The sequence below is a fragment of the Pseudomonas sp. MC6 genome, from assembly GCF_054790575.1.
In genome coordinates this window covers 114,363-229,705 of the sequence record NZ_CP186504.1, presented here as the reverse complement: position 1 = coordinate 229,705, position 115,343 = coordinate 114,363, and the positions used below count along the sequence as shown (strand labels likewise).

At 58.2% G+C, this 115,343-nt stretch carries 99 protein-coding genes, 7 tRNA genes, 3 rRNA genes, 2 pseudogenes and 1 riboswitch (2 of these 112 cut by a window edge); of the genes and pseudogenes, 44 read left to right on the top strand and 67 right to left on the bottom strand.

All coding sequences use genetic code 11. The features are described from left to right. From cysM to ACOYXE_RS01095, 3 genes are all read right to left on the bottom strand, one after another. Positions 1–36, bottom strand: partial view of a cysteine synthase CysM gene (cysM, locus tag ACOYXE_RS01105; RefSeq protein WP_026000780.1) — the 5' end (the start) only. It extends 867 nt beyond the left edge of the window; only the first 36 of its 903 coding nucleotides appear in the window; the start codon lies at positions 34–36; its stop codon lies beyond the left edge, outside the window. Positions 37–288: 252 nt separating this feature from the next. Next, positions 289–1,713: a histidine kinase sensor domain-containing protein gene (locus ACOYXE_RS01100; protein WP_460927386.1), complete on the bottom strand. Its 1,425-nt coding sequence runs from the start codon at positions 1,711–1,713 to the stop codon at positions 289–291. Further along, on the bottom strand, positions 1,700–2,419 hold the full coding sequence (locus tag ACOYXE_RS01095) for a response regulator transcription factor (protein ID WP_405123070.1): 720 nt from the start codon (positions 2,417–2,419) through the stop codon (positions 1,700–1,702). Before ACOYXE_RS01095 ends, ACOYXE_RS01100 begins: the two co-directional genes overlap by 14 nt. Before the next feature lie 220 nt (positions 2,420–2,639). Here ACOYXE_RS01095 and ACOYXE_RS01090 point away from each other — a divergent pair, with 220 nt between their 5' ends. Together ACOYXE_RS01090 and ACOYXE_RS01085 are read left to right on the top strand one after the other, a co-directional pair. Next, the gene (locus ACOYXE_RS01090; RefSeq protein WP_160060126.1) at positions 2,640–5,393 is read left to right on the top strand and encodes a response regulator; all 2,754 of its coding nucleotides are present in this window, start codon (positions 2,640–2,642) and stop codon (positions 5,391–5,393) included. Positions 5,394–5,475: 82 nt separating this feature from the next. After that, positions 5,476–6,465 (top strand): 2-hydroxyacid dehydrogenase, encoded by a 990-nt coding sequence (locus ACOYXE_RS01085; protein WP_460927384.1) that lies wholly within the window; start codon positions 5,476–5,478, stop codon positions 6,463–6,465. 12 nt (positions 6,466–6,477) lie between these two features. On the opposite strand, the gene ACOYXE_RS01080 is transcribed toward ACOYXE_RS01085, so the two are convergent. Next, entirely contained in the window at positions 6,478–6,930 is a 453-nt protein-coding gene (locus ACOYXE_RS01080) for a hypothetical protein (protein WP_160059059.1), read from the bottom strand. A gap of 133 nt (positions 6,931–7,063) precedes the next feature. On the opposite strand from ACOYXE_RS01080, the gene ACOYXE_RS01075 reads away from it, so the two are divergent. Together ACOYXE_RS01075 and ACOYXE_RS01070 are read left to right on the top strand one after the other, a co-directional pair. Further along, positions 7,064–7,498, top strand: coding sequence for a hypothetical protein (locus tag ACOYXE_RS01075; protein ID WP_093442198.1), 435 nt, complete (start codon positions 7,064–7,066; stop codon positions 7,496–7,498). Continuing rightward, positions 7,498–7,902, top strand: coding sequence for an META domain-containing protein (locus ACOYXE_RS01070; protein ID WP_123453349.1), 405 nt, complete (start codon positions 7,498–7,500; stop codon positions 7,900–7,902). The genes ACOYXE_RS01075 and ACOYXE_RS01070 overlap by 1 nt, the downstream gene beginning before the upstream one ends. Before the next feature lie 235 nt (positions 7,903–8,137). Here ACOYXE_RS01070 and ACOYXE_RS01065 read toward each other — a convergent pair whose 3' ends face one another. Next, positions 8,138–8,605: a TlpA disulfide reductase family protein gene (locus ACOYXE_RS01065; protein WP_160059061.1), complete on the bottom strand. Its 468-nt coding sequence runs from the start codon at positions 8,603–8,605 to the stop codon at positions 8,138–8,140. Positions 8,606–8,718: 113 nt separating this feature from the next. Between ACOYXE_RS01065 and arsC the strand changes: the two genes are divergently transcribed. From arsC to ACOYXE_RS01050, 3 genes are read left to right on the top strand one after another with little or no spacing between them, the layout of a single operon-like run. Continuing rightward, positions 8,719–9,072, top strand: coding sequence for an arsenate reductase (glutaredoxin) (gene arsC, locus ACOYXE_RS01060; protein ID WP_160059062.1), 354 nt, complete (start codon positions 8,719–8,721; stop codon positions 9,070–9,072). Next, the gene (wrbA, locus tag ACOYXE_RS01055) at positions 9,069–9,665 is read left to right on the top strand and encodes an NAD(P)H:quinone oxidoreductase (protein ID WP_405123067.1); all 597 of its coding nucleotides are present in this window, start codon (positions 9,069–9,071) and stop codon (positions 9,663–9,665) included. Before arsC ends, wrbA begins: the two co-directional genes overlap by 4 nt. A 2-nt stretch (positions 9,666–9,667) precedes the next feature. Then, positions 9,668–10,093 carry a DUF2069 domain-containing protein gene (locus tag ACOYXE_RS01050; RefSeq protein ID WP_405123066.1) on the top strand — a complete coding sequence of 142 codons (426 nt, stop codon included), beginning with the start codon at positions 9,668–9,670 and terminating at the stop codon, positions 10,091–10,093. 86 nt (positions 10,094–10,179) lie between these two features. Here ACOYXE_RS01050 and ACOYXE_RS01045 read toward each other — a convergent pair whose 3' ends face one another. Then, positions 10,180–10,854 (bottom strand): DNA-3-methyladenine glycosylase I, encoded by a 675-nt coding sequence (locus ACOYXE_RS01045; protein WP_160059065.1) that lies wholly within the window; start codon positions 10,852–10,854, stop codon positions 10,180–10,182. 134 nt (positions 10,855–10,988) lie between these two features. Further along, the gene (gene ttcA, locus ACOYXE_RS01040) at positions 10,989–11,813 is read right to left on the bottom strand and encodes a tRNA 2-thiocytidine(32) synthetase TtcA (RefSeq protein ID WP_460927379.1); all 825 of its coding nucleotides are present in this window, start codon (positions 11,811–11,813) and stop codon (positions 10,989–10,991) included. A 289-nt stretch (positions 11,814–12,102) separates the two neighbouring features. Between ttcA and ACOYXE_RS01035 the strand changes: the two genes are divergently transcribed. Both ACOYXE_RS01035 and ACOYXE_RS01030 read left to right on the top strand, forming a co-directional pair. Then, on the top strand, positions 12,103–12,705 hold the full coding sequence (locus ACOYXE_RS01035; protein ID WP_102901694.1) for a Yip1 family protein: 603 nt from the start codon (positions 12,103–12,105) through the stop codon (positions 12,703–12,705). A gap of 127 nt (positions 12,706–12,832) precedes the next feature. After that, on the top strand, positions 12,833–13,327 hold the full coding sequence (locus tag ACOYXE_RS01030; RefSeq protein ID WP_064391623.1) for a SprT family zinc-dependent metalloprotease: 495 nt from the start codon (positions 12,833–12,835) through the stop codon (positions 13,325–13,327). A gap of 109 nt (positions 13,328–13,436) precedes the next feature. Here ACOYXE_RS01030 and ACOYXE_RS01025 read toward each other — a convergent pair whose 3' ends face one another. Then, complete coding sequence (locus ACOYXE_RS01025) at positions 13,437–14,618, bottom strand: CaiB/BaiF CoA transferase family protein (RefSeq protein ID WP_460927376.1); 1,182 nt, start codon at positions 14,616–14,618, stop codon at positions 13,437–13,439. 145 nt (positions 14,619–14,763) lie between these two features. After that, complete coding sequence (locus tag ACOYXE_RS01020; protein ID WP_007917521.1) at positions 14,764–16,098, bottom strand: dicarboxylate/amino acid:cation symporter; 1,335 nt, start codon at positions 16,096–16,098, stop codon at positions 14,764–14,766. A 350-nt stretch (positions 16,099–16,448) separates the two neighbouring features. Between ACOYXE_RS01020 and ACOYXE_RS01015 the strand changes: the two genes are divergently transcribed. Then, positions 16,449–17,447, top strand: coding sequence for an AraC family transcriptional regulator (locus tag ACOYXE_RS01015; protein WP_460927374.1), 999 nt, complete (start codon positions 16,449–16,451; stop codon positions 17,445–17,447). A gap of 315 nt (positions 17,448–17,762) precedes the next feature. On the opposite strand, the gene ACOYXE_RS01010 is transcribed toward ACOYXE_RS01015, so the two are convergent. From ACOYXE_RS01010 to ACOYXE_RS01000, 3 genes are all read right to left on the bottom strand, one after another. Next, entirely contained in the window at positions 17,763–19,109 is a 1,347-nt protein-coding gene (locus ACOYXE_RS01010) for an ATP-binding protein (protein WP_016987433.1), read from the bottom strand. Continuing rightward, positions 19,106–19,783, bottom strand: a complete 678-nt coding sequence (locus tag ACOYXE_RS01005; RefSeq protein ID WP_016987432.1) for a response regulator transcription factor — start codon at positions 19,781–19,783, stop codon at positions 19,106–19,108. The genes ACOYXE_RS01010 and ACOYXE_RS01005 overlap by 4 nt, the downstream gene beginning before the upstream one ends. A gap of 151 nt (positions 19,784–19,934) precedes the next feature. Next, complete coding sequence (locus ACOYXE_RS01000; RefSeq protein ID WP_160059070.1) at positions 19,935–20,540, bottom strand: hypothetical protein; 606 nt, start codon at positions 20,538–20,540, stop codon at positions 19,935–19,937. A gap of 144 nt (positions 20,541–20,684) precedes the next feature. Between ACOYXE_RS01000 and ACOYXE_RS00995 the strand changes: the two genes are divergently transcribed. Both ACOYXE_RS00995 and ACOYXE_RS00990 read left to right on the top strand, forming a co-directional pair. Then, positions 20,685–21,476: a dienelactone hydrolase family protein gene (locus ACOYXE_RS00995; RefSeq protein WP_160059071.1), complete on the top strand. Its 792-nt coding sequence runs from the start codon at positions 20,685–20,687 to the stop codon at positions 21,474–21,476. Between the two features lie 150 nt (positions 21,477–21,626). Next, on the top strand, positions 21,627–22,352 hold the full coding sequence (locus ACOYXE_RS00990; RefSeq protein ID WP_160059072.1) for a 4'-phosphopantetheinyl transferase family protein: 726 nt from the start codon (positions 21,627–21,629) through the stop codon (positions 22,350–22,352). Positions 22,353–22,469: 117 nt separating this feature from the next. Here ACOYXE_RS00990 and ACOYXE_RS00985 read toward each other — a convergent pair whose 3' ends face one another. Further along, positions 22,470–24,080: an ATP-binding protein gene (locus ACOYXE_RS00985; RefSeq protein WP_460927370.1), complete on the bottom strand. Its 1,611-nt coding sequence runs from the start codon at positions 24,078–24,080 to the stop codon at positions 22,470–22,472. Further along, the gene (locus tag ACOYXE_RS00980) at positions 24,077–24,799 is read right to left on the bottom strand and encodes a response regulator (protein ID WP_160059074.1); all 723 of its coding nucleotides are present in this window, start codon (positions 24,797–24,799) and stop codon (positions 24,077–24,079) included. The genes ACOYXE_RS00985 and ACOYXE_RS00980 overlap by 4 nt, the downstream gene beginning before the upstream one ends. An 874-nt stretch (positions 24,800–25,673) precedes the next feature. Between ACOYXE_RS00980 and ACOYXE_RS00975 the strand changes: the two genes are divergently transcribed. Continuing rightward, positions 25,674–28,568, top strand: coding sequence for a ribonucleoside-diphosphate reductase subunit alpha (locus ACOYXE_RS00975; protein ID WP_405123062.1), 2,895 nt, complete (start codon positions 25,674–25,676; stop codon positions 28,566–28,568). Positions 28,569–28,980: 412 nt separating this feature from the next. Here the strand turns inward: ACOYXE_RS00975 and flgE are convergent, their stop codons facing one another. The 6 genes from flgE to ACOYXE_RS00945 form a co-directional block, all read right to left on the bottom strand. Further along, positions 28,981–30,324: a flagellar hook protein FlgE gene (gene flgE, locus ACOYXE_RS00970; protein WP_460927367.1), complete on the bottom strand. Its 1,344-nt coding sequence runs from the start codon at positions 30,322–30,324 to the stop codon at positions 28,981–28,983. A gap of 30 nt (positions 30,325–30,354) precedes the next feature. Next, positions 30,355–31,080, bottom strand: a complete 726-nt coding sequence (gene flgD / locus ACOYXE_RS00965; RefSeq protein ID WP_405123061.1) for a flagellar hook assembly protein FlgD — start codon at positions 31,078–31,080, stop codon at positions 30,355–30,357. Between the two features lie 15 nt (positions 31,081–31,095). Further along, on the bottom strand, positions 31,096–31,539 hold the full coding sequence (gene flgC / locus ACOYXE_RS00960; protein ID WP_003227217.1) for a flagellar basal body rod protein FlgC: 444 nt from the start codon (positions 31,537–31,539) through the stop codon (positions 31,096–31,098). A 3-nt stretch (positions 31,540–31,542) separates the two neighbouring features. Then, positions 31,543–31,950, bottom strand: a complete 408-nt coding sequence (gene flgB, locus ACOYXE_RS00955; protein ID WP_007917581.1) for a flagellar basal body rod protein FlgB — start codon at positions 31,948–31,950, stop codon at positions 31,543–31,545. A 371-nt stretch (positions 31,951–32,321) separates the two neighbouring features. Further along, positions 32,322–33,149 carry a protein-glutamate O-methyltransferase CheR gene (gene cheR, locus ACOYXE_RS00950; RefSeq protein WP_160059078.1) on the bottom strand — a complete coding sequence of 276 codons (828 nt, stop codon included), beginning with the start codon at positions 33,147–33,149 and terminating at the stop codon, positions 32,322–32,324. Positions 33,150–33,195: 46 nt separating this feature from the next. Beyond that, positions 33,196–34,128: a chemotaxis protein CheV gene (locus ACOYXE_RS00945; RefSeq protein WP_007917585.1), complete on the bottom strand. Its 933-nt coding sequence runs from the start codon at positions 34,126–34,128 to the stop codon at positions 33,196–33,198. Between the two features lie 82 nt (positions 34,129–34,210). On the opposite strand from ACOYXE_RS00945, the gene flgA reads away from it, so the two are divergent. The 4 genes from flgA (at position 34,211) to ACOYXE_RS00925 (ending at position 36,798) form a co-directional block, all read left to right on the top strand. Beyond that, complete coding sequence (gene flgA, locus ACOYXE_RS00940; RefSeq protein ID WP_026000512.1) at positions 34,211–34,972, top strand: flagellar basal body P-ring formation chaperone FlgA; 762 nt, start codon at positions 34,211–34,213, stop codon at positions 34,970–34,972. A 148-nt stretch (positions 34,973–35,120) separates the two neighbouring features. Then, positions 35,121–35,447: a flagellar biosynthesis anti-sigma factor FlgM gene (gene flgM, locus ACOYXE_RS00935; protein ID WP_077574151.1), complete on the top strand. Its 327-nt coding sequence runs from the start codon at positions 35,121–35,123 to the stop codon at positions 35,445–35,447. Positions 35,448–35,495: 48 nt separating this feature from the next. Then, positions 35,496–35,963 carry a flagella synthesis protein FlgN gene (locus tag ACOYXE_RS00930; protein ID WP_160059079.1) on the top strand — a complete coding sequence of 156 codons (468 nt, stop codon included), beginning with the start codon at positions 35,496–35,498 and terminating at the stop codon, positions 35,961–35,963. 88 nt (positions 35,964–36,051) lie between these two features. Then, positions 36,052–36,798: a flagellar brake protein gene (locus tag ACOYXE_RS00925; protein ID WP_405123060.1), complete on the top strand. Its 747-nt coding sequence runs from the start codon at positions 36,052–36,054 to the stop codon at positions 36,796–36,798. Between the two features lie 72 nt (positions 36,799–36,870). On the opposite strand, the gene ACOYXE_RS00920 is transcribed toward ACOYXE_RS00925, so the two are convergent. The 4 genes from ACOYXE_RS00920 to ACOYXE_RS00905 all read right to left on the bottom strand — a co-directional run bounded on the left by ACOYXE_RS00920 (position 36,871) and on the right by ACOYXE_RS00905 (position 42,083). Then, positions 36,871–38,262 carry an MFS transporter gene (locus tag ACOYXE_RS00920; RefSeq protein ID WP_405123059.1) on the bottom strand — a complete coding sequence of 464 codons (1,392 nt, stop codon included), beginning with the start codon at positions 38,260–38,262 and terminating at the stop codon, positions 36,871–36,873. 69 nt (positions 38,263–38,331) lie between these two features. Next, positions 38,332–39,573: a glutamine synthetase family protein gene (locus ACOYXE_RS00915; RefSeq protein ID WP_460929759.1), complete on the bottom strand. Its 1,242-nt coding sequence runs from the start codon at positions 39,571–39,573 to the stop codon at positions 38,332–38,334. Between the two features lie 216 nt (positions 39,574–39,789). Next, positions 39,790–40,482, bottom strand: a complete 693-nt coding sequence (locus ACOYXE_RS00910; RefSeq protein WP_460927361.1) for a sensor histidine kinase — start codon at positions 40,480–40,482, stop codon at positions 39,790–39,792. Further along, positions 40,479–42,083: a tetratricopeptide repeat-containing response regulator gene (locus ACOYXE_RS00905; RefSeq protein WP_077574157.1), complete on the bottom strand. Its 1,605-nt coding sequence runs from the start codon at positions 42,081–42,083 to the stop codon at positions 40,479–40,481. Before ACOYXE_RS00905 ends, ACOYXE_RS00910 begins: the two co-directional genes overlap by 4 nt. A gap of 210 nt (positions 42,084–42,293) precedes the next feature. On the opposite strand from ACOYXE_RS00905, the gene ACOYXE_RS00900 reads away from it, so the two are divergent. After that, complete coding sequence (locus ACOYXE_RS00900; RefSeq protein ID WP_460927359.1) at positions 42,294–43,649, top strand: lysozyme inhibitor LprI family protein; 1,356 nt, start codon at positions 42,294–42,296, stop codon at positions 43,647–43,649. A gap of 139 nt (positions 43,650–43,788) precedes the next feature. Here ACOYXE_RS00900 and rrf read toward each other — a convergent pair. From rrf to ACOYXE_RS00870, 6 genes are all read right to left on the bottom strand, one after another. Next, positions 43,789–43,904, bottom strand: a 5S ribosomal RNA gene (gene rrf, locus ACOYXE_RS00895). A 156-nt stretch (positions 43,905–44,060) separates the two neighbouring features. Beyond that, positions 44,061–46,954, bottom strand: a 23S ribosomal RNA gene (locus ACOYXE_RS00890). A 234-nt stretch (positions 46,955–47,188) separates the two neighbouring features. Next, positions 47,189–47,264: transfer RNA gene (locus ACOYXE_RS00885), tRNA-Ala, on the bottom strand. A gap of 10 nt (positions 47,265–47,274) precedes the next feature. Next, positions 47,275–47,351: transfer RNA gene (locus tag ACOYXE_RS00880), tRNA-Ile, on the bottom strand. Between the two features lie 123 nt (positions 47,352–47,474). After that, positions 47,475–49,011: ribosomal RNA gene (locus tag ACOYXE_RS00875) — 16S ribosomal RNA — on the bottom strand. Together the 16S, 23S and 5S rRNA genes with 2 tRNA genes alongside form the textbook arrangement of a ribosomal RNA operon. A gap of 701 nt (positions 49,012–49,712) precedes the next feature. Continuing rightward, positions 49,713–49,789, bottom strand: a tRNA-Arg gene (locus ACOYXE_RS00870). Positions 49,790–50,085: 296 nt separating this feature from the next. Here ACOYXE_RS00870 and ACOYXE_RS00865 point away from each other — a divergent pair. Together ACOYXE_RS00865 and ACOYXE_RS00860 are read left to right on the top strand one after the other, a co-directional pair. Then, on the top strand, positions 50,086–50,322 hold the full coding sequence (locus ACOYXE_RS00865; protein ID WP_160059084.1) for a hypothetical protein: 237 nt from the start codon (positions 50,086–50,088) through the stop codon (positions 50,320–50,322). 20 nt (positions 50,323–50,342) lie between these two features. Beyond that, positions 50,343–50,522: a PA3371 family protein gene (locus ACOYXE_RS00860; protein WP_160059085.1), complete on the top strand. Its 180-nt coding sequence runs from the start codon at positions 50,343–50,345 to the stop codon at positions 50,520–50,522. Here ACOYXE_RS00860 and phnN read toward each other — a convergent pair. Further along, the gene (gene phnN, locus ACOYXE_RS00855; RefSeq protein WP_160059086.1) at positions 50,497–51,066 is read right to left on the bottom strand and encodes a phosphonate metabolism protein/1,5-bisphosphokinase (PRPP-forming) PhnN; all 570 of its coding nucleotides are present in this window, start codon (positions 51,064–51,066) and stop codon (positions 50,497–50,499) included. The genes ACOYXE_RS00860 and phnN overlap by 26 nt on opposite strands. A gap of 390 nt (positions 51,067–51,456) precedes the next feature. Between phnN and ACOYXE_RS00850 the strand changes: the two genes are divergently transcribed. Then, positions 51,457–51,783 (top strand): Arc family DNA-binding protein, encoded by a 327-nt coding sequence (locus ACOYXE_RS00850; RefSeq protein WP_003178899.1) that lies wholly within the window; start codon positions 51,457–51,459, stop codon positions 51,781–51,783. Positions 51,784–51,897: 114 nt separating this feature from the next. Here ACOYXE_RS00850 and mgtE read toward each other — a convergent pair whose 3' ends face one another. Continuing rightward, positions 51,898–53,340 (bottom strand): magnesium transporter, encoded by a 1,443-nt coding sequence (gene mgtE / locus ACOYXE_RS00845; RefSeq protein ID WP_160059087.1) that lies wholly within the window; start codon positions 53,338–53,340, stop codon positions 51,898–51,900. Positions 53,341–53,661: 321 nt separating this feature from the next. On the opposite strand from mgtE, the gene ACOYXE_RS00840 reads away from it, so the two are divergent. Next, positions 53,662–54,180 (top strand): cell envelope protein SmpA, encoded by a 519-nt coding sequence (locus ACOYXE_RS00840; protein ID WP_160059088.1) that lies wholly within the window; start codon positions 53,662–53,664, stop codon positions 54,178–54,180. A 19-nt stretch (positions 54,181–54,199) separates the two neighbouring features. Here ACOYXE_RS00840 and ACOYXE_RS00835 read toward each other — a convergent pair. The 8 genes from ACOYXE_RS00835 to ltaE form a co-directional block, all read right to left on the bottom strand. Continuing rightward, positions 54,200–54,276: transfer RNA gene (locus tag ACOYXE_RS00835), tRNA-Arg, on the bottom strand. Between the two features lie 72 nt (positions 54,277–54,348). Next, positions 54,349–54,425, bottom strand: a tRNA-Arg gene (locus ACOYXE_RS00830). Between the two features lie 71 nt (positions 54,426–54,496). Continuing rightward, positions 54,497–54,573 (bottom strand) — tRNA-Arg (locus ACOYXE_RS00825). A 107-nt stretch (positions 54,574–54,680) separates the two neighbouring features. Further along, positions 54,681–54,771, bottom strand: a tRNA-Ser gene (locus ACOYXE_RS00820). Positions 54,772–54,833: 62 nt separating this feature from the next. Continuing rightward, positions 54,834–55,022, bottom strand: a complete 189-nt coding sequence (csrA, locus tag ACOYXE_RS00815) for a carbon storage regulator CsrA (RefSeq protein WP_002554426.1) — start codon at positions 55,020–55,022, stop codon at positions 54,834–54,836. Positions 55,023–55,209: 187 nt separating this feature from the next. Then, positions 55,210–56,451: an aspartate kinase gene (locus ACOYXE_RS00810; RefSeq protein WP_007919332.1), complete on the bottom strand. Its 1,242-nt coding sequence runs from the start codon at positions 56,449–56,451 to the stop codon at positions 55,210–55,212. A 90-nt stretch (positions 56,452–56,541) separates the two neighbouring features. After that, entirely contained in the window at positions 56,542–59,160 is a 2,619-nt protein-coding gene (alaS, locus tag ACOYXE_RS00805) for an alanine--tRNA ligase (protein ID WP_160059089.1), read from the bottom strand. Between the two features lie 146 nt (positions 59,161–59,306). After that, positions 59,307–60,311: a low-specificity L-threonine aldolase gene (gene ltaE / locus ACOYXE_RS00800; RefSeq protein ID WP_160059090.1), complete on the bottom strand. Its 1,005-nt coding sequence runs from the start codon at positions 60,309–60,311 to the stop codon at positions 59,307–59,309. Positions 60,312–60,586: 275 nt separating this feature from the next. Further along, positions 60,587–60,758: riboswitch (FMN riboswitch) on the top strand. Positions 60,759–60,859: 101 nt separating this feature from the next. Between ltaE and ACOYXE_RS00795 the strand changes: the two genes are divergently transcribed. Then, positions 60,860–61,369, top strand: coding sequence for a 6,7-dimethyl-8-ribityllumazine synthase (locus tag ACOYXE_RS00795; RefSeq protein WP_405123054.1), 510 nt, complete (start codon positions 60,860–60,862; stop codon positions 61,367–61,369). A 156-nt stretch (positions 61,370–61,525) separates the two neighbouring features. Here the strand turns inward: ACOYXE_RS00795 and astE are convergent. The 7 genes and pseudogenes from astE to ACOYXE_RS00760 form a co-directional block, all read right to left on the bottom strand. Continuing rightward, positions 61,526–62,537 (bottom strand): annotated as a pseudogene (astE, locus tag ACOYXE_RS00790) (succinylglutamate desuccinylase). Between the two features lie 12 nt (positions 62,538–62,549). Beyond that, positions 62,550–62,840 carry a topoisomerase II gene (locus ACOYXE_RS00785; RefSeq protein WP_160059092.1) on the bottom strand — a complete coding sequence of 97 codons (291 nt, stop codon included), beginning with the start codon at positions 62,838–62,840 and terminating at the stop codon, positions 62,550–62,552. 57 nt (positions 62,841–62,897) lie between these two features. After that, positions 62,898–64,244, bottom strand: coding sequence for an N-succinylarginine dihydrolase (astB, locus tag ACOYXE_RS00780; RefSeq protein ID WP_460927352.1), 1,347 nt, complete (start codon positions 64,242–64,244; stop codon positions 62,898–62,900). Between the two features lie 138 nt (positions 64,245–64,382). Beyond that, positions 64,383–65,852 (bottom strand): succinylglutamate-semialdehyde dehydrogenase, encoded by a 1,470-nt coding sequence (astD, locus tag ACOYXE_RS00775; protein WP_460929911.1) that lies wholly within the window; start codon positions 65,850–65,852, stop codon positions 64,383–64,385. After that, positions 65,849–66,874, bottom strand: a complete 1,026-nt coding sequence (gene astA / locus ACOYXE_RS00770; protein WP_008077921.1) for an arginine N-succinyltransferase — start codon at positions 66,872–66,874, stop codon at positions 65,849–65,851. The genes astD and astA overlap by 4 nt, the downstream gene beginning before the upstream one ends. Before the next feature lie 51 nt (positions 66,875–66,925). Further along, positions 66,926–67,945: an arginine/ornithine succinyltransferase subunit alpha gene (gene aruF / locus ACOYXE_RS00765; RefSeq protein ID WP_007919353.1), complete on the bottom strand. Its 1,020-nt coding sequence runs from the start codon at positions 67,943–67,945 to the stop codon at positions 66,926–66,928. 214 nt (positions 67,946–68,159) lie between these two features. Then, positions 68,160–69,380, bottom strand: coding sequence for an aspartate aminotransferase family protein (locus ACOYXE_RS00760; protein ID WP_160059095.1), 1,221 nt, complete (start codon positions 69,378–69,380; stop codon positions 68,160–68,162). Between the two features lie 304 nt (positions 69,381–69,684). Here ACOYXE_RS00760 and ACOYXE_RS00755 point away from each other — a divergent pair, with 304 nt between their 5' ends. Beyond that, positions 69,685–77,490, top strand: a complete 7,806-nt coding sequence (locus tag ACOYXE_RS00755; protein WP_460927349.1) for a dermonecrotic toxin domain-containing protein — start codon at positions 69,685–69,687, stop codon at positions 77,488–77,490. 19 nt (positions 77,491–77,509) lie between these two features. On the opposite strand, the gene argR is transcribed toward ACOYXE_RS00755, so the two are convergent. The 7 genes from argR to acs form a co-directional block, all read right to left on the bottom strand. After that, complete coding sequence (gene argR / locus ACOYXE_RS00750; RefSeq protein ID WP_174244476.1) at positions 77,510–78,502, bottom strand: transcriptional regulator ArgR; 993 nt, start codon at positions 78,500–78,502, stop codon at positions 77,510–77,512. A 244-nt stretch (positions 78,503–78,746) separates the two neighbouring features. Beyond that, positions 78,747–79,511, bottom strand: coding sequence for an ABC transporter ATP-binding protein (locus ACOYXE_RS00745; RefSeq protein WP_003227281.1), 765 nt, complete (start codon positions 79,509–79,511; stop codon positions 78,747–78,749). 27 nt (positions 79,512–79,538) lie between these two features. Then, positions 79,539–80,651 carry a M14 family metallopeptidase gene (locus ACOYXE_RS00740; RefSeq protein ID WP_460927346.1) on the bottom strand — a complete coding sequence of 371 codons (1,113 nt, stop codon included), beginning with the start codon at positions 80,649–80,651 and terminating at the stop codon, positions 79,539–79,541. Between the two features lies 1 nt (position 80,652). Beyond that, positions 80,653–81,351: an ABC transporter permease gene (locus ACOYXE_RS00735; protein ID WP_007912703.1), complete on the bottom strand. Its 699-nt coding sequence runs from the start codon at positions 81,349–81,351 to the stop codon at positions 80,653–80,655. Continuing rightward, positions 81,348–82,037, bottom strand: coding sequence for an ABC transporter permease (locus ACOYXE_RS00730; protein ID WP_007912702.1), 690 nt, complete (start codon positions 82,035–82,037; stop codon positions 81,348–81,350). The genes ACOYXE_RS00735 and ACOYXE_RS00730 overlap by 4 nt, the downstream gene beginning before the upstream one ends. A gap of 91 nt (positions 82,038–82,128) precedes the next feature. After that, the gene (locus tag ACOYXE_RS00725) at positions 82,129–82,902 is read right to left on the bottom strand and encodes an ABC transporter substrate-binding protein (protein WP_460927344.1); all 774 of its coding nucleotides are present in this window, start codon (positions 82,900–82,902) and stop codon (positions 82,129–82,131) included. Between the two features lie 719 nt (positions 82,903–83,621). After that, on the bottom strand, positions 83,622–85,577 hold the full coding sequence (gene acs, locus ACOYXE_RS00720; RefSeq protein WP_007912698.1) for an acetate--CoA ligase: 1,956 nt from the start codon (positions 85,575–85,577) through the stop codon (positions 83,622–83,624). Between the two features lie 475 nt (positions 85,578–86,052). Here acs and ACOYXE_RS00715 point away from each other — a divergent pair, with 475 nt between their 5' ends. From ACOYXE_RS00715 to ACOYXE_RS00705, 3 genes are all read left to right on the top strand, one after another. Beyond that, entirely contained in the window at positions 86,053–86,313 is a 261-nt protein-coding gene (locus ACOYXE_RS00715; RefSeq protein ID WP_027612631.1) for a DUF2790 domain-containing protein, read from the top strand. Positions 86,314–86,875: 562 nt separating this feature from the next. Then, entirely contained in the window at positions 86,876–88,126 is a 1,251-nt protein-coding gene (locus ACOYXE_RS00710; protein ID WP_008084848.1) for a ribonucleotide-diphosphate reductase subunit beta, read from the top strand. Between the two features lie 347 nt (positions 88,127–88,473). Continuing rightward, the gene (locus tag ACOYXE_RS00705; protein ID WP_460927341.1) at positions 88,474–89,034 is read left to right on the top strand and encodes a BRO-N domain-containing protein; all 561 of its coding nucleotides are present in this window, start codon (positions 88,474–88,476) and stop codon (positions 89,032–89,034) included. Here ACOYXE_RS00705 and ACOYXE_RS00700 read toward each other — a convergent pair. Next, positions 89,000–89,812 (bottom strand): HNH endonuclease, encoded by an 813-nt coding sequence (locus ACOYXE_RS00700; RefSeq protein ID WP_123594085.1) that lies wholly within the window; start codon positions 89,810–89,812, stop codon positions 89,000–89,002. The two genes, ACOYXE_RS00705 and ACOYXE_RS00700, sit on opposite strands and share 35 nt — an antisense overlap. 261 nt (positions 89,813–90,073) lie before the next feature. Between ACOYXE_RS00700 and ACOYXE_RS00695 the strand changes: the two genes are divergently transcribed. Continuing rightward, the gene (locus ACOYXE_RS00695) at positions 90,074–91,060 is read left to right on the top strand and encodes a hypothetical protein (RefSeq protein ID WP_123594086.1); all 987 of its coding nucleotides are present in this window, start codon (positions 90,074–90,076) and stop codon (positions 91,058–91,060) included. 3 nt (positions 91,061–91,063) lie between these two features. On the opposite strand, the gene ACOYXE_RS00690 is transcribed toward ACOYXE_RS00695, so the two are convergent. From ACOYXE_RS00690 to ACOYXE_RS00680, 3 genes are all read right to left on the bottom strand, one after another. Next, positions 91,064–92,260 carry a hypothetical protein gene (locus tag ACOYXE_RS00690; protein WP_123594087.1) on the bottom strand — a complete coding sequence of 399 codons (1,197 nt, stop codon included), beginning with the start codon at positions 92,258–92,260 and terminating at the stop codon, positions 91,064–91,066. A 125-nt stretch (positions 92,261–92,385) separates the two neighbouring features. After that, positions 92,386–93,534 (bottom strand): hypothetical protein, encoded by a 1,149-nt coding sequence (locus ACOYXE_RS00685; protein ID WP_460927338.1) that lies wholly within the window; start codon positions 93,532–93,534, stop codon positions 92,386–92,388. 90 nt (positions 93,535–93,624) lie between these two features. Continuing rightward, positions 93,625–94,440, bottom strand: coding sequence for a sulfite exporter TauE/SafE family protein (locus ACOYXE_RS00680; RefSeq protein WP_460927336.1), 816 nt, complete (start codon positions 94,438–94,440; stop codon positions 93,625–93,627). Between the two features lie 112 nt (positions 94,441–94,552). Between ACOYXE_RS00680 and ACOYXE_RS00675 the strand changes: the two genes are divergently transcribed. From ACOYXE_RS00675 to ACOYXE_RS00665, 3 genes are all read left to right on the top strand, one after another. Beyond that, the gene (locus tag ACOYXE_RS00675; protein ID WP_460927334.1) at positions 94,553–95,320 is read left to right on the top strand and encodes an AraC family transcriptional regulator; all 768 of its coding nucleotides are present in this window, start codon (positions 94,553–94,555) and stop codon (positions 95,318–95,320) included. Positions 95,321–95,413: 93 nt separating this feature from the next. After that, complete coding sequence (locus tag ACOYXE_RS00670) at positions 95,414–95,731, top strand: helix-turn-helix domain-containing protein (RefSeq protein WP_460927332.1); 318 nt, start codon at positions 95,414–95,416, stop codon at positions 95,729–95,731. Between the two features lie 10 nt (positions 95,732–95,741). Then, positions 95,742–96,023, top strand: coding sequence for a helix-turn-helix domain-containing protein (locus ACOYXE_RS00665; RefSeq protein WP_460927330.1), 282 nt, complete (start codon positions 95,742–95,744; stop codon positions 96,021–96,023). Positions 96,024–96,044: 21 nt separating this feature from the next. Here ACOYXE_RS00665 and ACOYXE_RS00660 read toward each other — a convergent pair whose 3' ends face one another. Then, positions 96,045–97,082, bottom strand: coding sequence for an MBL fold metallo-hydrolase (locus tag ACOYXE_RS00660; protein ID WP_460929909.1), 1,038 nt, complete (start codon positions 97,080–97,082; stop codon positions 96,045–96,047). A gap of 236 nt (positions 97,083–97,318) precedes the next feature. On the opposite strand from ACOYXE_RS00660, the gene ACOYXE_RS00655 reads away from it, so the two are divergent. The 4 genes and pseudogenes from ACOYXE_RS00655 (at position 97,319) to ACOYXE_RS00640 (ending at position 99,720) form a co-directional block, all read left to right on the top strand. Continuing rightward, entirely contained in the window at positions 97,319–97,927 is a 609-nt protein-coding gene (locus ACOYXE_RS00655; protein ID WP_405123041.1) for a TetR/AcrR family transcriptional regulator, read from the top strand. A 120-nt stretch (positions 97,928–98,047) separates the two neighbouring features. After that, a complete protein-coding gene (locus ACOYXE_RS00650; RefSeq protein WP_460929907.1) occupies positions 98,048–98,209 on the top strand; it encodes a diguanylate cyclase domain-containing protein in 162 nt (53 codons plus the stop codon). Between the two features lie 191 nt (positions 98,210–98,400). Further along, positions 98,401–99,126 (top strand): annotated as a pseudogene (locus ACOYXE_RS00645) (PAS domain-containing protein); the annotation flags it as partial. 15 nt (positions 99,127–99,141) lie between these two features. Further along, the gene (locus ACOYXE_RS00640; RefSeq protein WP_460929905.1) at positions 99,142–99,720 is read left to right on the top strand and encodes a methyl-accepting chemotaxis protein; all 579 of its coding nucleotides are present in this window, start codon (positions 99,142–99,144) and stop codon (positions 99,718–99,720) included. A 105-nt stretch (positions 99,721–99,825) separates the two neighbouring features. Here the strand turns inward: ACOYXE_RS00640 and ACOYXE_RS00635 are convergent, their stop codons facing one another. Beyond that, the gene (locus ACOYXE_RS00635) at positions 99,826–100,767 is read right to left on the bottom strand and encodes an IS110 family transposase (protein ID WP_405124250.1); all 942 of its coding nucleotides are present in this window, start codon (positions 100,765–100,767) and stop codon (positions 99,826–99,828) included. 289 nt (positions 100,768–101,056) lie between these two features. Here ACOYXE_RS00635 and ACOYXE_RS00630 point away from each other — a divergent pair, with 289 nt between their 5' ends. After that, positions 101,057–101,587, top strand: a complete 531-nt coding sequence (locus ACOYXE_RS00630; RefSeq protein ID WP_460927327.1) for a DUF1003 domain-containing protein — start codon at positions 101,057–101,059, stop codon at positions 101,585–101,587. Here ACOYXE_RS00630 and ACOYXE_RS00625 read toward each other — a convergent pair whose 3' ends face one another. Next, a complete protein-coding gene (locus ACOYXE_RS00625) occupies positions 101,588–102,529 on the bottom strand; it encodes a LysR family transcriptional regulator (RefSeq protein WP_460927325.1) in 942 nt (313 codons plus the stop codon). A 15-nt stretch (positions 102,530–102,544) separates the two neighbouring features. Between ACOYXE_RS00625 and ACOYXE_RS00620 the strand changes: the two genes are divergently transcribed. Together ACOYXE_RS00620 and ACOYXE_RS00615 are read left to right on the top strand one after the other, a co-directional pair. After that, positions 102,545–103,249, top strand: a complete 705-nt coding sequence (locus ACOYXE_RS00620) for a CTP synthase C-terminal region-related (seleno)protein (protein ID WP_160059114.1) — start codon at positions 102,545–102,547, stop codon at positions 103,247–103,249. Continuing rightward, positions 103,249–103,554: an antibiotic biosynthesis monooxygenase family protein gene (locus ACOYXE_RS00615; RefSeq protein ID WP_460927323.1), complete on the top strand. Its 306-nt coding sequence runs from the start codon at positions 103,249–103,251 to the stop codon at positions 103,552–103,554. Before ACOYXE_RS00620 ends, ACOYXE_RS00615 begins: the two co-directional genes overlap by 1 nt. A gap of 124 nt (positions 103,555–103,678) precedes the next feature. Here ACOYXE_RS00615 and ACOYXE_RS00610 read toward each other — a convergent pair whose 3' ends face one another. Further along, positions 103,679–104,005 carry a DUF2025 family protein gene (locus ACOYXE_RS00610; RefSeq protein WP_460927321.1) on the bottom strand — a complete coding sequence of 109 codons (327 nt, stop codon included), beginning with the start codon at positions 104,003–104,005 and terminating at the stop codon, positions 103,679–103,681. Positions 104,006–104,226: 221 nt separating this feature from the next. Here ACOYXE_RS00610 and ACOYXE_RS00605 point away from each other — a divergent pair, with 221 nt between their 5' ends. After that, positions 104,227–105,354, top strand: a complete 1,128-nt coding sequence (locus ACOYXE_RS00605; protein ID WP_460927319.1) for a glycerophosphodiester phosphodiesterase — start codon at positions 104,227–104,229, stop codon at positions 105,352–105,354. A gap of 162 nt (positions 105,355–105,516) precedes the next feature. After that, a complete protein-coding gene (locus ACOYXE_RS00600) occupies positions 105,517–105,822 on the top strand; it encodes a PepSY domain-containing protein (protein ID WP_007917758.1) in 306 nt (101 codons plus the stop codon). Between the two features lie 305 nt (positions 105,823–106,127). Here the strand turns inward: ACOYXE_RS00600 and ACOYXE_RS00595 are convergent, their stop codons facing one another. Both ACOYXE_RS00595 and ACOYXE_RS00590 read right to left on the bottom strand, forming a co-directional pair. Then, on the bottom strand, positions 106,128–106,574 hold the full coding sequence (locus ACOYXE_RS00595; protein WP_460927317.1) for a hypothetical protein: 447 nt from the start codon (positions 106,572–106,574) through the stop codon (positions 106,128–106,130). 110 nt (positions 106,575–106,684) lie between these two features. Continuing rightward, positions 106,685–108,307: a methyl-accepting chemotaxis protein gene (locus ACOYXE_RS00590; RefSeq protein ID WP_460927315.1), complete on the bottom strand. Its 1,623-nt coding sequence runs from the start codon at positions 108,305–108,307 to the stop codon at positions 106,685–106,687. A 277-nt stretch (positions 108,308–108,584) separates the two neighbouring features. Here ACOYXE_RS00590 and ACOYXE_RS00585 point away from each other — a divergent pair, with 277 nt between their 5' ends. Both ACOYXE_RS00585 and ACOYXE_RS00580 read left to right on the top strand, forming a co-directional pair. Beyond that, positions 108,585–109,607, top strand: a complete 1,023-nt coding sequence (locus tag ACOYXE_RS00585; protein WP_102900881.1) for a transporter — start codon at positions 108,585–108,587, stop codon at positions 109,605–109,607. 150 nt (positions 109,608–109,757) lie between these two features. After that, a complete protein-coding gene (locus ACOYXE_RS00580) occupies positions 109,758–111,371 on the top strand; it encodes an inorganic phosphate transporter (protein WP_077574219.1) in 1,614 nt (537 codons plus the stop codon). A gap of 124 nt (positions 111,372–111,495) precedes the next feature. On the opposite strand, the gene ACOYXE_RS00575 is transcribed toward ACOYXE_RS00580, so the two are convergent. Beyond that, entirely contained in the window at positions 111,496–112,392 is an 897-nt protein-coding gene (locus ACOYXE_RS00575; RefSeq protein ID WP_273917172.1) for a LysR family transcriptional regulator, read from the bottom strand. Positions 112,393–112,512: 120 nt separating this feature from the next. Between ACOYXE_RS00575 and ACOYXE_RS00570 the strand changes: the two genes are divergently transcribed. Further along, on the top strand, positions 112,513–113,271 hold the full coding sequence (locus tag ACOYXE_RS00570; RefSeq protein WP_405123033.1) for an SDR family NAD(P)-dependent oxidoreductase: 759 nt from the start codon (positions 112,513–112,515) through the stop codon (positions 113,269–113,271). A 119-nt stretch (positions 113,272–113,390) separates the two neighbouring features. On the opposite strand, the gene ACOYXE_RS00565 is transcribed toward ACOYXE_RS00570, so the two are convergent. Beyond that, entirely contained in the window at positions 113,391–113,828 is a 438-nt protein-coding gene (locus ACOYXE_RS00565) for a multidrug/biocide efflux PACE transporter (RefSeq protein WP_405123032.1), read from the bottom strand. Positions 113,829–113,917: 89 nt separating this feature from the next. On the opposite strand from ACOYXE_RS00565, the gene ACOYXE_RS00560 reads away from it, so the two are divergent. Continuing rightward, positions 113,918–114,772: a LysR family transcriptional regulator gene (locus ACOYXE_RS00560; RefSeq protein ID WP_460927312.1), complete on the top strand. Its 855-nt coding sequence runs from the start codon at positions 113,918–113,920 to the stop codon at positions 114,770–114,772. A 234-nt stretch (positions 114,773–115,006) separates the two neighbouring features. On the opposite strand, the gene ACOYXE_RS00555 is transcribed toward ACOYXE_RS00560, so the two are convergent. Then, on the bottom strand, positions 115,007–115,343 hold the final stretch of the coding sequence (locus tag ACOYXE_RS00555; protein WP_405123030.1) for an RNA polymerase sigma factor. 905 nt of this gene lie beyond the right edge of the window; only the last 337 of its 1,242 coding nucleotides appear in the window; the start codon falls outside the window, past its right edge — the gene reads right to left on this strand; its stop codon occupies positions 115,007–115,009.

The window sequence follows — 115,343 nt, the reverse complement described above, 5'->3', positions numbered from 1 at the left end:
GACGCAATCGGCGATGGTTGGGTACTGCAGGGTCATGGCGTATTCGCAATCCAGACGTGCGGGGGCGCCTATCATACCGGCAAACCCGCGCAGGCCATATCACGCAAAGTGCGGTGCTTATGGTTTATGGGAATAAGGAACAATAGTCTCACCACTGGTGAGACTATTGTGTTGAGCCATTTTCATTGGTGGTGATGCGCAGAGACTCTTCGCGAGCAGGCTCGCTCCCACAGGGAGTAGTGTCATTCGCAGAATAGTGTCAGCAGTGATGACACTATTAACTGTTGATCACACAATCTGCGGCGAACCGAGTTCCAATGTGGGAGCGAGCCTGCTCGCGAAAGCGTCAGACGGCGCAACACAATCATCCGCCAGCAACCGTAAATTCAGCCGCAATCCCGCCCCGCCATTCTCCGCCCAAATACTTCCGCCCTGACGCTGCACGGCATTGCGCGCAATGCTCAGCCCCAAACCAAAACCACCGTCCCCGGGCCGCGAGCCATCCAGCCGGGTGAACGGCGAGAAGATCCGTTCCAGATCAGCTTCCGCTACGCCGCCACCCTGATCTTCCAGCCACAGGTGCCAGAAATCGCCATCGCGCCGTCCGTCAAGACGCACAATCCCACCCGCAGGCGAATGCCGAATGGCGTTGCGCAAAATGTTCTCCAGCGCCTGCGCCAGCGTATTCAGGTTGCCACGCACCCAACACGACGCCTCGACCGAACACTGCAATTGCAGACTCGGCCAGCCGCTTTCATAACAGGCGTTATCCGTGAGCATTTCCCACAGGGCCTGAATCTGGATCGCTTCCTCGGGCAGCGGCGTGCGGTCGGTATCGAGCCAGGCCAGTTGCAAGGTGTCTCCGACCAGTCTTTGCATACCGTCAACTTCACGACCGATGCGCTCGCGCAGTTGCACCAGACTCTGTTCGCTTTCACTGGCGACACGCAAGCGGCTCAGCGGCGTGCGCAATTCGTGGGACAGATCACGCAGCAGTTGCTGTTGCAGAGCCACGGTCGATTGCAGGCGCTCGGACATCGAGTCGAACGCTCGCGCCAGCTCTCCAAGTTCATCCGGACGCTGGGTGATGCCGCTCGACAACCGCACATTCAACTGGTCGGCGCGCCAGGCGTTGGCCTGTTCGCGCAAGTTGTTCAGCGGCACTACCAGAAGACGATAGAGACCGACGCACAGCAGCAAAGTAAACAACCCCGGGATCACGCCGTTGGTGATGACGCGCCAGAACAACCGATATTTACCCGGCAGAAATCGCTCGGGCAATTCGATCACCAGGCTGCCGGCGGACGGCTCTTTAGGGAAAGGTATGCGCAGCCACGGCCGGTTCTTTTTGTGAATCGGCCAGTCGAGGCCGCGCAAGAACGTCAGGTGCTGGATTTCCTGCTCATTCAGCGGATCACTGCTCAGCGACTGCAAATTGCCACCGATGACGCCGACCCAACTGGCTTCGCGCAACTCCATGCTCTGCAACCAGTCATCGACACCGCTGCGTCCGCCGTGCTGCCACGCCTGTTCCGCTTGCGCGGCATAACGGCTGAGGGTGCCGCGCGCTTCGTCGGAGAGGAACTGGTTGCGCTCCTCCATATAACGGCCCCACGACCAGCTCAGCCAGATCATCAACAAACAGAAAGCCACCAGCAAAAACGCCAGTTTCCAGAACAGCGAATGCCGCCCCGGCAGTTCAGACCGCTTCATCAGCAGCGCTCAAGACGTAACCCTTGCCCCACACGGTGCGCACTTCACGTTCGGTGTAACCGATGGCTTTCAGTTTGCGGCGGATCTGGCTGATGTGCATGTCGAGACTGCGGTCGTGGGCCGCGTAGCCGCGCTGCAGAACGTGCTGATAAAGGAAGGCTTTGCTCAGCACTTCCTCATCATTGCGGTTGAGGGTTTCCAGCAAGCGGAATTCGCTGCGGGTCAGCCCGGCGGGTTGCTCGCGGAAAAACACATCGCACTGTTCGTCATCGAACCTCAGCGTACCGGCGGCTACGGGCATCGCAGGCTCGGCCGGGCGCCGATCCAGCGCAACCCGACGCAGGATCGCTTCGATGCGCACATGCAACTCGGCCATGCTGAAGGGTTTGGGCAAATAGTCATCGGCGCCCAGACGGAAACCGCTGATGCGATCCGCCTCGGCACCGAGGGCCGACATCAACAGCACTGGCGTCGAATGACTCTGGCGCAACTGCGTCAGCACATTCAAACCATCCATGCCCGGCAACAGAATATCCATCAGCACCACGTCGAACGGCTGGCGTTTGGCGATGCTCAGGCCTTCCTGGCCGTTCTGGCACCAGGTCACCTGAAAGCCGCTGCGGCCCAGATGTTCGTGAACATAGGCGCCGAGCACCGGATCGTCTTCGATGGAAAGAATGCGTGGCTGGCCGGAAACAGGAGTCATGAGTATCTGCAAGTAATTCTCAGTTGAGAGTGATTATTCAAGATTGCCGGGGATCGGGCAACTCAAGGTTGGCCCAGCCGACAAACGAACAGCGGCGGCCCTGCCCCGACGCGAGCGCATTTTTCCGAAGATTGCCCGCGAGCAAATCGCTACACTGCGCCCATGTCGCGTGCCGGATGCACGCATGAGTCAACAGATCAGCGGGATGCAGGAGATAGGCGTGCTCAAGAAACTGGGAATCAAAGGTCGCGTGTTGTTGCTGACCTTGTTGCCGACCAGCCTGATGGCGCTGGTGCTGGGTGGTTATTTCACCTGGACGCAGCAGTCCGACTTGCAGAGCCAATTGATGCAGCGCGGCGAGATGATCGCCGAGCAACTGGCGCCGCTGGTGGCCCCCGCCATGGGTCACGGCAACAGCGATCTGCTGGAGCGCATTGCCACGCAGTCCCTTGAACAACCGGACGTGCGCGCGGTGACCTTCCTCGCCCCGGATCGCTCGCCACTGGCTCACGCCGGGCCAACCATGCTCAATCAGGCGCCCAGCGGCGACAGCGCGCATTTGCAACGGCGCAGCGGCAATGACGCGACGCGTTACCTGATGCCGGTATTCGGCAAGCATCGCAATCTCGCTGGCGAATTGATCCCGCAAGAGTCTGACCGCTTGCTCGGCTGGGTCGAGCTGGAGCTATCGCACAACGGCATGCTGCTGCGCGGTTATCGCAGCCTGTTTGCCAGCCTGCTGCTGATTGCCGCCGGTCTGGCCGGCGCGGCACTGCTGGCGTTGCGCATGGGCCGCACCATCAATCGCCCGCTGAGCCAGATCAAACAAGCCGTCGCGCAACTCAAAGACGGCCATCTGGAAACACGTTTGCCGCCGCTCGGCAGTCAGGAGCTGGATGAGCTGGCCTCGGGCATCAATCGCATGGCCGGCACCCTGCAAAACGCCCGCGAAGAACTGCAACACAGTGTCGATCAGGCCACCGAGGACGTCCGGCAGAATCTGGAAACCATCGAAATCCAGAACATCGAACTGGATCTGGCGCGCAAAGAGGCGCTGGAAGCCAGCCGGATCAAATCCGAATTCCTCGCCAACATGAGTCACGAGATCCGCACGCCACTCAACGGCATTCTCGGTTTCACCCATCTGTTGCAGAAAAGCGAACTGACCCCGCGCCAGCTCGATTATCTGGGCACCATCGAAAAATCCGCCGACAGCTTGCTGGGGATCATCAACGAAATCCTCGATTTCTCGAAAATCGAAGCCGGCAAGCTGGTGCTCGACCATATTCCGTTCAATCTGCGCGACCTGCTGCAGGACACCCTGACCATCCTCGCCCCGGCCGCGCACGCCAAGCAGTTGGAGCTGGTCAGTCTGGTCTATCGCGACACGCCGCTGTCGCTGGTCGGTGACCCGCTGCGTCTGAAGCAGATCCTCACCAACCTGGTGAGCAACGCGATCAAGTTCACCCGCGAAGGCACTATCGTCGCCAGAGCGATGCTGGAAGAAGAACACGAAGACAGTGTGCAGTTGCGAATCAGTATTCAGGACACTGGCATTGGCTTGTCCACTCAGGACGTGCGTGCACTGTTCCAGGCATTCAGTCAGGCGGACAACTCGCTGTCGCGGCAACCAGGGGGCACCGGTCTGGGGCTGGTGATTTCCAAACGCCTGATCGAACAGATGGGCGGTGAAATCGGCGTCGACAGCACGCCGGGCGAAGGCTCGGAGTTCTGGATCAGTCTGAGCCTGCCCAAGACCCGTGATGATGCCGAAGACTTGCCCTCGGCGCCGCTGCTCGGGCGCCGTGTGGCGGTACTGGAGAATCACGAACTGGCGCGCCAGGCCTTGCAGCATCAACTGGAGGACTGTGGCCTCGATGTCACGCCATTCAACACCCTCGAAACCTTGACCAACGGCGTCACCGGCGCGCACCAGACCGATCAGGCGATTGATCTGGCGGTCATCGGCATCACCAGCAACGACATGCTGCCCGAGCGTTTGAACCAGCACATCTGGGACCTCGAACACCTAGGCTGCAAAGTACTGGTGCTGTGCCCGACCACCGAACAGACACTGTTTCATCTATCGGTGCCGAACCCGCACAGCCAACTGCAAGCGAAACCGGCCTGCACGCGCAAATTGCGTCGCGCGCTGGCCGATCTGGTCAACCCGCGTCAGCCGCGCAATGAGCCGGGCGAACCGCTGTCGAGCCGTGCGCCGAAAGTGCTTTGTGTCGACGACAACCCGGCCAACCTGCTGCTGGTGCAGACCCTGCTCGAAGATATGGGCGCCAAGGTGCTCGCCGTGGAAAGCGGCTACGCGGCGGTCAAAGCGGTGCAAAGCGAATCCTTCGATCTGGTGCTGATGGACGTGCAGATGCCGGGCATGGACGGCCGCCAAAGCACCGAAACCATTCGCCAATGGGAAAGCGAACGGCATTGCACGCCGCTGCCGATCGTCGCCCTCACCGCCCACGCCATGGCCAACGAAAAACGCGCGCTGCTGCAAAGCGGTATGGACGACTACCTGACCAAACCGATCAGCGAGCGGCAACTGGCCCAGGTGGTACTGAAATGGACCGGGCTGGCATTGCGCAATCAAGCGCCGGAGCGGATCAGCGACAGTGCGGCGGGCAATAATGAACTACCGGTGCTTGATCATGAGGAAGGCTTGCGCCTGGCCGCCGGCAAGGCTGACTTGGCGGCGGACATGCTGGCCATGTTGCTCGCCTCGCTTGAAGCCGACCGCGAAGCCATTCGCACGGCTTGCGAAAACCGCGACCAGAATGCCTTGATCGAACGCGTCCATCGTCTGCACGGTGCCACCCGTTATTGCGGCGTACCGCAATTGCGCGCGGCCTGTCAGCGCAGCGAAACCCTGCTCAAGCAGGACGACCCGAAAGCCGTGGCAGCGCTGGAAGAACTGGAGCTCGCGATCAACCGCCTCGCGGCGCAAGCGAAGATCAGCGCCTGATCCACGGCAATGCTGGCCAACACCGGCAGCGCTAAAGTGAGTTCGGGTGATTCAATCCGTGTCGATGCTCCAGGAGGATTTCATGCGCACGCTCGTTTTCAGTAGCCAGACCTACGACCGCGACAGCTTCCTCGCCGCCGATTGCCCGGCGGGTGTCGAACTGCACTTTCAACCGACCCGACTCAGCCTCGATACGGCGGCGCTGGCCGACGCACATGAAGTGGTCTGCGCCTTCATCAATGACGACCTCAGCGCTCCAGTGCTCGAGCGTCTGGCCGCTGGCGGCACACGCCTGATCGCCCTGCGCTCGGCGGGTTACAACCATGTCGATCTGCCCGCCGCGAAACGCCTGGGAATGGCCGTGGTGCGCGTACCTGCCTACTCGCCGCACGCGGTGGCCGAACACGCGGTGGCGCTGATCCTCGCCCTCAACCGCCGTCTGCACCGGGCCTATAACCGCACCCGTGAGGGCGATTTCAGCCTGCATGGCCTGACCGGTTTCGACCTGGTCGGTAAAACCGTGGGGATCGTCGGCACCGGTCAGATCGGCGCGACCTTCGCGAAAATCATGCACGGTTTCGGCTGTGAACTGCTGGCCTACGATCCCTTTCCGAACCCGGATGTTCTGGCGTTGGGTGCACGCTATCTGAGCCTGCCGGAACTGCTCGCGCAGTCGCGGATCATCAGCCTGCACTGCCCGCTCAACGAGCAGAGCAAACACTTGATCAACCGCAATTCACTGGCGCACATGCAAACCGGCGCCATGCTGATCAATACCGGTCGCGGTGGTCTGATCGACACCCCGGCCCTGATTGACGCATTGAAGGACGGCCAACTCGGTTATCTGGGTCTGGATGTCTATGAAGAAGAGGCGCAACTGTTTTTCGAGGATCGTTCCGACCTGCCCTTGCAGGACGATGTGCTGGCGCGATTGCTGACCTTTCCCAACGTGATCATTACAGCGCATCAAGCCTTTCTGACGCATGAAGCGCTGGGTGCGATTGCCGCAACCACCTTGCACAACATCGCGACCTGGGCGGCGGGAACGCCACAGAACCAGGTCGTAGGCTGAGCGCTTTTCAGCTTATTTCGGGGAAAGCGAGGACGCCAGAATCAGCAATGCCAGCCAGCCGAAGCCAAAAAAGCGCTGTTTCATCGAGTGGCCGTAGCGCAGCAGGAACCAGACGAAAAACATCGGCAGCAGGAAGATCATGATCTTCAGCCAGCCTTCCACCGGACGACTGCCGTCGGCATTGGCCTGCTCAGTGGCCGGTTGCTCGGTGGGCTGCTGGCGCCGACGCCGCGCGGCGGCGGGCATGACTTTCGGCAAAGGTTGCGGCTCAGGCGCTGGAGCACTGACTTCGGGCACAGCCTTGTTACGCGGCAGACTGCCGAACGAGATTGTCGCAGCCTGAACAGGCGCGACTACGGTCTGCGCGTGTACTGCTTGCTCCGCCATTGGAGCCCCACAATGAATGCACGCATCGGCTTCGGAGCTGATGCTCTTTTTGCATTCATAACATTCGATCAGCGCCATGTTCCGTTCCTTCAGATTCGAGGCCGGCAGTTTGCCATGAGTGTCGCGGCATTTGAACCGGATCGAAGGTCGCACGCGCGCATCATTCTGCAATCAAGCCCGTGCTAGCATGTCGCGCATATTTGGAGGACCCATGGTCGAACACGATTTCCGCTACACCCTGATGAACCCGCAACACACCCTCACCGAATGCCGCGCCCTCGTTCCGGGCCGCTATCAGGTCACCGGCAATGGTGGCTCGATTCGTATCGGTGACGCGCTGTTGGTCACCCTCAAAGGCAGCAAGGACTTGTCCATGCGCCTGACCGTTGAAACCGTCCGCCACCTGATCAATCCGCCGGGCCAATGGACCGCGATGACTACGGGCCCGGTGTTCGGTGAACTGGCAATCCACACCTGGCAGGTCAACTGCGACAGCTGCGCCAAAGAGCTGAGCTTCGAATTCGCGGTGGACGCCAAACTCGGCAAAGCCGCCGAGAAACCGGCCGCCACCGCACGCATCGCCGAGCTGGGCTGGAAAGCCGTTGGCGACAAGCACCTGTGCCCGAAATGCCAGGAGCCTGCGTGATGAAACGCTTTGCCCTGACCGCTATGGTCGGTGTGGGTCTGGTGGGGTGCGCTGCGGAGCCAGTGCAACTGCAGCAAAACCGCAGCTACATTCTGGAATGGATCGGTGAGCGGCCATTGATGGATTACAGCCATCTGACCGTGACCCTGGGTGATGATGGCCGCGCCTACGGCAACGGTGGCTGCAACCATTGGTTCGCGCCGTATACGCTGGACGGTGACAAGCTGACCTTCGGCAAGATCGGCAAGACCCGCAAGCTCTGTGCACCGGCACTGATGGAGCAGGAGCAACGCTTCCTGCAGGCGCTGGAGCATGTCGAGCGCTGGGACATCTCGCCGATCGAGCAGATGCGTTTCTGGCCGGCTGAAGGCAAGCCTCTGCGTTGGTGGCTGGAAGAGGGTTAAGCCTCAGGCCGCCAAAGCCCTCACCCTAGCCCTCTCCCAGAGGGAGAGGGGACTGATTGGGGGATATTGGAGAGCTACGCCGACCTGAACGGCCTATGCCGAATCCATAATCGACCGAGTTCCGCTGTGGCGAATTCATAATCGACTGGATTTTTCAGGTCGATGGAGGATGCCAGACACCTCGGTCAGCCCCCTCTCCCCCCCGGGAGAGGGCTGGGGTGAGGGGCTTTTGACGTTACTTGGTCGCCTGCAACGCCTCCAGCTTGGCCATCACCCCCGCCGCCGTCTGCTCGCCCATCAACTGCTCACGCACCTTGCCCTTGTTGTCGATGATGTACGTCACCGGCAATGCCTCACTGCGCGGCAACTCGAACAGTTCCGCCGGATCCTGCGCCAGCACGGTGAACTTGATGCCCAGCTTTTCGCTGGCATCTTTCAGCTCCACACCCTGCACATTGTCGAAGTTGACCCCGAACACGCCGACGTTCTTGCTCTTCAGCTCATCAGCCAAATGGTTGAGCTCCGGGATCTCGGTCCGGCACGGGCCGCACCATTCGGCCCAGTAGTTCAGCACCACCCATTGTTTGTCCAGACGCTCCGACGCGACCTTCTGACCGTTCTGGTCAATGCCGTAGTCGTTGCCGCAGCCCCCCAGCATCAACGCCCCGATTACCGTCAATGCCGCTGCCAATCGCCGTGTCATGTCGTGTTCCTTGTGAAAATTTGAAGGCGCCTGCGACCCATTGCCTCCGAAGGTTCTGGATTGCGCGCTGCACAGTTAGAATAGCCACCACTTTACGCCAGAAGCGACCCGCCATGACCGATCTGACGCTTTATCACAATCCGCGCTGCTCGAAATCCCGCGGCGCGCTGGAACTTCTTGAAGCCCGCGGCCTGACCCCGAACGTCGTGCGTTACCTCGAAACCCCGCTGAATGCGGCGCAAATCAAGGCCCTGCTCGGCAAGCTCGGGATCAGCGCCCGTCAGTTGCTGCGCACCGGGGAAGATGAATACAAAATGCTTCAACTGGCTGACGAAAGCCTCAGCGAAGCGCAATTGATCGACGCCATCGCCCAGCATCCAAAACTGATGGAGCGACCGATTCTCGAAGTCGGCAACAAAGCCGTCATCGGTCGTCCGCCGGAAAATATCCTGGAGTTGTTGCCGTGAGCGCGCCGTACATTCTGGTGCTGTATTACAGCCGCAACGGCTCGACCAACGAGATGGCCCGGCAGATTGCGCGCGGTGTCGAACAGGCCGGCCTTGAAGCCCGTTTGCGTACGGTGCCTGCGATTTCCACCGAATGTGAAGCCGTGGCTTCGGATATCCCGGACGAAGGCGCGCTGTACGCGAGCCTGGATGATCTGAAGAACTGCGCCGGGCTGGCCCTCGGCAGCCCGACGCGTTTCGGCAACATGGCCGCGCCGCTGAAGTACTTTCTCGATGGCACCAGCAATCTGTGGCTGACCGGCGCCCTCGTCGGTAAACCGGCCGGTGTGTTCACGTCTACCGCCAGTCTGCACGGAGGTCAGGAAACCACCTTGCTGTCGATGATGTTGCCGCTGTTGCACCACGGCATGCTGATCACCGGTCTGCCGTACAGCGAGTCGGCGCTTCTGGAAACTCAGGGTGGCGGTACGCCTTACGGTGCCAGTCATCACGCTGGGGCTGACGGCAAAAAAGGCCTCGATCAGCATGAAGTGGCGCTGTGCCGTGCGCTGGGTCTGCGCTTGGCCAGGACTGCGCAGAAACTGGAGGGCTGACAGTGGCGAAGAAGCCGAAAGTCCTGCCCTCGGTCGAATGGCTTGAGCCGCGAGTGAAGGCGATGCGGGCGCTCAGCCTGCTGAGCTTTTTTGCCCTCGCCGGTCTGCTCGCGGCCTACTACCTGCTGTTCGCCGACCTGCACGGCGCGCGACCGTGGGTGATTCTACTGGTCGAACTGATCCCGTGGGTCGTCCTTGCCCCGGCGATGATCATGGGCAGCGCCCGCGGGCATTCGTGGATGTGTTTTGTGGTGAATCTGTATTTCATCAAGGGCGCACTGGCGGCGTATGACCCGAGCCGCCAGTGGTTTGGTGTGCTGGAGATGATCGCGAGCCTGGCGGTGTTCTGCTCGGCGCTGTTGTATGTGCGGTGGCGGTATCAGTTGAATCGTAAATTGGCTGGCGAAGGCGAAATCTCCGTCGCCTGATTGAAAAGATCGCAGCCTTCGGCAGCTCCTACATTTGAAATGCGTTTCCCTGTAGGAGCTGCCGACGGCTGCGATCTTTTAGCTATTCAATGATTGACGGTGTAAGCCAGCATCATCGAAATCTGACTCATCGGCCGCCCGCCGCTCTGCTCATGCCACTGATTGAACACATCCTGCACAATGGCCAGATCGCGCAAACTGGTCGGCGCCTTGTCGACGATCTTCTGTGCATTCAGCGCCGCGACCACGTCGTAGCTCGGCACGAAGGTGTCCTTGCCGACCATGCGCAAAAAGCGTGGCGCTGATAGTCCCCCCAATTGATGACCGTGCTTTTTCAGATAGGTCCACAGGCCGACGATATCGGTCACCGGCCAGTCGGCAATCAGCGCACCGAAACTGCCCTTCTCCTTCTCCACATCGAGAATGAACTGGGCATTGCGCGGCACGCTTTTCAGTTTGCCCAAATGGCGAATGATCCGCGCGTCCTGCATCAGACGCTCGAGATGCTCGGCGCTCATCAACACGACTTTTTCCGGGTCGAACTTGAAGAACACTTCTTCGAAGGCCGGCCACTTGGCGTCGACCAGACTGTGCTTGAGGCCGGCACGGAACACGCGCAGGGCCATGGTTGAAAGGTAGCGGTCGTCGCTGATCTTGCGCAGTTGCGCCGGGGTTTTGGGAACGGGCAGATGGGCTTCCAGTTCAGCCGCCGAACCGAAGCGGTTCAGACAGTATTCGTGCAGCCACTTGTAATCGCGCATGCCCTCTCCTATTGAATGAAGCGAAGAAACCAATGTGGGAGCGAGCCTGCTCGCGAAGTGGGAGTCTCAGTCAACAAATCAGTTGAATGAAACACCGCTTTCGCGAGCAGGCTCGCTCCCACATTTGAAGGTGTTTACAAATTGACGACGTTAACGAAGCGCGAAGCCGCGGTCTCGTCGATTTTCAGGCTGGTGAAGTCGAACAGGTTGCGGTCGGCCAGTTGCGACGGGATCACGTTCTGCAGACTGCGGAAGATGCTTTCGGTTCGGCCTGGGGTCTTGCGCTCCCAGTCCAGCAGCATTTCCTTGACCACCTGACGCTGCAGGTTTTCCTGCGAACCGCAGAGGTTGCACGGGATGATCGGGAAATCCTTGAAGTCCGAGTAAGCCTGAATGTCTTTCTCGTTGCAGTACGCCAGCGGACGGATTACCACGTTGCGACCATCGTCGGCGCGCAGCTTTGGCGGCATTGCCTTGAGCGAGCCGTTGAAAAACATGTTGAGGAAGAACGTCTCGACGATGTCGTCACGGTGGTGACCGAGGGCCATTTTGGTCGCGCCGATTTCGTCGGCGAAGGTGTACAGCGTGCCGCGACGCAGGCGCGAGCACAGCGAGCAAGTGGTCTTGCCTTCCGGGATCAGTTCTTTGACCACCGAATAGGTGTCTTTCTCGACGATGTGGTACTCGACGCCCAGCTCTTTCAAATAAGCCGGTAGCACGTGCTCGGGGAAACCCGGCTGCTTCTGGTCCATGTTCACCGCGACGATCTCGAACTTGATCGGGGCAACCTTCTGCAGGTGCAGCAGCACGTCGAGCATGGTGTAGCTGTCCTTGCCGCCGGACAGGCAGACCATGACCTTGTCGCCGTCTTCAATCATGTTGAAATCGGCGACAGCCTCGCCGGCCAGGCGGCGCAGGCGCTTTTGCAGTTTGTTCTGGTTGACCGTAAGAGTGCCCATGACGCGAAATCCGTGAGGTGTGACGAAAGGCCGGCATTTTACGCAAAAACCCCGGCGTTGTGGGCACAGGTTGTCGAGGCCCAAGTTTGCATTCTTTACAGACCCCAAGGCGATTAAGCCCTGTGTTTACAGCGCAATTTGCTCTAAGCCCCTAATACCTGTACGGGTAAGACCTTTCTATACTGCGACATAAGGTCGCACACAATCTGAAGACCTGTATTTGCTCGGCCACCTTGGCCCGTAGGCGCTCCGTTGGGGGGCGATGGCAATAACAAGAGGAGTGACTGGCATGATCCATCACGTAGTGGGACTTTTTACCCACCCCGATCAGGAATGGAAGGAGATCCGTGGCGACCAAGAGGAAAGCATCAGCCACATGTACCTCACCCACACGCTGATCCTGGCGGCCATCCCCGCCATCTCGGCGTTTATCGGCACCACTCAGGTTGGCTGGGTGATCGGCAACCGCGCACCGGTGATGCTGACCTTTGAAAGCGCACTGTGGATGACGATCATGTCGTACCTGGCCATGCTCGGCGGGGTCGCGGTCATGGGTGCCTTCGTGCACTGGATGGCGCGTACCTATGACGCCAACCCGAGTCTGGCCCGTTGTGTCGCATTTGCCACTTATACTGCGACACCGCTGTTCGTCGGCGGTCTAGCGGCGCTGTATCCGCATATGTGGCTGGGGATGATCGTCGGTACGGCGGCCATCTGCTACACGGTTTATCTGTTGTATGTGGGGCTGCCGACATTCATGAATATTCCGTCGGACGAAGGTTTTCTATTCTCAAGCTCGGTGCTGGCGGTGGGTCTGGTAGTGCTGGTCGCCATCATGGCATTCACCGTGATTGTCTGGGGGCTGGGCGTCGGGCCTGTGTATACAAACTGACTCGACAGGCTGATCACAGGCCGCCGCAAGGCGGCCTTGTCGTTTCAAGGATGACCATTCGGCAGCTCGGCGATTCGCAAGTCCACAGGGTTGCGGCATACTCGACGCCTCTGGAGATCCATCAAGCATGCCCGAGCAACTCAATACCCGCGTCGAAGACTGTTACCAACTCGCTGAATCCTTTTTCAAACGTTCTTTCCCGCGCCCTGTCGTCAGCCTCAAGCTGCGCGGGCAAAAAGCCGGTGTCGCGCATCTGCACGAGAACCTGCTGCGCTTCAATCCGCAGTTGTACCGGGAAAACGCTGAACACTTCCTCAAGCAGACCGTGGCCCACGAAGTCGCGCACCTGATCGCCCATCAGTTGTTTGGCGACCGTATCCAGCCGCATGGCGAGGAATGGCAATTGATCATGCGCGGGGTTTACGAACTGCCGCCGGATCGCTGCCACACCTATGCAATCAAACGCCGCAGCGTGACCCGCTATATCTACAAATGCCCGTGCGCCGACAGCGATTTTCCGTTTTCGGCGCAGCGCCATAGTCTGGTGCGGCAGGGGCGGCGGTATTTGTGTCGCCGCTGCCGGAGTACCTTGGTGTTCAGTGGTGAGATGCGGGTGGAATAGTCAGTGTTGTGTTGCCCTGACTGGCGCCATCGCGAGCAGGCTCACTCCTACATTTGGAATGCGTTCCCCTGTAGGAGTGAGCCTGCTCGCGATGGGGCCTGTACAAGCACTAGAGAATTACCTTGGCCCGCCGCAATTCAGCAATCCGCTCAGCACTAATCCCCAACTCGGCCAACACCTGATCCGTATGCTGCCCCAACACCGCGCCAACATGCCGCGGTGCCGGCAACGCTTCGGAAAACTTCAACGGACACGCCATCTGCGTCTGCGTCGTGCCATCCCCACGCGGCACCTGCGTCACCAGTTCCCGAGCCTGCAATTGCGGATGACGCACCGCCTCCCCCAGACTCAATACCGGTTCGACACACGCATCGATCCCGGCAAACATCTCACACAGTTCGGCAAAGTCATGCTTTTCGAACTCGACCGTCAGCGCGTATTTCAACGCCCGCTGCTGCTCAGGCTTTGAGGACAAGCCCTGCGCCGCCAACTCCGGCCGCCCCAAAGCCGTACACAGCTGCTGCATAAAGCCCGGTTCCAGACTGCCCACCGACATCCAGCGGCCATCGCGAGAGCGGTAATAATCGTAGAAGCTGCCGCCGTTGAGCATCTGATCTTCCCATTCAGGCTCTTCACCGCACGCCAGATACCCGGCCCCGGCCATGGCATTCAGGCTGAACGCGCAATCGGTCATGCTGACATCCAGATGCGTGCCCTGCCCGGTTTGCTGACGGGCAATCACCGCCGCGAGCAAACCGATCACCCCGTGCAGCGAACCACCGGCGACATCCGCCACTTGCATGCCCAGCGGCAACGGCCCGCTGTCGGCGCGGCCGGTGTAACTGGAAAGCCCAGCCAGCGCCAGATAGTTGATGTCATGCCCGGCGCGATCCTTGTACGGCCCGGTCTGGCCGTAACCGGTGATCGACACGTAGATCAGCTTCGGGTTGATCGCCTTCAGCGCTTCATAGCCCAGGCCCAGACGTTCCATCACTCCAGGGCGAAACTGCTCGAGGAGAATGTCGTGATCGACCAGCAGTTGCTTGACCACTTCAAGCGCTGCGGGCTGTTTCAGGTCCAGCGCCAGGCTGCGCTTGTTGCGATTGAGGTAGGCGTGGCTGGCCGATACTCCGCCATCATGCGGCGGCAATACCCGTAGTAGATCCATGCGTGTCGGCGACTCGATGCGCAACACTTCGGCGCCCATGTCCGCCAGCAACAGCGAGGCGAACGGCCCCGGCAGCAAGGTCGAGAAATCGAGGATTTTCAGTGAGGCCAGCGGTGCAGACATGGGCGAACTCCTTAAGCGATGCACTCAGCCTAGGCAGCGATGCCACGTACAGCAATCACCGGAAATGTCAGCAGGTGTGACCGTTACGCTCAAATCGCAGGCAAGAAAAAACCCGCCGAAGCGGGTTTTTCCAGGCCAGCAGTGCTTACTTCACATTGCTTGGGGTTGGGCCTTCAGCCACACCCAGGTCATCTTCTTCACGCTCGTCGGAGATACCGCGACCGCCCGAGGCCAGCTCGGTTTGCAGCTGATCGGTATCCAGCTCCTTGACCCACTTGGCAACCACGATGGTGGCTACTGCGTTACCGACCAGGTTGGTCAGTGCGCGGGCTTCGGACATGAAGCGGTCGATACCGAGGATCAGCGCCAGACCGGCCACCGGCAGGTGACCGACCGCCGACAGGGTCGCGGCCAGCACGATGAAGCCCGAACCGGTCACACCGGCGGCGCCTTTGGAGGACAGCAGCAATACCAGCAGCAGGGTGATCTGGTGGGTGATGTCCATGTGGGTGTCAGTCGCTTGAGCGATGAACACGGCCGCCATGGTCAGGTAGATCGAAGTACCGTCGAGGTTGAACGAGTAACCGGTCGGGATCACCAGACCCACCACGGATTTCTTCGCGCCCAGACGCTCCATCTTGATCAGCATGCGTGGCAGTGCCGATTCCGACGAGGACGTGCCCAGTACGATCAACAACTCTTCACGGATGTAACGCACCAGTTTAAACACGCTGAAACCATGAGCACGGCAGATCGCACCCAGCACCACCACCACGAACAGGATGCAGGTGATGTAGAAGCAGATCATCAACTGGCCCAGTTGCACCAGCGAGCCGACGCCGTAAGCACCGATGGTGAAGGCCATCGCGCCGAAAGCACCCAGCGGCGCCAGTTTCATGATCATGTTGATGATGTTGAACATTACGTGGGCGAAGCGATCGATCATGTCCAGCAGCGGACGACCGTACGAACCCAGGCGATGCAGGGCGTAGCCGAAGATCACCGAGAACATCAGCACTTGCAGGATGTCACCGGTGGCGAACGCGCCGACGATGGTATTCGGGATTACATTGAGGAGGAAACCGACAATGCTCTGGTCTTTACTGGCCGTCACATAAGTGGCGATTTTCGAGGCGTCCAGGGTGGTGACGTCGATGTGCATGCCGGCGCCCGGTTGCACAACGTTGACCACGATCAGACCGATCAGCAGGGCAATGGTGGAAACGATTTCGAAGTACAGCAGCGCGTAGCCGCCGGTCTTGCCCACGGATTTCATGTTCTGCATGCCGGCGATGCCGCTGACAACGGTACAGAAGATGATCGGGGCGATGACCATTTTGATCAGTTTGATGAACCCGTCACCCAGCGGCTTGAGGGCTACACCGGTCTGAGGGTAGAAGTGACCAAGCAGGATGCCGATGGCGATGGCAACGATCACCTGGAAATACAGGGATTTGTACAGTGGCTGACGAGTCGTCATTGCAGATTTCCTCAAGAGCCTCGCGTGGCAACATCCATCTGTTGACCGCGAAACCTGAATTGCGAACCCTCCTGCACTGGAGGGATTTGTTGTTGGAGCAGCGTTTTCCATGAGGAGCAACGCACGCTTCTGTGGCTTGTATCGCAAACCTCGTGCCACTTTGGTGCGATTAGCTGCAAGCCTTTTGATATCAGGGTTAACAGGTCCGCGGATGTCACCATCCGGTGACTCAAGTGTGGCGGATTTCCGCCAACTCGCCGCTTCTCGTCCTACAATTTGGCGGAAATCCGCCTTGCCGATGCGTCCAGCCCGCCGCTACCATCCGGCGCCTGAGGAAGGATCTGCCGCTTATGCGCGAACGCACCATCGCCAGTCATTTCGCCCGTGCCGCCCTCGGAGGCGCACGCCGCGTGGGTTTCGATTACTCGGGCCTGCTGCTGCAACTGGGCATCAGCCCGGAATTGCTCGATGAGCCCCGTGCACGTATTGCTCCTGAGCAGTTCACTCAACTGATTCAGAGTCTGTGGCTGGCGCTGGACGACGAATACCTGGGTTTCGGCAACGCACCGAGCAAACCCGGCAGTTTCGCCATGATGTGCCATGCCTCGATTCACTGCCGCAATCTGGAAAAAGCGCTGCAGCGCGGCTTATTGTTTTATAGCCTATTCCCCGGAGCCCCGCGCCTGAGCCTCAGTCGCGAAGACGAATGGGTGCGTTTGAGCCTCGATGATTCGCAGATGCGGGACCCGGATCACTTTCTCACCGAGAGCCTGCTGGTGATCTGGCATCGCCTCGGCAGTTGGCTGATTGGCCAGCGAATTCGCCTCGAACAGGCAACCTTCAGCTATCCGCGTCCCGATCACGGCGCCGAATACGACCTGCTGTTCCCCTGCCCGCTGACCTTCGGCACCGATCAAAGCAGCCTGTTGTTCCACAGCAGATATCTACACATGCCGCTGTTGCAGGACGAACGCACCCTCAAACATTTCCTCGAACGCTCCCCCGCCGACCTGCTCTCTCGCCCGGACGACGGCGACAGCCTGAGCAGCCGCCTGCGCCGTTTGCTCAGCCGCGACACGGCGCGCTGGCCGGATCTGGAAGCGGTCGCGGCGCATCTGCACATCAGCCCGCAGACCCTGCGTCGGCATTTGCGTGAGGAAGGCACCAGTTTTCAGGAGTTGAAGGATCAGTTGCGGCGGGATATCGCCATTTATCATTTGGGCCGGGCGGATCTGTCGCTGCAGCAGATTGCCGAGCAGTTGGGGTTTTCCGAACCGTCGGCGTTTCATCGGGCGTTCAAGAAGTGGACGGGGCTGACGCCGGGGGCTTATCGGGCGCAGGAGCAATGAGGCTATAAATCAAAAGCCCCTCACCCTGACCCTCTCCCGGAGGGAGAGGGGACTGATTGGGGGATGCTCAAGATGTACGCCGACCTGAACGTTCTCTACTGAATCCAAAATCGACTGGCTATTTCAGGTCGATGTAAAACGCCAGACACCCTCAGGGAGAGGGGGCTAATTGAGGGATGCTCAAGAAGTACGCCGACCTGAAACTTCGCGATTGAATCCATAATCGATTGGCTATTTCAGGTCGATGTATAGCGCCAGACACCTCGGTCGGCCCCCTCTCCTTCTGGGAGAGGGCTGGGGTGAGGGCACTCGCAATCACACCGCCGGAAAATGAATCCTGAACGCCGCCCCGCCCATCGGCGAATCGCCCAGTGCGAGTTTGGCGTTGTAGCTTTCAATAATGTCCTTGACCACCGCCAACCCGATCCCCTGCCCCGGATGCTGAGCATCCAGTCGTTCACCACGCTCCAGAATCCGCGCACGCTGATCCGGCGGCACGCCCGGGCCGTCATCTTCGACGCACAGTTCGATTCCGGCGAGGGTCTCGCGCACGCTGATGCGCACTTCGCCCAGACACAGTCGATAGGCGTTCTCCAGCAAGTTGCCCATCATTTCCAGCAGCGCGCCCTGCTCGATCGGCACATAACAATGCTCGGGCAAATCAAATGCCACGCGCACATGCTTGTCGCGATACACCTTGTCCAGCGTGTCGCAAAGGCTTTTGAGCACCGGTTGCAAGCGCACCTGATGTCGCACCAGTCCGCTTTTGCGCAAACTGGCCCGTTGCAGTTGATAGCTGATCTGCTGGCTCATGCGTTCGATCTGGCTTTGCAGCACCCACGCCTGATCGCGTTCTTCCGGACGCTGGGCCATGTCTTCACTGACGCCCTGCAACACTGCCAATGGCGTTTTCAGGCTGTGCGCCAAATCATCGAGGGAATCGCGATAACGACTACGTTGCTGCCGTTCGCTGTGCAGCAAGCGGTTGAGCGAGCCGGTCAGGCGCAGCAACTCGCGCGGATGCTGCTCGGTGAGGCTTTCACGGGTGCCGCCTTCGATTTCGTCGAGTTCCTGACTGAGCCGACGCAGCGCTTTGAGGCCCCAGGTCAGGCCGATCCACAACAGCGCCAACAGCACGAGCAACGCAGCACCGAAGCCCAGATAGAGATTTTCACGCAGGCCTTCGAGGGTGGTTTCATATTCGCGCACCGGTTGCAGGGCAACGATGCTGAATGCCGCGCTTTTACCGCCGAGCAGTTTGACTTCGACGTCGTAGACGAAGAATTCCTGACCATTGGTTTCACGAATCCGCGCGAACTCGTTACCGAGCCCGTCGTAGCGCGGCTTGTAGTTGATCTGCTCTTCCTGGGTGGCTTTCGAGCGCCAGACCAGATGCCCTTCGCGGTCGTAGATGTAGCCGAGCAAACGGAAGTCGGTGAGGTTGAAGCGCTCGTCCGGCAACTGATTGGGCATCACCAGCCGCCCGTTTTCGATGCGCGCGGCAGAGATCAGCGTGGTGACATCGGAGGCCAGGCGCTGCTCGATCGAGTCCTGCAACGCGAGGCTGAACGCGCCTTGCATGGCCGGGAGCAAGGCGAGCATGAACAACACCGCCAACGTGGTGGCGGCGAGCATCAAGCGAACGCGAAGGGAACGAATCAAGTGCAGCGCTCATTGAACAAGTAACCGAGGCCACGCACGGTGTCGATCGGCTTGAACCCGGCCGGGCCTTCGAGTTTGCGGCGCAGACGGCCGACCAGCACTTCGATGACATTCGGATCGCGCTCGTCGTCATCCGGGTAGAGCTGCTCCATCAAGCGATCCTTGGGCACTACTTGTTGATGGTGGCGCATGAGGTATTCGAGGATGCGGTACTCGTAGGCGGTCAGCGCCAGCGGTTGCTCGTCGAGGGTCGCCTGTTTGCGATTGAGGTCGAGCAGCAGCGGCCCGGCGACGATGGTCGACTGAGTGAAACCGCTGGAGCGGCGCAGCAAGGCATTCAGACGCGCGTCGAGTTCTTCGAACTGGAACGGCTTGACCACGTAATCGTCGGCGCCGGCGGCGAGACCTTCGACCTTGTCCTGCCAGTTGCCGCGCGCGGTGAGGATCAGGATCGGGAAGGTTTTGCCGCCCGCGCGCAACTGCCGAATCAGGTCGAGACCGCCCATGCCCGGCAGGCCGAGATCGATCACCGCCAGGTCAAAGTTGAACTGTCCGGTCTGGTACAAAGCCTCTTCGGCATTGGCCACGGATTCGACCACGTGACCACTTTCCGTCAGGCGGGTTTGCAGGTGATGGCGCAACAGCGCTTCATCTTCGACGACCAACAGTTTCATAACGCTCTCCCGGGTAAATCCAGAATCTCCAAAAACACACCTGTGGGAGCGAGCCTGCTCGCGAAGGCTGTGTGTCAGTCGATAAATTGATCGACTGATTCACCGCTTTCGCGAGCAGGCTCGCTCCCACATTGAACCTGCTGGCAACTCCTTAGAAATTGTAGTTAGCCGACAGGTAAGTCTGCGCGCTGCTGTTCAAATCCAGCGAACCTTGCTTGCTGCCACCGCTCTCTTTCATCTCGGTGCTGGCGTTGCTCATCAGGTAACGGTAACCGAGTTCGACCGAGGTGTTTTGCGAGACTTGCTGCAACACACCGAACTGGCCGCCGACGGCGTAACCGATGTCACTGTCGCGGCTGTAGCCTGGCGAATCCTGAGTCAGCTTGGTCAAACCAGCCGTGGCACCGCCAAACAGCTTGGTGCTGCCGCCCACCGGATAGAACAGATCGTAGCTGCCCAGCAGATTTTCCTGACGCAGTTTAATGCCATTGTGCGAGCCCGACACGTTGTCGTAGGTGGCGTAGTAGCGACCCTGGCTGTTTTGCTGACCGAGGCGAACGCCGTAGGTGTTGTTGCCGTCGATCGCGCCGGTGGCGTTCGGGTGGTCGAGGTTGTTGTTCAGTGCGTGGGACTTGTCGATCTTGTTGCTGGTCTGACCGAACGTCAGGCCGGCAAAGTTGCTGGTGTCGTCGGCCTGGGCCGCGATGCTGGAGCCTAACAGGGTAAATGCCAGCAGCAGTTTGTTAAAACGAGTCATGGGTATTTCCTCTTTCACAGTTGCTGTTTGGGTATGGCGCAAGGTTACTGACCTCCCCCTGTACCGCCCCTGAACCGTCTCTGAACCTGACCTGAACCAAATGAACTAGGCTGTTTTGACCTTTTACTGTCAGGAGACCCGACCATGCGCCTGTTCCTCGCCCTTACCTTGCTGGCTGTCAGCAGCCTTGCTCAGGCTGCGATCAAGACTGAAGAAATCCCCTATCAGAGCGCCGACGGCACGAAACTGATCGGCTACTACGCCTACGACGACGCCATCAAAGGCAAGCGTCCGGGCGTCGTCGTTGTGCACGAATGGTGGGGGCTGAACGATTACGCCAAGCGCCGCGCGCGCGATCTCGCCGGGCTCGGCTACAGCGCCCTGGCCATTGATATGTACGGCGAAGGCAAGAACACCGAGCACCCGAAAGATGCGATGGCGTTCATGCAGGCGGCGACCCAGGATGCGGCGGCTTCCAGCAAGCGCTTCGAGGCCGGGCTGAACTTGCTGAAGAAACAGCCGCAGACCGACGCCAACAAAATCGCCGCCATCGGTTACTGCTTCGGCGGTGGCGTGGTGCTCAACGCCGCGCGGCAAGGTGAGCCATTGGCGGGCGTGGTGAGTTTCCACGGTGCGCTGGCGACCAAGACCCCGGCAACGCTTGGCAGTGTGAAAGCGAAGATTCTGGTCGAGCACGGCGCGCTGGACAGCATGGTTACGGCGGATAACGTCACGGCGTTCAAGGCAGAAATGGACAAGGCCGGGGCTGACTATAAATTTGTCAGTCTGGATGGCGCCAAGCATGGCTTCACCAATCCGGATGCCGATCGCCTGAGCCATGGCGAGCACGGTGGCCCGGACATCGGGTACAACAAGGCCGCGGATGAAAAATCCTGGGCGGACATGAAAGCGTTCTTGCAGAAAATCTTTAGCTGATCAGCGACACCGCGGCGCGGCCTTCGCGAGCAGGCTCGCTCCCACACTGGATCTATGCCGCCCAGTAGATCCCCTGTGGGAGCGAGCCTGCTCGCGAAAGCTTCACCGCCGATCTCGACCTTGTCTCGACTAACCGGCAAAATGCCCGCCATGAATCTCCCCCCTACCCTTCCCGCCTGCTGCACCGCGCTCGACAGCCATTGGCCGTTGCCGACGGTATTGGCCGACACCGTGCTGCTTAGCACCCATTTCGACCCGGCCCGACTGCTTGGCGATGACTTTCAACGCAGTGCCGTCGTCGCGCCGCCGAGCATTCAACGTTCGGTAGCCAAGCGTCAGGCTGAGTTTCTAGCCGGGCGAATTTGCGCCCGGGCGGCGTTGGAGCAACTGGAAGGCAGCAGTGTTGTGCCAGCGATTGGTGAAGACCGCGCGCCGATATGGCCCGCGCATATCTGCGGCTCGATCACCCACAGCACCGGTCGTGCGGCAGCGATTGTCGCCAACAAAAGGCATTGGCGCGGTTTGGGCATGGATCTGGAAAACCTGCTCAACACCGAACGTGCCGAGCGCCTGGCCGGGGAGATTCTGACGCCACCTGAAATGCAACGCATGACGTCCGCCTCGCGCGATCAGTTGGCCTTGTGGGTGACGCTGACCTTTTCGGTGAAAGAGAGTTTGTTCAAGGCGCTGTACCCGATTGTGCAGCAGCGCTTTTATTTCGAGCACGCTGAAGTGCTGGAGTGGACTGAAGCCGGTGAAGTCCGGTTGCGCTTGTTGACGGACTTGTCCGCTGAATGGCGCAACGGTACTGAACTGGAGGCGCAGTTCGGGGTGCGGGATGGGCAGTTGTTGAGTCTGGTCAGCATTCAGGCCTGAAATCTTTCAGCGCCTGTTCAGGCCTCTTCGCGAGCAGGCTCGCTCCCACATTTTGAAATGCATTCCCCTGTGGGAGCGAGCTTGCTCGCGAAGGCGGCATCGCGGCCACCACAAGAATTACCGGCGTTCCTGATTCCTCGGCCAACTCAGGCTAAAACAAGCCCCGCCCAGACTCTTGCTCTTGCCAATGATCGCCCGGCCGTCATGCCAGTGAATGATCCGCCGCACAATCGACAGCCCCAAACCATGCCCGCCCGACGCCCGCGTACGGCTGTCATCGAGGCGTAGAAACGGCGTGAAAATCCGCTCCCACGCGACCTCCGGTACACCCGGGCCGTCATCCTCGACGTCGACGCGACAGCGCAATTGCCCGACCTGATAACTCACCGTCACGTTCGAACGTGCATGGCGCATCGCGTTGCTTACCAGATTCTGCAGCGCTCGATGCAGATAACGTGGCTCAGCTTCCACCCAGGCATCATCGTTATCAGCAGCAGACAGGCACAATCCCCGCTGCACGGTGACCTCGGCGCGTAACGGCGCCAGCTCTTCAATCACCTGATTGACCAGCGCATCCAGATCGATGCGCTGAAACGTCAGCGCCGGCGAGCCCTGCTCCAGCCGAGCATAGGTGAGCATCTCATCGACCAGCTTATCGAGGTCTTCGATGTCGTGATCCATGCCTTCGCGGTACTTCTCCAGTGCTTGCGGCGTGGTCGCCGAGCCGATCATTTCCAGACCGAAACGCAGGCGCGCCACCGGCGTGCGCAATTCATGGGACACCGCGCGCACCAGTTCGCGCTGAATCGCCAGCAACTGTTGCAAGTGCTCGGCCATGCCGTTGAACGCCGACGCCAGACGCCCCACCGAGTCGGCACCGCGCGCCGGCACACGGGTTTCCAGGCTGCCCTTGGCAATCCGCGTGGCCGCCGCTTCAAGGCCGCGCAAACGGCGTTCGAGCTGACGCACCAACAGATAAACGATGAGACCGATCAGGCTCAGACCAAGTGCCGCAATCAGCACCAGCCATTCCGGCGGGTACGGGTTCATCTGATACAGCGGGCCGATCTCCAGCACCCACGGCGTGCCGACCATGCCGGCAAACACGCGAATCGAATCGCCGCCCTTGCCCAGCGCCATTACCGTATCGCCTTCGGCCACGCGGCGGCTCTGGTCTTCGTCCATGTCGGCCTCGTTCACCGTGACCAGGCGCAGATCGAAACCGAAACCCTTCTCTTCCTTTATCTGCGCGAGACGTTTGGGCTGCTCGCCAACCGGCACGCGCACCAGTTCATCGGCGAGCAGGTAAATGGTCGCGCGGGCCAGTTGCTCGCTGATTTGCTGCACTTCCCCCACCAGCACCAGCTGCTCTTTGTCGCTGACCATTCGATAGACCTTCGCCGCGTGCGGTCCGGTCTGCTCGACCAACGCCTGACCACGCTGCACGCGGGTGCGCTGGGTCAGATCAAGGTCGGTTTCGGCAAATTTCTTCAGCGCCAGCGGAATCCCCAGTAAACGCTCCCACACCAGCAGCGCACGATGGCGCTCGGTTTCGTTCATCGGCTGCAGGTTGCCGGCCATCAGCGAGAACGTGCCGTGGGCCAGACGTTCGCGGTACTGCTCGCTGCGCACCTGGTTGAGCAGGTTCAGCGCCAGCACGCCGAGCACCGCCACCAGAATGATCGCTGCGCACATGCCGCCGTAGATGCGCAGGAAGATCGAGTTCACAGCGGCAGATCTACGCAGGCTTCAGGGACGAACAGGTAGCCTTTGCTACGAATGGTCTTGATCAGGCGTGGATGGTCGGGGTCATCACCGATTTTCGGGCGAATGCGCGAAATGCGCACATCAATCGAGCGGTCCTGACCGTCGTAGCCGATGCCGCGCAGGGCGGTGAAGATTTCTTCGCGGGACAGAATGCGCCCGGCGTTTGACACCAGTAGCCATAACAGATCGAACTCGGCGCTGGTCAGTTCGATGCCATTGTCACTCAGCCACGCCTCGCGCAAGGCGTCGTCGACCACCAACGGACCAAATTGCAGACGACGGGATTTTTCGGCGACAGGTTCAGGTGTGTCGCTACGTCGCAGCAACGCTTGAATGCGCGCCAGCAACAGACGCGGGCGCACCGGTTTGCACACGTAATCGTCGGCACCGAGGTCGAGCCCCTGGATCTGATCGGCATCGTCGGTGCGCGCGGTGAGCATCAGAATCGGCCCATCGAAATGATTGCGCACCTTACGGCAAATGCTCAGGCCATCTTCGCCGGGCAGCATCAGGTCAAGGATCACCAGATCCGGCTGCTCCTTGATGATCCGTGCCGCCGCCAGCGCACCGTTGCCTTCGATGTCCACGCGCAGTCCATTGGCTTGCAGGTAATCGCGCGTCAGTTCGGCCAGTCGCTGGTCATCCTCGACGATCAATACCTGCCAGGCTTGTTGCTCCACCGGTGACCTCTGCTTTCTATTGTTATTGATAAAAGGAAGGCGATTGCCCAGACACACAATCCCCTGTAGGAGCTGTCGAGTGAAACGAGGCTGCGATCTTTTGATCTTGCTTTTCAAGATCAGGATCAAAAGATCGCAGCCTTCGGCAGCTCCTACAGGGGTACGCGATATTTAGCGTGATTCTCCCGTCCTTTTGTCATGTTTCAGGAGGATAAGAATGTCTGTGCATGGGCCGATTGTATAAACGGCGTACAGCCAGAACACAAGTCGGTAAATGCGTTCGGAGACGGCAGTTTTTTGTGATAGGGTTCGCGCCCTTAAAAATCCGCTGAAGCGTTTTTCCCGAGGATAAAACGGTGACAAACGGTCTAGCTCAGCAGGTCCGCGGCCTACACGGGAATTCCTTGTTTCTTACACAATTTACGCACAGGTTTATCCACAGGTAGTACGTTGCAACACCCCTCAAAACGCATTATCTTGTAGCACGGCGCGGAGAGAGACCCTACATATGGGGTTTTCCGCTCAAACGCCCAACCACATTTAGGGCCTGAAACTCAAGTGCTTTATTGCCAGTTTCCGGTTGAACCAAGCAAGTTTTTCAAAGCCCAAACCGCACTTGCGGATGGCACCGTTTTTTAGGTCCGAAATGACCGGAACGGTACGGGTGTTGCAGTCATTACTGTCACCCTGGAAGGTGTTTGGCTCGAGCCTTGGCTCGGCGCCGAAAACTTCGGCAAGGATGCGGCGCTACAAGCCTTTTTCCTACTGTCCCGAAGTTGTTACGCCGACGCTTGTCGGTTGCAGTGCTTCGGTACAGAACGGTGAGCACCATGACGGTGCCAAACAAACATAGAGAATGTGGAGACCACCCCCCATGCAAACCGACACAACTCGCGAGAACCCGCAGGGCACCTTGCCGCAGGCCGCTGATTCGAATTCGGATCTGGCAGCCACCGCGCCTGGTCAACTGCGCGTGATCAAGCGCAATGGCACTGTCGTTCCTTACACCGATGACAAGATCACCGTCGCTATCACCAAAGCGTTCCTCGCAGTTGAAGGCGGCACCGCTGCCGCTTCGTCGCGAATCCACGACACTGTTGCGCGCCTGACCGAACAGGTCACCGCGACCTTCAAGCGTCGCATGCCGTCGGGTGGCACCATCCACATCGAAGAAATCCAGGACCAGGTCGAACTGGCCCTGATGCGTGCCGGTGAGCAGAAAGTCGCGCGCGACTACGTGATCTACCGTGACGGTCGTTCGAAAGAACGCGCTGCCCACGCGCCGGCGGAAGAAGCGGTCAACGCTCACCCGTCGATCCGTATCACCCGTGCTGACGGCAGCCTGGCGCCGCTGGACATGGGTCGCCTGAACACCATCGTCACCGAAGCCTGCGAAGGCCTGGAAGAAGTCGACGGCGACCTGATCCAGCGCGAAACCCTGAAAAACCTCTACGACGGCGTGGCCCTGACCGACGTCAACACTGCCCTGGTGATGACCGCTCGTACGCTGGTTGAGCGTGAGCCGAACTACTCGTTCGTGACCGCCCGCCTGCTGATGGACACCCTGCGTGCCGAAGGCCTGGGTTTCCTCGGTGTGGCCGAAAGCGCTACTCACCACGAAATGGTCGACCTGTACGCCAAGGCATTGCCGGCCTACATCGCCAAAGGTATCGAGTTCGAACTGCTGAACCCTGTGCTGGCCACCTTCGACCTGGAAAAACTGGGCAAGGCGATCAACCACGAGCGCGATCAGCAATTCACCTACCTGGGCCTGCAAACCCTGTACGACCGTTACTTCATCCACAAGGATGGTATTCGTTTCGAACTGCCGCAGATCTTCTTCATGCGCGTGGCCATGGGCCTGGCGATCGAAGAGAAGCAGAAAGAAGACCGTGCGATCGAGTTCTACAACCTGCTGTCGTCCTTCGACTACATGTCGTCGACCCCGACCCTGTTCAACGCCGGTACCCTGCGTCCACAGCTGTCGAGCTGCTACCTGACCACCGTGCCGGATGACCTGTCGGGCATCTACCACGCGATCCACGACAACGCCATGTTGTCGAAATTCGCTGGCGGTCTGGGCAACGACTGGACGCCGGTGCGTGCACTGGGTTCGTACATCAAAGGCACCAACGGCAAGTCGCAAGGCGTGGTTCCGTTCCTCAAAGTGGTGAACGACACCGCGGTAGCCGTTAACCAGGGTGGCAAGCGCAAAGGCGCTGTCTGTGCCTACCTGGAAACCTGGCACATGGACATCGAAGAGTTCATCGAACTGCGCAAGAACACCGGTGATGATCGTCGTCGTACCCACGACATGAACACAGCCAACTGGATCCCTGACCTGTTCATGAAGCGTGTCTTCGACGACGGCAAGTGGACCCTGTTCTCGCCATCCGAAGTGCCGGACCTGCACGACCTGACCGGTAAAGCCTTCGAAGAGCGCTACGAGTACTACGAAGCCCTGACCGAATACCCAGGCAAGGTCAAACTGTTCAAGACCATCCAGGCCAAAGACCTGTGGCGCAAAATGCTCTCCATGCTGTTTGAAACCGGCCACCCTTGGCTGACCTTCAAAGACCCGTGCAACCTGCGCAGCCCGCAGCAGCACGTCGGCGTGGTTCACAGCTCGAACCTGTGCACCGAGATCACCTTGAACACCAACAAGGACGAGATCGCCGTTTGCAACCTGGGCTCGATCAACCTGCCGAACCACATCGTCAACGGCAAGCTGGACACCGCCAAGCTGGAACGCACCGTGAACACCGCCGTTCGCATGCTCGATAACGTTATCGACATCAACTACTACTCGGTGCCACAAGCGAAGAACTCCAACTTCAAGCACCGTCCGGTCGGTCTGGGCATCATGGGCTTCCAGGACGCTTTGTACCTGCAGCACATTCCTTACGGTTCCGACGCTGCCGTCGAGTTCGCCGACAAGTCGATGGAAGCCGTCAGCTACTACGCGATCCAGGCGTCCTGCGACCTGGCTGACGAGCGCGGCGCGTACGAGACGTTCCAGGGTTCGCTGTGGTCCAAAGGCATCCTGCCGCTGGATTCGCAACAGATCCTGATCGAGCAACGTGGCCAGAAGTACATCGATGTCGACCTGAACGAAACCCTGGACTGGGCACCGGTTCGCGCCCGTGTTCAGAAAGGTATTCGTAACTCGAACATCATGGCCATCGCACCGACCGCGACCATCGCCAACATCACCGGCGTATCGCAGTCGATCGAACCGACCTACCAGAACCTGTATGTGAAATCGAACCTGTCGGGCGAATTCACCGTGATCAACCCGTACCTGGTTCGCGACCTCAAGGCTCGCGGTCTGTGGGACTCGGTCATGATCAACGACCTGAAGTACTACGACGGTTCGGTTCAGCAGATTGAGCGCATCCCGCAAGAACTCAAAGAGCTCTACGCGACCGCGTTCGAAGTGGACACCAAGTGGATCGTTGACGCCGCCAGCCGTCGTCAGAAGTGGATCGACCAGGCCCAGTCGCTGAACCTGTACATCGCCGGCGCATCGGGCAAGAAGCTCGACGTGACCTACCGCATGGCCTGGTACCGTGGTCTGAAAACCACTTACTACCTCCGTGCCCTGGCCGCGACCAGCACCGAGAAGTCGACCATCAACACCGGCAAGCTGAACGCTGTTTCCAGCGGTGGCAACCACGGCGACGATTCGGTGCTGGCTGCTCCTGCCGGTCCTGCTCCAGTGCCAAAGGCTTGCGCCATCGACGAGCCGGATTGCGAAGCTTGCCAATAAGCTGAGCTGAGTCAGGCGTTGCGAGACACCTGATACTCTCCTGGCAAAAGAACCCCCCGACAGACTTCTGGTTTGTCGGGGGTTTTCTTTTGGGGCAACATCAAAAGCCCCTCACCCTGGCCCTCTCCCGGAGGGAGAGGGAACTGACTGCGTGGATGTGAGAGATACGGCGACGCTGAATACCGAGTCGTATGCGATTTCAAAGCCAACACAAATCGGCCCCCTCTCCCTCGGGAGAGGGCTGGGCGGGCGGCGTTCCGATGAGGGGTAGCTACACCACAAATCCCAAGGTGCAGCGAAGCAAACCGTAGACGCTGCGCCCGGATCAGTCCCGGAGCGAACCCACAGGCCGCCAAGGCCAAAAAAAAAGCCCCTCAAAACGAGGGGCCCAAAAAACTACCACAAACCGCAATCAGGTCATCTGAATAATGGTCTGCATAATCGTGCTCTGAGTGGAGATGGTCTTGGCGTTCGCCTGATAGTTGCTCTGGCCCTTGATCAGGTCTACCAGTTCGTTAGTCAGGTTAACGTTGGACTCTTCCAGAGAGTTCGAAGCGATCGAACCCAAGGTACCGGTTTCCGGTGCATCGTAGCCCGGGATACCCGAAGCAAACGTCTCTTTCCAGCTGGTGCCACCGATAGCCTGCAGGCCTTGTTCGTTGGTGAAGCTGGCCAGCGCAACCTGGCCAATGGCCTTGCTCTGGTTGTTGCTGAAGTTGGCGAACAGCGTACCGGTGCCGTCGATGGTCAGGTTGGTGATCTGGCCAGTGGCGTAACCGTCCTGAGTCGGAATCGAACGCGCGGTGTCAGCGTTGTACTGAGTGGTCTTGGCCATCGAAATGGTAATACCGGCCGGGTTGGCAGCCGCACCGTTAGGCGTAAAGGTACCGTTGGTCACAGTGCCCGGCTTCCAGGTCGTCAGCTTCAAGTCGCTGCTGATGATCGGGTTCGGCGCCGGAGCTGGTAATGTGCTAGGCGTGCTGACCTGCAACAGGTTGCCAGAACTGTCGAAGGTGAGTGTCGAAGCAACCGGAGGCGTAAGCGGATCGTTTGGATTGCTACCGGTCGCATCCGGGTTTCGGCCATCAACCAGAGTGTAGACCTTCCAGGTGTTTTCGCCGGTCTTCACCATATACTGATCCATGACGTGAGAGTTGCCCTGCGTGTCATAGATCGGCGTGCTGAACGACTTGGTGTACGTCTCAAGCTTGCTCGGATCAAACTTGCCGGCCGCCACTGTGTCGTTGATCACCGGCGCAGTCGAGTTCAAGTTGATGCTCGAAGTCACCAACGAAGTCGATTTCGGCGCCAGGTTCGAGGTATCGATCTTCAGGTCGGTCAATACACCGTTGATGATCTTGCCGTTGGCGTCCACACCGTAACCCTGCAGGCGCGAGGTGTAGTCGGTGTTGGTGATGTAACCGGCGTTGTCGACCTTGAACGTACCGGCACGGGTGTAGGACACCGAGCCATTGTTGCTCATGGTGAAGAAGCCCGAACCGTTGATGCCCATGTCCAGCACGTTACCGGTGTTGTTGATGTCACCCTGGGTGAACTGCTGGGAAACGTTGGCCAGGCGCACGCCGTTGCCGATCACTTTGCTGCCGCTACCCAGGCGAGTGGCCGAGTAGACGTCTTCGAATTCTGCACGGGACGATTTGAAACCGGCGGTCGCGACGTTGGCGATGTTGTTGCCGGTCACGTCCAGTTGTTTGTTGGCTGCATAGAGACCGCTAAGGCCGATATTGAAAGACATATTCCACTCCTTTGTGCCGGTTAGTCGGCTCTATATACCAATGGTTTGTACTTTGGACAGGGCAACGGTGCCCTTGCCGGACAGGTTGAGCATCAGCTCACCGCCGGTCTGGCTGATCGTCACGCTGGTGACGGTGGCCGGCAGGTAGGTCGCCATATCGGTCGAGGTGCCATTGATCGATGCGTTGGCCTTAACGGTATAGGTGCCAGTAGCCACCAGATTGCCGTCCTTGTCCTTGCCGTCCCAAGTAAAGCTTGCGTTGCCTGCAGCGCGGCTGCCCAGATCGATGGTGCGAACCACCGCGCCGCTGCTGTCGGTGATGCTCACGGTGCCGCCGGCAATCGACGACGGAACGGTGACCGAACCGGTCATGCCTTTGCTTGGATCGTCGAGCTGAACCGAGTTGGTCTGCACGATCACATTGCGGCCCACCAGCGACGACGCCTGCAAGGCTTGCGAGGAGTTGTAGTTGCCGGCCAGCGAACTGACTGTGCTGTTCAGCGTGGTGATGCCTTCCAGGCTACTGAACTGTGCCAACTGGGCAACGAATGCGCTGTTGTCCTGCGGATCGAGCGGGTTCTGGTTTTTCAGCTGGGTGACCAGCAATTGCAGGAACGCGTCCTTGCCCAGGGCCTGGCCGCCGGTGGCGCTGTTAGTGGCCGAAGCAATGCCACCGGCGGTCGAACTGGTCTTTTTCGACGAGTTCGACAGGATGTCATTCATGCTCAAGCTGCTGGTGGTATCGGAAACACTCATGGCAGTCGCCCCTTATTACTGACCGAGGGTCAGTACCTTCTGCATCATGGTTTTGGCGGTGTTCATCATTTCGGCGTTGGTCTGGAAGGACCGGCTCGCGGAAATCATGTCAGCCATTTCTTCCACCACGTTGACGTTCGGGTAGTAGACGTAGCCTTTGGCATCGGCCGCCGGATGGTTCGGCTCGTAGCGCGCTTCGAGGTTGCTCTGGTCTTCGACCACGCCGAGCACCTGCACGCCTTGACCGGCGGCGTCCTGGCTCTGGAACAGCGAATTGCTGCCGCTGTTCTGGCCGCCCTGGAACATGGTGGCGAATACCGGGTGACGGGCGCGATAGGTCTGGTCGATGCTCGAGGAGACGGTTTCGGCGTTGGCGATGTTCGACGCCACGGTGTTCAGACGCGTGGTCTGTGCGCTCATGCCGCTGCCGGCAATGTTGAAAACGCTGGACAGGGACATGAATTACTCTCCGCGCAGGGCTGACACCAGCCCTTTGAATTTGCTGTTGAGCAGGGTGAAGCTGGCCTGGAAGCCGACGGCGTTTTCCGCGTAGTTCGACTGTTCCAGTTGGGCGTCCACGGTGTTCTGGTCGATCGAAGGTTGCATCGGCGTGCGATACATCAGCGATTCGTCGCCGTTGCCCAGACCTTCAGCTTCGATGTGACGGCTGTTGGTCATGTTCAGGGCGATGGTGCCGTTCGCGTTTTTCTGGGTCTGTGCTTCAAGCACTTTGGAGAAATCCAGATCCCGAGCCTTGTAGTTCGGGGTATCGGCGTTGGCGATGTTGTTGGCCAGCACTTCGGCACGCTGGGCGCGGAAGCCCAATGCCTTTTCGTGAATGCCGAGCGCTTTATCGAAGCTGATGCTCATGTCGGGAACCTTCAGGTGACCGGTTTTTCGTAACTGAGCTTTAGCAAGCGCCGTGCCAAACTATAAAACCCCCATAAACCGCGGCTTTGCGGGGAGTCGGCAACGCGGCAATGCCAGAAAAGCGGCAACCGGTTTCCGCCGGATGCCGCTTTTCTGCCGCTTGCCGTCCATCTCATACGCACCACGGCCCCCTGTAGGAGTGAGCCTGCTCGCGATAGCGGTGTGTCACGCACCGATGATGTTGAATGGGCTACCGCTATCGCGAGCAGGCTCACTCCTACAGGGGTTTTGTGGTGTCAGGGAGAAATTCCGCAGGCACAAAAAAACGGCAGGCCTTTGCGGTCCTGCCGTTTTTTGTGTTGCCGATGTAATCATTTCGCCTGGTAAATGATCCCCGGGCTGCACTGCACCATCTGGTAATGGTCCGGCAAACCGTTCAGCGCTTCGGAAGCGCCAAGGAACAGATAACCGCCCGGCTTCAACGTGCTGTGAATGCGCAACAGGATGTCCTTCTTCACTTCGGCAGAGAAGTAGATCAACACGTTGCGGCAGAACACGATGTCGAACTTGCCCAGCGCGGCGTAGCTGTCGAGCAGGTTGAACGAGCGAAACTCCACGCGGTTCTTGATCGGCGCCTTGATCACCCAGCGCCCCGGCCCTTTCGGGTCGAAGTAACGCTGCAGACGCTCCGGCGACAAACCGCGACCGATCGCCAGGCTGTCGTATTCGCCCGTCTTGCAATTGTTCAGCATAAGGCCGGAAAGATCAGTGGCAACGATCTGCACACCCATCTTCAACTGGCCCAGGTTGCTGCGCTCGAACTCGTCGATCGACATCGACAGCGAGTACGGCTCCTGGCCCGACGAGCAGGCGGCCGACCAGATCCGTAGACGCTGGTTGGGGCTGGCCTTGATCGCTTCAGGCAGCACCTTGTTCTTCAAGACTTCAAACGGATAGGTGTCACGAAACCACAGGGTTTCGTTGGTCGTCATGGCATCGACCACCTGCTCGCGCAAACCGCTGCGCGGCTGGGTCTGGATGCGCTGAACCAGCTCACCCAGGGACTTGATGCCTTGCTGCTCCATCAGTTTGTTGAGACGGCTCGAGACCAGGTACTGCTTGTTTTCACCGAGCAAAATGCCACAGGCTTTTTCCAGGAAGACCCGGAACTGTTCGAAATCCAAATTACCCGTAGACAATGATGCCGCCTCTTAAATCGTGTTGACCGCCAGGAGCAAAGCGCTCCTAGCTGATATCTGCTGCTTTGATCCGGTCGACTACCCGGGATGCCAGGTCATCAGGACGGAATTTGGCCAGGAAGTCATCAGCACCGACTTTCTTGACCATCGCCTGATTGAATACCCCCGACAACGAAGTATGCAGGATGATATGAAGCTTTTGCATGCGTGCGTCGCCGCGGATTTCCGCCGTCAGGGTGTACCCGTCCATCTCCGGCATCTCGATGTCGGAAATCATCATCAGGAACTCTTCTTCCGGCTTCTTGCCCTCATCGACCAGCTTGCGCAGGTAATCCAGTGCTTGCTTGCCGTCGTTCAGCGCCACCACTTCGACACCGATCGTTTGCAGACAACGCGTGACCTGCTTGCGCGCCACCGATGAGTCATCGACCGTCAAGACACGCAACGACAGTGCCTTGGTCTGGGTCTCGACATCGACCACGCCCACCGAAATCGCTTCCGGTGTCGGCGCAACTTCCGCCAGCACTTTCTCGACGTCGATGATTTCGACTAACTGATTGTCCACCCGAGTCACAGCGGTCAGGTAATGATCGCGGCCCGTGCCCTTGGGTGGTGGATGAATCTCTTCCCAGTTCATGTTGACGATGCGCTCCACCGAGCGGACCAGGAAACCCTGGGTCTTGGTGTTGTACTCCGTGATGATCACGAACGGGTTGTTCTTGTCTTTCAACGCTCCGGAACCGGTGGCCATTGCCAGATCAAGGATCGGAATGGTCGCCCCCCGGATATTTGCCACCCCGCACACGACAGGACTGGACTTGGGCATCAACGTCAGCGACGGGCACTGCAACACTTCCCGCACCTTGAACACGTTGATTCCATAAAGCTGCTGACCGTCAAGACGGAACAACAACAGCTCCAGGCGATTCTGCCCTACCAGTTGCGTGCGCTGGTTCACCGAATCCATTACACCAGCCATGCCCAGACTCCTACACCAACGCCAAGTGTTGTTGCGACGCACATTCATTGCTAAACGGCACGGCGCTTGCTTTTTAACTCGTATGAACGCTCAAACGACATTTTTCCGACACCTGACCTCCCGCGCTCGCAAAAGCCTTTGCGCGATGTCAGCCGTCTGCTGCTTTTTCGCTGGCAGCCCTGCCATTGCTGATGCGGTTACCTTGCCTGACATGCTTATCGGCGTCACTCAGGGCTTTCTTGAGTTCACCGTAGAAGACTATCTGGCTACCAGTCAAACGGAAGGCCGCTACGAAATCGAAGTTAACCAGCTCGACCCCCGTATGCGCATGCCTATGTGCGACAAGGAATTGACAGCGACTTTGGAGAGCCCGGCACGTCCGTTGGGCCGGGTTACCGTGAAGGTGCGCTGTGAAGGCGCCTCGCCCTGGACCGTGTTCGTGCCCGCTCAAGTCCGCCTGTTTCGCGAGATTGTGACCACCACCCGACCGCTGAAACGTGCAGGGATTATCGAACCGCAGGACGTGACCCTGCGTGAGCGCGACGTGAGTACGATCAACCAAGGCTTTCTGACCTCGGTAGACGAAGCGATCGGGCAGAAATTAACCCGACCAACGGTAGCCGATCAGGTCATTACCCTGGTTCATCTGGAACAGGCCGAAGTCATTCGCAAGGGCGATCAAGTGGTCATCACTGCGCGCAGCGGCACGCTCGCCGTGCGCATGCCAGGTGAAGCGCTGGCCAATGGCGGTTTGAAAGAACAGATACGCGTGAAAAACCTCAACTCGCAACGGGTCATCAAGGCGCAAGTCACCGCGCCCGGCCAAGTGGAAGTCGCGATGTAGAAAACTGGCGCTGCCCCCGGCTGTTCCCTAAACTGTGCCGCAGCAGGACACGCGCCGGCGCATGCAAGGCTCATTGTAAATGTGCCTAAAGTTTTCCAGGGGATGGCCGAAAACATGGCAAGCGTCCAAATTCCCAGAGGTTTTTATCATGGTCATCGATTTCAGCCGTTTGAACAGCTCCTCGTCACTTACGGGCAGTACACGTACCAGCAACGCCAAGGAAACCGCCGAAACCGGCACCTCCGCGCCGCTGAATACCCAGGCCGAACCGGCCAGTACCGCAAAAAGCGGGGAATCGGTACACCTCAGCAATGAGGCTCAACAGTTGCAGAAGGTCACTGACAAGCTGCGCGATCAGCCTGCTGTCGACAAAGCCCGTGTGGCCGAGTTGAAAGCCGCGATTGCCGATGGCAGCTATAAAGTCGACAGCAACCGTGTAGCCAGCAAACTGCTCAACTTCGAAGCCCAGCGCTAGGCCTTTGCCGGCGCGAGGCTTTTGGACGCTTAACACCCAAGGCCAGCCATGCACGACACTAATTTATTGCAACTGATCAACGACGACTTTGCTCCAGCTCAACAATTGCTGGAGTTGCTGCAAACCGAATCTCTCGCGTTGCACGGTCGCGACATGCCCCTGCTGGAAGAAATTCTGGCGCATAAACAGGCATTGATCATTTTGCTTGAACAGCATGGCCGCAAACGCAGCGAAATCCTCGCCAGCCTCAACTTGTCGACAGACCGCAGCGGTCTGGAGCAGCTGGCTGGCAAGTCGAGCATTGGCGACCAGTTGTTGACGCAAGGCGATGCATTGACCGATCTGATCGCTCAATGCCAGGCCGCCAACGTCAAGAACGGCCAGTCGATCCAGATCCAGCAGGCCGCCACGGCCAATCAACTGAAGATCCTTACCGGTGGTGAAGCGCCAGCGCTTTATAACGCCAGCGGTACATTTGCCAAACCCGCCGTACCGCGTCCGCTCAGCCAGGCATGAGCCGTTGATGCGCCAGCTCTATCAACCCGCGGAACATGCTGGCAAAATGCTGGCTAGTCGTCATATTTTGTCTGGAGATTGATAAACCGTGTCCAACGCCCTCAGCGCGGATGATGCTCCGCAGCCCCCTAAGGTGCTCACCACGCCACTGGAAATCTCCAGCAACCTGCGCCAGCTGCAAGAAAGCCACGATCCGCTGATCATCACTTTTCACGAGCGCAGCCAGCGCTTCCAGAGCTACCTGATCAAAGTCGACCGCGACAGCGCCTCGATCGCGCTGGATGAGATGATCCCGCGTGATGGCGAACGCTTCCTGCTGGCCGGCGAGCCGTTCAAGGTCGAAGGTTTTCATGACGGTGTGCGCATTGCCTGGGAATGCACCGGCACACTGAACATCGAAGAGTCCGAAGGTGATCGTTTCTACACCGGCGAACTGCCGACCGAAGTGGTTTACCACCAGCGCCGCAATGCTTTCCGCGCCGCGCTGAAGCTGACTGATCTGGTCAGCGTTGAACTGGGCGGCGAAAAGCTCAAGGCGCCGATCAACGGCAAACTGCTGGATATTTCCGCGACCGGCTGCAAGCTGCGCTTCGAAGGCGATATCACTGATCGCCTGCAACTGGGTCAGGTCTATGACCGCTTGATCGCCCCGCCGCTGTTCGGCAACCAGCCGATCTCCGTCGAACTGCGCTATCTGCACTTCGAAGAAAAACTCAACATCACCTTCGCCGGCCTGCGCTTCCACAACATCAGTGGTCAGGCAGCGCGCAACGTTGAGCGCTTCGTGTATCAGTTGCAGCGTGAAGCACGCCGTTTCGATAAAGACGATATGTGATTCGTCCGGCTAATAAAAAGGGCAGTCCTTGAGGGGACTGCCCTTTTTTATGCGCGGTGGTTTTTGTTCAGTTCAGGGTCTGCCGCCACTGAGATCGGGCGCGGGCTTGTCGGTGTCGGTGTCGGTATCCGGTTCGACCGCTGCCGCAGGCGCTGGCTGACTATCAGGTTCAGGCTCGGGATTTGCCGGGGCCTGCCCAGGATCCTGGACCATCTGCTCCTGCACCACCTGCTCGTCTACACGAGGGTCAAGCGCTGCCACCAGTGGCGAACTGGACATGCTGTCCGGCATGGCCACGTGATGCAGCGGCGCATCGTCGACCTGATGTAGATTGGTCACGGCTTTCGGCCGGATCCGCCACACCAGCACCAGCGCGAAGAAGCTGAAGAACGCATACAGACTCTGACTGCCAAACAGCTTCATCAGCACACCCGCGAGCAGCGGCCCAATGCTCGCGCCGACCCCGTAAGTCACCAACAGCATGGCGGTCAGCGACACACGGCGATCACCTTCCACATGGTCATTGGAGAATGCCACCGCCAGCGGGTACAGACAGAACTGCACCAGTGAACACAGGAAACCAACCCCGAACAACACTTCCAGCGGAACCTGCGGCAGCACCGCCAATGGTAACGCCGCCACCGCCAGGAACCCGGCAAAACAGCGAATCAGCAGCGCCCGGTCGTAACGATCGGACAACCAGCCCAGCGGCCACTGCACCAGCAAACCGGCGAAGATGCAGCTCCCCATGAACAGACCGACCTGCTCGGTCGACAGCCCTTGTTGCGAGGCATACAACGGCGCCAGACCATAGAACGAACCGATGATCAGACCGGCACCGAGCACCGTACTCAGCGACTGCGGCACCCGTTTGATGAAGAAGCGCGGCTCCATCGGCGCCGGATGCAGTGGCGCCGGGTGAATGCGCCGGGTCAACGTCACGGGCACCAGGCACAGGGCAAAACACAGGGCAACCAGCATCAGCAGTTCCAGACCCAGCCCGGGGTGCATGACCAGAATCAATTGACCCAGCACCAGGCCAAGGTATGACGCGATCATGTAACCGCTGAATACCAGACCTCGCTGATTGGCGTCCGCCTGTTCGTTGAGCCAGCTCTCGATCACCATGTATTGGCACATCATGCCCAGACCGACGATGGTCCGCAGCACCAGCCATGCCGGCAGCCAATCGACCAGACCATGGCCAAGCACTGCCGCCCCGACAATCCCGGCACAGGCAGAATAAGCACGAATATGCCCGACCCGGGCAATCAGTCGGTGACCGATCTTGCCGCCCAACACCAAGCCGAAATAGTTGGCGGCCATCAGCGCACCGACCCAGAGGCCGTCGACGTTGTCAGCGGCCAGACGCAAGGCCAGATAAGTGGATAGAAGGCCCGAGCCGATCAACATCATCAGCGAGGCGAAATACAGCGCTCGAAAGGATTTCCAGATTTGGCGCATCGGCGTTCCGAGCGGCTCCTTGCAGTAAATATCGGGCTACCAAAACGATAGCCCGGTGGCGACAGTTCGTCAGGCCTGGGCTGCTAGAACACGCCGTTCCCAGGGAGTGATTTCATCAAAGAAGCTGGTCAACTCCATGGTCTTCGAAGCGATGTAGCCTTCGATGAACTCCTGCCCGAACAGTTCCCTCGCCAACTGGCTACGCTTCAGACGTTCGAGCGCGGCGTGCAAGGTACACGGCAGCGAGAGGTTGTCCGGCACCTCGAACTCGCCCTGAATCGCCTCGCTCGGCTCCAGCTCATGCTCGATACCATGCAAACCGGCAGCCAGACTGGCAGCGATCGCCAGATACGGATTGGCATCGGCGCCCGGCAAACGATTTTCCACCCGACGAGCCACCGGCGAACTGGCCGGAATTCGCAGCCCGGCGGCACGGTTGTCGTGGGACCAGCACGCATTGTTCGGCGATGCATAGGGATGGCACAGGCGCTGATAGGAATTCACATTGGGTGCAAACAGTGCGGTGAAATCAGCCATGCCCGCCTGCTGACCACCGATGAAATGGCGGAACATCGCCGTCGGCTGACCGCTTTCGTCGCTGAAGACATTCTTGCCACTGCCGATGTCGACGATGCTCTGGTGAATGTGCATCGAACTGCCCGGCGTGTGTGCCAGCGGTTTAGCCATGCACACCACGGTCAGGCCATGCTTGAGCGCGACTTCCTTGAGCAGGTGTTTGAACAGGAACGTCTGGTCGGCGAGCAACAGCGGATCGCCGTGCAGCAGATTGATCTCGAACTGGCTGACACCCATCTCGTGCATGAAGGTATCGCGCGGCAAACCGAGGGCCGCCATGCATTTATAGACTTCGTTGAAGAAAGGTCGCAGACCGTTATTGGAGCTGATGCTGAACGCCGACTGGCCATCTTCGCGACGACCGTCGAGACCGACGGGAGGCCGGAACGGTTGGGTCGGATCGGTGTTCGGCGCGAAGACAAAGAATTCCAGTTCGGTCGCCACCACCGGCGCCAAGCCGCGCGCGGCATAACGGGCAATGACTTTTTTCAACTGGCCACGGGTCGACAGATTGGAGCTTTCGCCGGTCAGTTCATCGGCGTCGCAAATGGCCAGGGCACGCGAGTCGTTGCTCCACGGCAGGCGATGGATCTGGGTCGGTTCGGCGACCAGCGCCAGGTCTCCGTCATCGCTGCCATAAAACCGCGCGGCCGGGTAACCGCCCATGATGCATTGCAGCAGCACACCCCGCGCCAACTGCAAACGCCGTCCTTCGAGGAAACCCTCGGAGGTCATCACTTTGCCCCGCGGTACGCCGTTCAAATCCGGCGTGACACATTCAATCTCATCAATGCCCGTCAATCGCTGCGCGAGTGAACGCTGGCCATCGGTTGTCATGACGCAATCCTTGTTATTGTGCGAGCCGCGAACGGCGACCCGTACAAAATAGGCTTCGGCTGTTCGGAATATCAAGCAGCGTCAAACAAAAAACCAGACAACGGGGATGTGCGTTCAGGGTAGGTAGAGGTTGAAGACGCCGCCGCCCAATGGCCCGCCATTGCGGATTTCGGTGCGACCTTCAACACCGTTACGCTGATGCAGCGCCGCGATGCGATTGGCGAAATACAAACCGAGCCCGGTGCTGCCACTGCTGTGGTTGATGCCCTGCACGTAATCGGCCTGGCGCTCGAGCATCTCGGCCGGGTAACCGTCGCCGTCGTCGTTGATGCTCAGCACCAATTGCCCGGCTTCGTCACTGACGGTGATCAGCAACGATTCGCGGGCATAACGAATCGCATTGTTGATGCAGTTACCGAGCACTGAGGCAATCAATTCACGGTCGAAGAAACCCAACGGACTCAGCGGATCGACCTCGTAGGTGGCGATGATCCCGCGACTGGCAAACACCTCTTGATGCGCCGCCAGTTGCGCCTCGATAAAGTCATCAAGTTCGTGATACGCCGGTTGCAGCGGCATCTGGTTGACGCCGAGCTTGTACAGCCCGAGCAACTGCACCAGCATGCCATTGAGGTGGGCGAACTCGAAGTCGATGACGCCCTGCTCCGAACCTTCGCGCTGCGCTTGCGGCAAGCGTGCGAGCCATTGGCTATGGGCCTGCATGAGCATGGCCAGCGAGTTCTTCATGTCGTGGACGGTGGAGGCGATCACCGTAGAAAAATCCAGCGCCTGCTTGTCGTTGCTCATTCGCCAAACGCCTTGCTTTTCAGCTTCTGATAACGCGCATGACGCGCGTCGGTGTCGGGCATCAGGCCAACCATTTTCAGGCAGGCCCGACATTCTTCCAGCTCCGCCGACGGCACACTGGTGTCGGTGCCGTGGAGCAGCGACTGGGCCATGTTCAGCGCGATACTGATGTTCTTCGGTTGCATCTTCAGCGCCTTGCGGAAGACCTCGCGGGCCTCCACCAGGTTGCCGGTCTTGTACACGCGCACGCCCTGACGGTTGAGATCGGCAGCGGCGTTGCTGGAGCTGAGGATAGTCGGGTCGTCGGTGAGCTTGGCGATGTCTTTCATCACCGCCGGATCATCACCGTAGATTTCCGCGCAGCTCTTGAGCATCGAGGTGCCCGCCTCGGCCTGCCCGAGCATCTGCAACTGCTTGGCGACCAACAGCGCCGCTTCCGGACTCATGAACTGTTCCATGCCGTCGAGGCGCATCAGCGCTTGTTCGGTGAGCTTGTCGGCAGTTTCGGCATCATTGAGCAGAAGACTGGTGGCTTTCATCAGACGTGCACGAATCTGCAGGCCGGGGTCGGTCGGGTTTTCTTTGGCCACCGCGCTGAGGGTGGTGTTGATCTCCAGCCGCGTGCGCGTGTCGAGACCGCGTTCGCTGCCCTTGCTGATCAGCGCGTGGGCCAGCCCGAGGTTGCTTTCCGGGTCCTTGAAGCGCGACTGTGCACCTTGCGACACCGCTTGGCGGTAAGCACGCGAGGCGGTGTCGAAATCTTCGTTGGCCATCGCCAGTTTGCCAAGCAAGGCCTGTCGGCGCACCGCCAGCGGCGAAAGACGAATGGCCTCTTCGAGCACCTGTTGCGCGCCTTTGGTATCGCCCTCCGATACCAGCACATCGGCCATACCGTCGTACAGCGACGGCATCATCGGGAACACCTTGAGCGCTTTCTCATAGACGCCTTTGGCCTGTGCAACCTGACCACGCTTGAAGAGCAACTTGCCCAATCCGGCAAATGCCCATGGCAACGGCCGGTCGGCAATGATGCTGTCGTAGAGGCGTTCCAGCGCTTCGTTCTGATTCATGTCGCGCAGCGCATCAGCGCGGTAGCGCAGGCACAGCGGCGAATAGCGAATGTCCTGCTTGCACAGGGCGATGCAAGCGTTGAGCACCTCGACCGGTTTGCCACGGTCGAGGGCCTGCAGAATCGGTTTGAGCAACGTCTTGCGCTGCTCCAGACGTTCCAGGCGCTGGGCCAGACCGGAACGGTTGAACGGCTTGGTCAGGTACGCATCCGGCTCATGCTCTAGGGCACTGAGCACCATCGCCTGACTGGTCTCGGCGGTGACCATGACAAACACTGCTTCATGGCTGATGAGCTTTTCCAGCATCAGGTCTTCGAGAACCTGCTGGCCGTTCTTCTTGCCGTCACCGAGGTGAAAATCCTGCAGGATGAAATCGTAGGACTTCTGTGCGCACATCTTCAGCGCCTGCTCACCGGTGTCGGCCGTATCGACATCCTTGACCCCAAGCTCACGCAGCATCGAACGCACGGAACTGCGGAAATCCGAGAAATCATCGACGATCAGAAAACTCTTTTGGTGATACGACAGCATCGAAGACTTCCAGGCAATTGAAGTGAGGGCAATTTCAGGCGCGCAAATGATAGCTGGCGGCCAAATGCCATCAAGCGATTTCGCGCGACTTTTAAGTCACCGAATGGGTTATCGGCCAGAAGTGCTGTTCCCTGAAGCCGGCGCTTCAAGATTCCTTGCCTAGCGATTACCCTGCGCGCCGGCATAACTTCCCACTACAAGGTTTACATCGTGCACATCAAAGGACGCTGCATCACGTCTGTCTGCGCGTTGCTGTTTATACAGCAGGCAATGGCGGCTGGAATGGATTGTACAAAAGCGGCGAATGCCGTCGAAAACACTGTTTGCGCGGGCAAAGGACTTTATGAACAAGATGTACAGATGGGCTCTGTTTATCGAGCGTTGATAAAGGCGTCCGCCCAGGTACAACCGGAACTGAAACGTACTCAACGACTGTGGTTAAAGGCTCGCAATGAATGCGCCGACGATGTCTCGTGCCTGAATCAGCGTTATGACGAGCGCCTGAAAGTCCTTCAGGCACTGTTGACGGAGGCGCTTGCCTACCCACCGGATGACCTCGATACGCAAGTGATGCATGAACTGAGCAACAGCATTCAAGCAGCGAGCAAGGACAATCCGGAGTTTGCCCTGGAGCGTACGCTTGAAGCCTTTGGCATCCGCGCGGGCAAGACCTCGTTCTCTGGAGACGTCGACAAGGATGATCCAAGCGACACGCACTTTCCGACATCGAAGCCCGCCGGTCTCACGCCAGACGAGTGGCAGGCGCTGAGGACGTCGGACATTTCCGGCGCTGCCGATTTCGGTCACTCCACGTACACCCTGCTGGACATGGACGACGATGGTCAGCGCGATCTTATCGTCGATACCTACACCGGCGGCACAGGTCTGTTTACCTACACGGAGACCTGGCGGCGAACCGGCGAGCGTTTCATCAAGAGAAGCCCCGCCGCTGAAAGCTCGCTGTTTCACACCAATGATCGCGGCGCCAACCAGTCAGCGAATTGGATAAACATCCGTGGAAAAGTGTATGCGGCGTATCGCAGCGGTGCCTACGGAGTTGATCAGCTTTACTTGCTAAACCCGCTCAGAATCAACAATCGGGTACCGACGATAGCGGTTCATTACCGTTACGACCTGAAGGTGCCCACCCTTCAACATAAGGAAGACGGCACCACCACTTACGAGTTGGAGCCCGCTCTGCAACAGACACTTGACCGGGCGATAAGCAAAGCGACGCAGGCTGGAGCAGTCAGTTCAGCGAACACGCCGCTCTGCCCTGTCCCGGCCAGTGGCGCAGGAGAAAACGACTATTACAGCTATGGCATGGCGCCCTACACCCTCGAAGTTGTCACGAATCTTGGGGTTGTCATTGGCAATGATTGTTATATCGGCGCGTTGATCAACTGGTTCGGCAGCTACTACGAAAAGGAAGGATTGTCGGCACAACTGGTATTGCGCAAACCGGATGCCGAAGCCACTGGGCGTAGTTATGACGTGAATGGCAAACGCCATGTCAGCGCCGTGAGCGCAGCACTAGGTAAAGTTGAAACGGACGACGGCGCGTAGCATGACTTCTCGCGCTCAAGGTTAGCGACGGTTGGGGCAGGTAATACGTTGGTGAACGTATTACCTGTCGCGAGCCAAAACTTTTCTGCAGGCAAAACAAAACCCCAACTGCTTTCGCAATTGGGGTTTTGGAATTTAATCTTGACGATGACCTACTCTCACATGGGGAAACCCCACACTACCATCGGCGATGCATCGTTTCACTGCTGAGTTCGGGATGGGATCAGGTGGTTCCAACGCTCTATGGTCGTCAAGAAATTCGGGTACTGAATCGTGGCCTTGTGGCCTCGCTTCAGCAAATTGGGTATGTGACAGCTTTCGGTGTTTTGTGAACATCGAACTTTCGGTTCGTTTCGTCTTCACACACCGCAATCTGGTCTCTCTCGAGTTCGCAAATTGCTTGGGTGTTATATGGTCAAGCCTCACGGGCAATTAGTATTGGTTAGCTCAACGCCTCACAGCGCTTACACACCCAACCTATCAACGTCGTAGTCTTCGACGGCCCTTCAGGGAACTCAAGGTTCCAGTGAGATCTCATCTTGAGGCAAGTTTCCCGCTTAGATGCTTTCAGCGGTTATCTTTCCCGAACATAGCTACCCGGCAATGCCACTGGCGTGACAACCGGAACACCAGAGGTTCGTCCACTCCGGTCCTCTCGTACTAGGAGCAGCCCCTCTCAAATCTCAAACGTCCACGGCAGATAGGGACCGAACTGTCTCACGACGTTCTAAACCCAGCTCGCGTACCACTTTAAATGGCGAACAGCCATACCCTTGGGACCGGCTTCAGCCCCAGGATGTGATGAGCCGACATCGAGGTGCCAAACACCGCCGTCGATATGAACTCTTGGGCGGTATCAGCCTGTTATCCCCGGAGTACCTTTTATCCGTTGAGCGATGGCCCTTCCATACAGAACCACCGGATCACTAAGACCTACTTTCGTACCTGCTCGACGTGTCTGTCTCGCAGTCAAGCGCGCTTTTGCCTTTATACTCTACGACCGATTTCCGACCGGTCTGAGCGCACCTTCGTACTCCTCCGTTACTCTTTAGGAGGAGACCGCCCCAGTCAAACTACCCACCATACACTGTCCTCGATCCGGATAACGGACCTGAGTTAGAACCTCAAAGTTGCCAGGGTGGTATTTCAAGGATGGCTCCACGCGAACTGGCGTCCACGCTTCAAAGCCTCCCACCTATCCTACACAAGCAAATTCAAAGTCCAGTGCAAAGCTATAGTAAAGGTTCACGGGGTCTTTCCGTCTAGCCGCGGATACACTGCATCTTCACAGCGATTTCAATTTCACTGAGTCTCGGGTGGAGACAGCGCCGCCATCGTTACGCCATTCGTGCAGGTCGGAACTTACCCGACAAGGAATTTCGCTACCTTAGGACCGTTATAGTTACGGCCGCCGTTTACCGGGGCTTCGATCAAGAGCTTCGCGTTAGCTAACCCCATCAATTAACCTTCCGGCACCGGGCAGGCGTCACACCCTATACGTCCACTTTCGTGTTTGCAGAGTGCTGTGTTTTTAATAAACAGTCGCAGCGGCCTGGTATCTTCGACCGGCATGAGCTTACGGAGCAAGTCCTTCACCCTCACCGGCGCACCTTCTCCCGAAGTTACGGTGCCATTTTGCCTAGTTCCTTCACCCGAGTTCTCTCAAGCGCCTTGGTATTCTCTACCCAACCACCTGTGTCGGTTTGGGGTACGGTTCCTGGTTACCTGAAGCTTAGAAGCTTTTCTTGGAAGCATGGCATCAACCACTTCGTGTTCTAAAAGAACACTCGTCATCAGCTCTCGGCCTTAAGATCCCGGATTTACCTAAGATCTCAGCCTACCACCTTAAACTTGGACAACCAACGCCAAGCTGGCCTAGCCTTCTCCGTCCCTCCATCGCAATAACCAGAAGTACAGGAATATTAACCTGTTTTCCATCGACTACGCTTTTCAGCCTCGCCTTAGGGACCGACTAACCCTGCGTCGATTAACGTTGCGCAGGAAACCTTGGTCTTTCGGCGTGGGTGTTTTTCACACCCATTGTCGTTACTCATGTCAGCATTCGCACTTCTGATACCTCCAGCAAGCTTCTCAACTCACCTTCACAGGCTTACAGAACGCTCCTCTACCGCATCATCCGAAGATGATACCCGTAGCTTCGGTGTATGGTTTGAGCCCCGTTACATCTTCCGCGCAGGCCGACTCGACTAGTGAGCTATTACGCTTTCTTTAAAGGGTGGCTGCTTCTAAGCCAACCTCCTAGCTGTCTAAGCCTTCCCACATCGTTTCCCACTTAACCATAACTTTGGGACCTTAGCTGACGGTCTGGGTTGTTTCCCTTTTCACGACGGACGTTAGCACCCGCCGTGTGTCTCCCATGCTCGGCACTTGTAGGTATTCGGAGTTTGCATCGGTTTGGTAAGTCGGGATGACCCCCTAGCCGAAACAGTGCTCTACCCCCTACAGTGATACATGAGGCGCTACCTAAATAGCTTTCGAGGAGAACCAGCTATCTCCGAGCTTGATTAGCCTTTCACTCCGATCCACAGGTCATCCGCTAACTTTTCAACGGTAGTCGGTTCGGTCCTCCAGTTAGTGTTACCCAACCTTCAACCTGCCCATGGATAGATCGCCCGGTTTCGGGTCTATTCCCAGCGACTAGACGCCCTATTAAGACTCGCTTTCGCTACGCCTCCCCTATTCGGTTAAGCTCGCCACTGAAAATAAGTCGCTGACCCATTATACAAAAGGTACGCAGTCACCCAACAAAGTGGGCTCCCACTGCTTGTACGCATACGGTTTCAGGATCTATTTCACTCCCCTCTCCGGGGTTCTTTTCGCCTTTCCCTCACGGTACTAGTTCACTATCGGTCAGTCAGTAGTATTTAGCCTTGGAGGATGGTCCCCCCATATTCAGACAAAGTTTCTCGTGCTCCGTCCTACTCGATTTCATGACTAAGAGATTTTCGCGTACAGGGCTATCACCCACTATGGCCGCACTTTCCAGAGCGTTCCGCTAATCTCAAAGCCACTTAAGGGCTAGTCCCCGTTCGCTCGCCACTACTAAGGGAATCTCGGTTGATTTCTTTTCCTCAGGGTACTTAGATGTTTCAGTTCCCCTGGTTCGCCTCTTGCACCTATGTATTCAGTACAAGATAACCATCTTATGATGGCTGGGTTCCCCCATTCAGACATCTCCGGATCAAAGTCTGTTTGCCGACTCCCCGAAGCTTTTCGCAGGCTACCACGTCTTTCATCGCCTCTGACTGCCAAGGCATCCACCGTATGCGCTTCTTCACTTGACCATATAACCCCAAGCAATCTGGTTATACTGTGAAGACGACATTCGCCGAAAATTCGAATTTCTCAACTAAGAGAACTCACAAATTTTACCTTAGCCTGATCCGTTACCAGTGAAAGTAACGTTCAGTCTATCTTTCTATCACATACCCAAATTTTTAAAGAACGATCTAATCAAAAGACTAGAAATCAATATTCTCAATGGAATACTCATTTCTAAGCTTTCAGAAGCAGTTATATGGTGGAGCCAAGCGGGATCGAACCGCTGACCTCCTGCGTGCAAGGCAGGCGCTCTCCCAGCTGAGCTATGGCCCCATAACAAAATTGGTGGGTCTGGGCAGATTCGAACTGCCGACCTCACCCTTATCAGGGGTGCGCTCTAACCAACTGAGCTACAGACCCAATTTCGAGCGCGTAACTGTTAGCTTGGAGCTATCAGCTTGGAGCTTAAAGCTGCTTCTATCGTCTTCTTCAATGAATCAAGCAATTCGTGTGGGAACTTATGGAGCAGCTGATGTCGTCGATTAAGGAGGTGATCCAGCCGCAGGTTCCCCTACGGCTACCTTGTTACGACTTCACCCCAGTCATGAATCACACCGTGGTAACCGTCCTCCCGAAGGTTAGACTAGCTACTTCTGGTGCAACCCACTCCCATGGTGTGACGGGCGGTGTGTACAAGGCCCGGGAACGTATTCACCGTGACATTCTGATTCACGATTACTAGCGATTCCGACTTCACGCAGTCGAGTTGCAGACTGCGATCCGGACTACGATCGGTTTTATGGGATTAGCTCCACCTCGCGGCTTGGCAACCCTTTGTACCGACCATTGTAGCACGTGTGTAGCCCAGGCCGTAAGGGCCATGATGACTTGACGTCATCCCCACCTTCCTCCGGTTTGTCACCGGCAGTCTCCTTAGAGTGCCCACCATAACGTGCTGGTAACTAAGGACAAGGGTTGCGCTCGTTACGGGACTTAACCCAACATCTCACGACACGAGCTGACGACAGCCATGCAGCACCTGTCTCAATGTTCCCGAAGGCACCAATCCATCTCTGGAAAGTTCATTGGATGTCAAGGCCTGGTAAGGTTCTTCGCGTTGCTTCGAATTAAACCACATGCTCCACCGCTTGTGCGGGCCCCCGTCAATTCATTTGAGTTTTAACCTTGCGGCCGTACTCCCCAGGCGGTCAACTTAATGCGTTAGCTGCGCCACTAAGAGCTCAAGGCTCCCAACGGCTAGTTGACATCGTTTACGGCGTGGACTACCAGGGTATCTAATCCTGTTTGCTCCCCACGCTTTCGCACCTCAGTGTCAGTATCAGTCCAGGTGGTCGCCTTCGCCACTGGTGTTCCTTCCTATATCTACGCATTTCACCGCTACACAGGAAATTCCACCACCCTCTACCATACTCTAGCTCGACAGTTTTGAATGCAGTTCCCAGGTTGAGCCCGGGGATTTCACATCCAACTTAACGAACCACCTACGCGCGCTTTACGCCCAGTAATTCCGATTAACGCTTGCACCCTCTGTATTACCGCGGCTGCTGGCACAGAGTTAGCCGGTGCTTATTCTGTCGGTAACGTCAAAATTGCAGAGTATTAATCTACAACCCTTCCTCCCAACTTAAAGTGCTTTACAATCCGAAGACCTTCTTCACACACGCGGCATGGCTGGATCAGGCTTTCGCCCATTGTCCAATATTCCCCACTGCTGCCTCCCGTAGGAGTCTGGACCGTGTCTCAGTTCCAGTGTGACTGATCATCCTCTCAGACCAGTTACGGATCGTCGCCTTGGTGAGCCATTACCTCACCAACTAGCTAATCCGACCTAGGCTCATCTGATAGCGCAAGGCCCGAAGGTCCCCTGCTTTCTCCCGTAGGACGTATGCGGTATTAGCGTTCCTTTCGAAACGTTGTCCCCCACTACCAGGCAGATTCCTAGGCATTACTCACCCGTCCGCCGCTGAATCCAGGAGCAAGCTCCTCTCATCCGCTCGACTTGCATGTGTTAGGCCTGCCGCCAGCGTTCAATCTGAGCCATGATCAAACTCTTCAGTTCAAACATCTTTGGGTTTTTAAGAAACCCTAAACTTGGCTCAGCAATCGTTGGTTACATCTTTGATTTCTCGCGGAGTAACTTGTGATGCTGATAATCTTGTTGACTATCAGTCTGACTCCACAAGCACCCACACGAATTGCTTGATTCAGTTGTTAAAGAGCGGTTGGTTAAGATCTTTCGTCTCAACCGAGGCGCGCATTCTACAGCAGCCTCATTTGCTGTCAAGTGATTATTTTCAGAAGTTTTCGAAGATTTCTTCAACAACTTCAACCACTTGCGCTTCCGATCTCTCGTCAGCGGGAGGCGAATTCTACAGCGTTACACGCTGCTGTCAACACCTCTTTTTCAACTTCCTTTTGACTTCGATGAACTGAAGCAACCTGCCGCCGAAACCTACATAACTCATTGAATCTCAAGGAGTTTTCCGTTTCGACTGCGCCGGAAGTGGGGCGAATTATAGACATCTGAAATCTGCCGTCAACTGTTAATTGTGCTTTTCTATCGATCAGTTGAAAAAGCCTTCTATATAGAGGCGCTTACGCATGCCTGATTCAAAATCAAGGAGACAGCCCCTCTACCAGCAAGCGTAGGCAAGGCCCGTTGGCGCATAACAAAGCCAGGGCATTGGGCATTGGGCATTGGGCATTGGGCATTGGGCATTGGATTAGCGAACAGCAAGGGAGAGGAGGTTCAACAATAGATGGTGTCCCAGGGCAGGTTCGAACTGCCAACCTTCCCCTTAGGAGGGGGATGCTCTATCCAATTGAGCTACTGAGACACACGTTTTGTCGCAGCAGACGCTGCATGACGGACGGCGTGCATGTTAACCACCGAACCTCGATTTGTCATGTCGTCCGTAGGGCTTTTTAAGTGTAGGCAGGCGACCTGCAATGTTGCGGGAAAAATTACCGTGCATTTTGCACGCCGCCTAAAAAGCCATCAGTGCAGATTGCAACCTGCACAATTCGAAAAAACCGCTCAAATGATTGTTTTTAAAGGACTTAACAGAGGTTAGACTGTTGGCACGACGTCTGCTTTGTCTGTTCTTATAGAAGAACATTCGGAGCTACGCCCATGAACAGCACTCTTTTGCTTGCAAACGCAATTGCTCTGGCAGTCTTGGCGAGCTTCCACTTTATACCCGCAAGCGAGTCGCCGGAGCCATTAGCCCAGCGCATGCCGCATTACTTGCAGGTACAAAGAGCACCACAACTGGCGGTACTGAGCGATCAGGGCACCTCCACCCCTCAGGCCGTCAGTATCTCTGAGCAGGTGCGACCAGCACTGAGCTCCGAACATCTGGTTTTTTGAAATATCTTCAGGAGTACAACATGTCCAAGTCAGCTGCGGGGTTTCTGATCCTCGCCCTTTTGAGTGGCGCTGTGCATTTATCGCTGTTCGAGGGCGCTGAAATCACCCTGCCCCTGATTGGCTGCGCCGTTTTTGCCGTGCTATTTGTGCTGGCACTGGCAGCAGGACGAAAGATCAAATTTGATCCGGTTTTACGTTGAGCTTGATCAGACGCAAGAGATCATTGACAGCGTCCGCCAACTCCCCGGAATTGTCGATAAGATGTACAGGCCCATCACTTGACCTCCTATCCTTGAACAACGCATTGCGAGCCAGTCTTGCGTCAATTTGCTCAAGCATTTCCCTACCACGCTTGAGCAGACGCTCTCGCAGCACTTCATCCCTGACCGTCAGCAACACCGGTAACAGCGCTGGATAGCATTCCATTGCTTGACGCAGATTGGCCCGAGAGCCATTGACCAGCACATGCTGTCCAGCACTGAGCCGTTGATCCATTTCGACTGGAATCCCGTAGGCAAGGCCATTGGCACGCCAAGCCAACGAGAAGTCACCAGCGCGCTCGCGTCGCTCGAACTCCTCCGGTGTCACTCCAATGGCGTCCTCCCCTACCGATTCAGCGGATCGCGTTATCACCCGGCGCATCACCTCGCAGTTCAACGCACGTAATGGCACCCGCGCAGCCTCAATCAAACTGTCCTTTCCCGAACCGGACGGCCCCATCAAATAAATTAGCTTGCCACCCATCCTGAAAACGTCCTCCGGCAGGTGTCTGCCACTAGTAAATCGGCAATTTGCCACTATCCTGTACAGGTAAGGAACCAGGATTTAGAACCCGCATAGGATGCACGTTCTGATGGCTTCGGACATCAATAGATGTGTATCAGGAGGCGGACCAGGTTGCGGACAGAGGCGAAGATTTCAAACCAGTCCGCATTTCTGATAATTGGTGCTGGCATTACGCCTTTACCCAGCTCAATATTTGTCACAGAATTGACGCCAATGATCTGGCAATTTTGAGGCATGATGCGGGCCTCTTAACAATTCAGGTTGAACCATTTGGCGCGGATGCTTGTCCTACCACACATCCTGCGGCCAATCCCGAGAACCGCTCCCCTGAACTAACCGGTTAAATATATGCGCCCATTGAAACAGGCAATTTATTCCAGCCGTACGGCTGACAAGTTCGTCGTACGTCTGCCAGACGGAATGCGGGAACGCATTGCCGAGGTGGCTCGCAATCATCATCGCAGCATGAACTCCGAAATCATTGCGCGCCTTGAGCAGAGTCTTATTCAGGAAGGTGCGCTGGGCGAAGAGCTGAGCATGCGCCTGGATAGCCCGGAGCTGTCGTTGCATGAGCGTGAGCTGTTGCAGCGTTTCCGCCAGCTGTCTCACCGTCAGCAGAATGCCTTGGTGTCCTTGATTGCCCACGACGCAGAAATGGCAGCAGACGCGTCCTGAGCCATACCGAACATCTCAAGCCAGCTTAATTGCTGGCTTTTTTTTGCGCGAAATTTGAGTTTTTGCAGACACAAAAAAGCCCGCCAATTTGGCGGGCTGTTTCGAAGCAGCAATTTAGAGCAGGAAGATTGTCGCCAACCCCAGGAAAATGAAGAAGCCACCGCTGTCGGTCATCGCGGTAATCATCACACTCGCGCCCATCGCCGGGTCGCGCCCCATTTTCGCCAGGGTCATCGGGATCAATACCCCCATCAGGGCGGCCAGCAGCAGGTTGAGCGTCATTGCCGCGGTCATTACCACGCCCAACGACCAACTGCCATAGAGCAGGTAGGCAACCACTCCGATCACACCACCCCAAACCAAACCATTGATCAAGCCTACCGCCAGCTCCTTGCGCATCAGTCGCGAAGTGTTGCCGGTGCTCACCTGGTCCAGCGCCATCGCGCGAACGATCATGGTGATCGTCTGATTGCCGGAGTTACCCCCAATACCCGCCACAATCGGCATCAGCGCCGCGAGCGCTACCAGCTTCTCGATCGAACCTTCGAACAAGCCGATCACACGGGATGCGATGAACGCGGTAATCAGGTTGATCGCCAGCCAGGCCCAACGGTTGCGCAGTGACTTCCAGACGGAAGCAAAAATGTCTTCCTCTTCACGCAGACCGGCCATGTTGAGAACTTCGCTTTCGCTCTCCTCACGAATCAGGTCGACCATTTCGTCAATGGTCAGACGGCCGATCAGCTTGCCGTTCTTGTCGACCACCGGGGCCGAGATCAAGTCATAACGCTCGAACGCCTGCGCGGCGTCGTAAGCGTCTTCGTCCGGGTGAAAACTCACCGGATCGCTGGCCATTACTTCGGCAACCTGCTTGTCCGGGTCATTGACCAGCAGACGCTTGATCGGCAGCACACCCTTGAGCACACCATCGTAATCAACCACAAACAGTTTGTCGGTGTGACCAGGAAGCTCTTTGAGACGACGCAAATAGCGCAGAACCACTTCGAGACTGACATCCTCGCGGATAGTCACCATCTCGAAGTCCATCAGCGCACCAACCTGCTCCTCGTCGTATGACAGGGCCGAACGCACACGCTCGCGCTGTTGGTTATCCAGACTCTCCATCAGCTCATGGACGACGTCTCGCGGCAGCTCGGAAGCCAGGTCAGCAAGTTCGTCGGCGTCCATGTCCTTGGCCGCAGCCAGGAGCTCGTGATCGTCCATGTCGGCGATCAGCGTTTCACGAACGGAGTCGGATACTTCGAGAAGAATGTCGCCGTCGCGATCGGCCTTCACCAATTGCCAGAGCGTCAGACGATCGTCCAGCGGCAAGGCTTCAAGGATGTAGGCGACGTCGGCAGAGTGCAGATCATCGAGCTTGCGTTGCAGTTCGACGAGATTTTGTCGATGAACCAGGTTTTCGACGCGATCGTGATGCGCGCCTTCCTGGCGATGAGTCAGGTCTTCGATGACGCGCTGACGCTGCAGCAACTCGACAACCTGAGCCAGGCGATCCTGCAGGCTTTCTTGTGTTTTCTTTACTTCGATTTCAGACATAGGCGAACTCCACTCCCAGCAGCGGGGCACGCCGGAAGGATCAATCAGTCAATTCATGATTGGTAAAGCGGTTTACTGAGTAACTACTGGGTAAGTCCATGGAGGTTTTCCATAAGCCCCGGCGGGGCTGACGGGCGCAATGATACACCGCCTGACGGTTTTAAACGTTAAAAAATCACGGTCGAAACAAGCGCTTGCGAAACAAACCTGAGCACTGTCCTGATCCCTGCACATGCGACGACTTATCCTGAAAAGAAAACACACCAGCGCTGAAAAATGTAGCGACTACCCTTTAGCGTAGATCGTCATGGAGGACGTCGAATGCCACTGAAAACATCTCACCTTGTACTTGCCAGCCTACTCTGCCTGCCACCCAACGGGGCTGCCCTCACCCTCCATCGCTGCGAAGCCGCTGACGGCAGCATCACGTTCACCTCGATGAGCTGTGCGCAAGGTGAACGGCGCTTCGCACAGGAAGTCCACCCCTACTCGCCCGGATCTGTTGTGGCCGTAATGCCAGAGCACAAACATGAAGAAACATCTGGCATGACAACGCGAAATAGAGAACCAGGCATTGTTGGCCACATTGAAGACCGATGCGGAAACCTGATCGACGCGAGACAACGTCGCGCAGCGATCATCAATCGACGCGTGATTGCGGGCATGAGCCAGCAAGACGTCGAAAGCGCACTAGGCAAACCGGACAAGGTGAATATTCGAACATCGACGACGAGCTATCGATACGACCTCAAGCGAGGCCGTAGTGCTCACATAGATTTTGACGAGAGGGGATGCGTGAAGGCAAAAGCCAAATCCCGGACAGCAAAAAGCCCGCGATAAACGCGGGCTTTTCGGTATATGGTGCACTCGACAGGATTCGAACCTGTGACCGCTCGGTTCGTAGCCGAGTACTCTATCCAGCTGAGCTACGAGTGCAATTTGTGTTTTTAGTCCAGACCACAACTGGATGAAGCCAAGTTATCTGCATTGCTGCAACTAACTCTTAAATGGTGCACTCGACAGGATTCGAACCTGTGACCGCTCGGTTCGTAGCCGAGTACTCTATCCAGCTGAGCTACGAGTGCATTTGTGTTTTTAGACCAGATCACATCTGGTTGAAGCCGAGCTATTTACATTGCTGTAACTAACTCTTAAATGGTGCACTCGACAGGATTCGAACCTGTGACCGCTCGGTTCGTAGCCGAGTACTCTATCCAGCTGAGCTACGAGTGCATTTGTTGCGCCGCATTATAGCCCGTCTAATCTCTATTCCAACCACTTTTTCTATTAATTTCAACAACTTACAGAAAAAGCCAGATTACGACGTACTAAGCAAATAATGGCGGAGAACGGGGGATTCGAACCCCCGACACCCTTTTGAGGTGTACTCCCTTAGCAGGGGAGCGCCTTCGGCCACTCGGCCAGCTCTCCGCAACACGGGGCGTATCTTAACCAACCTTTTCCCCGTTTGCAAACATAAAAATCGATAAAAATTAATGGCTTGGTTCTTCGTCCTTCTCTTTCTTTATACGCAGGTAAATTTCCTCACGGTGCACAGCAACCTCTTTCGGGGCGTTGACGCCGATACGCACTTGATTTCCTTTAACGCCGAGCACGGTCACGGTGATTTCGCCATCACCGATAATCAGGCTTTCTGCGCACCGACGAGTCAGAATCAGCATACCTTTCTCCTTACGCAATTCAGTTCAGGGACAACAGTCAGCAAAAAAAAGGCACCCGACCTACAACCGGAGCGATCGTAGCCCTACATGCCTGAGTATTGACCAGCGCGGGCAAAAGAACAGTTCAGGGCCCGCGCCATTCAAAAAATAAAGGGCGCGGTCAGACCGCGCCCTTCAAGAAACGGAATTACTCGCCTTGACGGGCCGGCGCATCCAGTTCGAAAGCCGTGTGCAGGGCGCGCACGGCGAGTTCCAGGTACTTCTCTTCAATCACTACGGAAACCTTGATTTCCGAAGTAGAGATCATCTGGATGTTGATGCTTTCTTTTGCCAGCGATTCGAACATGCGGCTGGCCACACCGGCGTGGGAACGCATGCCGACGCCAACGATCGAGACCTTGGCAATCTTGGTATCGCCAACCACTTCACGGGCACCGATCTCACGAGCGGTGTTTTCCAGCACGGTCTGTGCGGCCTGGTAGTCGTTGCGGTGAACGGTGAAGGTGAAGTCGGTGGTGTTATCGTGCGCAACGTTCTGCACGATCATGTCGACTTCGATGTTCGCGGCACTGATCGGGCCGAGAATCTTGAACGCCACGCCCGGGGTGTCTGGCACGCCACGGATGGTCAGCTTGGCTTCATCGCGGTTGAAAGCGATGCCGGAAATGATCGGCTGTTCCATGGTTTCCTCTTCATCAATAGTAATGAGGGTGCCCGGACCCTCCTTGAAGCTGTGCAGTACGCGCAGCGGAACGTTGTACTTGCCGGCGAATTCCACCGCACGGATCTGCAACACCTTGGAACCGAGGCTGGCCATTTCCAGCATCTCTTCAAAGGTAATCTTGTCCAGGCGCTGAGCGACCGGCACCACACGCGGATCGGTGGTGTAGACACCATCGACGTCGGTGTAGATCTGGCACTCGTCAGCCTTCAACGCAGCAGCCAGTGCCACACCGGTAGTGTCGGAACCGCCACGACCGAGGGTGGTGATATTGCCGTGCTCGTCGACGCCCTGGAAACCGGCGACAACCACCACGCGCCCCGCTTTCAGATCACCACGAATCTTCTGGTCATCAATCTGCAAGATACGCGCTTTATTGTGCGCACTGTCGGTCAGGATCCGCACCTGATTACCGGTGTACGACACCGCCGGCACACCGCGCTTGATCAGCGCCATGGCCAACAGGGCGATCGTCACCTGCTCACCGGTGGAAACGATCACGTCCAGTTCACGCGGAACCGGTTGAGTGTCGCCACTGATTTGCTTGGCCAGATCGATCAGACGGTTGGTTTCGCCGCTCATTGCAGACAGCACAACCACCAGGTCATCGCCGGCATCGCGGAATTTCTTAACCTTGTCGGCGACCTGCTCGATTCTCTCGACAGTACCGACCGAGGTGCCTCCAAATTTCTGTACGATCAAAGCCATTTCAAAGCCGCCTCTGCCCATGAAGGGCGCCCAATAATTACTCGAACAGCCGCGCGGCCCGCCACTAGACTGCGGGCCGCACGGACTGTCTTATAAACCCTGCTCGACGAATGGAACGGTCAGCGCCAATGCGCCATCCAGTGCGCCGGCGTCAATACCGCCGCCCTGCGCCATGTCCGGACGACCACCGCCCTTCCCGCCCACTGCCGCAGCAGCCTGCTTCATCAAATCACCGGCTTTGAGTTGGCCAGTCAGGTCCTTGGTTACGCCTGCAACCAGTACGACCTTTTCCTCATGGACACTGCCGAGCAGGATCACTGCGCGGCCGAGTTTGTTTTTCAGTTGATCAACCAGCGCCAGCAGCGCCTTGGCGTCCTGACCATCCAGACGTGCGGCCAAGACCTTCACGCCTTTGACGTCCAGCGCAGAGGACGACAGATCGTCACCCGCAGCACTGGCAGCCTTGGCTTGCAACTGCTCGAGTTGCTTCTCCAGTTGGCGGTTGCGCTCCAGCACAGCCGACAGCTTGTCGATCAGGTTGTCGCGGCTGCCCTTGACCAGGCTGGCCGCTTCCTTGAGTTGTTCTTCTGCCGCGTTCAAGTAGGCCAGTGCCGCAGCACCAGTGACTGCCTCGATACGACGCACGCCCGAAGCCACACCGCCTTCACTGATGATTTTCAGCAGGCCGATGTCGCCGGTACGGTTGGCGTGGATACCGCCGCACAGCTCGACGGAGAAATCACCACCCATGCTCAGCACGCGCACATTGTCGCCGTACTTCTCGCCGAACAGCGCCATCGCGCCTTTGTTCTTCGCGGTTTCGATGTCGGTTTCTTCGGTTTCAACCGCGGAGTTCTTGCGAATCTCAGCGTTGACGATGTCTTCCAGCGCCTTGATCTGCTCAGGCTTGATCGCTTCAAAGTGGCTGAAGTCGAAGCGCAGACGCTGGCTATCCACCAACGAACCTTTCTGCTGAACGTGCTCACCCAGTACCTGGCGCAGTGCCGCGTGCAGCAAGTGCGTGGCCGAGTGGTTCAGCGAAGTCGCGTGACGCACCTCGGCATCGACGTGGGTTTCCACTGGCGCGCCGATGGTCAGGCTGCCCGAATCCAGCACACCGTGATGCAGGAAGGCGCCGCCGGTTTTGGTGGTATCGCGCACGTCGAAACGGCTGCTGCCGGCCTGCAGATAACCGCAGTCGCCGATCTGGCCGCCGGATTCAGCGTAGAACGGCGTCTGGTTCAGAACGATCACCGCCTCTTCGCCTTCATTCAAGACGTCGACCGACTGGCCATCTTTATAGATAGCGACGATTTTTGCCGAACCGCTGGTGTCTTTGTAGCCGGTGAATTCGGTGGCCACATCAACCTTGACCAAGGTGTTGTAGTCCAGACCGAAGGAGCTGGCCGAACGTGCACGAACACGTTGGGCTTCCATCTCACGCTCGAAACCGGCTTCGTCGACCGTCAGGCTGCGCTCGCGGGCGATATCGGCGGTCAGGTCCATCGGGAAACCGTAGGTGTCGTAGAGTTTGAACACCACGTCGCCCGGCACCACGGTGCCTTTGAGTTCCAGCAGGTCCTGCTCGAGGATTTTCAGGCCGTGCTCCAGAGTCTTGGAGAATTGCTCTTCTTCAGCCTTGAGCACGCGTTCGATGTTGCTCTGCTGCTTCTTCAGTTCCGGGAAGGCTTCGCCCATCTCGGCAACCAGTGCAGCAACGATCTTGTAGAAGAAGCTGCCGGTAGCGCCCAGCTTGTTACCGTGACGGCAGGCGCGACGGATGATCCGGCGCAGCACATAGCCGCGACCCTCGTTGGACGGCAGCACGCCGTCGGCGATCAGGAAACCGCACGAACGGATGTGGTCAGACACGACTTTCAGCGAAGACTGGTCGCCGTTTTCGCAACCGATGGCTTCAGCCGAGGCTTTCAGCAGGTTCTTGAACAGGTCGATGTCGTAGTTGGAATTGACGTGCTGCATCACCGCGCTGATCCGCTCCAGGCCCATGCCGGTGTCGACCGACGGCGCTGGCAACGGATGCAACACGCCATCGGCGGTGCGGTTGAACTGCATGAACACGTTGTTCCATATCTCGATGTAACGGTCGCCATCTTCTTCCGGCGAGCCCGGTGGGCCGCCCCAGATGTGGTCGCCGTGATCGTAGAAAATCTCGGTGCAAGGACCGCACGGGCCGGTATCGCCCATGGTCCAGAAGTTGTCGGAGGCGTATGGCGCACCTTTGTTGTCGCCGATGCGGATCATGCGCTCGACCGGTACACCGATTTCTTTGGTCCAGATGTCATACGCTTCGTCATCCGAGGCGTAGACGGTGACCCAGAGTTTTTCCTTCGGCAGTTGCAGAACGCCGGTCAGGAAGGTCCACGCATAAGTAATCGCGTCCTTCTTGAAATAGTCACCGAAGCTGAAGTTACCGAGCATTTCGAAGAACGTGTGGTGACGAGCGGTATAACCGACGTTTTCCAGGTCGCTGTTCTTGCCACCGGCACGCACGCATTTCTGGCTGCTGGTTGCACGGGTGTACGCACGTTTTTCCTGGCCCAGGAAGCAGTCCTTGAACTGGTTCATCCCCGCGTTAGTGAACAGCAGGGTTGGGTCGTTGCCCGGAATCAAAGAGCTGGAGGCTACACGGGTGTGGCCTTGCTCTTCGAAGAAGCGAAGGAAGGCTTCACGGATTTCTGCGCTTTTCATTAGGTTCTTCCACGGAGGCTGCGGCCAAAGGCCTGTTCGAAACGTCAACAGACGAAGCGACGGCAAAGGGCCGCATTATATCGGCCCTGCGCGCGGGGTACAGCGTGTTTATACGATAGAAACGGTCAATTGGACGGCTAACGCTGTCACTTGCGCGAAAACTCGACGAATGTCGCGATCACTTGCTCGATTTGCGAGCGATTGACGTTCATGTGCGTGACCATGCGCAGACGCGCGGCGGCGCTCAATTTGATCCCGCGTTCGGCGGCAAACGCCTTGATCGCTTCGGCTTTGTCGCCCATTTGCACATAAACCATGTTGGTTTGCACGGGTTCGACGATGAAACCTGCTTCACGCAGACCTTCGGCGAGCAATAGCGCATTGGCGTGATCGTCTGCCAGACGCTCAACGTTGTGATCCAGCGCATAAAGCCCCGCCGCCGCCAACAGCCCGGCCTGACGCATGCCACCACCGACCATTTTGCGCAGACGGCGAGCCTTGCCGATCAGTTGCTCAGAACCACACAACACCGAGCCAACCGGCGCGCCAAGACCTTTGGACAGGCACACCGATACCGAATCAAAGTACTGAGTGATTTCCCGCGCATCGACACCCAACTTGACCGCCGCGTTGTACAGGCGCGCGCCGTCGAGGTGCAGTTGCAAGCCATTGTCTTGAGTGAAGCGGCGCGCCCGGGCCAGATATTCCAGCGGCAGGACTTTGCCCTGCATGGTGTTTTCCAGCGCCAGCAGACGGGTTCGGGCGAAGTGAAAGTCATCAGGCTTGATCGCTGCGGCGACCTGATCCAGATCCAGCGAGCCGTCAGCCTGAACTTCCAGCGGCTGCGGCTGGATCGAACCGAGCACTGCCGCGCCACCGCCCTCGTACTTGTAGGTATGCGCCTGCTGACCCACGACGTATTCGTCGCCGCGCTCGCAGTGCGCCATCAACCCCAGCAGGTTGCTCATGGTGCCGGTCGGCACGAACAGCGCGGTGGCAAAGCCCAGACGTTTGGCCAGTTCGGCTTCCAGACGATTGACCGTCGGATCTTCGCCGTACACATCGTCACCGGTGTCCGCAGCGGTCATCGCGTCGAGCATGGCGGGAGTCGGTTGGGTGACGGTGTCGCTGCGAAGATCGATAACGCTCATGAACCTGGCCTCTAATCAGCAGGGGAAATCCCTTTACGAAGTGGAATTACTGCGGGCATCGCGTGGATTAATCAACCCTTGAGCGCGAAAAGGTCAGGTTACTTCTTGAGAACACACCATCCATGTGGGAGCGAGCCTGCTCGCGAAAGCAGTCTGTCAGTGACACATCTGCTGACTGACACACTGCTTTCGCGAGCAGGCTCGCTCCCACAGGTTCTGTGCAGGGCCGGAAAATATGTGTTAAAAACGCTGCGCCGCCCGAGAAAGGGCGGCAAAAACGTTCTCAGGGCGGGGTGCAATTCCCCACCGGCGGTAATTGCGTGCAACGCGCATAGCCCGCGAGCGCTTGGCGACGAACCCGACTTCGGTTGAGATCGGCGGCAAGGTCAGCAGACCCGGTGTGATTCCGGGGCCGACGGTCATAGTCCGGATGAAGAGAGAACGGGATTAACGCCAAAGGGCCGTCCGCGCGATGTTGTGCGTGTGCGCACCCTTGAATCCCTTTCGATTCATAACGCCCTGTTTTTCACACAAACAGGAGTCAGAACATGCAACCCACCGCTATCGACAGCAAAAGCAAACACCCTCACGGCGAGCGCGTCGCGTTCATCCAGGCCTGCTGGCACAAGGAAATCGTCGACCAGAGCCGTAAAGGCTTCGTCGCCGAAATGATTGCCCTGGGTTATCAGGAATCGGACATCGATATCTTCGAAGTCGGCGGCGCCTTTGAAATGCCCCTGCACGCCAAGTTGCTGGCCAAGACCGGTCGTTACGCCGGCATCGTCGCCGCAGCCCTGGTCGTGGACGGCGGCATCTACCGTCACGAGTTCGTCGCTCAGTCGGTGGTCAGCGGCCTGATGCAGGTCCAACTGGAAACCGAAGTGCCGGTGTTCTCGGTATCCCTGACGCCGCATCACTTCCATGCTGGCGACGAGCATCAGAAGTTCTTCTTTGAGCACTTTGTGCACAAGGGTCAGGAAGCGGCGCGGACTTGCGCGGATACGCTGCAGAAAGTTCGGACGTTGCGTCGTACAGAGCCGCGTGCTGTAGCGGTCTGATAGCCCATGGGTGAGGCCTTGGGCCTCACTCTTTCCACTGTGGGAGCGAGCTTGCTCGCGAAAGCGGACTGACAGCCAACTCAAATGTTGAATGTCAGATTGCATTCGCGAGCAAGCTCGCTCCCGCAGGGTTATATGTCGAAACCGAAACTGGGGTCAGGCGAGATTTTCGTCGGTGGTCGGGACGATCAGGATGCCCGCGCGCAGGCCGTTCTTGACCTTCGGATTGGGGAAAATGATCCTCGCGCCCTCTTCCTCGATGATCCACCGGGTATTGGCCAGATCCTCGGACCAGCACGTAACCCACCTCCAACTCTGAAAAGTTTTCGATGTCCTGCGGCAGGTTCAGGCGGAACGCATCACTGTGCTTGATGATTTCCCGGGCGACGCTGAACAGTTGCAAACCATCCAGTTGCGCTTCAGCCATCTCTGGCTCAGTACCTTCGATGATCTGCTTCAGACGGGTTTCCAGCAGCGAAACGTTAACCCCGTCGTTCTGCCCGAATGGCCGCGCCTTGCCCAGTTCCAGCGTGAAAGCCTCGGCACCGAGCTTGTCGTAGGTGTACGAGCTGAACACGATCGACGGTTTGTTCTGCAACAGCACCGCTTCCATGCCGGCAGCGCGCAGACGTGCCAGTTCAAGACGCGAATGCTGGCGACCCTCCTTCCACGGATACAGCGCGAACTGCTCGATCTTCGAGCCGCGAATCGCCGTGTGCAGGTCGTAGTGCAGACGCTGGCGATCCGGCAGGCTGAAGAAGCTCGCCGCCAAACGTTCCAGCTCACAGGCACGCAGCGCTTCTGAGCCACTGCTTTGTTCATGACGGCCGTTGAACAGCCGATTGACGTCCTGCTCGACGAAACGCTCGCCTTTGCGAATCGCTTCCGGGTTGCCGAACAAGAACAGAATACGTGCGCGCGGTTTCAAATCGCCGCGAGCGATGTCGTGGAGCAACCGATCGAGCAACTCGATTGGCGCTGTTTCGTTGCCGTGGATGCCTGCCGACAGCAGCAGGTCCAGGCCATTGTCGCGCGCTTCCGGTGGCCGGACTTCCAGCGCACCTTCGCTCAACCAGCGCATGCGCACGCCTTCGACAGTCAGTTGAGTCTTCTCCGCCGGTTCGCGGCCGGCGAGGGTCAGTTCAAGCAGTTTGCCGAGGGCGAGCATAGAGCGGTTTCCTTAGTGATCGTGATTGCAATCCGGGCCGTGCACGTGGTCTTCGTCGTCGCCGATGTCAGCCGGTTCCATTTCCAGTTGCAGACTTACCAGATTAGTCGCCAATGGGCGCAGCAGCAGGTTGGCGTACTCGGCATCACCTTCTTCAACGTCCACGCCGATCAGCAGTTGGCCGCGGCCGTCCTGCTGGATCCACAGCTCTTTGCCTTGCCACATGACCGCGACGCGGGTGCAGGAAGTCTCCAGTTGCGTGCCGTCGGTGTCTTCAAGGATCAGCTGCAGGGAATCGCTCATGTTTTTACTCTCTTGGGGAGACAAGCCGCGCGCCGCGTTCAAGCAACACGCCGGCCATCAATTGATCTGGAATGGATAAACCGCGCCCAGTTTAAGGATTTGCGTCAGTTCATCCAGTGCCGTCCGGCATTCAAGCAGCAATTGCGGATCCGCCAGATCGGTTTCGCTCAAGCGGTCGCGGTAGTGCTTTTCAACCCATGCGGTCAACGAACCGTACAACGGTGGCGTCATGATAACCCCTGGGTTGACGGCTGCCAGTTCAGTTTCGTTAAGCGCGACGCGCAGTCGCAGGCACGCCGGGCCGCCGCCGTTCTGCATGCTTTGCTTGAGATCGAAAACTTTCACTTCGCGGATCAGGCCGCCCGAGCTGGTCAGGCTTTGCAGGTAAGCCCAAACGCGTTCGTTGGCCTGACACTCTTGCGGCACGATCAGCAACATCGAGCCATCAGGACGCGACAGCAACTGGCTGTTGAACAGGTAGGAACGTACCGCGTCATCCACGGTGACTGCCGAACGCGGCACACACACGGACTGGAAGTTGCCGCCGACTTTGACCAGCTTGCTTTGCAACTCGGCCAGCATCTGATCGGTCTCGAGGAAGGCGTCCTCGTGATAGAACAAGACCTCGCCATTGCCCACGGCGATTACGTCGTTGTGGAACACGCCCTGATCGATCACGTTCGGGTTTTGCTGGGCGTAAACCACGCCCTCCTCACGCAAACCGTGCAGACGCACTACCGCTTGCGACGCTTCGAGGGTCTGGCGCGCCGGGTACTTTTGCGGCGCAGGGAAACGGTTGTCGAAGGCACTGCGACCGAACACGAAGAACTCGACGCCCGCCTCGCCATATTCACGGCAGAAACGTGTGTGGTTGGCCGCGCCTTCGTCACCGAATTGCGCTACCGCTGGCAATGCCGCGTGATGGGCGAAGTGCTGCTGATTGGCGAACATCGCGCCGAGCACACGGCTGGTGGTCGGGTGCTCGATGCTGCGGTGGTATTTGCAGTTGAGGTTGGCGGCGGTGAAATGCACGCGGCCATCAGCGGTATCGGCACTCGGGCTGACCGTGGCGGCGTTGGCCACCCACATGCTCGATGCCGAGCAACTGGCGACCAGCAGCGGCATGGCTTCTTTGGCGGCGCGCTCGATCACTTGCGCATCGGTACCGCTGAAACCCAGACGGCGCAGAGCGGCCACGTCCGGACGTTCCTGCGGTGCCAGCACACCTTGCTGAAAGCCCATTTCCATCAGCGCTTTCATTTTCGCCAGGCCTTGCAGCGCCGCTTCCTTCGGATTCGAAGACTGCTGGCTGTTGCTCTGGGAGGCAACGTTGCCGTAGGACAGACCACCGTAGTTATGGGTCGGCCCCACTAGACCGTCAAAATTGACTTCATAGGATTTCATCAGCGAGGCTCCACGAGAATCTGTTGTTATAGGCTTCAGTAACTATTCTTTTAGACCGAGGCGCGGCCTTCGCGAGCAAGCTCGCTCCCACAGGGAAATGCAGTCCAATGTGGGAGCGAGCCTGCTCGCGAATGGCCGTTACGCCATTTTCACGCCAGGCGTAAGGGCTGCAGGCAAAGTCAGGCTCGGTGTTTCCAGCGACGCCACCGGATACGCGCAGTAATCCGCTGCGTAATAGGCGCTGGCGCGATGGTTGCCCGATGCACCGACACCACCGAATGGCGCGCTGCTCGCAGCACCGGTCAGTTGCTTGTTCCAGTTGACGATGCCGGCACGGCTTTGCAGCCAGAACTGCTGATAACGCGCTTCGGAATCCGACAACAAACCAGCGGCCAAGCCATAAGCCGTGTTGTTCGCCTCAGTGATCGCCGCTTCAAAATCAACATAGCGGATCACCTGCAGCAACGGGCCGAACAGCTCTTCGTCCGGACGCTCGGCAACCGCCGTCACATCAACGATGCCCGGCGTCAGCAACGCGGCTTGTGCTTGCGGCTGAGTCATTTCCAGCAGCGAAACCGCGCCGTTGGCCAGCAGATGTTCTTGAGCGTCCATCAGCGCTTTCGCTGCGCCAAGGGAAATCACCGAGCCCATGAACGGCGCCGGTTGCTGATCGAATGCGCCGACCTCAATAGTCGCGCTGACTTCCACCAGACGCTTGAGCAGGCTGTCGCCCCACGCGCCTTGCGGCACCAGCAGACGCCGAGCACAGGTGCAACGCTGACCGGCAGAGATGAAGGCTGACTGAATGATCGTGTAAACCGCCGCATCCAGATCCGCGACCTGATCAACCACCAGCGGGTTGTTGCCGCCCATTTCCAGCGCCAGAATCTTGTCCGGACGACCGGCAAATTGCTGATGAAGGTGATTGCCGGTGCGGCTCGAACCGGTGAAGAACAGACCGTCGATGCCAGGGTTAGCCGCCAGCGCGATGCCGGTTTCGCGAGCACCTTGCAGCAGGTTCAAAACACCCGCTGGCAGACCGGCTTCGATCCAGCACTTGACCGTCAGCTCGGCGACTTTCGGGGTCAGTTCGCTCGGCTTGAACAGCACGCTGTTACCCGCCAGCAGCGCCGGCACGATGTGACCGTTCGGCAAGTGGCCAGGGAAATTGTAAGGGCCGAACACCGCAACCACACCGTGTGGCTTGTGGCGCAGCACGGCGGTAGCGTCGCCCAACGGGCCGCTCTTCTCGCCGGTACGCTCGCGATAGCTCTGCACCGAGATCGCGATCTTGTTGACCATGCTGGTGACTTCAGTCGCGGATTCCCACAGCGGCTTGCCGGTCTCTTCACCAATGGTGCGGGCCAGTTCGTCAGCGTGGTTTTTCAGCGCGGCGGCGAACGCTTCCAGAACCGTGATGCGCTCATCCAGCGAGCGACGAGCCCACTCCGGGAATGCCTGACGCGCAGCCTGCACAGCCGACTCAACCTGAGCCGCCGTGGCGCCCTCCCCCGACCACAGCACTTGCTGGGTCACCGGGTTCAGCGATTGAAAAGCTTCGCCCTGACCGGCCAGCCACTCACCTGCGATGTATAGCGAATTCATTATTTCGACTCCCGTGCAGCGGACAACGCCACAGCGCGCACTTGATCGCCAGCGTTGAGTTGAAGACGTTTGGCGGTCTGCGGATCGACCACCAGCGTGCCGGCAGCCAGACGCGCCGGCGCAGCGGTGATGCGGCAGTCTTCGCGCTTGCGGTTATGGATGATGAACGGCGTCGCGTCGTCGCCCGGTGTGCCAACGGCCAGCACCAGCGCTTCACTGTCACGCACGGCGCGGATCTTGCCGGTTTCGCATTCGATGGCCGGACCTGCGTCGAAGATGTCGACGTAACCCTGATAGCTGAACCCTTCGCCCTTGAGCATCGCCAGGGCTGGCTCGGTGTCCGGGTGAACCTGACCGATGACACTGCGCGCGCCTTCGGAGAGGAAGCAGGTGTACAGCGGGAATTTCGGCATCAGCTCAGCGATGAACGCCTTGTTGCCGACACCGGTGAGGTAATCGGCCTGGCTGAATTCCATTTTGAAGAAGTGCCGACCGAGGCTTTCCCAGAACGGCGAACGACCGGCGTCATCCGACACACCGCGCATTTCGGCAATGATCTTGTTGCCGAACAGTTCAGGGAATTCGGCGATGAACAGCATCCGCGCCTTCGACAGCATGCGACCGTTCAGACCGCTGCGGTAATCGGCGTGCAGGAACAGCGAGCACAGCTCGGAATTACCGGTCAGGTCGTTGGCCAGGAACAGCGTCGGAATCTCGCGATAGATGTTCAGCTCTTGCGAAGCGCTGACGGTCAGGCCGACACGGAAGTTGTACCAGGGCTCACGCATACCGACCGCGCCAGCAATGGCGGAAATCCCCACCACGCGGCCGTCGTCGTCTTCGAGCACGAACAGGTAGTCCGCATCACCACGGCCAGCTTCACCGCGAAAAGTCTTCTCGGCCCAGCCGACCCGATGGGCCAGACGTTCTTCGTTAGCCGGCAATGTGGTCAGGCCGGTGCCAGTGCTGCGGGCCAGGTCGATCAGCGCGGCTAAATCGCTGCTGCGTACGGGACGAACAATCATGCTATCTCCTCAAACGGGCCGCTTTCGCCACCCGTGAAACTCGCTAAGGCGTTAAACCGCCACCAGGCGCACGCTGGCACCTTCACCGACGCCCAAGGCTTCGGCCGCTTCCAGATCCAGAGTCACCGGTTTACCCGGCGCGTAATCCAGTTCCAGCAGCACCGCGCGGTAATCCTGCAACTGCGCGTTGGCCACCAGATACTGACGCCCGGCACCTTTGACCGGCTCGCCGATCTTCACTGGCACCACGCGGCTCTGGGCGATCGAACGGATCCCCGAAACGCGCGCATGCAGGGTCGGGCCACCGTCGAAAATGTCGATGTAGTGATCGGTCTCGAAGCCTTCGCGCATCAGGATGTCGAAGGTAATCTGCGCACGCGGGTGCACCTGGCCCATCGCCTCTTGGGCGGAATCCGGCAGCAGCGGTACGTAGATCGGGTAATGCGGCATCAGCTCGGCGAGGAACGTACGGCTTTTCAGCCCGCACAGACGTTCGGCTTCGGCGTAGTTGAGGTCGAAGAAGTTGCGACCGATCGCATCCCAGAATGGCGAGTCGCCGTTCTCGTCGCTGTAACCGACGATCTCGGTGACCACCGAATCGGCGAAACGCTCCGGGTGGCTGGCAACGAACAGCAAACGGCCACGGGAGTTGAGTTCCGACCACGGCGAACCGACCAGCTCGCGCTGCACGTAGAAACTGGTCAGCAAGCTATTGCCGGTCAGGTCGTGGCACTGCGAAAGCACGTGGATCTTGTTGTGAATCTTCAGCTCGCGCGAAGCGTGGACGAAGGTCTCGTTGCGGAAGCTGTAGAACGGCTCCGAATAACCGGCTGAGGCGACGATGGCCGAGCAGCCGACCAGTTTTCCGGTGGTGGAATCTTCGAGGACGAAGAAGTAGCTCTCTTCACCGTTGAAGCTCACTTCGGCAGCGAACGAAGCTTCGCTCGCGGCAATCTTGTCGCTCAGACGTTCCACGTCATCCGGCAAGGAAGTGACACCAATCGGGCTGTCCGCAGCCAGACGCTGTACCTCGCCCAGATCAGCCATTTGCGCGGGGCGCATCACCAGCATGGTGTCACTCCTTTTCTCTTATCAATTCACAGAAAAATAGCCGGGCCTACATGGAGATCAATGTAGGAGTGAGCCTGCTCGCGATTGCGGTCTGTCAGAAACCAATGAGTCGACTGACACACCGCAATCGCGAGCAGGCTCACTCCTACAGTTGATCTGGTCCGGCATAAAATTTTGATCGACGCCTGAAAAACTCCAGGCGTCGAAGGGTCTATCAGACTTGCGTCAATGCTGCAGCCGCGCGCTCGAAACGATCCAGACCGGCATCAATATCGGCGTCTTCCACCACCAGGCTCGGGGCGAAACGGATCACGTCCGGGCCCGCCTGCAGAATCATCAGGCCTTCTTTTTCAGCAGCGTTGAAGATGTCTTTGGCTTTGCCTTTCCAGGCATCGTTCAGTACGCAACCGATCAGCAGACCGAGGCCACGCACCTGAGTGAACAAGCCGTATTTCTCGCCGATCTGCTCAAGGCGCGCCTTGAACTTGTCGTGCTTGGCATTCACGCCGCTCAGCACTTCAGGGGTGTTGATTACGTCGATCACCGCTTCAGCGACCGCGCACGCCAGCGGGTTGCCGCCGTACGTGGTGCCGTGAGTGCCGACGACCAAGTGTTTGGCCAGTGCTTCGGTGGTCAGCATCGCCGCGATCGGGAAACCACCGCCCAGGCTCTTGGCGCTGGTGAGGATGTCCGGGGTCACGCCGTAATGCTGATAGGCGAACAGCTTGCCGCTGCGGCCCATGCCCGTCTGCACTTCGTCGAACACCAGCAGAGCGTTGTTCGCGTCGCACAGTTCGCGGGCACCTTGCAGGTAAGCCAGCTCGGCTGGCAGTACGCCGCCCTCGCCCTGGATCGGTTCCAGCACGACCGCACAGGTCTTGTCGGAAACGGCGGCTTTCAGCGCTGCCAGATCGTTATAAGGCACGTGGGTGATGCCGGTGATTTTCGGGCCGAAACCGTCGGAGTACTTCGATTGGCCACCAACGTTGACGGTGAACAGGGTACGGCCGTGGAAGCTGTTCAGCGCGGCAATGATTTCGTATTTCTCAGTGCCGAAACGGTCGAACGCAACACGACGGGCCAGCTTGAACGCGGCCTCGTTGGCTTCAGCGCCGGAGTTGCAGAAGAACACGCGCTCGGCGAACGTGGCGTCGATCAGCTTGTGCGCCAGGCGCAGGGCCGGCTCGTTGGTGAACACGTTGGACACGTGCCACAGCTTGTTCGCTTGCTCGGTCAGTGCACCGACCAGCGCCGGGTGCGCATGGCCCAATACGTTAACGGCAATCCCGCCGGCGAAGTCGATCAGCTCGCGGCCGGCCTGATCCCAGACACGGGAACCGGCGCCACGCACCGGAATGAAAGCGGCAGGCGCGTAGTTGGGAACCATTACCTGGTCGAAATCAGCGCGTTGTACCGCAGCGTGCTCAACGGACATCGGAGTCTCCTGATGAGGGCCACCCGCCTGAAACTGGCGAGCGATGGGGGGATTGTAAGGACAGTTTTCTGCCCGGCCTTGTCGCCAAGCGACAACTTCTTATAGCGCAAACCCCGGATTTTCCCGGGTTTACGGCAATGCGACATATAGCGTCGCAAAGGCGCAGTTTACCGGGCGCCGCCGATTTGCGGCAGGTTGCTGAGAATACCAATTCAACCCCGCGACAAAGATATAAATATGTACCGCACAAGGGGGGCCATTTCCTGATTTGCTGCGCGTTCTTCTCAACGCCAAGGAATGGCCCATGCATCCGTCTCAACGACACCCACCGGCAGCCTCGACCGCCACGAGTGACGCGCAGCATCACGATGATCATTATCTGCCGCTGAAAAAAGCCCTGCCCGACTGGCTCGGTAACATTTCCACAGGCCGGCGCGAGGCACTCGGAAACACCCGGCCGCAGGCGTCCGCCTCGATTCAGGCTGCTCCGACCGAAAGCCATCAACAGATGAAGACCCTCAACGCCGCGCACTGGGTCGCGCAAAGCAAAGTCGACCAGAGCCTGGAACACCTGCAGGACGCCAGCGCCTTTGCCGAACCGTTGCTCAAACAACAACTGAAAGACTGTTTCGGCCTGGACCTGGATGTGCGCAACACCTTTGTGCGCCTCTACATTCCCGCGACCACACCGTGGTTCCCGATCACCACGGGCGCCCGCGTCTGGACGGTGTCACTGCTGGATGCCGCGCTGCATAACTTCGAAGAAAAGGAAACCTCCGAAAACGCCTTCGAAGCCGAATCGACCTATACGAACCGTCCCTCGGCAACCGGTCAGTTCGAGACCTTGCCGGCGCTCAAATCCACACTGAGCATTCCAGCCTTCACCCGGTTGTGTCGCAGTCTGGATCTCGGCGCCCGCTATAAAACCCATCTGGAAGACAACCTTGGTTATTCCGATCCGATGGTGGCCTCCGTACTGCGCGGAAAAATAGACGACAGTCAGAAAGCCGCGATGAAAGCCGCACTGCAATGGGCGCGGATGAATCACGATGTCTCGGAAAGTTATTTTCGCTTGATCGACGCCGTGCTCGACGGCATGACCGGGCTATATATCAGCGGCGCGCAGGTAAAGAGCCATGACATGGGAATGCTGTGCGCGCCGCTCACCGGTATCGTCGTCTTTGCCCCCGACCTGTATGTGTCGCGAGACCCGGCACGGGTGGTGGCCTATGTCCCGGACGACCCCGAACACCCCTTCAAGGAATACGCCTCGACCTACGAACTGTTTGTCGAACTGACGCGCCAGTTGCGCTCGAAAGACTATCAACAGTTTTTCAGCCGCTTTGTGAACCACGAACATCGCGGGTTTTTCTTCAGCACCCTCAACAGCCGCTTGACGCAGATGACGTGGCATCCGCCGGAGCCCGGCAGTTCGCTGCCCGCGTGGCGCGAAACCCCGGTCGAGCGGCCGGACCTGCAAACCACCCTGACGCCGTTCCCTGACAATCTCTGGCAACACCTTTATCAAGCGAAACTGAACAAGATCTTCAATGACGCCCGGGTGATCGCCGTGCCCACCTCCGTAGTGGACCAAAAGGCGCGCTGGGCGTTCTGGGATTCAGTAAGCAACATCCTCTCGAGCATTGTTCAGACCGCCGCGCTGATCGTCGCGCCGTTTGTGCCGGTACTCGGTGAAGCGATGATGGCGTACATGGCCTATCAAATGCTCGACGAAGCCTTCGAGGGCATCATCGAGTGGGGCCAGGGCCGCACGACAGAAGCCTTCGAGCACTTGATGGACACCGTCGAATCGCTGATCCAACTCGGCATCTTCGGCGTGGGCGGTGCGATTGGTGCCGGCGAATTTCGCAAGGTCCTGCCCAAGGAGGTGGTCGCATTCATCGATCGTTTCAAGCCTGTGCAATTGAGCAACGGCGCAACCCGCTACTGGGATCCCGATCTGACCCGCTACCAACACACAGCGGTGCCCGATGCCGGCTCAATGCCCAACGAACTGGGTTTGCACACGCATCAAGGCAAACAACTGCTGCCACTGGAAGACGCCCATTTTGCCGTGAGCGAAAGTGCGATTCCCGGCCAATACATCATCGAACACCCGACTCGACCCGACGCCTACCAACCGACGGTGCGGCACAACGGCGCCGGTGCCTGGCACACCGAAATGGAACAACCACTGGCGTGGGACACCGACACGGCGCTGCGACGAGTCTCCCCTGCCATCGATACGTTCTCGCCGACCGAGCGCGAGACCATTCTTCGTGTCAGTGGCGTCAATGACGATGCCGTGCGCAAGATGCATGTCGATCAACAAACACCGCCGCCGCTGCTGGCCGACAGCATCCAGCGCTTCAAGATCGATCAACAGCTGCAACGCTTCATCGATCAACTCGACAGCAACGTGGCCGAACAATACCGGCGCGCCGATCCGGTGACGCAGCTGCAACTGCTGACGGAACACGGTCGCTGGCCGAGCAGCCAGCGCCTGCGTCTGGCTAATCAACAGGGCGAACTGCTCTGGCAATCTTCGGCGGACGAATCCTTGCCACTGATCGAGCTTCGCCAGGCCAGCCTGATCGATGGCGACCTGCTCAAAACCCTGCTTGCGTCCCTCGACGAGCAACAAACCAAAGCCCTGCTCGCAGAATCCTTCGGCGGGCCAATGCCTTCACTCGATGTCCGTAGTCAGACCTTGCGCCAACAACTGGCCCATCTCGCCCGCCGCCATCGCAGCTCGATGTTCGAATCGCGCTATCAGGCCCTGCAGCACATTGACGACCCGCTGGCCCAAGCGCTTGTCAGCCACGATCCATCACTGCCGGCGAGCATCACTCGCGAACTGCTCGACACTGCCACTGGCAGCGAGCTGATGCAGATCAACGAAGGTGAACTGCCACCGCGCCAGCAGGCACTCCTGCAACGGGCGCAACAGGAGGTGCGCGTTACCCGCGCTTACGAGGGGCTGGCGCTGAAGTCCGTGAGCAATGCCGATTCCGACTCTCTGGCGCTGCACAGCCTCAAGTTACTGCCGGGCTGGAGCGGCGATGTGCGCATCGAAATCCGCGACGGTCGCTATGAAGGCCGCGTACTCGACAGCATCGGACGCGAAGATGCGCCCGCACAGAAAGTGCTGGTGCGCCAATCGGACGGTCGCTATCAGCCCTTTGACGACCGCGACCAGGAACTGCACTCGGCCACGGATTTTTACTCCAGCGTTTTGTACGCGCTACCCGATGGCGAGCGCCGAAGTCTGAATATGCAGATCGGTCAGAGCGACCTGCTGCAGTCGGCGATCCGCGAGCGAACACTGGCACGCAATGAACTGCGCACCGTAATGTTCGAGACGCCAATCCTTCAGCCTGCGGTGGACACGCTACGCCTTGAGGGCTTCGGCGATCAGCGACTGAGTACCCCCAGGCGCCTTGAAGATGCCGACTTTTTTCAAGCGGGCGAACTCGGTGCGGTCGGCATCGAACATCAGGACAACCTGATGACCACCGGCCAGCGCATCGTCAGCCCCGAGGAGCGTGTGCAGGAAGTTTTTCGAGGCTTCTCCGCTGAGGAAGCACGAAATTACGTGGCTGCTTTTCAGAATGATCCGGCCGCACTCAACGTTGAACTGGCCAGGCGTCGCAATGAACACATGAAGCTCAGCGATGATCTGCGTCGCTGGGAAATTGATGTCCCGGCCAACGATCCGGTCAGTGGCCTGCCGTTGACCTACATCGAGCGCCGGGCAGCCCTGCAGAATCGCGCCCGACTCAGGGACGCACTGTTGCGTTGCTGGCGCAGACAGACCCGTGGCCCCGCCGGCTACATGTTGCAGATCGCCGAACCGATCCTCGGTGACTTGCCCGTACTGGAGGCGGATTTTGGTCACGTCTCGATGCTCTCCATAAACGGCAGCGCCAGCACCGGGGCTGTGGATGCGTTTTTGCAACGCTTCCCGAGCATGCTGTATCTGGATGCGCAAAATCTCAACCTGCCGAATCTGCCCCAATCCGTGAGTGCCATGCCCAATCTGCGTCAGTTGATCCTGCGCAACTGTGGCATCCGCCATTCGGCGGCCAACCAGACGTTGCTGGCGGCATTGCCCCATCTCTCGCTGCTGGATCTGCGCGGTAATGCCTTGGGTACGCCCCCGGACATCAGCGCACTGCCATCGCTGCGTCACCTCAATCTGTCGAGAACGGGCATTTCCACAGTGCCTGCCAACATGCTCGATCATCCGCGCCTGATCACCGCGAGTTTCGAGGGCAACAACATCACGGAAATACCGCCGCCCTTTTTCAATCTGGCCAGCTCTCTCAGTGACGGTTTCGGGTTTGCCGACAACCCGCTGACGACAGCCACTCGGGAGAAGGTCAAAGCGTTCTATAACCACACCGGAAAACACTTCGGGGTACGACCGGAGTCTGCAGACATCGAGCGCGCCGTGGCATTGTTTCCGGCACTCAACGCCGATCAGGCCAGTGATCTGCTGTATCGGTTGCCCGGCACCCTGTTCGAAGGCCGATTTCAACTCGCCCGCTGGGAGGTCGAACTCAGCCATCTGAGAACCGAACTGGGTACCTGGGTCGAGCGGATTCCGGCGCTCGAACCCATTTTCAGGCGGCCGTTGACCGTCGATGAACAAGCCTCCGAGCGCAATGCCAGGAACGCATTCCGGGAAACACTGGAACAGTTCTGGCGCAACAGGTCGGCCTCTGTCCGGCAAAGCGAGCTGGTAGCGAATCTGGACTTTATGGGCGACATGCCCATCCTCAGCGCCAACTTCGACCATGTCTCCCGCTTGCGGCTCACCGGTAACAAAAATATTTCGGCCTTGCTCCCGTTCATGCAGCGCTTCAAGCACCTGAACACATTGGAGTTGCACGCCTTCGACCTCGAACCGATTGCGCTGTCATCGATCAAAATGCCGCGGCTCAATGTGCTGGAGCTCAACGATTGCGGTGTGGTGCTGACCCCGGAAAATCAGGCGACACTGGTCTCGCTCAACAACCTGCATACGCTGGACTTGAGCAACAATCCGCTGGGGACTTTCCCCGACCTTAATCAGTTGCCTGAACTCACCTACCTCGACCTGTCCAATACCGGCATCAACGTAGTACCCGAAGGGCTGACCAGCCACCCGAGTTTGCGTACCGCTATCCTCAGCGGCAACCGTATCAGCGAAATACCCGATGCCGTGTTTGATATGCCGGCCAATCAGAGCGATGGCCTGGACTTCTCCGACAACCCGCTGACCCGTGAAACGCACAACAAGATAAAGACCTATTACCGACTCACCGGACTCGACTTCGACGTGCGCGCTGATGAGGGCGATATCGCCCTTATGCGTCAGCTGTTTCCGTCGCTGGACGAGCAGGAGGCCAGCGATGTGTTCTATGACTTGCCGGGCACCTTGGCGGATGGCCGGACTCAGCTCATGCAATGGCGTGCCGAACTTAACCAGATGACCACCGACCTGACCTTGTGGGCGCCCCAAGTGCCGAGCACCCACCCTGTCACCGGCGAAATCCTCACAGCCATCGAGTTGTTCGATCAGTACGCTGCCCGGTCCGAGTTCGGCCAACAACTGGAACGGTTCTGGCGTCACCGCTATGGTGAGTCGGGTATGCGCGCCGACTTCTTCGAGGCTGACCTGCGCTTTTTTGGTGAATTCCCCCGACTGACAGCAGATTTCAGCCATGTGTCGGGCGTAAAGCTCAAAGGCAACAACGCCATCGGTGCACCCGAGGCATTCATCGATTTGTTCGTCAACACACGGGAACTGGAACTGCAGCAATTCCCGCTGAATGAAATCCCCCAGGCAGTGGCCCGACTGTCAACGCTCAAGGAACTCTCCCTGCCCCGCTGCGGCATTACCTTCAACGCAGTCGACCAAAGCACCCTCTCGACGCTGCGCAGTCTTGAACTGCTGGACCTGAGCCACAACCCACTGACAATGGCACCCGACCTCCGGCTCTTCCCCGCCATGCGTGACATTTTGCTGACCAATACCGGCATTCCCGCCCTGCCCGATGGCATCGCCGGTCACCCGAACCTGAAAAACGCGCTGCTGAACGGCAACCGCATCACCGACCTCCCCGAGCAGTTTTTCAGCCTCGACCTGGACCTCGCCGATGGACTCAATCTGGGTAACAACCCGCTGTCCCTCGCCGCTCGCGAACGCATCAAAACCTATTACCTCGAGCAAGGACGTCACTTTGACGTGATGCCGGACGTCAGCGACCTGGCCAGCGCACAGCGCCTGTATCCGTGGATGGATGTCGACGATGCCAGTCACTTGATCTATCACCTGCCCGGCACATTGCAGGCCGGTACGGCGCAACTGATGCGCTGGGAGGCGGAAATCAGCCAGATGATCAGCGACCTGAGTGCCTGGTCCGACCGCGTGCCGGTACGCAACCCCGCCACAGGCGAGCACTGGGGAGCCATCCATCGAGCGATTGAACAGAGCCACCGCAAACAGTTCAGTCAGAAACTGGAAGAGTTCTGGCGCGGCAGAAACCCGGACAAACCCGAACTAAGGCTAAACTCGCTGGAATTCGATGCGTCCTTCGCCGGGGAGTTGCCGCCACTGACGGCCGACTTCAGTCACGTCATCCGCTTATCCATACGGGGCAACGAAGCCCTGAACGCACCCACAGGTTTTCTGTCGTGTTTCAGCGGACTGCAAGTCCTGGAACTGCGCAGTTTCGCCCTGGGTCGGGTGCCGCGAGCGCTGTCGCTGATGCCGGCCATGGAAACACTGACAATGAGCAGCTGCGGTATTGTCCTCGACACAATGGGGCAGACCACACTGTCCAGAATGAACCGCCTGAAGGCGCTGGACCTGTACAACAACCCACTGGGCACTGCACCGGATATCAGCTCATTGCGGGCACTGAAGACACTTGACCTGACCCGTACCGGTATCAGCCAGATACCCGCCGGCTTGGGGCAATTGACGAAACTGCGCTACGCGTTGCTGAGTGAAAACGCCATTGTCGACTTGCCGCAGGACATGACCGGATTTGCCTCAAACGGCGTTGATCTGCGAGCCAACCCGCTGTCCGTTGCCGCCAGAGACCGGATCAAAGCCGAATACCGGATCACTCGCAAGCACTTGGGCGTTACGGCCGACGAAGCGGACATCGCCCTGACGCAAGCTCTGTACCCAGGCATCAACGAAGCCGATGCAAACCACCTGATCTACAGTCTGCCGGGCACTATGGCCGAAGGGCGGCTCGAATTATTGCGCCGACAGCGGGATCTGACGACATTGCTTGGCGAGCTCGGGACATGGGCGAAGGAAGCTGCGCGCGATCCGTTCACGGGGGCCACGCTGGAAGGCGAAGCGCTGCAACAGGAAAACGCCAGAAGAACCTGGTTCAAGGATGGCCTGGAGCGACGTTTGCGCGAGGCTCCGGTAGGCTTTGCACCGACTGGGCTGGCCTGTGACCTGTCGTTCATCGGTGAGTTACCGACACTGAGCGGGCGTTTCGAGCAGATCACCGAACTGACACTGACCAGCACCGCCCGCGTACACCCCCGGGTTGACCGCCTGCTCGAACTGTTTCCGAATCTTGAGAACCTGGATATCCGGGCCTATCAGCTCAACGAGATTCCGCCAGCGGTGTTCCGCATGAGCAAGCTGACCGACCTGGAACTGCCCTACTGCCGGATCGTCCTGAACGCGCAAACCGCGAGCGCACTGGCGCGTATGGAGAACCTGCAAAAACTGGACTTGAGCCACAATCCGTTAGGGCTGACGCCGGACCTGAGAAACCTGCACATGTGCTACTCGTTGCATCTGGAAAATACCGGGCTGAGCGAACTGCCACCCGGGCTTTTCGAACTGCCCCGTTTGAATTATGCGGACCTGTCCGGCAACGCCATTACCGAACTCCCCGACCCGCTGCCCTCGCCGACCTCCGGCGCAAAAACCACCTACGAGTTCACGGGCAATCCCTTGAACGCACAGAGCCAGCAACGACTGACGACGTATAGCGAGGCGGTAAAAGCCCACTTGCTCGAGGAGTACGAAAGGCGCAGGAACCAGGCCGATCCGCTGGACAATTTCAGGGCTATCTCGTTTTCCGATTGACCCCGGCGCTCGACGCGGTCTAACCGCGCTCGGGCGGCACTGAAGACAATTCGAACGGGCTGCTGCTGCGCCGCTGGTTGCGATCTTCCCGCGGCGTGGCACCGAAGAAATTGCGATAGGCGCTGGAGAAATGCGGCCCTGAAGAAAAGCCACACGAGAGGCCGATCTGAATGATCGACTTGCTGGTCTGCATCAACATCTGCCGGGCCTTGTTCAGGCGCAATTCCAGGTAGTACTGGCTCGGCACACGGTTGAGGTATTGCTTGAAGATCCGCTCCAACTGTCGACGGGACACGCACACGTGTTGGGCGATTTCGTCGGTGGTCAGCGGTTCTTCGATGTTGGCTTCCATCAGCAACACCGCTTGGGTGAGCTTCGGATGACTGGAACCGAGACGGTTCTGCAACGGAATGCGCTGACGCTCGCCACCTTCGCGGATGCGTTCAACCACCAGTTCTTCCGAGACTGCACCGGCCAGTTCTGCACCGTGATCGCGAGCCAGCACCGCCAGCAACAGATCGAGCACGGACATGCCGCCGCATGCGGTCAAGCGATCGCGATCCCAGTCGAACAGGTGACTGGTGGCGATGACTTTCGGAAAGCGCTCGGCGAAATCGTCCTGCCAGCGCCAGTGCACCGCCGCGCGATAACCGTCGAGCAAACCGAGTTGCGCCAATGGATAAACGCCAGCGGACAAACCGCCGATGACCGTGCCCGCACGCACCAGTTGCTTGAGCGCACTGCTGAGCGCCGGGGCCAATGTGGTCGGCGGCTCGTCAGCGAGCAGGAAAAGTTTCTGGAAGTTTTCGAGCTTGCCGGTCCAGGCCTCACCGGGCAGTTGCCAGGCGCCTTCGGCCCCGGCTCCTGTAACGGCTTCGGCCTGCAGGAACGACAGTTCGTAAACCACGTCCGGGTGCACACGCTGAGCAACACGCAAGGCTTCCTCCGCCAGCGCCAGCGTCAACGCTTTAGTGCTGGGCCAAATCAGGAAACCAATTCGATGGGCAGTCATGGGCGGGCAATCCGAAACGAAGAACAGTGATGAAGGCAAGGGCCAATGCTAGCCCGAAAATGAACACAAATCTTGAAACTGCGCAGATCAAATGTAGGAGTGAGCCTGCTCGCGATGGCGGTGTAACAGTCAACATTACTGCTGTCTGAACCACCGCTTTCGCGAGCAGGCTCACTCCTACAAGGGATCTCGGTCAGTCTCTAGGTCGCGAAGCATGACCTAATCTGGTGCATAACGGCAGCGATTACTTGAGGCTGCCCGAGAGGAATTGTTGCAAACGTTCAGACTGCGGATTCACCAGCACTTCACGCGGGTTGCCGCTTTCTTCAACAACGCCTTTGTGCAGGAACACCAACTGGTTCGACACTTCACGGGCAAAGCCCATCTCGTGGGTCACCACAACCATGGTGCGACCTTCCTGAGCCAGCGCTTGCATGACTTTCAGCACGTCGCCCACCAGCTCCGGGTCGAGCGCCGAAGTCGGTTCGTCGAACAGCATGACTTCCGGTTCCATCGCCAGCGCACGAGCAATCGCCACGCGCTGCTGCTCGCCACCGGACATGTGCCCCGGGAACGCGTCTTTACGATGGGCCACGCCAACCTTGTTCAGGTAGTGCTCGGCTTTCTCGCGGGCTTCGGCCTTGGACACGCCGAGTACATGAACCGGCGCTTCCATGATGTTTTCCAGCGCAGTCATGTGTGACCACAGGTTGAAATGCTGGAACACCATCGACAGGCGCGAACGCATGCGTTGCAGCTGCTTCGGATCAGCGGCTTTCAGCGCGCCGTCCTTGTTCGCCACCAGTTTCAGCTCTTCGTTGTTGAGCAGAATCTTGCCCGCGTGCGGCTGCTCAAGCAGGTTGATGCAGCGCAGGAAAGTACTTTTGCCGGAGCCACTGGAGCCGATGATGCTGATCACATCGCCGGCTGCCGCTTTCAGGGACACGCCCTTGAGCACTTCGTGACTGCCATAGCGTTTATGCAGGTCTTGGACTTCAAGTTTGTACATGCGGTCGGTTCTCACAAAAACAGTCAGTCAGTCGTTGAGCAAGCGCCCGTGACGCAGCGCTTCGCGCCCCGCCACCTTGGCCAGCCAGAAACCGGGTTGGGCATAACGCAGCCGTTCAATGGCAAACAGCACCCCGGAGGTACCAGCACATACCGTGCTGACCCGATCGGACAGAGGATCAATCACTTCAAAAATCTCATCACCCGCCTCGACCCACTCGCCGGGCTTGCGCAGAAAACTCACGACGCCCGGATGCGGCGCGAACAGCAACTCAGTGCCCTCGAACGGCATGCCTTCACAGGCTTCGTGCGCCGGGTTCGGCCACTCGCCGGTGATCAAGCCTTGCTCGTCGAGGAACGCAAGAATGCCTTCAGCATACGCACAGGCTTCGGCGCGACCGGTGTCGGCCTGACCGCCAAGCTCAATCGTGGTCGCCAGACATGCCAACGGAACCTGCGCATCGGGGAACTGACGCGACAGACGCAACCATGGCAGCGAGCAAGCTTCATCGAACGAGCTGCCGCCGGAATCTTCCGCGAGCAATCCGACCTTCACATTCAGGTGCGCGGCCAGCGAACGCCACTGCGGCCAGTGCTGCGGCAACGCATACATGTGCAGCGCGGCTTCGGCATCGCAATGCAGATCGAGCACCACATCAGCGGTGCAAGCGTGGCTGAGCAACACACGCTGCATACCTTGCAACTGGCTACTCGCCTCCGGCAATGCCGCCAAGTGATCAGCCATGGCCTGACGGATCAGACGCACATTGGCATGCGGATCATCACCGAGACGCTCGGCCAATGCTGCCGCAACCGGCGCGCTCAGCTCGACGAAATCACGGTTGAAATTCTTGCCGCTGCCGGCCTCGAAACGGCCCTGGTGATTGCCTTGCAGCAATTGCCCAAGACCCAACGGGTTGGCGACCGGCACCAGTTCGATGACGCCGTTGAGCAAGCCTTTGGCTTCGAGTTCGCCAAGGCGCTTTTTCAGCTCCCAAGCGGTGCGCATGCCCGGCAATTCGTCAGCGTGCAGGCTGGCCTGAATGTAGGCCTTGCGCTCGCCGCGTCCGAAACGGAACACGGAAATCTTGCGCTCGCTGCCCAGGTGGCTCCACGGCAATACGTGGTCGATGCGTTCCATATCAGTGCTTCCGCGGGGCCAGGTAGCTCAACCAGCGACGCTCGGCCAGTTTGAACAGCTTGACCAGAATGAACGTCAGGCACAGGTAGAACACGCCAGCGGTGATGTACGCCTCGAACGGCAGATAGAACTGCGCGTTGACCGTGCGCGCCGCGCCAGTGATGTCGATCAAGGTGACGATGGAGGCCAGACTGGTGGTCTGCAGCATCATGATCACTTCGTTGCTGTACTGCGGCAGTGCCCGGCGCAGGGCCGATGGCAGCAGAATGCGCTTGTACAGTTTGAAGCGCGACATGCCCATGGCCTTGGCCGCTTCGATCTCACCGTTCGGCGTGGCCTTGAGACTTCCGGCGATGATCTCGGCGGTGTAGGCGCTGGTGTTGACCGCAAAGGCCAGGCACGCACAGAACGTTGCGCTGGACAGCCACGGCCACAAGAAGCTTTCGCGTACTGCTTCGAACTGCGCCAGACCGTAGTAGATCAGGAACAGTTGCACCAGCATCGGCGTGCCACGGATCACGTAGGTGTACAGCCACGCGGCGCCGTTGACGACCGGGTTCTTCGAGACGCGCATCAGCCCCAGCGGCAGGGCCGCGAGCAGACCGAAAAACAGCGACAGCGCGAGCAGTTTGAGGGTGGTCAGCAGGCCGCCGAGGTACAGCGGCATGGCCTCCCAAATGACGTTGTAGTCGAAGATCATAGATCAGCCGCCCTTACGCCTACCGAGTAGCGCTTCTCAAGTTGACGCAGGATCAGCAACGAAACACTGGTGATCACCAGGTACATCGCCGCCACTGCGAGGAAGAAGGTGAAAGGCTCGCGGGTGGCATCTGCCGCCTGCTTGGCCTTGAACATCATGTCTTGCAGACCGACCACGGAAATCAGCGCGGTCGCCTTGGTGAGTACCAGCCAGTTGTTGGTGAAGCCCGGAATCGCCAGGCGAATCATCTGCGGCACCATCACTCGGAAGAACACCTGAAAACTGCTCATGCCATACGCCATGCCCGCTTCGGCCTGACCTTTGGGAATGGCCATGAACGCGCCACGGAAGGTTTCCGACAGGTACGCACCGAAGATGAAACCGAGGGTGCCTATACCGGCGGCCAGCGGATTCAGATCGATGTAGTCGTCATAGCCGAGCATCGGTGCGACGCGGTTGAGCAAGTCCTGACCGCCGTAGAAAATCAGCAGGATCAGCACCAGATCGGGAATCCCGCGGATCACCGTGGAATACAGATCGCCCAGCCAGGCCAGCCAGCGCACCGGCGACAGGCGCAACGCGACACCGATCAGCCCGAGAACGATGGCCAGAGCCATGGACGACAAGGCGAGCTGAAGCGTCAGCCATGCGCCATCGAGGATGACAGCCCCGTAGCCTTTCAACATGATTCAGGTCCTCGAAAGTTGGGATGAAAAAATGGCGCAAACCGCAGAGATCCTGTTGCTTGCGCCATTTCGGACTTGTCGCAGAGACGTCTTACTTGCCGTAGATATCGAAGGCGAAGTACTTGTCCTGGATTGCTTTGTATTTGCCGTTTTCGCGGATGGCCGCGATGGCCGCGTTGATCTTGTCTTTCAGGGCGTCGCCCTTACGCACGGCAATGCCTACGCCGTCGCCGAAGTATTTGACGTCGGTGAACTGTGGACCGACGAAAGCGAAGCCTTTGCCGGAATCGGTGTTCAGGAAGCCATCTTGCAGCAGGGTAGCGTCAGCCACAGTGCCGTCGAGGCGACCAGCGGCCACGTCGAGGTAGATTTCGTTCTGCGAGCCGTACGGCTTGATCTCGGCGCCCAGTGGGGCCAGGACTTCGCGAGCGAAGCGCTCGTGGATCGAACCACGTTGTACGCCGATGTTCTTGCCTTTGAGCTCAGACAGGTTGTCGCTGACAACGGAGCCTTGCTTCATGACCAGACGTGCCGGGGTGTTGTAGTACTTGTTGGTGAAGTCGACCGACTTCTTGCGGTCTTCGGTGATCGACATCGACGACAGGATCGCGTCGATCTTGCGCACTTTCAGTGCCGGGATCAGACCGTCGAACTCTTGCTCGACCCACACGCACTTGACCTGCATCTGCTCGCACAGAGCGTTGCCGATGTCGTAGTCGAAACCGACGATGCTGCCATCCGGCGCTTTCGAGGCGAACGGAGGGTAAGCCGCTTCGATACCGATCTTCAGAGGTTTTTCGTCAGCGAAGGCGTTCATCGACAGCACGGACAGTGCCAGGGCGCCAAGCAGCACAAGTTTCTTCATCTTGGGACTCCATCGGTAAAGGGCAAAAACGGCAGAGTGAGCGACAGCCCAATATGCGAATGGGTGAATCGGGAAATCGGTTGCTGCATCGGTGGGAAATTTCCCGTTGAAACCGAAGGAGGTTTCAACGTCAGCCACGATGAGCGAGTGATCGGCATTCTAACGACAGGCCGGAAGCCGATATTTCTTCAATGCGACAACTAATTACAGATGCACAGAGAAAGCGACTTTGGCACATTGACAGCCCTGCAATTTCATGCAAGAGCGAAAGACAGTGAACCGATCTATGCTGCAAATTGCGGGCCTATTATTCGCAAACCCTTCTAATCCGGCAAGCGCAGCGTTGTGTCTTATTTTTCACTGGGGGGTTAGAGGCTCTAAAACGGGGCGATGCGTTTCCCTTTGCCCCGTCGCGGGGCGGGCGGTTACACATTCGGTTACGTGAAACGCGGCGGGTAACAGCGGGAAAGGTCTTACGGGGGAGATCGATAATTATTGGTTGGGTGAGTTCGAGGTCTGACAGCGGACTACCTCGGCGTCTGACAAATTGCCTTCGCGAGCAGGCTCACTCCTACAGTTGATCGCGTTTCTTCAGGTGGAATGCGATCCCTGTAGGAGTGAGCCTGCTCGCGATGAGGCCCGCCCAACCACCACAAACCCCCCTGACACAAAAAAGCCCCACCCGGCAAAGCCGGACAGGGCTTCCATGCTTCTAACGCTTAAGCAACATTCATGGTCTTGTGCGTATCAATCAAATGCTGCACCACACCCGGATCCGCCAGCGTCGAGATATCCCCCAACCCGTCATATTCCGCCGTGGCAATCTTGCGCAGAATCCGGCGCATGATCTTGCCCGAACGGGTCTTCGGCAGCCCCGGCGCCCACTGGATCACGTCCGGCGAAGCAATCGGCCCGATCTCCTTGCGCACCCAGTTCTTCAGCTCCAGACGCAATTGCTCGGTCGGCTCCTCGCCATTCTTCAACGTGACATAGACATAGATGCCCTGCCCCTTGATGTCATGCGGCACACCCACAACAGCCGCCTCGGCAACTTTCGGATGCGCAACCATCGCGCTCTCGATCTCCGCCGTGCCCATGCGGTGACCCGACACGTTAAGCACGTCATCGACACGCCCGGTGATCCAGTAATAACCATCGGCATCACGACGCGCGCCGTCACCGGTGAAGTACATGCCACGGAAGGTCTTGAAGTAGGTATCGACGAAACGATCGTGATCGCCATACAGCGTGCGCGCCTGGCCCGGCCACGAATCGAGAATCACCAGATTGCCTTCAGCCTCGCCCTCAATAATGTTACCGAGGTTGTCGACCAGCGCCGGCACCACCCCGAAGAACGGGCGTGCCGCCGAACCCGGCTTCAGCGCGTGAGCACCCGGCAGCGGGCTCATCATGTTGCCGCCGGTTTCGGTCTGCCACCAGGTATCGACGATCGGGCAACGCGACTTGCCGACATTCTTGTAGTACCAATCCCACGCTTCCGGGTTGATCGGCTCACCGACCGAACCGAGCAAGCGCAGGCTGCTGCCATCCGCGCCTTCAACCGCAGCCTGACCCGAGGCCATCATCGCGCGGATCGCGGTCGGTGCGGTGTAGAGGATATTGACCTTGTGCTTGTCGACAATCTTCGCCACCCGGGTGATGTCCGGATAGTTCGGCACGCCTTCGAACAACAGCGTGGTCGCGCCATTGGCCAGCGGGCCGTAGACGATGTAGCTGTGGCCGGTGACCCAGCCGACGTCGGCGGTGCACCAGTAGACTTCGCCTGGACGGTAGTCGAAAACGCGCTCGTGGGTCATCGCCGCGTACAGCAGATAACCGCCGGTGGTGTGTTGCACGCCCTTCGGCTTGCCGGTCGAACCGGAGGTATAAAGGATGAACAGCGCTTCTTCAGCGCCCATCTCTTTCGGCGCGCAAACGGTGCCCGCCACTTTCATCAGGTCTTCGTACCAGATGTCGCGATGCTGGTTCCACTTGATGTCGCCACCGGTGCGCTTGCACACGATGACTTTCTGGATGCTGCTGGTTTCCGGGTTGGTCAGCGCGTCGTCGACGTTGGCCTTGAGGGAAATCTTCTTGCCAGCACGAATGCCTTCGTCAGCGGTGATCACCACTTTCGATTTGCAGTCGATGATGCGACCGGCCAGGGCTTCCGGCGAGAAACCGCCGAACACCACCGAGTGAATCGCGCCGATCCGGGTGCAGGCCAGCATGGCGACCACGGCTTCGGGAATCATCGGCATATAAATGGTCACCACGTCGCCGCGGTGCACGTCCTGACCACGCAGGGCGTTGGCCAGTTTGCACACTTGTTCGTGCAGTTCGCGGTAGGTGATGTTGCGGCTTTCGGAAGGATCGTCGCCTTCCCAGATGATCGCGACTTGATCGCCGCGCTCGGCCAGATGACGGTCGAGGCAGTTGTAGGAAACGTTGAGGGTGCCGTCGGCAAACCACTTGATGTCGACATGGTGATCGTCGAACGACGTCTGTTTCACCGTGGTGAAAGGTTTGATCCAGTCGAGACGCTTGGCTTGCTCGCGCCAGAAGCCGTCAGGGTTGACGACCGACTGCTGGTACATGGCTTTGTAGGTCGCCTCGTCAGTCAGCGTGTTAGCCAGAACCTCGGGACGAACGGGATACAGAGAAGCCGCACTCATCTTTCCTACCTCGGTGTAATAGTTGTTTTTGTATGACCCTGTTGTAACGGGGCGGGGGCCATAGAACCATTCGACGATGGTAGTAACAAGCCCCTACAAATCCTCCACCTACCTCGTTTACTAGCCAGACACCAACCTCCAAAACACCCGCGAACCCTGTGGGAGCTGGCTTGCCAGCGATTCAGACAACTCGGTCCCACAGACAAAACACCCGGTTCTCAATCCAGCCTCTACCCCATCTCAAAGGGATTGTTACCAAATCCGCCAAAGGTGTTTATCAAAACCCACTCTGTTTACCCCCGCCCCATCTCCCTAAAATTCACCTCGCCGATAAGGCAAACGCGATTAACAACGTTACAGCCCCCACGAAGGCCGTTAATCCAGCTCTCAAGTAATAACTGCAAACGATGAAGTTACACACGCAACCCCATAAAGGTTGCGTGACCCCACTCGACCTCAAAAAGGTAAATTTGAAATGAAAGCTTTATTGGTTCTGGCCCTCAGCAGTCTGTGCGCAACCGCCATGGCAGATGAGGTCCCGACTGATGTCGCACAGCAACAGCCGGTGATCGAGGAATACACTTACTCCACGCACCTGGACATCGCCAAAGTTGTTTCCATGAGCGAAGTTCCGAATGTCTGCGAAGTAGTACCGGCAAAAATGGAGTACGACGACTCCAAAGGTCAGCGCCACATCCTGCGTTACAGCGTGATGGGCAACGGCTGCACCAATTGATGATTCGAGACTGCACCGAATTGGATCTCTCAGCGCTTCATTGAGGGTCGATTCCAGCCCGACTTCGGTCGGGCTCAGTTGTGTCTGGAGTCGTTGAAAAGGGTTGCAAAACACAAGATATAGTGAAAAACGCGGTTTTTTGCTCATTTCTTGAGCAACCAAAGCCCGACGAAAAAATTAATCAAAAAAAATTCTCACCGGCCAACATCCGCGAAAGCCCTGTAAACCCTCGCTCCGACTGAAATACCCCTCCTGATCGACCGCCCTGTGCTGATTCGCCTCCCCCACGCGCGTGTTTTTTTCCCTATAATGCCGCCCTAATCGGGTCAGCAATATTCCCTTACAGGGATCAAAGCCATTCTGAAGCCCCGCAGTCGCGTTCAACGTGATCTGCGCCCGTCAGAGGCTCTCGGAAACCCGTACAAAATTCTGTTTTATTGCCTGCCTTAGCTGCTGCAAAAAACGATTCCTTAAGATCCAACGCGGTCTGTACGACCGTGTGAAAAACCAACCAATCAGGTTTCACACGGGCGACAGGCCCTCACGCAGGAGACGACACGTCATGCTGAGCTGGGACGAATTCGACAAAGAAGACAGTGAAGTAGCAACCGTGAAAGGCGCCAACGCCGGCCACGCTACTGAAGCCAACATGGACCGCCTCGACAACGCTGGCGGTGCCGCCGCGATCGAAGCCCGCGCCGTGACCGCCGACGACTCGGCCGCTGTCGCCCGCGCCAAGGCTGCACTGAACTCCCTCGACGTCGCCGAAGGCCTCGCCGAACTCGAAGGCGCCTCCGCCCGTGTCGCCGTTGACGAAAAGCGCATGATCAACTGCCGCGCCGACCTCAACCAACTCGTGCCATTCAAGTACGACTGGGCCTGGCAGAAGTATCTGGACGGTTGCGCAAACCACTGGATGCCGCAAGAAGTCAACATGACCGCCGACATCGCCCTCTGGAAAGACCCGGAAGGCCTGACCGACGACGAGCGCCGCATCGTCATGCGCAACCTCGGCTTCTTCTCCACCGCCGACTCCCTGGTTGCCAACAACCTGGTACTGGCCGTGTACCGTCTGATCACCAACCCGGAATGCCGCCAGTACATCCTGCGCCAGGCTTTCGAAGAAGCGATCCACACCCACGCCTACCAGTACTGCATCGAATCGCTGGCCATGGATGAAGGCGAGATCTTCAACATGTACCACGAGATCCCATCGGTCGCCAAAAAGGCAGCCTGGGGCCTGAAATACACCCGTTCGATCTCCGATCCGAAGTTCGAAACCGGCACCCCGGACACCGACAAAGAGCTGCTGCGCAACCTGATCGCCTACTACTGCGTTCTGGAAGGCATCTTCTTCTACTGCGGCTTCACCCAGATCCTCTCCATGGGCCGCCGCAACAAAATGACCGGCGTCGCCGAGCAGTTCCAGTACATCCTGCGCGACGAATCCATGCACCTGAACTTCGGCATCGACGTGATCAACCAGATCAAAATCGAAAACCCACACCTGTGGGATGCCGAAATGAAGGAAGAAGCGACCCAGATGATTCTGCAGGGTACGCAGCTGGAGATCGAATACGCTCGCGACACCATGCCTCGCGGCGTACTGGGCATGAACGCGGCGATGATGGAGGACTACCTGAAGTTCATCGCTAACCGTCGTTTGTCGCAGATCGGCCTTAAAGAGGAATATCCAGGGACGACTAACCCGTTCCCTTGGATGAGCGAGATTATGGACTTGAAGAAAGAGAAGAATTTCTTTGAGACGCGGGTTATTGAGTATCAGACTGGTGGTGCGTTGAGCTGGGACTAATAGTCTCGCTCGGCACGATTTGACGATTGCGGTTTGAGTCGGCGAGTCTAGAAAGCAAAGAGCCCCGATCTGATCGGGGCTTTTTTATGGGCGATAGATAAACCTTTTTTCGCCTACGCCACAGCGTTCAATCTCCTACAGCACTTACAGTCGCTTCCCATTGAAGCGTGCTGCGAGCACTACTAAGCTCTATCGCAGGTGCCTAAGAAACGCCCAACGTAGAAAGCTTGGTCAGTGACACAGACGTGTAATTCGTCGGTGGCAACTGCTCTGCTCGTTGGGATTTCTTAAGTCCGCTCTACGTTGGGTCAGGCCCTCCCAAAATTCCAAACGTAGAGGTCATAGATATGTCTAACCCATGCTCGGTAACCGTCTTCTCTCGCCACAACCTTTCTCTGCATGCCCTTCTACTCGAAAACCAGCCATGGTTTTCCGCCCGCGATGTTGGCCGTTTGATGGGTTTCCATCTGAATGATCGGGTGGTCAACAAGCTAGATAGCGATCAACGCCGCGTCATGTGGATTGAGTACTTTCGAGAACCAGAACAACAGTTGATGCTCAGTGAGTCCGGGGTGTATGCACTGTTGGTGTATCACTACGTTCCGGGGAATCGGCTGTTGCGTGAGTGGCTGACCAATGAGGTAGTGCCGACCTTGCGCGATGCTGCGGATTCGGGAGATTCAAATCGGCCAATGTTGAGTTTGTTGGATTGGCCGGAGATGTCGTTGAGTTTGCTGCATTGGCAGGATGAGGGGTGGATTCGGCTTCGGGATATGCCGCACCTATTAAATGATCAGCCGCGACGACGAACGATCGAAGCTAATCCTTGGTGGCGGCGGGTCGTAAATACGTTGCAGTTATCTACGCATTCACTTAGGTCAAATCATCGAAAACCCAGCGACCGTTGAGAAGCCCTTTCAATTGCTCAACACTCAGTAATTGCTGAGGCTTTCTATGAACAATTGCGTGGCAATTTGCACAGAGAGGAATAAGGTCAGTCAGTGGATCGACAACCTGTTCCTCTTCAAATTCTGAAATTGGCTTCACGTGATGTACATGAATAAAGCCCTTCGCGTGCGCCCCATAGGCTTTCTCAAAGTCAAAATCACATGCTTTACATAGAAGGCCATGAATAGCGATAGCCTGACGTCTAAGCTTGGGACAGCGCTCGTATCTCACACCGTAATAAGTGGATTTTTTACCTTCAGTACCAACGATTACAGTTTCAAAATCCTCCGCACCGTCAACCTGGCTGAAGTCATTTGCCTGCGATGGCGTCAGCACAGCATTGGATGAGATCCGGTCGAACACAGTTTGATCAATGGATCGAACACCGTTACGCCAGTAATTGTTCTTTAGATTTGAGGGAATTTGCTCAAGGTACTCCCCCTCAAGCTTTATCGGGATTGCCGACTCAAACTGACGAAAATCCTCAATAGAGGCAAACAGGTCTCCTCGCTTACTGTTCTTGTCTGCGTACACCCTTCCTATCCGGGCCAAGCCAAAATAATGAGGAGCAGAACTCAAACGTAACGCTGAAAAAGCCTTATTTTTCAGTTTTCCTTTGTAGTAGATAACCTCTATTCCCTGGATAAGGATTTCCTTGTACCGCTTCGGGAAGTGGTAGAGAACCCCAGTTTGATCGGCCCATTTTGACAAATCATTCTCGGCAATTACGGCTGGCATCCACTCATCCTCTTATCAGAGGCTAGAGATTACCAAATCTAGAGAAAAGTCCTACACGACTTACGGAAGGCTCTCACAACTGACTCAAGCCAACGTTTCAGCCTTTCGGTGAGACATGTGTTCCACCTCTCGCTCTTAAAATGCTTTGGCGGAGCCTAGAAAATGACCACATCACTGCACCAAAAAAAGAATTAGTAGGTGCACCACCACGCACCTCCCGCTATTAATACCCCTCCCCCACTCAAGGATCCGAGCCCCACCATGAAATTCGATCTCGCCTACTGCCTCAGCCTCGACGACAAGTTGTCGATCTATGATGTTCGCGATCTCAATTTCGATGAGACGGTGGCGTTTGACTCGGCGAAGGAACACTTCCAGTGCCCCAACGATGCCTGTCGTTCGGCGTTCGAGGCTTCCAACGAGTTGGGTACGTTCAACGCCAAGAACGTGAATTACGTGCGCACGCCGCACTTCAAGAATCTGCCCACTACGCAGCATGTGGCGGGTTGTCCGTATGTGAGTTTGAAGGCTTCGGCATCGGGCGTTGAGACGGCGGATGGTGAATTGGATGACGGGCGTGAGGAGCATTTCCCATCCGAATTGTTGCTGACCCGGCGTGAGTATGTGCGCAAGCCTGTCGCGCCAGCGGGGGCGGCGGATGTGTTGCGCGATGATCCGGTGCGGGTGACGGCGGAGAGTGGTAAAGAGTCGGCGGGGCGTGAGTCGGCGCCGGACAAGACCAGTGTGTTTGCGCATCCGGTGGAGTGTTTTGTTTCCAACTTCGCGGACAAGGAGTTGCTTAAGCGGATGCCGTTGAAGGTCGGCGAGCATTCGGCGCCGTACAGTTCGTTCTTCAAGAAGATTGAGTATCTGACGGACAACAAGGGGCTGATTTACTGGGGGCGGATCAAGAAGATCGAGGACTTCCACAGTGCCAGTTTTCGTATCGATTTCGAGGACAAGGTCTGGTTCAAGAAGCCCGAGGACAGTAAGAAGAAGCCGTATCCGGTCAGTGTTTATCTGAGCAAGAAGTTGATCGACAACTACCGCAAGCGCAAGGCGTTTCTGGAGGAGATCAAGCATGCGGTGGATAGCGACAAGGCGTTGTTCTGTTTCTTCTATGGGGTGACGCCGGAGTTGAAGCAGGTGCCGGGCAAGAAGAACCCCGAAAAGCCTTTCGAGGTCTTCAATGCCAATATCGAGAATCTGGATCACTTCATTATTCGTGAAGCGCCGGGTCTGGAGTGACGGTTAGCCCTGGGGCAGTTGCAGTTTGACGGCGCCGGGGTGTTGTTTGACGAGGGAGTACGGCAGGATCGACCAGTCGGGTGAATCGCAGGCTCGTTCTATGCGGGCGAAGTACGCTCCGATGTACAAACCTTTTTCGGTGAAGTGCCAGTTGGAATAGCTCCAGTTGTCTTCATTGGTGAAGTCGCAACTGTCTTCATCTCCGCCTGCCGGTTTCTTCATTTCATCCGGGTACAGTGCGGTGAGCTGCTTTATTAGCCACGGCTTGAAGATTTCGCGTTGGTACTTTGAGCGCACTGCGTCTTCGGCCTCGGTCAATGGCTGGTCACCGCCTCGGTAACGATCAGCGTGAAGGATTGGCTGACCCTCGCCCACCCAGAGCACGTCTTCGAGCGACAACGGATGGCCGGTTTTCACATCGATGTTAAGTGGTGAATCGCCGAAGTCCGGGTGCGCACCGCCGCAGTCGTAGCTGGTGGAGATGTTCAGGCTGATGACGCTGGGCGAGATAAATGTCGGGGTGACGTCCTGCAGGAATTCGGCGTAACCGCGACCTCGCAACTGGCAACCGTAGTAACTGATGGCCTCGTCCCACAAGCGCCCGAGCAACTGCTGGTTAACCCGTTGCAGATCTTCTTTTGGCATCCCGGATTCGATGCTGAACATGGACATCTTGGTATCAGGCTCTTCCCACCATTGCAGGGAGTAGCCCATGAAGTCCTGCTTTTTACCGGGTTTGAGTCTCAGTCCCTGAAGCCGTAGATATTCGTAGGGCTCGCTCTTGGGCAACTTGGCGATGTAGGGCAATGCATTCGCCGGCACTTCGGGAAGTGGCGTATCAGTGACGAGTACGGGCAACTTTTTGCCCTTCGGGTTTTGCCATTCGCCCTTCCAGCCGCCATCAATCTGTTGCAGTTTGAGGGTCGGTAATGGCTTGTCCGGGTCCATACGATTGCTGCCCTCTGTGAGCAGCAAGATGTCATTTTGATAGGTGCCGTTAAGCTCTAGATCGCGGTGAAATTTCTCATAAAAGTAGCGACCGGTGACTTGCCCCGGGTCACTAATATCGACTTCGAAGACGATCGGCATTTTGCCCAACGTGCCGGTGAACACCATCCGGTTGTCTTCAGCATGTGCGGTGGATTGCAGCGAGAACAGCACAGCGGCGCAGGTTGCCAGGCGCATCAGTCCCTTGAGCATTGATCGTTCCTTGAAAGAGGCGGAGGCCGCGCCGGCATTGGAGGGCCGGCGCGGATAAATTCGCGGCGATTATGGCGGGGTTACGCCTGGTAATCGAGAGTCTGCGCTTGAAAGATAACGCCACCTCAAGGCAGTTGCAGTGCAACCCCGCCCGGATGTTGTTTGACGATTGTGTACGGCAGAACGCTCCAGTCCACGAATCCGCAGACCGCCGCGACGTGGGCAAATGATGGCTCGAGCTTGATGCCCTGTTCCGTGAAGTACCAACCCGGATAATGCCAGGGATAATCCTCGTCGTAGCCGCAATCGTTTTCACCCTCAAGGGTGACGGTCATTTCGTTTGGGTAGAGTTTCAGCAACTGTGCGACCAACCAAGGTGCCAGTTCAGTGTTGCGGTAGTTCGACCACGCTGTCGAAGAGCCGGGTGAGCCCGCGGCGAAATCTTCATACTCCTCGTAGTGCAACGGCTTGCCCTGCCCCACCCACAAAACATCATCAAGGGTCAGAAGCTTGCCTGTCTTGGTATCGATGTTGAGCGCGTCGTGGCTTTGATCCGGATAGGCACCGCCACAGTAATAGTCCGATGAAATCCGCACACTCATCACTGTGGGCGACATCCACAGTGGCTGGCTCCACTGCGCATAACTTCCAGAACAGCCATAAGACGACAACACTTCGCCCCACAAACGCGCCATCAATTGTTGGTTGATACGTCGACGCTCTTCGAGGGAGTAACCGGTCACCACTTCGAACAGAGAAGTGTCTGTCTTCGGCTCGGTCCACCACTGCAGCGTGTAGCCCATGAAGGTGTCGGTCTTGCCTTTTTTGAGGGTGACGCCCTGCAGTCGCAGATATTCGTAAGGATACTTGTCGTGAAGGATGGTGAAAAAGGGCAAGGCATCGTCGGGTACATCGGGGATGACGGCTGGTTCTAACTCGACCTTCAGGATTTTCCCAGCGGTACTCGTCCACTCGCCATACCAACCATGAGTTGTCGGCTGCAGACGAAGGGTCGGGCGCGAGTCTTCCATCCGCGAACCTTCTTCCAGCATCAGTGTTTCCCCGTCCAGGGCGCCGTCGAGTGGCAGATCCTTGCGATACTTCTTATAGAAGTAACGACCGTCTCCAGTGCGAGTGTTTATTTCGAGAACGATGGCCGCTTTACCCAAGGTGCCGGTGTACACCTGCGCGCCGTTGTCGGCCCACGTTGCAGTCGAGACAAACAACCCCGTCAGAAAAAGAACAGCGAAAAGGCGTAACAATCCTCGGAACATCACTTCATCCTTGAATAAACGAGCAACTGCCCGCCTAAAGAAGCTGCGGATTATGTCGAGGTTGCGCGGGGGAATCGAGCGCTGTCGCTTTCAACTCAAGCACATGCTGATCATCACCATCAGCAACAGCCCGATGTACACACGCGCGTGTACCCGATCCGGGATTCGTCCAATCCATGGCGCGGCCAATCGAATCCCGATGAGCGACCCCACCGTCAGCACCGCAAACGCGAGCAGATCCACATACCCGACAAACCACGCGCCCAATTCAGCCTGACTGAACCCGGCCAGCACCATGTAAGTCAGCGTCCCAGCCACTGCGACCGGCACGCTCAGCGGATTGGCCATGGACGTCGCTTGCGACATGCTCAATCCACAGCGACGCAACAACGGCACGGTCATGACGCTGCCTCCTACACCGAGAAACGTCGCGATGGCGCCGATGCCTACACCACCTGCGGAAGTTTCCGTAGCGCCAAGTCGGCGTGGGATGACGTCTGGGTTCTGAGTGAGAAAGCCGCGTCGTAGCAGGCAATCGAAGATGGTCACGCCGAGGTAGCCGATGAATGCGTAGCGAATCACGTCGACGCTGACCCACACCGCCGCCATTGCACCCACGACCGCACCCACGCCGATAAACCCTCCCAACGGCCACAGGTAATGGCGGATGAGATTGCCGGCGCGACGATGTTTGTCGGTGGCGATCAGGGCGTTGACGATCATCACGCAGGTCGAAGTGGCGACGGCGATGTGCATCGCTGACTGGCCGATCGGGTCGTCGGCGCCGTGGCTCGCGGTGAGGAGGCGATACAGCAGCGGCACCACGACGAAGCCGCCGCCGAAGCCGAACAGCACGGCGGTGATACCGGTCAGGCAGCCGAAGAGAGTCAGCAGTGGATAGAACATGTCGAGGTGTCCGTGGTGGGAGAGCGGTCGACGATAGAGCGGCAGCGCTTGGCCTGCTTCAGCAAGTCAGCCAATAATGTTTGCGTTTACGCCAACCACCGGGAAACGCCTGATGCGCAATGTTTCGATCAATCTGCTGGATGACACACCGCGCACGGTGGTGGCGATCGGTACGGATTATTCCCACGGTCACTTGCTGCCTTTTCACACGCATCGACGGGCGCAATTGTTGTATGGCGCGACCGGTGTGATGCAGGTCAGCACCCATGACGGCAACTGGGTGGTGCCGCCGCAGCGAGCGGTGTGGATTCCGCCGGGGGTGGCGCATGAGGTGTTGATGCTTGGGGTCAGCACGCGCAGCTTGTACATCGAACCCGGTGCGGTGGATTTGGGTGAGCGCTGCCAGGTGATCAGTGTGTCGCCGTTGATGCGGCATTTGCTGATGGAGGCGGTGGAAGTACCGCTTACCTATGACCTCGGCGGGCGCGATGGTGTGTTGATTGATCTGTTGCTGCATGAATTGACGCGCAGTGCGCCGCTGCCGTTGCACATTCCGCTGCCGACTGACGGAAAGCTCCTGTCTCTGTGTCAGACTTTTCTGCATCAGCCGTACGCCCACCAATCACCACAGCAGTGGGCTGACCAATTACACATAAGCTTGCGTACCTTCAACAGACTGTTTCGCCAACAAACCGGGCTGAGCTTTAGACAATGGCGGCAGCAGGCTTGCGTGGTCCTGGCGCTGGCACGTTTAGCCTCGGGTGAAGCGGTAACGCGCATCGCGCTGGACTTCGGTTATGAGAGCCCGGCGGCGTTCTCGACGATGTTCCGGCGGATCCTCGGGCAGGCACCGTCCGTCTGGTTGGAGGCGGCGAATTAGCGCAAATCAAAAAATGCGTTTGATCCCGGCCGAAAACAACTGTACAAAAACACAGTATATTTTCAATCAGCACTCTTGAGCCCGGAGCACACCATGGCCTCTCTTGCGATGAACCACATCCTCGAACGCATTGCCCTTTTCCAGTTCACCCCGACGCACTGCGTCCAGGCCCGAGCGATGCTGGGCTGGAGCGCGGAACAGCTATCGCGGGAGGCTGAAGTTTCGGTTGAAGACATTCAACGCTTTGAAGCGCAGCAGGATGTAGCGGATGCGGCGCGACTGGCGCTGGCTTACCGGTTCGAGGCGCAGGGGCTGGTGTTCTTTCCCGGGTTTGCGCCGGGGCGTAGTGCGAGTGTTCAGGGCGTTTCGTCGGAAGCGGTGGGGTGTGGGGATTTTGCGATGGCTGAGTAAGGATAAAAACATGAGCGAGATCGAAGAAAGCACAGGCAATGTTTATCAAGATTTAGAGCTTGAGCATGCAGGCGAGATGCTGCTCAAGTCCGAGTACGCGACCAAATTGATCTCGCTCATCGAGTCCAGCGACGTGAGCGAATCTGAGGCTGCACAAAGACTGGGGATACCTCTGGAGAACCTGCAGCAATTACTTCGTGGAAAATTTCGAGAAGTGTCGGTTACTACTATGGCTGATTACAGCCGTAAGATTTCAGGGCTTGTTTCTGGAGCAACCGGTTCGCCCCCTTAGGCGCGAACCGTAGCCACCTGATCAGGCGCTCTGCACCACCGCCTCACTCTCCCCTTCAACCGCCAACCACCACGCCTCCCCGCGTTGCGGTTGAGCGATGTTAAACGCCTCGCCCATCTGCGGCGTGGTAATGGAAATACTGCGTTCCCACGCCAGTGCCAGAATCCGGTCAAATGGTTCGTGCCAGGCGTGCATCGCCAGGTCGAAGGTGCCGTTGTGGATCGGGAAGAGCCAACGGCCCTTGAGGTCGATGTGCGCTTGTAAGGTTTCTTCTGGCTGCATGTGCACATGCGGCCATTCGACGTTGTAGGCGCCGGTTTCCATCAGGGTCAGGTCGAACGGGCCGTACTGTTCGCCGATGCGTTTGAAGCCGTCGAAGTAGCCGCTGTCGCCGCTGAAGAAGATCCGCGTGTCGCCGTCGATCATTACCCAGGACGCCCACAGGGAGCTGTTGCCATCGAACAGGCCACGGCCAGAAAAGTGCTGCGACGGTGTGGCGACGAAGCGGATGCCGGCAATCTCGGCGCCCTGCCACCAATCGTACTGGCGGACTTTGCTGGCATCGATACCCCATTTGATCAGGGTGTCGCCGACGCCCAGTGGCGTGAGGAACAGGTTGGTCTTGGCCGCCAGCCTGAGCACGGCCTGATAATCGAGGTGGTCGTAATGGTTGTGCGACAGGATCACCGCTTCAATCGGCGGCAACTGATCGATGCTGATCGGTGGCTGGTGGAAACGTTTTGGCCCAGCCCACTGCACCGGCGAGGCGCGCTCGGCGAAGACCGGGTCGGTGATAAAGAATTTGTCGCGCAGCTTCAGCAACAGAGTCGAGTGACCGAGGCGATAGACGCTGTGATTGGGCGCTGCCAGCAGCTCCTCCCGAGTCAATGCTTGCACCGGGATAGGCGCAGCGGGCCGGGTGTTGCGCGGTTTGTGGAAAATCATGTTCCACATGATCCGCAGCATTTTGCGCAGGCCTTCGCGTTGCACCGGCGCATGATTGCGAAACAGCCCCTGATTCTGCCGCGAGGCTTCAGGCGTGGATGTGTTATCCGGGATCGAAACTGGATTCGGTCATGACTGAATGACTCCAGAAAAACCGCGCAATTCGCGGTTTTTCCACGGTGGGACGATAAATGGCCAAAGCTGCACGCAATAGGCCGAACTGTCTGGTTTTTAGGCTGCGAGGATTAACGCAACATTACACTGCTCGGTGTAGTTTCTAGGTTGCATCAAAGCGGATGACAAGTAAACTGCCAAGTGTAATTTCATCTTTTCTCTGCCGAAGCGTACTTATGACAGCTCCACTGCGACTCACCGACCGTAAACGCGAAGCCATCATTCAGGCGGCGATTGCCGAATTCCGGGCCAACGGTTTTGAAGTCACCAGCATGGACAAGATCGCGGCCACGGCCGCTGTGTCGAAGCGCACGGTGTACAACCATTTCCCCAGCAAAGAAGAGTTGTTCGCGGAAATTCTCAACCAGTTATGGGCACGAATCAGCGCCGAGCAATCGGTGACCTACAACCGCGATCAGCCGTTGCGCGAGCAATTACGGCAGATGCTGCAGGCCAAGGTGCAGCTGATGGCTGACGAGAATTTTCTGACCCTGGCACGGGTGGCAATTGCTGCAACCATTCACTCGCCTGAGCGCGCGCAGAACATGATCGAGCGCATGGGCGAGCGCGAAGAAGCTCTGACCGTATGGATTCGCGCCGCGCAGGCCGACGGTCGACTGAAAGCGGTCGATCCGGAGTTCGCCGCGCATCAGGTCCAAGGGTTGCTCAAAACCTTTGGCTTCTGGCCACAGATGTCGATGGGCCGTGCCGCTCTTGATGTCGAGATGCAGAACACCGTCGCCGAATCGGCGCTGGAGATGTTTTTGGCCTGCTATCAGCTCTAAATCGCCCTCCACCTGTAACCCGCTCCCTGCCAGTTGCCGCTGTACGAGGCATGGAGGCTTGATGGAGCGATGGGTGAAGCATTGAATTCATGTTGTCATCCACAGGTGCCAGACTTGCGAGTGGGTCTGAGTATCGGTCTGGCGCGGTATCAGCCCTTGTACAAGGATGCCCTCGACTGGCTGGACGATGCCGACAAAGCGCTGTACACCGCCAAACATAAGGGCCGCAACACCATCAGCACTGCCCTGAGCCATGCTGTGGCGGACAACGTTAGCGCCTAAAAAGTTATACAAAATTACAAATAATTACTTTCTTGTACAACTTTATGAAGTTTTGTATAAGTAGCCATCTGCCAGTTAAGGAATGCTGGCATTGAGCAGTCACCGCCGAATGCCGTCCGCGCATTCGGTCTGCCAGCGCGGAAATAGGGACTGAATCCTCGATCTTCCCCTTCTTCCAGAGTACTGCGAGCATGTTCTTCAATCGCCACAAAGCCGTCGTCGACGACCTTCAGCGCACCCTCACCGAACAAGCCGGCCTGCTCGATGCGATCAATCGCTCGATGGCGGTGATCGAGTTCGACCTCGATGGCGTGGTGCTGCGCGCCAATGAAAACTTTCTCAAGACCATGGGTTACACCGCCGAACAAGCGATCGGCCAACCGCATCGGCGCTTTTGCACACCAGAGTTCGGCCGTAGTGCTCAGTACACTGATTTGTGGTCACGCCTGAAAAACGGCCAGTTTCAGTCCGGTACGTTTGAACGGGTCGACGGCAAGGGTCAGCCGATCTGGCTTGAGGCCAGCTACAACCCGATCAAGGACGCCTCGGGACGCGTGGTGAAAGTGGTCAAGTACGCCATGGACGTGACCGCCAAGGTGCAGCAGGAAAGTGAGGCCAATGCCAAGTTGCAGGCGATTGACCGGGCAATGGCGGTCATCGAATTCAACCTCGACGGCAGTATTCTCACGGCCAATCAGAATTTTCTGACGCGCATGGGTTACACCCTCGCCGAGCTGAAAGGTAAACATCACCGTTTGTTCTGCACGCCGGCATTGGTCAATAGCAGCGCGTATGAGGATTTCTGGCGGCGTTTGAACCAGGGCGAGCTTTTCCAGGGTCAGTTCGAACGCGTGGATAAACGCGGACAAACGGTGTGGCTCGAAGCCAACTACAACCCGGTTTACGACGCTGCCGGGCGCTTGTGCAAAGTAGTGAAGTTCGCCTCTGATGTGACCGCGCGCGTCGAGCAACACGAGCAGGACGCACGCAGTGCCAGCGCGGCGTATCACATCTCGGTGGCGACGCGAAAAGTCGCCGAGCAAGGTACGCAAGTGATCCAGCAAGCCGCCAGCGAAATGCGCGAAATCGCCGAGGACATTGCCGAGTCTTCAACGCTGATTGCACAACTGGGTGAACGCTCCGAGCAGATCACCGCCATCGTCAACACCATCCGCGCGATTGCCGACCAGACCAACCTGCTGGCGCTCAATGCTGCGATTGAAGCTGCACGCGCCGGTGAACAGGGGCGAGGGTTTGCCGTGGTCGCCGATGAAGTGCGGCAATTGGCGGCTCGAACCAGCGGCTCGACCGCGGAGATTTCCAGCATGATCGGGCTGATCCAGAACGAGACCCGCCAGGCCATCAAGAGTATGGAAGGTACCCGGGGTCGCGCGGCTGAAGGGGTCGAGTTGGCGAATCAGGCGGGCACGGTGATCTTGCAGATTCGTGATGGCGCCAGTGAGGCGGTGGATGCGGTGAGCATGTTTGCCAATGAGCGGGTGCCGGGTTAAGGCTTGTGCAAGGCAGGTAGACCGCGTCGCGGCCTTCGCGAGCAGGCTCGCTCCCACAGGGAAATGCATTCCAATGTGGGAGATTCTATGGTTGAGGGGAAGCCCTCAACTGACTTTTGTCTGATATTCGCTTTGCCCTTTCAGCAAGGCGAATACCACCCGAGCAAGTTTGCGAGCCAGCATCACCAACGCCTGCGTGGTGCTGAAACCCCGTGCTCTTTGGGCTTCGTAAAACCCTTTCCAGGCTATCGTACGGCTAGCCGACATCGCTGCGTTGTGCAAAAGTCGGCGGGCCTCGGGGTCTCCGCGCTTGGTCAAGCTGCGGCGACCGTCCTTTTGCCCTGATTTCGATACCCGTAAATCCATGCCCAGGAAGGCGATAAACGCATCCGCGTTGCTAAATTCCCCCCGCTGAAACGCCGTGAGCAGGCGCGCTCCGGTCAGAAATCCAATGCCCTCAACTTTCAGGCAACGCTTCAATTGGCAGAGCAAACCGGCTTGTTTGAGCTGATCGTTGATCGTCTTTTCGATCATCGTTTCAAGCCGCTGCATGGATTTTATTTGTTCAGCAAAAGCTGCCTTCAACAGCGGCTCATTCGACCAGCTCTGCACCAGGCCGACCCTTGCCTGGACCAAAGCCGCGCGGCGGCGGAAAAGGCTCAGGAGCTGGCGGTACAGCGGTGATGGCGGGGTCCAGGGGCGCAACTCCTCGGCTTCGTTCTTCAGGTAACGGGCCAGCAGCTTGGCGTCCAAGGCGTCGGTTTTGGCGCGGATCTTCACGCCTTCGCGGTAATGTTTGAGTTCATAGCCACCCACCATGTAAATCGTGCAACCGGCCGCATAGGCCAAATCAGCGAATTCCAGGTGGTAGATGTTGGTTGCCTCAATGGCAATAGACACGGGGCCGAGCAAGGCCTTCAGCCACTGCTTGATGGATGTTTTGGTGTTGGGAATCGCTTCAAGCAGATCGCTATCGGCCTGATAAATCACCAGTTCATTTTTGGCGACATCCACGCCAACGATCGGATTTGATAGAGCGACTGGCATTGCCACAGGATTTCCTCCGGGATAAGGTTTGAGCACTTGAAGGGCTCACCCAGAGGCGCAGGCTTGTTCCTATCGTCGGTCTAGCCAGATGCATTCTTTATCGGCGCTTGGGTGAAAGGAGGAGGGGCGAAATCTCCCACGGTCTGTGCTGCGTCAACAGCCAGAATCGAGCCTTGTCCCTCCTCCTCCCTTCAAGTCCTACCATACAAGCGAGCCTGCTCGCGAAAGGGCCATGAGCTGCAATGCAGGACTATAGTGACCTTCAGTCCCAAGCCCTGCCGAGTGCATCATGACCACTGATAAACCCGCCCCCACCACCGCTCCCGTCGATCACCTGCGCTTCCACCGCCCTCACGCCCACCTCAACACCACCTTCGGCAATGACAAGTTCGCCCTGCGCGCCGAGGCGTTTGCGCGGTTCTTCGGCACGCCGATGTTTCTCGGCGCGCAAACCCTGATTGTGCTGTTGTGGGTCTGTCTCAACGCGTTTGGCGTGACCACCTTCGACGTTTACCCGTTCATCCTGTTGAACCTCGCTTTCAGCCTGCAATCGGCTTATGCCGCGCCGCTGATTCTGCTCGCACAAACACGCCAGGCTGCCCGCGACAAGGCGCAGGCCGATGCCGACGCACTACATCGTGAAGACCTGGCACAGGCCAATACCGAGCGTCAGGCGCAAGCGGCGAAGAACACCGCGCAACTGCTTGAACTGCTGGAGCAGAACACCCGCCTGACCGAGATGACCAAAAACCTCACCGAACGCATCGCCAGCCTGACCAGCGAGTTGCACGATCACATGCGCCAGAACCCGCAGCGCTGATCACGGCAACCGCAGCGCCCGCCCCAACTCATCGAACAGCGTCACCACCGAGCGCAAGGCGCGGCAATCCGGGCGAGTCAGCAGCCACAGCGCGGTGTCGTAACCGTGCAGCGGCTCGCTCAACGCCTGCACACCCTCGGTGATCAGAAAGTCCGGTAACGCCGCCACGCCGAGGCCTGCGCGGACCAGCTCTGTGACCGACAACATGCTGTTGCAGCGATACCCCGGGGTCACGCCGGGTAGATGCTGACGACGCCAGGCGATGGTTGGGTGATCGGGTAAAAAGTCATCCGGAGCGATCCACGTCAGCGCTGCCAGATCCGCCGCATCGACATTCTGCAGATAGCGCGCACTGGCGCAGACCCGATAGGAAATCTTCGCCAATTGGCGTCCGACCAAATGCTCGGGCGGTGTGCGCGTGAGACGCAGGGCGATGTCGGCATCGCGGCGGCTGAGGTTGGCGAAATCGTTGGAGGTGCTGAGTTCGATGGTCAGCGCCGGGTAATTGGGCATGAACTGCGCCAGCGCCGGCAGCAGCAAGCTGTGCAACACCGAATCGGTGCAGGTCAGTCGCACCGTGCCGCTGATCACTTCGCCGCCCTGCTCCACGCCGATACGCGCAGCTTCCAGTGCCTGTTCGGCGCGTTCGGCTTGCTCGGCCAGCGTCTGCGCGAGGGTTTTCGGCAGGTAACCGGCGCGGCTTTTTTCGAACAATTGCTGGCCGAGTGCAGCTTCGAGACGGCGCACGGCACGAAACACCGTCGACACGTCGACCTTCAACAACTGCGAAGCGCGGGCCAGAGAGCCGCCACGCACCAAGGCCAGAATCAGGGCCAGATCGGGGTAGTCGAGCTGATAGTGCGTCGCTGCATTAATCACTTGGGTAAACGCCAATATCGAGTGCGTGAACGCCAATCTATAGTGAGTGCAATCAATCAACAAGCGCAGGGAATCCCCATGGAAAACAGCGCCATCCGTATCGCCCTGATTGGCGATTACGACCCGCAGGTCACCGCCCATCAAGCCATTCCCGTCGCCCTCGGGCTGGTCGCCGAACACCTCAACCGCAACGTGCAATTCGAATGGTTGCCCACCGAGCAGATCCACGCCGATACGCCGCTCGAGCGCTTCAACGGTTTCTGGTGCGTACCCGCCAGCCCTTACAAAAGTGAAGCCGGCGCACTTTGGGCGATCCGTTTTGCTCGCGAACAGCAGCGCCCTTTCCTCGGCACCTGCGGCGGTTTTCAGCATGCCGTGCTGGAATTTTCCCGCAACGTGCTGGGCTGGGTCGATGCGGAACACGGTGAAACATCGCCCGACTCTGAACGCGCGGTACTCACACCGTTGACCTGTTCGCTGGTCGAAGCGGTCGACAGTATTCACTTGGTTCCCGGGTCGTTGATCGCCAAGGCGTACGAAACGTCGCAAATTCGTGAGGGCTATCGCTGCCGCTTCGGTGTGAATCCGCTGTTCGAGCGGCAACTGTTGAATGATCGGCTACAAGCGGTCGGTCATGATTCGTCAGGGGATTTACGCGCGATAGAACTCAAGGACCACCGCTTCTTTGTCGCGACGTTGTTTCAACCAGAACGCGCCGCGCTCAAAGGGCAGATGCCGCCGCTGGTGCGCGCGTTTGTTGAAGCTTGTGGGGAGTCACGTTGATGACTTCCTGCTTTGCGGTGATTTTTACCTCGACTCGAACCGAGGGTGACAATGGGTATACCGAGGCGGCTGAGCGCATGGCCGCGTTGGTAAGTGAGCAGCCGGGGTTTCTGGGTGTCGAGTCGGTTCGTGGGGCGGATGGCGTAGGGATTACGGTGTCGTATTGGGAGAGCGAGGCAGCGATTCTGGCGTGGCGGCAGCATCCTGAGCATCGGGTGATTCAAGCGCGTGGGCGCTCGGAATGGTATTCGGCGTTTCATACGCGGGTGTGCCGGGTGGAGCGTGAGTATCGGTTCGGCCAATAAAATAGCGGCGCATTGGCGGCCGCCTTCGCGAGCAGGCTCGCTCCACAGGGGATTTGTGAACACCACGGTTCCCATGTGGGAGCGAGCCTGCTCGCGAAGAGGCCCTCACCCTCACAGCAAAACTTCAGCAGCGCACCAGACTGCGCACCGCCTCAATCTCCGGCACTTCAACCTTGCTCATATAAACGCGCAACGGCTCGGTGATGTTGATCCGCTCATCGATATTCTGATCCAGCAGCAACTGAATCAACTCGCGTTTAAGCGTCATGGTCTGCGCTGTCACCGGCGCCCAGACGAATTCATTCACAGGAATAATGCCGTCATCGGCCACGTCCATACCGAACGAATCTTCGCTGAAGCGCACGATGTATTGACCGGTCTTGCGGTTGAGGTCGACAAAGCCCTTGAGGTCGTCGGCAGCCTGGCAGATGAGTTGGGAGGTGATGCGCATGGTAAACCTCACGAAAGATGATCGATGGTTTACACGCAGGGCAACTGAGCGGCGCGCCCTCTGCCGGGACGTCTGCCGAGAGAAAGCGTACTGCAAACCGCGCCACAAAAGTGCAGGAAAAATCGCTTTTAATACGTTTATGTCGGTCTGGCGATAGCACGCAATCGATTCAGTTGTTAAAAGATACGTCTTTGAAAATGCCCTGCGAAAGGAACTCGAACATGCCCGCCACTTTCACCAAAAGCGCTCTGGTCCTGAGCCTGCTGCTCGGCCTCGGTCAGGCGCACGCCGCCAGCCAGACTGATCCGAAAGCGATCGCTGCCACCAACGGCATCCCGCACCCGGCCGTGATTGCTCACCGTGGCGCGTCTTTCGATGCACCGGAATCCACGGCGGCGTCCTACAAACTGGCTCGCGACCTGGGCGCCGATTACCTGGAAATGGACCTGCAGCGCAGCAAGGACGGCGTGCTGTTCGCCCTGCACGACGACAATCTGCAACGTACTACTGACGTCGCCACCAAGTTCCCGGAGCGCAAGGACGCCTCGGCTACCGCGTTCACCATGGCCGAACTGAAAACCCTCGACGCCGGTAGCTGGTTCAACACCAAGTACCCGGATCGCGCGCGCCCGACTTACGTCGGACTGAAAATTCTGACCCTCGATGAAATCATCGACATCGCCCAGGCTAATCCGCAACACAAGCCGGGCCTGTACATCGAGACCAAAGAGCCGCAACTGTTTCCCGGGATCGAGAAAGACCTGAAAGAGAAACTGCAGGATCGCGGCTGGCTGAGCCCGGCCGGTTCGAAACTGGCTAAAAGTGCATTGGGTGTTGGTCAGGGTAAAGGCAAGGTGATCCTGCAGACGTTCGAGAAGAACAGCCTCGCCCTGCTGGAAAAAGAAATGCCGCAGGTGCCGAAGATCCTCCTGCTGTGGGTTGGCGAAGGCAGCATCGAGCCGAAATCCAAGGTGACGTTTGCCGAATCCGGCGAGAAAGACAAAAACGTTTTCTACGGCAAGCAAGAGCCGAAGTCTGAAGCCGAGTTCAAGCAGTGGGTGGATTACGCCAAGGCCCAAGGTGCCATCGGCACCGGCCCTTCGGCGAAGCTGACCAAGGGCGGCGATCAGAGTTATTCGGATCTGGTGCAACCGTGGATGAATCAGTACACCCACGATCAAGGCCTGCTGGTGCATGTCTATACCGTCGACGAGCCGGTGGACTTCGAGAAAGTCATGGCGGCCGGTGTCGACGGTATCTTCACCAACCGCGCCAGCGAGATGTTGAAGTTCTACAAACGCCCGGCGGCCGGCACCGTTGATCAGGTGTTGAAGAACAACGGTTTCTGATCTGAAATCGAGGCGCCTTCATCGCGGGCAAGCCACGCTCCCACAGGTTCTGTGCAGGTGCATGGCTTGCCCGTTTTGTTTGGGTGCGGGGTTTTAAGGGTGAGTTAAGTTGCGCTGGTTAACCTGAGGCCACTTAAACGAATCACCCCAAGGAACGAACTGATGAAAACTTTGACTGCCCTGTTTACTGCTGCCGCCCTGACTCTTACCGCTGGCCTGGCCCAGGCTGATGTTCGCGTTGACCAGATTCCTGAACTGGTTAAGTCGGGCAAGATCAAGTCGCTGGAGTCGATGAACGCCGAAGCGCTGAAACTGCATCCGGGTGCGACTATTACTGACACGGATCTGGATAACCACTTCAATGGTTATGAGTATGAAGTTGAGCTGAAGACGGCTGATGGTAAAGAGTTTGATGTGGACTTTGATGCGACCACTGGCAAGGTGTTGAGCAACAAGCAAGACACTTGATTGAACGCACTATCAAAAGCCGCACGATTGAGAGATCGTGCGGTTTTTTTTGTGTTCGGCTTTTTTAATTGGTTGTCAGTGAGATTTTCTCCCCCTCACCTGCCCTCTCCCCCAAGGGGGGCGAGGGGGAAAGGGAGCCGATCGGGGGCTATTCAAGACCTGAGTTAGCCTCGAAATCTTGAAGCTGATCAGGAAACACCAAGGACCTGAGTACGACTCGATATTTCAGGTCGGCGTAGCTCAAATAGTCACCACGGTCAGTCCCCTCTACCTCCGGGAAAGGGCTAGGGTGAGGGAAAAGGGCATCACGCCGAGGTGCTGACCAGCGAACCGGAAGTGCTGCTGTCAGAACCCTGCAACGCCTGCAACAGCGAGGCGGTAGCGGTTGACAGGGACGCCGAGGTAGCGGTGATCTGCGCTTGTGCGGCGGCTACTTCGGCGGCTTTGGCATTAGAACTTTCCTGCTTCGCCTGGGCCGCTTGCAACGCCTGCTGTTCTTCCTGCAATTGCTTCTGCAACTCGGCAATCTGCTTGCGCAGTTCTTTCACCGAATCCGATTCTTCGCTGCTGCTGGAGCTGCTCTCACCCGCCGGAGCGGCCCCTCCACCGGCGGCGACTTTACCGGTATCGGCAGTCGCACCCGTGCTGGCGGTTGCTGAGGTAGACGTGTCGTCACCAACGTCACTGATCGACGTTTTGCTGGTCGGTGCGCTGACGGTCTGATTGATAGAAACAGAAGTGATGCTGACCATGGAAAGGCTCCAATGCCGGTTATAGATAACCGGTCATCGACCACGGCCGCCTCAATTTGAGATCGACTGTGTACCGACTCGGTATCCGAATCGGTACACGCTCAATAACCTCAGGCGCTCAGGCGAGCGGTGACTTCATTGAGTTGCCCCGACAGACCATGCAGGTTCTGGCTGGCGCTTTCAGTGCGCTGGACGTTGTCGAGGTTGGTGCTGGCGATCGAGGTGATTTCGGTGAGGTTGCGCGAGATGTCCTCGGCCACCGAGGTCTGCTCTTCGGCAGCAGTAGCGATCTGACGGTTCATGTCGCGGATCGCTTCCACGGCGTGAGTGATGCGCTCCAGCATCGCGCCAGCCTGGGTCACTTGCTCAACGCTTTCATCACTGCGCGTCTGGCCGCTGTCGATGGCTTGCGCCGCATCCACCGCACCGGTCTGCACGCTCTGAATGATCTGGTTGATCTCGATGATCGACTCAGCCGTACGCTGCGCGAGGTTACGCACTTCATCGGCGACCACCGCAAAACCACGCCCGGCCTCGCCGGCCCGCGCTGCTTCGATCGCAGCGTTAAGCGCCAGCAGGTTGGTCTGTTCGGCGATGCCACGAATCACTTCCAGCACTTTGCCAATGCGGCCGCTGTCGGCTTCGAGACGACGAATCACCGTGGCGGTATTGGCGATTTCACCGCGCATCTGCGTGATCGAGTGAATGGTGCTCTGCATGACCTTTTCACCCTGCTGGGCAGACTGGTCGGCATCGTCGGCCGCACGCGCGGCATCGGCGGCGTGACGCGCCACTTCCTGCGCAGTGGCGGACATTTCGTTCATCGCCGTGGCCACCTGATCGGTGCGGTTGAACTGCTCGTTGGTGCCGCCGGCCATGGTCGTGGCGATCGCATTCAACTCACCGCTGGCGCTGTCCAGATCACTGGCGCTGCGCTGCAAACGGGTGAAGGTGTCGGCGAGGAAGTCGCGCAAGGTATTGGCCGCTGCGGCGAGGTTGCCCAGTTCATCCTGACGGTCGCTGACCACACGTTCGGCGAGTTTGCCGCGACTCAACTGAGTGACGTAATCGATGAGTTTGCGAATCGGCTCGACCAGGTTGCGGTTAACCAGCCACAGACTGAGCAGGCCGATCAACAGGCCCGACGCGAGCATCACCAGCAGCCCCAGCCACACGGTGCGATCGGCCTCGGCACTGATCAGCGCCGACTGTGCACTACCCTGCTTGCGCAACTCAGCGACCAGTTCGCTCATCTGATCGCTGGCGGCGCGGTCAACGCCTTTGACCGCCGCGTCACCCGCCGTCGGATCACCACCGGCAGCCACGTAGGCATCGCGTCCCCTCTGATACGCAGAACCGAGCTGACGATGCTCATCGCGCAGGCGCTCGATACGATTTTTCAGGCTTGGCTCCAGGCCTTTCTGCCCGGCCAGTTCACCAAGGATGTTCTGCACATCGCGCTGACGATCTTCGAACTGGCTCCAGTACTTGGCCAGATCCGCCGGTTGCTTGCCGCGCAGCAGGACGTTCTTCCACTCCTGCACCTGCACCTTGAATTGCAGGTTGGCTTCGTCAATCAGTTGCGAGGTGTGCAAGGGACCGGCGATCAACTGGCTGTAGCTTTGCACGCCGTTGGAAAGGAAATGAAAACACGCCAGCGCAATCAACAGCACCGCCAGCAGGCTGCCGCTCAGCAGGGCGAGAATTTGCGCTCTCAGGGATTTTTGCAGCATCGAAAGATACTCAGGACAAGGATGAGGTACGCCCGGTAAGGCGTGAAATTGTGCCGGACATCCATGTCGGCGAGCCTTGGTTCATGGCCAATGGCGCGCAACCTAACGCACCTGTGATCGGCGCGCCAGAGCGCTTCTTGAAGAAAACCAGACCACCGGTAAGTCGCTGATTTGACGTCACTTTGCTGTCATCTAAATGTCATGTGACATTGCGATGATGCGGCTCAGTGAACCTGCCATTTGCGCGACCGACGCACCCTCCTCGCAGCGAGCCCTCATGAACCACAGCCTCGACATCAGTCATCGCGATCCTGATCTGTTTGGCCTGCTCTACGGCTTTCGTTTCCTGCCCGGCGAACGGGGCCGCGAAGTCGATTCGGCGACGGCACTGCGCTGCTTGCAGGACGATAGCGACAGTGGCGAATTCCTTTGGCTGCACCTCAATCTGGCGCATGCGGCGTGCGAACGCTGGATGAAAAGTCATCTGCAATTGCCTGAAGAGTTTTTCGAGGCGCTGCACGAAGGTTCGCGCTCGACGCGTATCGAGCATGTCGACTCGGCGTTGCTGGCAGTGGTCAACGATGTGGTGTTCAACCTCAGCAGCATGGTCTCCTCGGACGTGTCGACGCTGTGGGTCTGTGTGCGCAGCAAACTGATCGTCAGCGCGCGTCTGCAACCGCTGCACTCGGTGGACAAATTGCGCTCGTCGGTGAAGGCCGGCGAACGCTTTCGTTCGCCCTCGGAACTGCTCGTGCATCTGCTGCGCGATCAGGGCGAAGTGCTCACGCAGATCGTGCGCAAGACCAGCATGAGCGTCGATCAGGTCGAAGACGAATTGCTCTCCTCGCGGCTGTCGACCAACCGCGCCGAACTCGGTGCCAATCGTCGGGTGCTGGTGCGTCTGCAACGATTGTTGGCACTGGAGCCGGGGTCGTTGCTGCGTCTGCTCAACCGGCCGCCGCCGTGGTTGCAGAAGGAGGACGTCAAGGAACTGCGCAAATCCACCGAGGAGTTTGCGCTGATCATCAACGACCTCACCGCCCTCGGTGAGCGGATCAAATTGCTCCAGGAAGAGATCGCCGCCAACCTCAACGAACAGAGCAACCGTACGCTGTTTACTCTGACCGTGGTGACGGTGCTGGCGCTGCCGATCAACATCATTGCCGGTTTTTTCGGGATGAATGTGGGTGGCGTGCCGTTGTCGCAGGATCCGGAGGGGTTCTGGATATTGGTTGCGCTGGTGGCGACGTTTACCGTGATTGCCGGGCGATGGGCATTTCGCAAGCGCGGGGATTATTGACCACGGAATGCACCGCTCCCACAGGGGACCTCAACGGCTTAAGACCGACGGTTGGATTAATCAGCCAAACACTGACATGGCGCAGTCTCTCTGTAACATTCTGCAACGATCATGGGCGACATTCCTTTCCTCGCTCAGGATTGTCCGCTCATGGCTACTCCCTCCCTGACCGCCAGCCCCGCGTCCGCCGCCAGCGGCAGGCCTGCCCTCGACAAGAAAACCGGCCCATTCACCTATGTGATCTTTTTCGCCGTGCTGGCGATGGGAATGCTCTTCACCGCCTACAGCCTGATGCACGACATGCACGAACTCGGCACGGTGGTGACCACCTGGACGCCGTTTCTGCTGCTCGGCGTCGCGCTGCTGATTGCACTGGGCTTCGAGTTCGTCAACGGTTTCCACGACACCGCCAACGCCGTGGCGACGGTGATCTACACCCATTCGCTGCCACCCAATGTCGCCGTGGTCTGGTCGGGGTTCTTCAACTTTCTCGGCGTGCTGCTTTCGAGTGGCGCGGTGGCGTTCGGCATCATCGCGTTGCTGCCGGTGGAGTTGATTCTGCAGGTCGGTTCGTCCGCTGGCTTCTCGATGATTTTCGCCCTGCTGATCGCGGCGATCCTGTGGAACCTCGGCACCTGGTGGCTGGGTTTGCCAGCCTCGTCGTCGCACACCTTGATCGGTTCGATCATCGGCGTCGGTGTGGCCAATGCCCTGATGCACGGCCGTGACGGCACCAGCGGTGTCGATTGGGCGCAGGCGACCAAGATCGGTTACGCACTGCTGCTGTCGCCACTGGTGGGTTTCGGCTGTGCGGCGCTGTTGCTGCTGGCGCTGCGTGCGTTCGTGAAGAATCGCTCGCTGTACAAGGCGCCGGAAGGCAACACGCCGCCGCCATGGTGGATTCGCGGTTTGCTGATTCTGACCTGCACCGGTGTGTCCTTCGCCCACGGCTCCAACGACGGGCAGAAAGGCATGGGCCTGATCATGTTGATTCTGGTCGGCACACTGCCAATGGCCTATGCCTTGAACCGCACGATGCCGGAAGAACAATCGCTGCAGTTTGCCGCTGTGGCGCAAGTCACTCAGCAAGCGCTGGTGAAAAGCGCACCGCTGCCGACGCCCGCCGATCCGCGTGCGGTGCTCTCCGATTACGTGCGCAGCAAGGACGCCACGCCGCAACTGATCCCCGCCCTCGCCGCCCTCACCGGGCACATTGGCGAAGAAGTCAAAGGCTACGGTTCGCTGGCGAAAGTCCCGGCCGAAGCCATGGGTAACGTGCGCAATGACATGTACCTAGCCAGCGAGAGCATTCGCCTGATGGACAAGAACAAGGTCGGCAATTTCGACGCCGACACCAGCGGCAAACTGCAGTTGTTCAAACAGCAGATCGACAACGCCACGCGGTTTATTCCGCTGTGGGTGAAGATCGCCGTGGCCATCGCGCTGGGACTGGGCACCATGGTTGGCTGGAAGAGGATTGTGGTGACGGTCGGCGAGAAGATCGGCAAGACCCATCTGACCTATGCGCAAGGTGCCTCGGCGGAAACCGTGGCCATGCTCACCATCGGTGCGGCGGACATGTTTGGTTTGCCGGTGTCGACGACGCACGTGTTGTCCTCGGGCGTGGCCGGGACCATGGTTGCCAACGGTGGCGGATTGCAGATGAAGACCATCCGCAATCTGTTGATGGCGTGGGTGCTGACCCTGCCGGCTGCGATTCTGCTGTCGGGCAGCCTGTACTGGCTGTTCACCCAGATCTTCTGACGGACGAAGATCCCCTGTAGGAGTGAGCCTGCTCGCGATAGCGGTGTATCAGTCAACATTGATTCAACTGACACACCGCTATCGCGAGCAGGCTCACTCCTACAGTTTTGACCGGTGTTCAGGGTTAGAGCGCAGAGCGAATCAGATCGCCCAGCCAATCCATAAACACCCGCACCCGCAACGGCAAATGCCGCTGTCGCGCATACAGCAATGAAATCCCCATCGCCGGCGCGGTGAATTGCGGCAACACGGTGACCAATTCGCCGTTTTCCAGATGCGGCTGCATGCCGGTTCGCGGTACCTGCGTCAGACCGAAACCGCCGAGGCACGCCGACTCGTAAGCGTCAGTGCTGTTGACCGTAATGCTGCCAGCCATCGGCAGGCGTTTAACCTGACCGCCCTCCTCGTACACAAAACCTTCCGAACGCGAACCGAGCACGCCAACGTAATGCACCAGCCGATGCTGCGCCAGGTCTTCCAGCGTTTGCGGCACGCCGTAGCGCTCGAGGTACGCAGGGCTGGCGCAGTTGACCATGGGAAAGTCACCGAGGTGTCGCGCGACCACCGATTGATCCGGCTGCGCGCCGATGCGCACCACGCAATCGAAGCCCTCGCTGAGCAGATCGACGCGGCGATCGGTGCTGCTGATTTCCAGCTCAAGATTCGGGTGACGATCCATGAACTGCGGCAAGCGCGGCATGATCAGGCGCCGCGCGAGAATGTTCGGCAGGTCGACACGAATGCGCCCGGTCAGCGAGGCCTCGTCCTGGCGGAACAAGCCTTCGATCTCGTCCATGTGCGAGAGCAGATCCTTGCTGCGTTCGTACAGCACCAGTCCGTCCTGCGTCGCCTGCACCTTGCGTGTGGTGCGTTGCAGCAAGCGAGTGCCGAGTAACGCTTCCAGCGCCTGCACATGTTCCGACACGGTTGATCGCGGCAGTCCGAGACTTTCCCCGGCGAGGGTAAAACTCGACAGTTCGCTGACTCGGACGAAGGTGCGCAGCAGTTCCAGTTTGTTCATTAGGCACCTATCGATTGTTCGACTGAGCCGATCAGTGATTCCGGTTTCACTCTGTTTATCACCTCACGGCGGATAAATAAACTGAGCCCATCACCACTCACCGCAATCGAGGAAGCCTCCATGAATCGTAAAATCGCATTGATCACCGGCGCCAGCCGTGGCCTGGGCAAAAACGCAGCTCTGCACCTCGCCGCTCAGGGCATCGACATCATCGGCACTTACCACAGCCGTGCTGATGAAGCTCAGGCGCTGGTGAGCGAAGTGCAAGCACTCGGCGGCAAAGCCGTGATGCTGCAACTCGATGTTGGCCGCAGCGAAACCTTTGCCGATTTCGGTACACGTGTTGTGCAGGCGTTGCAGCAGACTTTCGACCGTCAGCGTTTTGATTTCCTGATCAACAATGCCGGGGTCGGCCTGCATGTCAGCTTCGCCGAGACCAGCGTTGAGCAATTCGACATGTTGGTGAACGTGCATTTCAAAGGGCCGTTCTTTCTGACTCAGCAACTGCTGCCGTTGATTAACGACGGCGGTCGGATCATCAACATCTCCAGCGGCCTCGCGCGTTTCACCCTCCCCGGCGCCAGTGCTTATGCGGCGATGAAAGGCGCGATTGAAGTACTGACCCGCTATCAGGCGAAAGAGTTGGGCGCGCGGCAGATTGCCGTGAACACCTTGGCGCCTGGCGCCATTGAAACCGACTTTGGTGGCGGTACCGTGCGCGACAATGCCGCGGTGAACGCGATGGTCGCCGACAACACCGCACTGGGTCGCGCCGGGCAGCCGGATGACATTGGCGGGGCATTGGCATTGTTGCTGTCACCGGGGGCGCAGTGGATCAATGGCCAACGGGTCGAGGCTTCCGGCGGCATGTTTCTCTAACTAACGCTGAGACACCTTCACATGTAGGAGCTGCCGAAGGCTGCGATCTTTTGATCTTGATTTTTAAGGGCAAGATCAAAAGATCGCAGCCTTCGGCAGCTCCTACACGGGGAACGAGGTTAGTTCTGACAGGCGTTGCGGGTCATAAAGCGCTCGCGCAACACGTCATAGCCCCAGTGATACACATAGGTGTACGGCAGGAAAAACAGCAGCACGCCGACGTCGAGCAAAAACGCCTGCCACAGGCTGACCGACAGCCACCAGGCAATCAACGGCACGCCCATCACGATCAAGCCCCCTTCGAACAGCAGCGCATGCACCACCCGCACCCAGGCGCTGTGCGCAACATTCATGCGTTCCAGCAGACGGTCGAAGAAACGGTTGAACACCACGTTCCAACCCAGCGCCAACAGGGCGATCAACACCGTCACGGCGCCCATTTCAAGCATCGGCTTTTTCATGATCCACGCCAGCAACGGGGTGCAGATCAGGATGGCCAACAGCTCAAAACCAACCGCCTGGTAAATACGTTCTGTGATGGATTTGTGGGCAGTCATGGCCTGACTCCTTGAGTGAAGATGGTTGCCATGATCCATCCCTAAACCGATACTTCATAATCAATAACCATCGATCAAGGCGATAGTTGATGATCTCGCAGGAAGTGCTGCTGGCATTTGTCCAGGCTGCAACCCAAGGTTCGTTTTCCGCAGCGGCGCGCAAGCTGGGGCGGAGTCAGTCGACCGTCAGCGCGGCGGTGGCCAGCCTTGAGATTGATCTGGACCTGGTGCTGTTTGATCGCAGCAGCCGCAAACCGACCCTGACCCCGGCCGGGCATGTGCTGCTGCAACGTGCTGAGGCAATTCTGGCGGCCAGCAGTCGCCTGGAAATGACCGCACGGCAGTTGTCCCAGGGCGTCGAAGCGAAGCTTACGGTGGCGATTTCCGATACCTATCAGTCGGACCGTTTTGAAGCGGCGTTGGTGGGGTTTGAGCAGCGTTATCCGGATCTGGAGCTGGAATGTTTGATCGCTGAGTGCGATGACCTGATCGAGCTGGTACAGCGCGGTCGCGCGCATCTGGCGTTCGCGGAAATGCAAGAGAGCTATCCGCCGGATCTGGTCACCTCGACCGTGGCCGAGCGCACGGAAATCGCCTTGTTCGTCAATCGCGACCATGCGCTGGCCAAGCTTGACCACATTGATCAGCAGATCCTCGAGCAGCATCGCGAATTGCGTCTGGCGACCATCGTCAATCCGTATGACAGTCGTGGCAAAGGTCGCGTGTGGTCGGCGCCGAGTTATCTGATGTTGCTGGAGATGGCCGAGAAAGGTTTTGGCTGGGCGCCGCTACCGCGCTGGCTGGCGCAGCGCTTTGGCAATGATTTGCTGGTGGAGTTGAAGGTGCGCGGCTGGCCGAAACCGGTGTTTGTCGATGCGTTGTGGTCGCGGCTGTATCCGCCGGGGCCGGCGGGGAGCTGGTTGTTGAGCAAGATGCTGGAATAGCGGCGCTGCTGATCGCTGGCAAGCCTGAAGTCAAAAGCCCCTCACCCCAGCCCTCTCCCAGAGGGAGAGGGGGCCGACCGAGGTGTCTTGCGTCATACATCGACCTGAGAGACCGAGTCGATTATGGATGTATAGCTACGGTATACACCTCAATTATGGATTCACCGCTGAGCGTTCAGGTCGGCGTACTTCTACAGCATCCCCCAATCAGTCCCCTCTCCCCCTGGGAGAGGGCTAGGGTGAGGGTAGTTCCAGCGCCATGAGCCGCCCTTGAATAAACCGCCGCTCCGGCTCTTGCCGCGTAAGCTCCAACGCCCGCAAATACGCCGCCCTCGCCTCTTCCACCCTACCCAACTGCCGACAAAACTCCGCCCGCGCCGAATGCGCCAAGTGGTAATCCTGCAACTCCCCTCGCGCCAAAATCCCCTCAATCAAATTCAACCCCGCCAACGCCCCATCACGCTTGGCCACCGCCACCGCCCGGTTCAACTCGATCACCGGAGAAGGCACCGCCCGCAACAGCACGTCATACAAGCCAACGATCTGCTCCCAATCAGTTTCTGCCGCCGTC

Bases quoted from the DNA above. Each gene is read 5' to 3' on its own strand.
- ttcA (WP_460927379.1), bottom strand. From the start codon at position 11,813: ATGGGCACTCTTACGGTCAACCAGAACAAACTGCAAAAGCGCCTGCGC.
- ACOYXE_RS00700 (WP_123594085.1), bottom strand. From the start codon at position 89,812: ATGCCAGCCGTAATTGCCGAGAATGATTTGTCAAAATGGGCCGATCAA.
- ACOYXE_RS01075 (WP_093442198.1), top strand. From the start codon at position 7,064: ATGGTCGAACACGATTTCCGCTACACCCTGATGAACCCGCAACACACC.
- alaS (WP_160059089.1), bottom strand. From the start codon at position 59,160: ATGAAAAGCGCAGAAATCCGTGAAGCCTTCCTTCGCTTCTTCGAAGAG.
- ACOYXE_RS00905 (WP_077574157.1), bottom strand. From the start codon at position 42,083: ATGCTGTCGTATCACCAAAAGAGTTTTCTGATCGTCGATGATTTCTCG.
- astB (WP_460927352.1), bottom strand. From the start codon at position 64,244: ATGAAATCCTATGAAGTCAATTTTGACGGTCTAGTGGGGCCGACCCAT.
- ACOYXE_RS00730 (WP_007912702.1), bottom strand. From the start codon at position 82,037: ATGTTGAAAGGCTACGGGGCTGTCATCCTCGATGGCGCATGGCTGACG.
- flgC (WP_003227217.1), bottom strand. From the start codon at position 31,539: ATGTCCCTGTCCAGCGTTTTCAACATTGCCGGCAGCGGCATGAGCGCA.
- arsC (WP_160059062.1), top strand. From the start codon at position 8,719: ATGACCGATCTGACGCTTTATCACAATCCGCGCTGCTCGAAATCCCGC.
- ACOYXE_RS00755 (WP_460927349.1), top strand. From the start codon at position 69,685: ATGCATCCGTCTCAACGACACCCACCGGCAGCCTCGACCGCCACGAGT.
- ACOYXE_RS00760 (WP_160059095.1), bottom strand. From the start codon at position 69,380: ATGTCCGTTGAGCACGCTGCGGTACAACGCGCTGATTTCGACCAGGTA.
- ACOYXE_RS01000 (WP_160059070.1), bottom strand. From the start codon at position 20,540: ATGACTCGTTTTAACAAACTGCTGCTGGCATTTACCCTGTTAGGCTCC.
- argR (WP_174244476.1), bottom strand. From the start codon at position 78,502: ATGACTGCCCATCGAATTGGTTTCCTGATTTGGCCCAGCACTAAAGCG.
- acs (WP_007912698.1), bottom strand. From the start codon at position 85,577: ATGAGTGCGGCTTCTCTGTATCCCGTTCGTCCCGAGGTTCTGGCTAAC.
- ACOYXE_RS00595 (WP_460927317.1), bottom strand. From the start codon at position 106,574: ATGGTCAGCATCACTTCTGTTTCTATCAATCAGACCGTCAGCGCACCG.
- ACOYXE_RS01035 (WP_102901694.1), top strand. From the start codon at position 12,103: ATGATCCATCACGTAGTGGGACTTTTTACCCACCCCGATCAGGAATGG.
- ACOYXE_RS00620 (WP_160059114.1), top strand. From the start codon at position 102,545: ATGGAAAACAGCGCCATCCGTATCGCCCTGATTGGCGATTACGACCCG.
- ACOYXE_RS00995 (WP_160059071.1), top strand. From the start codon at position 20,685: ATGCGCCTGTTCCTCGCCCTTACCTTGCTGGCTGTCAGCAGCCTTGCT.
- ACOYXE_RS01015 (WP_460927374.1), top strand. From the start codon at position 16,449: ATGCGCGAACGCACCATCGCCAGTCATTTCGCCCGTGCCGCCCTCGGA.
- flgM (WP_077574151.1), top strand. From the start codon at position 35,121: ATGGTCATCGATTTCAGCCGTTTGAACAGCTCCTCGTCACTTACGGGC.
- ACOYXE_RS00580 (WP_077574219.1), top strand. From the start codon at position 109,758: ATGGCTACTCCCTCCCTGACCGCCAGCCCCGCGTCCGCCGCCAGCGGC.
- ACOYXE_RS00920 (WP_405123059.1), bottom strand. From the start codon at position 38,262: ATGCGCCAAATCTGGAAATCCTTTCGAGCGCTGTATTTCGCCTCGCTG.
- ACOYXE_RS00740 (WP_460927346.1), bottom strand. From the start codon at position 80,651: ATGGAACGCATCGACCACGTATTGCCGTGGAGCCACCTGGGCAGCGAG.
- ACOYXE_RS00635 (WP_405124250.1), bottom strand. From the start codon at position 100,767: ATGCCAGTCGCTCTATCAAATCCGATCGTTGGCGTGGATGTCGCCAAA.
- ACOYXE_RS00725 (WP_460927344.1), bottom strand. From the start codon at position 82,902: ATGAAGAAACTTGTGCTGCTTGGCGCCCTGGCACTGTCCGTGCTGTCG.
- ACOYXE_RS01020 (WP_007917521.1), bottom strand. From the start codon at position 16,098: ATGACGACTCGTCAGCCACTGTACAAATCCCTGTATTTCCAGGTGATC.
- ACOYXE_RS00665 (WP_460927330.1), top strand. From the start codon at position 95,742: ATGAGCGAGATCGAAGAAAGCACAGGCAATGTTTATCAAGATTTAGAG.
- ACOYXE_RS01080 (WP_160059059.1), bottom strand. From the start codon at position 6,930: ATGGCGCTGATCGAATGTTATGAATGCAAAAAGAGCATCAGCTCCGAA.
- ACOYXE_RS00630 (WP_460927327.1), top strand. From the start codon at position 101,057: ATGACCACTGATAAACCCGCCCCCACCACCGCTCCCGTCGATCACCTG.
- ACOYXE_RS00865 (WP_160059084.1), top strand. From the start codon at position 50,086: ATGAACAGCACTCTTTTGCTTGCAAACGCAATTGCTCTGGCAGTCTTG.
- ACOYXE_RS00810 (WP_007919332.1), bottom strand. From the start codon at position 56,451: ATGGCTTTGATCGTACAGAAATTTGGAGGCACCTCGGTCGGTACTGTC.
- ACOYXE_RS01045 (WP_160059065.1), bottom strand. From the start codon at position 10,854: ATGCGCGATTACAAGTGGCTGCACGAATACTGTCTGAACCGCTTCGGT.
- ACOYXE_RS01030 (WP_064391623.1), top strand. From the start codon at position 12,833: ATGCCCGAGCAACTCAATACCCGCGTCGAAGACTGTTACCAACTCGCT.
- ACOYXE_RS00670 (WP_460927332.1), top strand. From the start codon at position 95,414: ATGGCCTCTCTTGCGATGAACCACATCCTCGAACGCATTGCCCTTTTC.
- ACOYXE_RS00615 (WP_460927323.1), top strand. From the start codon at position 103,249: ATGACTTCCTGCTTTGCGGTGATTTTTACCTCGACTCGAACCGAGGGT.
- ACOYXE_RS00785 (WP_160059092.1), bottom strand. From the start codon at position 62,840: ATGAGCGATTCCCTGCAGCTGATCCTTGAAGACACCGACGGCACGCAA.
- ACOYXE_RS00600 (WP_007917758.1), top strand. From the start codon at position 105,517: ATGAAAACTTTGACTGCCCTGTTTACTGCTGCCGCCCTGACTCTTACC.
- ACOYXE_RS00745 (WP_003227281.1), bottom strand. From the start codon at position 79,511: ATGTACAAACTTGAAGTCCAAGACCTGCATAAACGCTATGGCAGTCAC.
- phnN (WP_160059086.1), bottom strand. From the start codon at position 51,066: ATGGGTGGCAAGCTAATTTATTTGATGGGGCCGTCCGGTTCGGGAAAG.
- ltaE (WP_160059090.1), bottom strand. From the start codon at position 60,311: ATGAGCGTTATCGATCTTCGCAGCGACACCGTCACCCAACCGACTCCC.
- ACOYXE_RS00915 (WP_460929759.1), bottom strand. From the start codon at position 39,573: ATGACCTCCGAGGGTTTCCTCGAAGGACGGCGTTTGCAGTTGGCGCGG.
- ACOYXE_RS00590 (WP_460927315.1), bottom strand. From the start codon at position 108,307: ATGCTGCAAAAATCCCTGAGAGCGCAAATTCTCGCCCTGCTGAGCGGC.
- csrA (WP_002554426.1), bottom strand. From the start codon at position 55,022: ATGCTGATTCTGACTCGTCGGTGCGCAGAAAGCCTGATTATCGGTGAT.
- ACOYXE_RS00910 (WP_460927361.1), bottom strand. From the start codon at position 40,482: ATGAGCAACGACAAGCAGGCGCTGGATTTTTCTACGGTGATCGCCTCC.
- ACOYXE_RS01065 (WP_160059061.1), bottom strand. From the start codon at position 8,605: ATGACACGGCGATTGGCAGCGGCATTGACGGTAATCGGGGCGTTGATG.
- ACOYXE_RS00990 (WP_160059072.1), top strand. From the start codon at position 21,627: ATGAATCTCCCCCCTACCCTTCCCGCCTGCTGCACCGCGCTCGACAGC.
- ACOYXE_RS00575 (WP_273917172.1), bottom strand. From the start codon at position 112,392: ATGAACAAACTGGAACTGCTGCGCACCTTCGTCCGAGTCAGCGAACTG.
- ACOYXE_RS00735 (WP_007912703.1), bottom strand. From the start codon at position 81,351: ATGATCTTCGACTACAACGTCATTTGGGAGGCCATGCCGCTGTACCTC.
- ACOYXE_RS00710 (WP_008084848.1), top strand. From the start codon at position 86,876: ATGCTGAGCTGGGACGAATTCGACAAAGAAGACAGTGAAGTAGCAACC.
- ACOYXE_RS00680 (WP_460927336.1), bottom strand. From the start codon at position 94,440: ATGTTCTATCCACTGCTGACTCTCTTCGGCTGCCTGACCGGTATCACC.
- ACOYXE_RS00570 (WP_405123033.1), top strand. From the start codon at position 112,513: ATGAATCGTAAAATCGCATTGATCACCGGCGCCAGCCGTGGCCTGGGC.
- ACOYXE_RS00975 (WP_405123062.1), top strand. From the start codon at position 25,674: ATGCAAACCGACACAACTCGCGAGAACCCGCAGGGCACCTTGCCGCAG.
- flgB (WP_007917581.1), bottom strand. From the start codon at position 31,950: ATGAGCATCAGCTTCGATAAAGCGCTCGGCATTCACGAAAAGGCATTG.
- ACOYXE_RS00840 (WP_160059088.1), top strand. From the start codon at position 53,662: ATGCCACTGAAAACATCTCACCTTGTACTTGCCAGCCTACTCTGCCTG.
- astA (WP_008077921.1), bottom strand. From the start codon at position 66,874: ATGATTGTTCGTCCCGTACGCAGCAGCGATTTAGCCGCGCTGATCGAC.
- ACOYXE_RS00685 (WP_460927338.1), bottom strand. From the start codon at position 93,534: ATGTTCCGAGGATTGTTACGCCTTTTCGCTGTTCTTTTTCTGACGGGG.
- ACOYXE_RS01100 (WP_460927386.1), bottom strand. From the start codon at position 1,713: ATGAAGCGGTCTGAACTGCCGGGGCGGCATTCGCTGTTCTGGAAACTG.
- ACOYXE_RS00795 (WP_405123054.1), top strand. From the start codon at position 60,860: ATGCAACCCACCGCTATCGACAGCAAAAGCAAACACCCTCACGGCGAG.
- aruF (WP_007919353.1), bottom strand. From the start codon at position 67,945: ATGCTGGTGATGCGCCCCGCGCAAATGGCTGATCTGGGCGAGGTACAG.
- flgE (WP_460927367.1), bottom strand. From the start codon at position 30,324: ATGTCTTTCAATATCGGCCTTAGCGGTCTCTATGCAGCCAACAAACAA.
- ACOYXE_RS00560 (WP_460927312.1), top strand. From the start codon at position 113,918: ATGATCTCGCAGGAAGTGCTGCTGGCATTTGTCCAGGCTGCAACCCAA.
- flgD (WP_405123061.1), bottom strand. From the start codon at position 31,080: ATGAGTGTTTCCGATACCACCAGCAGCTTGAGCATGAATGACATCCTG.
- ACOYXE_RS00860 (WP_160059085.1), top strand. From the start codon at position 50,343: ATGTCCAAGTCAGCTGCGGGGTTTCTGATCCTCGCCCTTTTGAGTGGC.
- ACOYXE_RS00695 (WP_123594086.1), top strand. From the start codon at position 90,074: ATGAAATTCGATCTCGCCTACTGCCTCAGCCTCGACGACAAGTTGTCG.
- ACOYXE_RS00690 (WP_123594087.1), bottom strand. From the start codon at position 92,260: ATGCTCAAGGGACTGATGCGCCTGGCAACCTGCGCCGCTGTGCTGTTC.
- ACOYXE_RS00850 (WP_003178899.1), top strand. From the start codon at position 51,457: ATGCGCCCATTGAAACAGGCAATTTATTCCAGCCGTACGGCTGACAAG.
- ACOYXE_RS00610 (WP_460927321.1), bottom strand. From the start codon at position 104,005: ATGCGCATCACCTCCCAACTCATCTGCCAGGCTGCCGACGACCTCAAG.
- ACOYXE_RS01095 (WP_405123070.1), bottom strand. From the start codon at position 2,419: ATGACTCCTGTTTCCGGCCAGCCACGCATTCTTTCCATCGAAGACGAT.
- ACOYXE_RS01005 (WP_016987432.1), bottom strand. From the start codon at position 19,783: ATGAAACTGTTGGTCGTCGAAGATGAAGCGCTGTTGCGCCATCACCTG.
- ACOYXE_RS00715 (WP_027612631.1), top strand. From the start codon at position 86,053: ATGAAAGCTTTATTGGTTCTGGCCCTCAGCAGTCTGTGCGCAACCGCC.
- ACOYXE_RS00655 (WP_405123041.1), top strand. From the start codon at position 97,319: ATGACAGCTCCACTGCGACTCACCGACCGTAAACGCGAAGCCATCATT.
- ACOYXE_RS01025 (WP_460927376.1), bottom strand. From the start codon at position 14,618: ATGTCTGCACCGCTGGCCTCACTGAAAATCCTCGATTTCTCGACCTTG.
- ACOYXE_RS00930 (WP_160059079.1), top strand. From the start codon at position 35,496: ATGCACGACACTAATTTATTGCAACTGATCAACGACGACTTTGCTCCA.
- ACOYXE_RS00945 (WP_007917585.1), bottom strand. From the start codon at position 34,128: ATGGCTGGTGTAATGGATTCGGTGAACCAGCGCACGCAACTGGTAGGG.
- ACOYXE_RS00675 (WP_460927334.1), top strand. From the start codon at position 94,553: ATGCGCAATGTTTCGATCAATCTGCTGGATGACACACCGCGCACGGTG.
- ACOYXE_RS00605 (WP_460927319.1), top strand. From the start codon at position 104,227: ATGCCCGCCACTTTCACCAAAAGCGCTCTGGTCCTGAGCCTGCTGCTC.
- flgA (WP_026000512.1), top strand. From the start codon at position 34,211: ATGAACGCTCAAACGACATTTTTCCGACACCTGACCTCCCGCGCTCGC.
- ACOYXE_RS00705 (WP_460927341.1), top strand. From the start codon at position 88,474: ATGTCTAACCCATGCTCGGTAACCGTCTTCTCTCGCCACAACCTTTCT.
- ACOYXE_RS01070 (WP_123453349.1), top strand. From the start codon at position 7,498: ATGAAACGCTTTGCCCTGACCGCTATGGTCGGTGTGGGTCTGGTGGGG.
- ACOYXE_RS00565 (WP_405123032.1), bottom strand. From the start codon at position 113,828: ATGACTGCCCACAAATCCATCACAGAACGTATTTACCAGGCGGTTGGT.
- ACOYXE_RS01085 (WP_460927384.1), top strand. From the start codon at position 5,476: ATGCGCACGCTCGTTTTCAGTAGCCAGACCTACGACCGCGACAGCTTC.
- ACOYXE_RS00585 (WP_102900881.1), top strand. From the start codon at position 108,585: ATGAACCACAGCCTCGACATCAGTCATCGCGATCCTGATCTGTTTGGC.
- mgtE (WP_160059087.1), bottom strand. From the start codon at position 53,340: ATGTCTGAAATCGAAGTAAAGAAAACACAAGAAAGCCTGCAGGATCGC.